This window comes from Paraperlucidibaca baekdonensis (genome assembly GCF_003387535.1).
Lineage (GTDB): Bacteria > Pseudomonadota > Gammaproteobacteria > Pseudomonadales > Moraxellaceae > Perlucidibaca > Perlucidibaca baekdonensis.
The window spans coordinates 515,420-630,762 of the sequence record NZ_QUNR01000001.1; the positions used below are offsets into that span (position 1 = coordinate 515,420).

The 115,343-nt window shown below is 55.7% G+C and carries 98 protein-coding genes and 1 tRNA gene (2 of these 99 running past the window's edge); 61 read left to right on the plus strand and 38 right to left on the minus strand.

Annotated elements, in window-relative coordinates; genetic code table 11:
* From DFR26_RS02465 to DFR26_RS02480, 4 genes are all read left to right on the plus strand, one after another.
* Positions 1-343, plus strand: the final stretch of a protein-coding gene (locus DFR26_RS02465; protein ID WP_220375684.1) for a GMC family oxidoreductase. The gene continues 1,250 nt to the left of window position 1, outside the view; only the last 343 of its 1,593 coding nucleotides appear in the window; the start codon falls outside the window, past its left edge; its stop codon occupies positions 341-343.
* A complete protein-coding gene (locus DFR26_RS02470; RefSeq protein WP_116207346.1) occupies positions 340-1,794 on the plus strand; it encodes a flavin-containing monooxygenase in 1,455 nt (484 codons plus the stop codon). The genes DFR26_RS02465 and DFR26_RS02470 overlap by 4 nt, the downstream gene beginning before the upstream one ends.
* Before the next feature lie 151 nt (positions 1,795-1,945).
* Positions 1,946-2,410, plus strand: a complete 465-nt coding sequence (locus tag DFR26_RS02475) for a c-type cytochrome (protein ID WP_116207347.1) — start codon at positions 1,946-1,948, stop codon at positions 2,408-2,410.
* 3 nt (positions 2,411-2,413) lie between these two features.
* Entirely contained in the window at positions 2,414-3,100 is a 687-nt protein-coding gene (locus DFR26_RS02480; protein ID WP_220375685.1) for a cytochrome b/b6 domain-containing protein, read from the plus strand.
* Between the two features lie 11 nt (positions 3,101-3,111).
* On the opposite strand, the gene DFR26_RS02485 is transcribed toward DFR26_RS02480, so the two are convergent.
* Together DFR26_RS02485 and DFR26_RS02490 are read right to left on the minus strand one after the other, a co-directional pair.
* On the minus strand, positions 3,112-3,543 hold the full coding sequence (locus tag DFR26_RS02485) for a GFA family protein (RefSeq protein WP_116207348.1): 432 nt from the start codon (positions 3,541-3,543) through the stop codon (positions 3,112-3,114).
* Positions 3,540-4,910, minus strand: coding sequence for a TolC family outer membrane protein (locus DFR26_RS02490; RefSeq protein ID WP_116207349.1), 1,371 nt, complete (start codon positions 4,908-4,910; stop codon positions 3,540-3,542). Before DFR26_RS02490 ends, DFR26_RS02485 begins: the two co-directional genes overlap by 4 nt.
* Positions 4,911-5,205: 295 nt before the next feature.
* On the opposite strand from DFR26_RS02490, the gene DFR26_RS02495 reads away from it, so the two are divergent.
* The 16 genes from DFR26_RS02495 to DFR26_RS02570 all read left to right on the plus strand — a co-directional run bounded on the left by DFR26_RS02495 (position 5,206) and on the right by DFR26_RS02570 (position 30,302).
* On the plus strand, positions 5,206-12,273 hold the full coding sequence (locus DFR26_RS02495; RefSeq protein ID WP_116207350.1) for a type I polyketide synthase: 7,068 nt from the start codon (positions 5,206-5,208) through the stop codon (positions 12,271-12,273).
* A 3-nt stretch (positions 12,274-12,276) separates the two neighbouring features.
* Positions 12,277-16,674, plus strand: a complete 4,398-nt coding sequence (locus tag DFR26_RS02500; protein WP_147300253.1) for a beta-ketoacyl synthase N-terminal-like domain-containing protein — start codon at positions 12,277-12,279, stop codon at positions 16,672-16,674.
* Positions 16,674-16,979, plus strand: a complete 306-nt coding sequence (locus DFR26_RS02505) for an acyl carrier protein (protein WP_116207352.1) — start codon at positions 16,674-16,676, stop codon at positions 16,977-16,979. The genes DFR26_RS02500 and DFR26_RS02505 overlap by 1 nt, the downstream gene beginning before the upstream one ends.
* 6 nt (positions 16,980-16,985) lie before the next feature.
* A complete protein-coding gene (locus DFR26_RS02510) occupies positions 16,986-18,158 on the plus strand; it encodes a glycosyltransferase (RefSeq protein WP_116207353.1) in 1,173 nt (390 codons plus the stop codon).
* Between the two features lie 15 nt (positions 18,159-18,173).
* Entirely contained in the window at positions 18,174-18,965 is a 792-nt protein-coding gene (locus DFR26_RS02515; RefSeq protein ID WP_220375686.1) for an alpha/beta fold hydrolase, read from the plus strand.
* A gap of 2 nt (positions 18,966-18,967) precedes the next feature.
* Entirely contained in the window at positions 18,968-19,846 is an 879-nt protein-coding gene (locus DFR26_RS02520) for a class I SAM-dependent methyltransferase (RefSeq protein ID WP_116207355.1), read from the plus strand.
* Complete coding sequence (locus DFR26_RS02525; protein ID WP_116207356.1) at positions 19,846-21,063, plus strand: hypothetical protein; 1,218 nt, start codon at positions 19,846-19,848, stop codon at positions 21,061-21,063. The genes DFR26_RS02520 and DFR26_RS02525 overlap by 1 nt, the downstream gene beginning before the upstream one ends.
* Entirely contained in the window at positions 21,060-22,280 is a 1,221-nt protein-coding gene (locus DFR26_RS02530) for an efflux RND transporter periplasmic adaptor subunit (protein WP_116207357.1), read from the plus strand. Before DFR26_RS02525 ends, DFR26_RS02530 begins: the two co-directional genes overlap by 4 nt.
* Positions 22,280-22,975, plus strand: coding sequence for an ABC transporter ATP-binding protein (locus DFR26_RS02535; protein ID WP_116207358.1), 696 nt, complete (start codon positions 22,280-22,282; stop codon positions 22,973-22,975). Before DFR26_RS02530 ends, DFR26_RS02535 begins: the two co-directional genes overlap by 1 nt.
* Positions 22,976-24,142: an ABC transporter permease gene (locus DFR26_RS02540; protein ID WP_116207359.1), complete on the plus strand. Its 1,167-nt coding sequence runs from the start codon at positions 22,976-22,978 to the stop codon at positions 24,140-24,142. It abuts the gene before it with no gap.
* A 3-nt stretch (positions 24,143-24,145) separates the two neighbouring features.
* A complete protein-coding gene (locus DFR26_RS02545; protein WP_116207360.1) occupies positions 24,146-25,318 on the plus strand; it encodes an ABC transporter permease in 1,173 nt (390 codons plus the stop codon).
* The gene (locus DFR26_RS02550) at positions 25,299-26,558 is read left to right on the plus strand and encodes a hypothetical protein (protein ID WP_116207361.1); all 1,260 of its coding nucleotides are present in this window, start codon (positions 25,299-25,301) and stop codon (positions 26,556-26,558) included. The genes DFR26_RS02545 and DFR26_RS02550 overlap by 20 nt, the downstream gene beginning before the upstream one ends.
* 11 nt (positions 26,559-26,569) lie before the next feature.
* Entirely contained in the window at positions 26,570-27,088 is a 519-nt protein-coding gene (locus DFR26_RS02555; protein ID WP_147300254.1) for a hypothetical protein, read from the plus strand.
* Positions 27,079-28,794, plus strand: coding sequence for a hypothetical protein (locus DFR26_RS02560; protein WP_116207363.1), 1,716 nt, complete (start codon positions 27,079-27,081; stop codon positions 28,792-28,794). The genes DFR26_RS02555 and DFR26_RS02560 overlap by 10 nt, the downstream gene beginning before the upstream one ends.
* Positions 28,795-28,943: 149 nt before the next feature.
* Complete coding sequence (locus DFR26_RS02565; protein ID WP_116207364.1) at positions 28,944-29,855, plus strand: DUF3034 family protein; 912 nt, start codon at positions 28,944-28,946, stop codon at positions 29,853-29,855.
* Positions 29,856-29,867: 12 nt separating this feature from the next.
* Entirely contained in the window at positions 29,868-30,302 is a 435-nt protein-coding gene (locus tag DFR26_RS02570) for a group I truncated hemoglobin (RefSeq protein ID WP_220375687.1), read from the plus strand.
* A 537-nt stretch (positions 30,303-30,839) separates the two neighbouring features.
* Here the strand turns inward: DFR26_RS02570 and DFR26_RS02575 are convergent.
* The 7 genes from DFR26_RS02575 to DFR26_RS02600 all read right to left on the minus strand — a co-directional run bounded on the left by DFR26_RS02575 (position 30,840) and on the right by DFR26_RS02600 (position 41,865).
* Positions 30,840-31,697, minus strand: coding sequence for an SIR2 family NAD-dependent protein deacylase (locus DFR26_RS02575; protein ID WP_181898959.1), 858 nt, complete (start codon positions 31,695-31,697; stop codon positions 30,840-30,842).
* A 2-nt stretch (positions 31,698-31,699) separates the two neighbouring features.
* Positions 31,700-32,734 carry a ParA family protein gene (locus DFR26_RS02580; protein ID WP_116207367.1) on the minus strand — a complete coding sequence of 345 codons (1,035 nt, stop codon included), beginning with the start codon at positions 32,732-32,734 and terminating at the stop codon, positions 31,700-31,702.
* A gap of 52 nt (positions 32,735-32,786) precedes the next feature.
* Positions 32,787-33,416 (minus strand): hypothetical protein, encoded by a 630-nt coding sequence (locus tag DFR26_RS02585; RefSeq protein WP_220375688.1) that lies wholly within the window; start codon positions 33,414-33,416, stop codon positions 32,787-32,789.
* Between the two features lie 1,569 nt (positions 33,417-34,985).
* Complete coding sequence (locus tag DFR26_RS02590; protein WP_116207368.1) at positions 34,986-36,161, minus strand: PIN domain-containing protein; 1,176 nt, start codon at positions 36,159-36,161, stop codon at positions 34,986-34,988.
* A 279-nt stretch (positions 36,162-36,440) separates the two neighbouring features.
* Complete coding sequence (locus tag DFR26_RS11020) at positions 36,441-37,289, minus strand: hypothetical protein (protein WP_147300255.1); 849 nt, start codon at positions 37,287-37,289, stop codon at positions 36,441-36,443.
* Between the two features lie 380 nt (positions 37,290-37,669).
* Complete coding sequence (locus tag DFR26_RS02595) at positions 37,670-40,324, minus strand: DEAD/DEAH box helicase (protein WP_116207369.1); 2,655 nt, start codon at positions 40,322-40,324, stop codon at positions 37,670-37,672.
* The gene (locus DFR26_RS02600; protein WP_116207370.1) at positions 40,321-41,865 is read right to left on the minus strand and encodes a site-specific DNA-methyltransferase; all 1,545 of its coding nucleotides are present in this window, start codon (positions 41,863-41,865) and stop codon (positions 40,321-40,323) included. Before DFR26_RS02600 ends, DFR26_RS02595 begins: the two co-directional genes overlap by 4 nt.
* 346 nt (positions 41,866-42,211) lie before the next feature.
* Between DFR26_RS02600 and DFR26_RS02605 the strand changes: the two genes are divergently transcribed.
* Positions 42,212-43,270, plus strand: coding sequence for a Fic family protein (locus DFR26_RS02605; RefSeq protein WP_116207371.1), 1,059 nt, complete (start codon positions 42,212-42,214; stop codon positions 43,268-43,270).
* 636 nt (positions 43,271-43,906) lie between these two features.
* On the opposite strand, the gene DFR26_RS02610 is transcribed toward DFR26_RS02605, so the two are convergent.
* From DFR26_RS02610 to DFR26_RS11260, 9 genes are all read right to left on the minus strand, one after another.
* Positions 43,907-44,605 carry a hypothetical protein gene (locus DFR26_RS02610; protein ID WP_147300256.1) on the minus strand — a complete coding sequence of 233 codons (699 nt, stop codon included), beginning with the start codon at positions 44,603-44,605 and terminating at the stop codon, positions 43,907-43,909.
* Positions 44,606-44,706: 101 nt separating this feature from the next.
* Positions 44,707-44,931: a hypothetical protein gene (locus DFR26_RS02615; protein WP_116207373.1), complete on the minus strand. Its 225-nt coding sequence runs from the start codon at positions 44,929-44,931 to the stop codon at positions 44,707-44,709.
* A 275-nt stretch (positions 44,932-45,206) separates the two neighbouring features.
* Positions 45,207-46,271 carry a site-specific integrase gene (locus DFR26_RS02620; protein ID WP_116207374.1) on the minus strand — a complete coding sequence of 355 codons (1,065 nt, stop codon included), beginning with the start codon at positions 46,269-46,271 and terminating at the stop codon, positions 45,207-45,209.
* A 100-nt stretch (positions 46,272-46,371) separates the two neighbouring features.
* A tRNA-Ile gene (locus DFR26_RS02625) sits at positions 46,372-46,448 on the minus strand.
* 60 nt (positions 46,449-46,508) lie between these two features.
* Positions 46,509-47,912 (minus strand): SDR family NAD(P)-dependent oxidoreductase, encoded by a 1,404-nt coding sequence (locus tag DFR26_RS02630; protein ID WP_116207375.1) that lies wholly within the window; start codon positions 47,910-47,912, stop codon positions 46,509-46,511.
* Positions 47,913-48,001: 89 nt separating this feature from the next.
* On the minus strand, positions 48,002-48,751 hold the full coding sequence (locus DFR26_RS02635) for an SDR family NAD(P)-dependent oxidoreductase (RefSeq protein WP_116207376.1): 750 nt from the start codon (positions 48,749-48,751) through the stop codon (positions 48,002-48,004).
* Positions 48,752-48,762: 11 nt separating this feature from the next.
* Positions 48,763-50,073 carry a DASH family cryptochrome gene (locus DFR26_RS02640; protein ID WP_116207377.1) on the minus strand — a complete coding sequence of 437 codons (1,311 nt, stop codon included), beginning with the start codon at positions 50,071-50,073 and terminating at the stop codon, positions 48,763-48,765.
* Positions 50,074-50,076: 3 nt separating this feature from the next.
* On the minus strand, positions 50,077-51,060 hold the full coding sequence (locus DFR26_RS02645) for an NAD(P)/FAD-dependent oxidoreductase (RefSeq protein WP_116207378.1): 984 nt from the start codon (positions 51,058-51,060) through the stop codon (positions 50,077-50,079).
* Positions 51,061-51,134: 74 nt separating this feature from the next.
* Positions 51,135-51,740, minus strand: coding sequence for a TetR/AcrR family transcriptional regulator (locus DFR26_RS11260; RefSeq protein WP_116207379.1), 606 nt, complete (start codon positions 51,738-51,740; stop codon positions 51,135-51,137).
* Between the two features lie 72 nt (positions 51,741-51,812).
* Between DFR26_RS11260 and DFR26_RS02655 the strand changes: the two genes are divergently transcribed.
* Positions 51,813-53,831 carry an NADPH-dependent 2,4-dienoyl-CoA reductase gene (locus DFR26_RS02655; RefSeq protein ID WP_116207380.1) on the plus strand — a complete coding sequence of 673 codons (2,019 nt, stop codon included), beginning with the start codon at positions 51,813-51,815 and terminating at the stop codon, positions 53,829-53,831.
* Between the two features lie 132 nt (positions 53,832-53,963).
* Positions 53,964-54,791 carry an SDR family NAD(P)-dependent oxidoreductase gene (locus DFR26_RS02660; RefSeq protein ID WP_116207381.1) on the plus strand — a complete coding sequence of 276 codons (828 nt, stop codon included), beginning with the start codon at positions 53,964-53,966 and terminating at the stop codon, positions 54,789-54,791.
* A 56-nt stretch (positions 54,792-54,847) separates the two neighbouring features.
* Here DFR26_RS02660 and rpoD read toward each other — a convergent pair whose 3' ends face one another.
* The 4 genes from rpoD to rpsU form a co-directional block, all read right to left on the minus strand.
* Positions 54,848-56,830: an RNA polymerase sigma factor RpoD gene (rpoD, locus tag DFR26_RS02665; RefSeq protein WP_116207382.1), complete on the minus strand. Its 1,983-nt coding sequence runs from the start codon at positions 56,828-56,830 to the stop codon at positions 54,848-54,850.
* A gap of 80 nt (positions 56,831-56,910) precedes the next feature.
* A complete protein-coding gene (dnaG, locus tag DFR26_RS02670) occupies positions 56,911-58,890 on the minus strand; it encodes a DNA primase (protein WP_116207383.1) in 1,980 nt (659 codons plus the stop codon).
* A gap of 107 nt (positions 58,891-58,997) precedes the next feature.
* Positions 58,998-59,447, minus strand: coding sequence for a GatB/YqeY domain-containing protein (locus tag DFR26_RS02675; RefSeq protein ID WP_116207384.1), 450 nt, complete (start codon positions 59,445-59,447; stop codon positions 58,998-59,000).
* 115 nt (positions 59,448-59,562) lie between these two features.
* On the minus strand, positions 59,563-59,778 hold the full coding sequence (gene rpsU / locus DFR26_RS02680) for a 30S ribosomal protein S21 (protein ID WP_116207385.1): 216 nt from the start codon (positions 59,776-59,778) through the stop codon (positions 59,563-59,565).
* A gap of 133 nt (positions 59,779-59,911) precedes the next feature.
* On the opposite strand from rpsU, the gene tsaD reads away from it, so the two are divergent.
* Entirely contained in the window at positions 59,912-60,934 is a 1,023-nt protein-coding gene (tsaD, locus tag DFR26_RS02685; RefSeq protein WP_116207386.1) for a tRNA (adenosine(37)-N6)-threonylcarbamoyltransferase complex transferase subunit TsaD, read from the plus strand.
* 30 nt (positions 60,935-60,964) lie between these two features.
* On the opposite strand, the gene plsY is transcribed toward tsaD, so the two are convergent.
* A complete protein-coding gene (plsY, locus tag DFR26_RS02690) occupies positions 60,965-61,564 on the minus strand; it encodes a glycerol-3-phosphate 1-O-acyltransferase PlsY (protein ID WP_116207387.1) in 600 nt (199 codons plus the stop codon).
* A gap of 66 nt (positions 61,565-61,630) precedes the next feature.
* On the opposite strand from plsY, the gene folB reads away from it, so the two are divergent.
* A complete protein-coding gene (gene folB / locus DFR26_RS02695) occupies positions 61,631-61,990 on the plus strand; it encodes a dihydroneopterin aldolase (RefSeq protein WP_116207388.1) in 360 nt (119 codons plus the stop codon).
* 52 nt (positions 61,991-62,042) lie between these two features.
* On the opposite strand, the gene DFR26_RS02700 is transcribed toward folB, so the two are convergent.
* The 8 genes from DFR26_RS02700 to DFR26_RS02735 are packed head-to-tail and all read right to left on the minus strand — an operon-like array spanning position 62,043 to position 70,890.
* Entirely contained in the window at positions 62,043-62,789 is a 747-nt protein-coding gene (locus DFR26_RS02700) for a pteridine reductase (protein WP_116207389.1), read from the minus strand.
* Positions 62,782-64,017 carry a multifunctional CCA addition/repair protein gene (locus DFR26_RS02705; RefSeq protein ID WP_116207390.1) on the minus strand — a complete coding sequence of 412 codons (1,236 nt, stop codon included), beginning with the start codon at positions 64,015-64,017 and terminating at the stop codon, positions 62,782-62,784. Before DFR26_RS02705 ends, DFR26_RS02700 begins: the two co-directional genes overlap by 8 nt.
* Positions 64,014-64,820, minus strand: coding sequence for a symmetrical bis(5'-nucleosyl)-tetraphosphatase (locus DFR26_RS02710; protein ID WP_116207391.1), 807 nt, complete (start codon positions 64,818-64,820; stop codon positions 64,014-64,016). Before DFR26_RS02710 ends, DFR26_RS02705 begins: the two co-directional genes overlap by 4 nt.
* A complete protein-coding gene (apaG, locus tag DFR26_RS02715; RefSeq protein ID WP_116207392.1) occupies positions 64,820-65,215 on the minus strand; it encodes a Co2+/Mg2+ efflux protein ApaG in 396 nt (131 codons plus the stop codon). Before apaG ends, DFR26_RS02710 begins: the two co-directional genes overlap by 1 nt.
* Positions 65,212-66,042: a 16S rRNA (adenine(1518)-N(6)/adenine(1519)-N(6))-dimethyltransferase RsmA gene (gene rsmA, locus DFR26_RS02720; RefSeq protein ID WP_116207393.1), complete on the minus strand. Its 831-nt coding sequence runs from the start codon at positions 66,040-66,042 to the stop codon at positions 65,212-65,214. Before rsmA ends, apaG begins: the two co-directional genes overlap by 4 nt.
* 48 nt (positions 66,043-66,090) lie before the next feature.
* Positions 66,091-67,140, minus strand: coding sequence for a 4-hydroxythreonine-4-phosphate dehydrogenase PdxA (gene pdxA / locus DFR26_RS02725; RefSeq protein WP_245952990.1), 1,050 nt, complete (start codon positions 67,138-67,140; stop codon positions 66,091-66,093).
* The gene (locus DFR26_RS02730; protein ID WP_116207395.1) at positions 67,118-68,503 is read right to left on the minus strand and encodes a peptidylprolyl isomerase; all 1,386 of its coding nucleotides are present in this window, start codon (positions 68,501-68,503) and stop codon (positions 67,118-67,120) included. The genes pdxA and DFR26_RS02730 overlap by 23 nt, the downstream gene beginning before the upstream one ends.
* Entirely contained in the window at positions 68,503-70,890 is a 2,388-nt protein-coding gene (locus DFR26_RS02735) for an LPS-assembly protein LptD (protein WP_116207396.1), read from the minus strand. The genes DFR26_RS02730 and DFR26_RS02735 overlap by 1 nt, the downstream gene beginning before the upstream one ends.
* Positions 70,891-70,968: 78 nt before the next feature.
* Between DFR26_RS02735 and DFR26_RS02740 the strand changes: the two genes are divergently transcribed.
* The 9 genes from DFR26_RS02740 (at position 70,969) to DFR26_RS02780 (ending at position 78,570) form a co-directional block, all read left to right on the plus strand.
* Positions 70,969-72,018: an aminoglycoside phosphotransferase family protein gene (locus DFR26_RS02740; RefSeq protein ID WP_116207397.1), complete on the plus strand. Its 1,050-nt coding sequence runs from the start codon at positions 70,969-70,971 to the stop codon at positions 72,016-72,018.
* Entirely contained in the window at positions 72,015-72,725 is a 711-nt protein-coding gene (murU, locus tag DFR26_RS02745; protein WP_116207398.1) for an N-acetylmuramate alpha-1-phosphate uridylyltransferase MurU, read from the plus strand. The genes DFR26_RS02740 and murU overlap by 4 nt, the downstream gene beginning before the upstream one ends.
* A gap of 16 nt (positions 72,726-72,741) precedes the next feature.
* Positions 72,742-73,419, plus strand: coding sequence for a ribulose-phosphate 3-epimerase (gene rpe, locus DFR26_RS02750; protein ID WP_116207399.1), 678 nt, complete (start codon positions 72,742-72,744; stop codon positions 73,417-73,419).
* Between the two features lie 55 nt (positions 73,420-73,474).
* Positions 73,475-74,164, plus strand: coding sequence for a phosphoglycolate phosphatase (locus DFR26_RS02755; protein ID WP_181898960.1), 690 nt, complete (start codon positions 73,475-73,477; stop codon positions 74,162-74,164).
* Positions 74,165-74,169: 5 nt separating this feature from the next.
* Positions 74,170-75,648: an anthranilate synthase component I gene (gene trpE / locus DFR26_RS02760; protein ID WP_116207401.1), complete on the plus strand. Its 1,479-nt coding sequence runs from the start codon at positions 74,170-74,172 to the stop codon at positions 75,646-75,648.
* Between the two features lie 3 nt (positions 75,649-75,651).
* On the plus strand, positions 75,652-76,236 hold the full coding sequence (locus tag DFR26_RS02765) for an aminodeoxychorismate/anthranilate synthase component II (RefSeq protein WP_116207402.1): 585 nt from the start codon (positions 75,652-75,654) through the stop codon (positions 76,234-76,236).
* Positions 76,233-77,285 (plus strand): anthranilate phosphoribosyltransferase, encoded by a 1,053-nt coding sequence (trpD, locus tag DFR26_RS02770; RefSeq protein ID WP_116207403.1) that lies wholly within the window; start codon positions 76,233-76,235, stop codon positions 77,283-77,285. The genes DFR26_RS02765 and trpD overlap by 4 nt, the downstream gene beginning before the upstream one ends.
* A complete protein-coding gene (trpC, locus tag DFR26_RS02775) occupies positions 77,282-78,070 on the plus strand; it encodes an indole-3-glycerol phosphate synthase TrpC (protein WP_281269868.1) in 789 nt (262 codons plus the stop codon). Before trpD ends, trpC begins: the two co-directional genes overlap by 4 nt.
* A 74-nt stretch (positions 78,071-78,144) precedes the next feature.
* Positions 78,145-78,570, plus strand: coding sequence for an OsmC family protein (locus tag DFR26_RS02780; protein ID WP_116207404.1), 426 nt, complete (start codon positions 78,145-78,147; stop codon positions 78,568-78,570).
* A 17-nt stretch (positions 78,571-78,587) separates the two neighbouring features.
* Here the strand turns inward: DFR26_RS02780 and coq7 are convergent, their stop codons facing one another.
* On the minus strand, positions 78,588-79,226 hold the full coding sequence (coq7, locus tag DFR26_RS02785; RefSeq protein ID WP_116207405.1) for a 2-polyprenyl-3-methyl-6-methoxy-1,4-benzoquinone monooxygenase: 639 nt from the start codon (positions 79,224-79,226) through the stop codon (positions 78,588-78,590).
* A gap of 3 nt (positions 79,227-79,229) precedes the next feature.
* Complete coding sequence (locus tag DFR26_RS02790) at positions 79,230-79,574, minus strand: histidine triad nucleotide-binding protein (RefSeq protein ID WP_116207406.1); 345 nt, start codon at positions 79,572-79,574, stop codon at positions 79,230-79,232.
* Between the two features lie 340 nt (positions 79,575-79,914).
* Here DFR26_RS02790 and glnA point away from each other — a divergent pair, with 340 nt between their 5' ends.
* The 15 genes from glnA (at position 79,915) to DFR26_RS02865 (ending at position 96,062) form a co-directional block, all read left to right on the plus strand.
* The gene (gene glnA, locus DFR26_RS02795) at positions 79,915-81,324 is read left to right on the plus strand and encodes a type I glutamate--ammonia ligase (protein ID WP_116207407.1); all 1,410 of its coding nucleotides are present in this window, start codon (positions 79,915-79,917) and stop codon (positions 81,322-81,324) included.
* A 120-nt stretch (positions 81,325-81,444) separates the two neighbouring features.
* On the plus strand, positions 81,445-84,156 hold the full coding sequence (glnE, locus tag DFR26_RS02800; protein WP_181898961.1) for a bifunctional [glutamate--ammonia ligase]-adenylyl-L-tyrosine phosphorylase/[glutamate--ammonia-ligase] adenylyltransferase: 2,712 nt from the start codon (positions 81,445-81,447) through the stop codon (positions 84,154-84,156).
* Positions 84,153-85,220 carry a dTDP-glucose 4,6-dehydratase gene (gene rfbB / locus DFR26_RS02805; protein ID WP_116207409.1) on the plus strand — a complete coding sequence of 356 codons (1,068 nt, stop codon included), beginning with the start codon at positions 84,153-84,155 and terminating at the stop codon, positions 85,218-85,220. The genes glnE and rfbB overlap by 4 nt, the downstream gene beginning before the upstream one ends.
* On the plus strand, positions 85,217-86,086 hold the full coding sequence (rfbA, locus tag DFR26_RS02810) for a glucose-1-phosphate thymidylyltransferase RfbA (protein WP_116207410.1): 870 nt from the start codon (positions 85,217-85,219) through the stop codon (positions 86,084-86,086). Before rfbB ends, rfbA begins: the two co-directional genes overlap by 4 nt.
* Positions 86,083-86,622 (plus strand): dTDP-4-dehydrorhamnose 3,5-epimerase, encoded by a 540-nt coding sequence (gene rfbC / locus DFR26_RS02815; protein ID WP_116207411.1) that lies wholly within the window; start codon positions 86,083-86,085, stop codon positions 86,620-86,622. Before rfbA ends, rfbC begins: the two co-directional genes overlap by 4 nt.
* A complete protein-coding gene (gene rfbD / locus DFR26_RS02820) occupies positions 86,619-87,506 on the plus strand; it encodes a dTDP-4-dehydrorhamnose reductase (RefSeq protein ID WP_116207412.1) in 888 nt (295 codons plus the stop codon). The genes rfbC and rfbD overlap by 4 nt, the downstream gene beginning before the upstream one ends.
* 115 nt (positions 87,507-87,621) lie before the next feature.
* A complete protein-coding gene (locus DFR26_RS02825; RefSeq protein ID WP_116207413.1) occupies positions 87,622-88,545 on the plus strand; it encodes a branched-chain amino acid transaminase in 924 nt (307 codons plus the stop codon).
* Between the two features lie 69 nt (positions 88,546-88,614).
* Positions 88,615-89,469 carry a mitochondrial fission ELM1 family protein gene (locus tag DFR26_RS02830; protein WP_116207414.1) on the plus strand — a complete coding sequence of 285 codons (855 nt, stop codon included), beginning with the start codon at positions 88,615-88,617 and terminating at the stop codon, positions 89,467-89,469.
* Positions 89,469-90,290, plus strand: a complete 822-nt coding sequence (locus tag DFR26_RS02835) for a polysaccharide deacetylase family protein (RefSeq protein ID WP_116207415.1) — start codon at positions 89,469-89,471, stop codon at positions 90,288-90,290. Before DFR26_RS02830 ends, DFR26_RS02835 begins: the two co-directional genes overlap by 1 nt.
* Positions 90,274-91,218, plus strand: a complete 945-nt coding sequence (locus DFR26_RS02840; RefSeq protein WP_181898963.1) for a glycosyltransferase family 2 protein — start codon at positions 90,274-90,276, stop codon at positions 91,216-91,218. Before DFR26_RS02835 ends, DFR26_RS02840 begins: the two co-directional genes overlap by 17 nt.
* A gap of 25 nt (positions 91,219-91,243) precedes the next feature.
* Positions 91,244-92,266, plus strand: a complete 1,023-nt coding sequence (locus DFR26_RS02845; protein ID WP_116207417.1) for a glycosyltransferase — start codon at positions 91,244-91,246, stop codon at positions 92,264-92,266.
* Positions 92,263-93,165 carry an ELM1/GtrOC1 family putative glycosyltransferase gene (locus tag DFR26_RS02850; RefSeq protein ID WP_116207418.1) on the plus strand — a complete coding sequence of 301 codons (903 nt, stop codon included), beginning with the start codon at positions 92,263-92,265 and terminating at the stop codon, positions 93,163-93,165. The genes DFR26_RS02845 and DFR26_RS02850 overlap by 4 nt, the downstream gene beginning before the upstream one ends.
* Before the next feature lie 113 nt (positions 93,166-93,278).
* The gene (gene rffA, locus DFR26_RS02855) at positions 93,279-94,421 is read left to right on the plus strand and encodes a dTDP-4-amino-4,6-dideoxygalactose transaminase (RefSeq protein ID WP_245952991.1); all 1,143 of its coding nucleotides are present in this window, start codon (positions 93,279-93,281) and stop codon (positions 94,419-94,421) included.
* Between the two features lie 2 nt (positions 94,422-94,423).
* Positions 94,424-95,341, plus strand: coding sequence for a WavQ (locus tag DFR26_RS02860; protein WP_147300257.1), 918 nt, complete (start codon positions 94,424-94,426; stop codon positions 95,339-95,341).
* A gap of 13 nt (positions 95,342-95,354) precedes the next feature.
* Positions 95,355-96,062 (plus strand): NeuD/PglB/VioB family sugar acetyltransferase, encoded by a 708-nt coding sequence (locus tag DFR26_RS02865; RefSeq protein WP_116207420.1) that lies wholly within the window; start codon positions 95,355-95,357, stop codon positions 96,060-96,062.
* A 157-nt stretch (positions 96,063-96,219) separates the two neighbouring features.
* Here DFR26_RS02865 and DFR26_RS02870 read toward each other — a convergent pair whose 3' ends face one another.
* From DFR26_RS02870 to DFR26_RS02885, 4 genes are read right to left on the minus strand one after another with little or no spacing between them, the layout of a single operon-like run.
* Positions 96,220-97,095: a rhamnan synthesis F family protein gene (locus DFR26_RS02870; protein ID WP_181898964.1), complete on the minus strand. Its 876-nt coding sequence runs from the start codon at positions 97,093-97,095 to the stop codon at positions 96,220-96,222.
* Positions 97,088-98,029, minus strand: coding sequence for a glycosyltransferase family protein (locus DFR26_RS02875; RefSeq protein WP_116207422.1), 942 nt, complete (start codon positions 98,027-98,029; stop codon positions 97,088-97,090). The genes DFR26_RS02870 and DFR26_RS02875 overlap by 8 nt, the downstream gene beginning before the upstream one ends.
* Positions 98,030-98,037: 8 nt before the next feature.
* Positions 98,038-99,171, minus strand: coding sequence for a glycosyltransferase family 4 protein (locus DFR26_RS02880; protein ID WP_116207423.1), 1,134 nt, complete (start codon positions 99,169-99,171; stop codon positions 98,038-98,040).
* Entirely contained in the window at positions 99,168-100,115 is a 948-nt protein-coding gene (locus DFR26_RS02885; RefSeq protein WP_116207424.1) for an LpxL/LpxP family acyltransferase, read from the minus strand. The genes DFR26_RS02880 and DFR26_RS02885 overlap by 4 nt, the downstream gene beginning before the upstream one ends.
* A 178-nt stretch (positions 100,116-100,293) precedes the next feature.
* Between DFR26_RS02885 and DFR26_RS02890 the strand changes: the two genes are divergently transcribed.
* From DFR26_RS02890 to DFR26_RS02900, 3 genes are read left to right on the plus strand one after another with little or no spacing between them, the layout of a single operon-like run.
* Positions 100,294-101,460, plus strand: a complete 1,167-nt coding sequence (locus DFR26_RS02890) for a Fic family protein (RefSeq protein ID WP_116207425.1) — start codon at positions 100,294-100,296, stop codon at positions 101,458-101,460.
* A gap of 53 nt (positions 101,461-101,513) precedes the next feature.
* The gene (gene waaA / locus DFR26_RS02895; RefSeq protein ID WP_116207426.1) at positions 101,514-102,881 is read left to right on the plus strand and encodes a lipid IV(A) 3-deoxy-D-manno-octulosonic acid transferase; all 1,368 of its coding nucleotides are present in this window, start codon (positions 101,514-101,516) and stop codon (positions 102,879-102,881) included.
* Positions 102,878-103,633 (plus strand): 16S rRNA (uracil(1498)-N(3))-methyltransferase, encoded by a 756-nt coding sequence (locus tag DFR26_RS02900; RefSeq protein ID WP_116207427.1) that lies wholly within the window; start codon positions 102,878-102,880, stop codon positions 103,631-103,633. The genes waaA and DFR26_RS02900 overlap by 4 nt, the downstream gene beginning before the upstream one ends.
* 19 nt (positions 103,634-103,652) lie before the next feature.
* On the opposite strand, the gene DFR26_RS02905 is transcribed toward DFR26_RS02900, so the two are convergent.
* Entirely contained in the window at positions 103,653-105,026 is a 1,374-nt protein-coding gene (locus DFR26_RS02905; protein WP_116207428.1) for a TolC family outer membrane protein, read from the minus strand.
* 198 nt (positions 105,027-105,224) lie between these two features.
* On the opposite strand from DFR26_RS02905, the gene thiC reads away from it, so the two are divergent.
* The 9 genes from thiC to DFR26_RS02950 form a co-directional block, all read left to right on the plus strand.
* Positions 105,225-107,117 (plus strand): phosphomethylpyrimidine synthase ThiC, encoded by a 1,893-nt coding sequence (gene thiC, locus DFR26_RS02910; protein WP_116207429.1) that lies wholly within the window; start codon positions 105,225-105,227, stop codon positions 107,115-107,117.
* Positions 107,117-107,710: an NUDIX domain-containing protein gene (locus tag DFR26_RS02915; RefSeq protein ID WP_116207430.1), complete on the plus strand. Its 594-nt coding sequence runs from the start codon at positions 107,117-107,119 to the stop codon at positions 107,708-107,710. Before thiC ends, DFR26_RS02915 begins: the two co-directional genes overlap by 1 nt.
* Before the next feature lie 38 nt (positions 107,711-107,748).
* Positions 107,749-108,255, plus strand: coding sequence for a DUF1249 domain-containing protein (locus DFR26_RS02920; RefSeq protein ID WP_181898965.1), 507 nt, complete (start codon positions 107,749-107,751; stop codon positions 108,253-108,255).
* Positions 108,252-110,141, plus strand: coding sequence for a DNA topoisomerase IV subunit B (parE, locus tag DFR26_RS02925; RefSeq protein WP_116207432.1), 1,890 nt, complete (start codon positions 108,252-108,254; stop codon positions 110,139-110,141). The genes DFR26_RS02920 and parE overlap by 4 nt, the downstream gene beginning before the upstream one ends.
* A gap of 55 nt (positions 110,142-110,196) precedes the next feature.
* Entirely contained in the window at positions 110,197-110,436 is a 240-nt protein-coding gene (locus DFR26_RS02930; RefSeq protein ID WP_116207433.1) for a type II toxin-antitoxin system Phd/YefM family antitoxin, read from the plus strand.
* Complete coding sequence (locus tag DFR26_RS02935; protein ID WP_116207434.1) at positions 110,420-110,815, plus strand: type II toxin-antitoxin system VapC family toxin; 396 nt, start codon at positions 110,420-110,422, stop codon at positions 110,813-110,815. The genes DFR26_RS02930 and DFR26_RS02935 overlap by 17 nt, the downstream gene beginning before the upstream one ends.
* 47 nt (positions 110,816-110,862) lie before the next feature.
* Positions 110,863-113,100 carry a DNA topoisomerase IV subunit A gene (gene parC / locus DFR26_RS02940; protein ID WP_116207435.1) on the plus strand — a complete coding sequence of 746 codons (2,238 nt, stop codon included), beginning with the start codon at positions 110,863-110,865 and terminating at the stop codon, positions 113,098-113,100.
* A gap of 3 nt (positions 113,101-113,103) precedes the next feature.
* On the plus strand, positions 113,104-114,327 hold the full coding sequence (serB, locus tag DFR26_RS02945) for a phosphoserine phosphatase SerB (protein WP_116207436.1): 1,224 nt from the start codon (positions 113,104-113,106) through the stop codon (positions 114,325-114,327).
* Between the two features lie 75 nt (positions 114,328-114,402).
* On the plus strand, positions 114,403-115,343 hold the 5' portion of the coding sequence (locus DFR26_RS02950) for a hypothetical protein (protein WP_147300258.1). It continues 475 nt past the right edge of the window; 941 of the gene's 1,416 nt are visible here — the first part of the coding sequence; it begins with the start codon at positions 114,403-114,405; its stop codon lies off the right edge, out of view.

Sequence of the window (115,343 nt, forward strand, 5' to 3'; positions counted from 1 at the left end):
GCTCATGGCTGGCTATAAGCTCACCAAGCAGCTGATGGATGCTCCGGCGCTCGCCGAGCTATTCACCAAAGACATGTTTACCGCCGATGTGAAAACTGACGATGACATTCGCCAGATTTTGCGTGAGCGCTCCGACACCGTGTATCACCCCGTGGGCAGCTGCAAAATGGGCCTCGATGATCTCGCCGTGGTCGATCCTGAACTGCGTGTGCACGGCCTGCAAAGCCTGCGCATCGTTGATGCCTCGGTGATGCCGACCATTGTGGGTGGTAATACCAATGCGCCCACCATGATGATCGCCGAGAAGGCTTACGATTTAATCACCGGCCATTCGCGCGTATGAGCGGCATCTTAGCCGTCGCTATTGTTGGCGCCGGTTTTGGCGGCTTAGGTATGGCCATCGCGCTGAAAAAGCAGGGTGTCGATGACCTGGTGATTTTGGAAAAAGCTGCGGATGTCGGCGGTGTGTGGCGCGATAACACCTATCCGGGTGCGGCCTGCGATGTGCCGTCGCATTTGTATTCGTTTTCGTTTGAGCCGAATCCGCACTGGTCGCATGTGTTTGCACGCCAGCCGGAAATTTATGCGTATTTGCGTCATTGCGCCGACAAATACGACCTGCGTCGGCACCTGCGATGCGACGTGGAAGTCGCCGAGATGCATTTCGATGAGGCTGAGAAGCTCTGGCAGATCACCCTCACCAGCGGTGAGTTGCTGCAGGCGCGCATGGTGGTCAATGCCACCGGCCAGCTCAGTCGGCCCATTTATCCCAAGCTCAAGGGCATCGGTTCGTTTCAAGGTGAGTCGTTTCACTCGGCGCATTGGCGTCACGATCTCGACCTCAGCGGTAAGCGTGTGGCCGTCATTGGTACGGGGGCTTCGGCGATTCAGTTTGTGCCGGCGATTGCGCCGCAGGTTGCCAAGCTCAGCGTATTCCAGCGCTCGCCAGCTTATATGATGGCGCGCCCCGACCGGCCCTATAGCGGTGTGGAGAAATGGGTATTTCAGCGGGCACCGAAAACCATGGCGCTCTATCGCGGCGGCATTTATTTGAAATATGAGTCGCGCGGACTGGCCTTTACGCGCCTGAAAAGTCTGCTGAAAGTCGCCGTGGGCATGCCCTTTAAGTCGCTACTCAAGCAGCAAGTCAGCGACCCCGCGTTGCGCGAAAAGCTCACGCCCGACTACGCCATTGGCTGCAAACGTATTTTGCTTTCTAGTGATTATCTGGCGACCATGAGTCGACCGAATGTTGAGCTGGTCACCACGGGCATTCGCCAAGTCACTGCCACTGGCGTGGAAACCAGCGATGGCCGTGAGCATGCCGCCGATGTGATTATTTACGGCACCGGCTTTGCCGCCACCGATTTTCTCTCACCGATGACCGTTACGGGTCGCAACGGCATTACCCTCAATGACGCGTGGCAGCAAGGCGCGAAGGCCTATCTTGGGCTATCGGTGCCGGGCTTTCCGAATTTCTTCATGCTCTATGGCCCCAATACCAACCTTGGCCATAATTCGATTGTTTATATGCTCGAAAGCCAGATTGCGCATGTTTTAGCGTGTCGCGCGCAGCTGTCTGCCAGCAAAGCCACAATCATTGAGGTCAATGAGGGCCGCTACACGCATTTCACCGATGCCGTGCAAGCCCGTCTTGCCAATAGCGTATGGGCGGGCTGTCGCAGCTGGTATATCGACGACAATGGCCACAATAGCGCGAGCTGGCCGGGCTTCACGCTGAGCTATCGCTGGCTCACCAAGCACCCGCCGCGCGATGCTTATCAGCTTAGCTAACGCACTCACCCGATAAGAAAGTCTCATGTCTCACGCATTGCAAGATCGCGACTTAGGTCGCATGGCGGTTGAAGATCGGCAGGGCTAACGATATATTTCCGGCTTAATTGTTGGGTGCGTAATCGCACCAACGCCTGAATTGGAGAGAGTTATGTTGCGCCAACTATTGCCTATTGCTTTGATCGCGTGTGCCGCGTCGACCAGCGCATCGGCCAATCTCAAAGTCGACGAAGCCATCAAATATCGTCAGTCGGCTTACACGTTTATGGCTTGGAATATGGGCCGTATTCGCGCCAATACCGAGGGCGAGCTGAGTCGCGACGAGGTGGTGAAAGCCGCCAACGCCATTGCCGCAATAGCCAACTCAGGCCTAGGCTCGCTGTTTGTGCCGGGTAGTGATCAGGGCAAGGGCTGGATTGAGACGCGCGCGAAATCAGAAATCTTTACCGATGGCGCAGGCGTTGGCAAAGTTGCCATGCGCTTTAACCAAGAGGCCAATGCGATGGCAGCGATTGCCGGCACAGGCGATGCGGCTGCATTAAAAGCACAGCTCGGCAAGCTCGGTGCCACCTGCAAGTCATGCCACGATAATTACCGCGCCAAAGCGGCTGAATAAATCGTGCTGCGCCGACCGGCCTCAGCGCCGCTGGTCTGGGACCTGCCCACACGTCTAGGCCATTGGTTATTGGTGCTGTTGGTGACCGGCTCGTTGGTCACTGGGCAGCTCGCCGGGAGCTGGATCGAATGGCACGGCTATAGCGGCTTAGGCATTATCTGGCTGCTGAGCTTTCGTCTGGCTTGGGGCGTGCTGGGTTCAACCTATGCGCGCTTTCTGCAATTTTTCCCGAGCCCGGCTCGCTTGCGGCTATTTTTTCGCGGGCAATGGTATGGCTTAGGGCACTCACCCTTAGCGGCGCTGTCGGTCTTGGCGTTATTGGCGGTGCTGTTGGTGCAGGCGGGCGCTGGCTTATTTAGTGCGGATGATACGGGCTTCGCGGGGCCTTTAAGAGCGCTCGCTAGCGCTGCCTGGGCAGAGCGCCTGAGTGGCTGGCATCGACTCTCCGCAAACGCCGTGTATGGCGTGATCGCGCTGCACGTGGCGGCCATTGCGTGGTATCGCTATCGTGGCAAGTCGCTAACCGCGGCAATGATCGATGGCTATGCGCGCGAGGGAGACGGTGAGTCGGCATGCGGTGGTGGCGTGAGTGTGTTTCTGCTGGCCTGTGCGTTGGCCTCGATGCTGACCTATGCCGCGTCAGGCTTGTGGATTGTGCCCGAGCCGGTCGTGGCGACACCGGCGTGGTGAGTGAGCTCGGCTTATAAGGCTTTCTTCACCAGCGCAAAAGGCGGCGGCCCAGCATAAGTCGGCAAGCCATCGCTGATAGGCATCTCCGGTAGCGCCTGACTGAGCCAAACATGGGCCTCGGGCGTGAACACAAACGGTGCTTGCAGCGCCGCACCATTGACCGCCATCACCCCCGGCAAGGCACACACCTCAACATACATAAAGTCGCCGCAGGCCGCGCAAAAATGGCTGTGCTTGGGTTTGCCCGAGCCGCCGGTTGCGCTTTCCTGGCGCGTGCGTCCGATTATCGCCTGCGATTCATGCGCGAAAAAAGCGCCGGCTAAAAATGCCTGACCACTTGCCGCCCGGCAGTCCTGACAGTGACAAATCAGCTGAAAACGCGGAGCTTGTGAAAAGTGTATTTGCACTTGCCCGCAGCGACAGGCGGCGTGATGTTGGGTCATGGCACTCGGTCCGTTGCGCTCTGCGGTGATGCGCTGAGCCAGCCATTGATGCGCACAATAGCGCTTTCATTAAGTAAGCCAATGATTTTGTAGAGCCGGAAGCAATTCATCACGTAGTCATAGCGTGCGTTGGAAAGCTCCACGCGCGCGTTATTGACCTTGGTCTCAGAGGACATGAGATCGACAACGCTGTGCGTACCCACGGAATATCCGGCCTCAATGGCGCGATAGGCAACTTCGGCCGAGCGCAGGCTGCGCTGCTTAGCCTTGATGCGATACGCATCAGTTTTTGATGTCATAAATAGCGCGCGCGCCTGATTTTCGATGAGCTTGGCATCGGACTCATGGTTTTGTTTTGCCAGCGTAGTTTGCAGGCCAGCTTGCTTCACGCGCGCATGGGTTGCGCCGCCGGAGAAAATCTCCCAACGCGCCTCAATGCCGACAACATCGGTGGTGCCGGAGTTCAGCGCCACCGAGGGGTTATCGCCACCCTCTAAGCGGCGTTCGTTATAGCTGGCAAAAAAATTGACCTGCGGTAAGTAGCCCGTCTTTAGTGCGGATTGATTGACCTTACTTTGCTCAATCGCAATCAGCGAGGCGAGCAAGTCTGGATTCTGCTCAACCGCGAGCCTGCCCCAGGCATCGACACTATTGGGTGTTGGCAACAAGACGGGAATGTCATCTCGCAAGGTCGCTACTTCTGCTATCGGTTCGCCGACCAATGCGTTGAGATTTTCGCGTTGCGTATTGAGCTGATCTTCGGCGCTCAGTACTTGGTTTGCGGCGGCATCACGCTGCGACTCCTGCTCTAGGATATCGACTTGCGACACGAAGCCGGCGGCGTATTTTGCCTGAGCTTCCTCTAAGCGTTTCGCCAGTGACGCCAAGCGACTTCGCGCAATGCTCAGCGCATCTTGAGCACGCAAGGTGTCGAAGTAGGCGCTGGCAATATTGAAATAGAGGTCCTGCGCATTGGCATCGGCTCTGGCCTGCTCTTGCGAACGCTGGAGTTGAGCGGCTTGGTATTGCTTAAAAGCGCCCCAGTTAAACAGTGGCTGTACGACGCGTCCGCCCCAGTCCGTGCTGTCATAGGCGGTATCGCCCCCGGCTGGCGGCACGCCAGGCGCAAAGGTGATGGGGTCTTGCTGCAAGTTCACCGTGCTCGATGAAGCGGTGAGCACAATTTGTGGCAGTAAGGCAGCCCGCGCAATATCAGGGCTTTGATCCGCCAGCATGCGCGTGGTGCGCAAAGCGGCAAAGCGAGCGTTTTTTACTTCTGCGGTGTGCACCACATCGAGCAGGTTGGTTGCGGCGACGCTTGGGCTGAGCAGCAACGCAAGCACAGGTAAACTTAGGCGAATTATCATGGGCAGAGCTTATCAATAAGGGTGGCACATCACAGATAGATGCAGTTACTACTAATTCTGGCAAGTATCAGGGCTTTATAACGAGAGATCGATTACAAATGTCGGATTTTTGAGCAATCGGCACAAAGGGAAGACATAAAATTACAAAATGTAACTTACTATAGGCTCATTATACGGTTCTGAAATAATTTAGCCGTAGTCTTGGGCGGGTTTTGCTCTTGCTGGAGTGCGTTGCATTTCATCCATAGCACAATTTTTTGCCCCGCCGTATCCAATAATTAGAACCAAGCCGCCCATGAAGTTAGATCGCCCCGAAATTACCACGCCTAGTAGTTTGCTCAATAATCTCGCGCCTGTATTGGCGATGACGCCGTTTGAGCAGCCCAATATTCGGCTTGCCGAGGCCTTGGGGAGCCAGGGCTTGCCGGTTCTGGTGGATCTCGGTCGTGACCCGCTGACGTGGCCTAAAACCCTGTTAGCACTGGCCCGCAGGCGTTATGCCTGCTTGGGCGTGCGTGTGCCAGAAGGCATCGCTATTGACTCATTAGAGCTGCCTGAGCACGTCGACTTTGTGGTGTTGTCGCATGCGGCATCAGTGCCCAGGCACTGGCACGAGCGCCCGGTGATCGCTCAGGTAACGAGCGTTCAGGCCGCTGAACAAGCCATGGCCATGGGTGCGCAAGGTCTGATTGCGAAAGGCCAAGAGAGTGGCGGGGCATGTGGCGCCGATAGTGCGTTTGTTTTGTTACAGCGTGTATTGCTAGTAGCCAAGCCGAAGCATGTCCCGGTCTGGTGCCAAGGCGGCATGTCATGTCACACCGCCGCTGCCGCGATGGTCGCCGGCGCTGCCGGGGTGGTGATTGATGCGATTTTGGCCGGCATGCCCGAATCCGACTTGCCCGCTGAGCTGAAGCAGCGTGTGTTAGCGCTCGATGGCAGTGAGCCGCGTGCTGTGGCTGGCTTTAATGTATTGCCGAGCAAGGGCATCGCGGTGGCTGAGCTGTCGGCAGCCGAGGTGGTGCAGCAGCTCGCTGATCAGCGCCTATGGGCAATAGGCCAAGATGCGGCATTAGCGCGTTTGGCATTGAGCCAATGTACGTCGGTGTCGAGCTTAATTCGCATCTTGCGCACGCGCATTCAGGCCGCCATCGTGCAGGCACAATCCATGCAGCCCTTGGCGGAAGGTAATACCTGGGCGCGTGCTCACGGCACGCGCTATGCCATCGCTCAAGGCCCAATGACACGCGTCAGCGACACCGCACCATTTGCCGCCAATGTGGCCGATGCTGGTGGCTTGCCGTTTATTGCCTTGTCGCTGATGAATGCGCAGTCGTCGCGCACGTTGCTAGAAGAAACGCGAGCACAGCTTGGCGAGCGCCCTTGGGGTGTCGGCGTTTTGGGCTTTGCTGAGGCCGATGTGTTGGCGCCGCAGCTTGAGCTGGTGCGCGAATTTAAGCCGCCCGTATTGCTTATTGCTGGCGGTAGACCATCGCAGGCCAAGCCATTTACCGAGATGGGCATTGCCACGTATTTGCATGTGCCGTCGCCGGGTTTGCTGGATTTATTTATTGCCGAGGGTGCCACGCACTTTGTTTTTGAAGGCCGCGAATGTGGTGGCCATGTTGGTCCGCGCTACAGCTTTGTGCTGTGGGAGCAGGCGCTGTCGCGGCTGCTAGCCGATGAGCATCCGGAGCGCTTTCATGTGCTGTTGGCCGGTGGCATTCACGATGCCTTATCGGCCGCCATGGTCTCGGCTTTGCTCGCGCCATTGGCGGCGCGTGGTGCGAAAGTTGGTGTGCTGATGGGTACCGCGTATATCGCGACCCATGAGGCGGTGAGTTCAGGCGCGGTATTGCCGCGCTTTCAGCAGCAGGCCATTGATAGCAAAACCAGCGAGCTGGTGGAAACCGCACCGGGCCACGCAATTCGCTGCGTGCCCTCGGGCTTTACAGAATTATTTGAGCGGGAAAAAGCCCGCTTACAGGCCTTAGGTATTGAGCCTAAGCAAATGTGGAAAGACCTTGAAGCATTGACCGTTGGGCGCTTGCGGGTGGCGAGCAAGGGCGTTGATCGCGTGCAGGGCGTGCTGCAGCCCATTGCGGAGTCGGTTCAGGCCAGCGAGGGCATGTATATGCTCGGCCAGGTCGCGGCGATGTCTGATCAAGTCATTAGCATGGCCGAGCTGCATCGGCGTGTATGTGTTGATTCGCAGGCGCTGTTGGCGCGCTGTGTGCTACCGAAATTTAGCCAAGAGCCAGCGCCAGAGCCGATCGCCATTGTTGGTATGTCCTGTCTATTTGCCGACTCGCCTGACCTTGAGACGTATTGGCAAAACATTCTCTCCGGCCGTGATTTGGTCACCGAAGTACCCGCTGAGCGCTGGTCGGTGGCGCAATATTTTCATGCCGATGAAGCGCGCCAAGATAAGTCGATTAGCCGCTGGGGCGCGTTCATTAATGACACGCCATTTGACCCGCTGGCGTTTGGTATTCCGCCGGCATCACTGGCGGCCATCGAGCCGGTGCAGCTGCTGTCGCTAGCGATTGCACAGCAAGCCTTGGTCGACGCCAACTATACGCAGCGCTGGTTTGATCGCGAGCGCACGGCGGTGATTTTCGGTGCTGAAGCCGGTATGGATTTGGGCAACCAATACACGTTTCGCAACCTCTGGCAGCAATACGCCGGCGACTTGCCGCCAGCTTTAGCGCAGGCCTTGCCGGCACTGACCGAGGATTCATTTCCGGGCATGTTGGTGAACTTAATTTCTGGCCGCATTGCCAATCGTTTAGGCCTTGGCGGCGTCAACTATGCTGTCACCTCGGCCTGCGCGAGCTCACTGACGGCGGTTGATTTGGCGGTGAAAGAGTTGCGCGCCGGCAGCAGCGACATGGTGCTGGCGGGTGGTGCCGATTTTCACAATGGCATCAGCGATTATTTGATGTTTTCCTCGGTCGGCGCGCTGTCGGCAAAAGGCCGTTGCCGCTCGTTTGACCAAGAGGCCGATGGCATTGCCTTGGGCGAGGGCATTGGCATCGTAGTGTTAAAGCGCTTGTCGGATGCGCAGCGCGATGGCGATCGCATTTATGCATTGATCGATGGCATTGCCGGCTCGAGTGATGGCAAGGGTTTAGGCCTCACGGCGCCGCGCAAAGATGGCCAGAAGCTCGCGCTCGACCGCGCTTACGCGCAGGCAGGAGTTTTGCCGCAGGCCATTGGTTTGATTGAGGCGCATGGCACGGGCACGGTGGTCGGTGATCGCACTGAGTTGCAGGCACTCACGGAAGTATTTTCGCTCGGCGGTGCGCAGCCCGGACAAACTGCCCTGGGCTCAGTGAAAAGCCAAATTGGTCACACCAAATGCGCGGCAGGCGTGGCCGGTTTAATTAAAGTGGCCAAGGCATTGCACCATCGCGTATTGCCGGGCACGCAGCAAATCAGCCAGCCCAATGCTTGGCATAATGCCGCCACCAGCCCATTTAGCTTTAGCGCGCAGCCGCGACCTTGGCTGTCAGCGGGCGATCAGCGCTTACGCGGTGCCATTAGCGCCTTCGGTTTTGGCGGCGCGAATTTTCACACGGTGTTGTCGGCTTGGTCTGAGCATCAAAGTGCGCATGGTGCGCTGGCGTGGCCGACTGAGTTGTTCTTGGTGCGTGGCAACGATATCAATAGTGCCAATGCTGAGCTAAAGCGCCTGCAGCAGTATCTGCTGGCCGCCGAAGTATTGCCGTCTTTGCGCGATTTGGCGTTTAGCATCTGGCAAGCGGGTACCGGGCCGGTGCAGCTAAGTTTTGTCGCCAATGATATCGAGCACTTGCAACTGCTGGTGCAGGAGGCGCTATCTGGTGCGCCTAAACGCGGCGTCAGCTTGCGCAATGACGAGCGTGCCGCGGGCAAGGTCGCCATACTATTTCCCGGTCAAGGCAGCCAATACGTCGGCATGTTGCGTGACTTATTTGTCTATTTCCCGCAGCTACAAACACTGTTGGCGCAGGCGCCGGATATTGCGGCGGCGATTTATCCGCCGACTGCGTTTGAGGCAGCGGTGGCTGCCGAGCAGCACAGCCATTTGACCGATACGCGTCAGGCGCAACCAGCCTTGGGCATGGTCGCGACGGCCGCCTATCGGTGTCTGCAAGCCTTGGGTGTGCGCGCCGATATGACCGCTGGGCATAGCTACGGCGAGCTGGTAGCGCTGTCTGCCGCGGGCGTCTTTGATGATGCCGCGCTGATTGATTTATCGCGCGCGCGCGCCGAAGCAATGCTCACGGATGCCGGCACGGATATGGGCGCGATGGCGGCCATTAGTCTGTCGGTGCACGAGCTGGAGCCATTGCTCAACGATTTCCCCGATGTTGTTATGGCCAATCAAAATAGCCCGCAGCAAACGGTGATTTCAGGTCCCACAGCGACTGTTACGGCGGCGCTGACGGCATTGCGTGCTCAGGGTGTGGCGGCGAAAGCCATCGATACGGCCTGCGCTTTCCATTCGCCGTTAATGGCGGCGGCTAGCGCGCGCTTTGCCCAGGCCTTGGCGTCGTGTGAGATGCATCCCGCGGCTTGCCCGGTATACGCCAATGTCACCGCGCAGGTGCATGAGGCCGATGCCGTACGCGAGCGTTTAGCGCAGCACATCGTGGCGCCTGTGCGCTTTGTCGCCGAAATTGAGCAGATGTATGCCGATGGCGCGCGCACATTTATTGAGGTTGGTCCGCGCCGCGTTTTAACCGGCTTGGTCGGGCGTATTTTGGCGGAGCGACCGCATACGGCCATCGCGCTTGATCAAGAAGGCAAAGGTCTGGCGGGCTTGCTCGGCTCATTGGCGAAAATGGCCGTGACGCTGCCCACGTTCGATGCCGATGCGCTGTTTGTTGGGCGCGCTAAGGTCATCGATTTCGCTAAGCCGCAGCGCTGGTCGGCGACCACTTGGATGGTCAATGGCGGTCGCGCGTGGCCATTAAAAGGCAAGATACCCACGCACGCCGGACAAGTGCTCGATGGGCCCGTCGTGCAGCTGCCGGATGCCGCCCCACAGCGCGCCGCAGCGCCTGCGCTCACTGGCGAGCGCGACCAAGCCTTAGTCAGTTATTTGAGCAATATGCGTGAGCTGGTGAGTGCGCAGCGCGATGTGCTGCTTGGCTATATGGGCGCCCCCCGCGAGTCTGCCGGCGTGCTAGCGCCTTCTGCTGTGCCAAGTCTTGCAGCGCCTAGTGCCGATCGTGGGCATGCCCCAGCTGCCGTACTCACCGCAGAGGCAGCATCTGAGGCGCCGCCGCTTGACCACCGTGCCGTGCTGCTGAGCTTGGTGAGTGAGCGCACCGGCTACCCAAGCGATATGCTCGATTTGGACCTCGATCTTGAGGCCGACCTGTCTATTGATTCGATTAAACGCTTGGAAATTATCGGTGAGTTATCGCGCGTGTTGAGTTTGCGCGAGCGCTTAGGCGCCGATGCCGACAGCCGAATGGAGGCGCTGACGCAGCAAAAAACCTTGCGCGCAGTGATTGATTGGTTGCACGCACACCTACCTGTGGCGGCGCTAGCAGCAATGCCCGCCCCGGTGGCAGACACAGCGGCTAACGACGCGCGTTGGGATCAGGAGTTTTTGCAAAAAACCTTACTGGCGATTGTCAGCGAAGCCACGGGCTATCCCGAGGAGGCGCTTGATCTGGATCTTGATCTTGAGGCCGACTTATCGATTGATTCGATTAAGCGTTTGGAAGTCATCGGCCAGCTCAAGCGTGCGTTGGCAAAAAGCCATGCCGTGCAGGCTGCGACCTTGTCGGTGGAAGCGCTGTCAACGTGCAAAACCTTAGCGGCTATTTTGGCGACGGTATTGGCGTCCGACAGTTTCCCAGCGCCGGTGGCTTTAGGGGAGGACGCCTCAGTGGAGCCGCCCAGCGAGTTTCCATTTCAGCGCGTGGTATTTCGTCGGCAAAAGGCAGCGGACGTCACGGTGAGCTGGTCAGACATTGCTGACCAACGGTTATTAATTATTGCGTCAAATAACGCGCTGGCCGAGCAACTAAGTCGAGAGTTGATGACGCAGCGGGCGCATGTGGTGGTGTTGGATCAGCATGACGCCGCTAGCTATGATTTTTCGCATACCGCCACCGTGCTGGACCTGAGCTGTTTAGATAAAACCCATGATGCGCGAGCGGTAGCCCAGCAGTTTACGGTGCTGCAACGAGCCTTAATGGCCGGCGTGCGGCGCCTGCTCGTGGTGTCGGCGTTGGGCGGTGATTTTGGTGTGACGGCGGGACAGTTAGCCCGCGGTGGTGGTCTGGCCGGCATGGTGAAAACCATGGCGCGAGAATATCATCACGCCAATATTCGCTGCCTAGATGTTGATGCCGCAGAGTCTAGCGAGCTACTGGGGCGTGCGGTGTTGGCCGAGCTGACGGCGACCGACCGTCTCGTGGAGGTGGCGTGGGCGCAGGGCCAGCGTTGGCAGCGTCGCGTGGAGTCGTTGGCGGGTGCCAACGCTGAGCTCGGCGCATTGCCATTAGATGCGCACAGTGTGGTGTTGCTCACCGGCGGTGCCCGAGGTATTACGGCCTTGATGGCCATTGAATTGGCGCAGCGCTTCCAATGTCAGCTCGAGCTCGTTGGCCGTTCAGCCATGCCCATCGCCGAGGAATCGTCGGCGACACATGGCATCACGGACCCGCGCCTAATGCGCCAAGCATTGCTGCATGAAGACACGACGCGTAAGCCCGCCGAGGTTGAGTCGCTAGTGCGTGGCGTGCTGGCGGCACGCGATATGCGCGCGACATTTAATGCCATACAAAACGCGGGTGGGCGAGTCAATTACCACGCCTTAGACGTGCGCGATGCGTCGGCGCTGAGCGCCTTGGTGGCCGATATTTATACGCGCTGCGGGCGCCTCGATGGGCTCATGCATGGCGCGGGCATCGTGGAAGATAAGTTGATTCGTGATAAGCAGCCGGAGAGCTTTGCGCGCGTATACGACACCAAGGTCAATAGCGCGCAGAGTCTGTTTGCTCACGTGCGCGACGATGTGAAGTTTGTCGTATTTTTCTCTAGCGTCGCCAGCGCCTTTGGTAATCGCGGGCAAGTCGACTATGCCGCGGCGAACGATATGCTCGATAAAATTGCCCACCAATGGCAATCGCGCATCAGCGGCCGCGTGCTCTCGGTGAACTGGGGGCCATGGGCCGATACCGGCATGGTGTCGCCGGCCTTGCAGCGTGAATACGCGCGCAAAGGCATTGGCCTGGTACCGCAAAAAGTTGGCGTTGACGCGTTGTTTACGGCCTTAGCCGAGCCCGCGCGCGAAACGCAAATTGTTATGGTGTCGGGTGAGGTCGAGCGCTTTATGGCCGATGCACCGGTTGAGGCGTAATTGGTGACTCGTATCGCGATTATTGGGATGTCCTGCGTGTTTCCTGGCGCGGCGAACCTGCGCCAGTACTGGGACAATATTTGCGCAGGCGTCGATGCCATTTCCGAGGTGCCGGCGGGGCGTTGGGATGATCGCTATTACGACCCCAACTCGACCGCAGTCGATCAATTTTACTGCCGTCGTGGCGGCTTTATTGATGACTTAGCCGACTTCGATCCCTTGCCTTTTGGCATCATGCCGAAGCTGGTGGAGGCCGCTGAACCCGATCAATTACTGGCCTTGAAAATCGGCCATCAGGCTCTGCACGATGCCGGTTATGACACGCGAGAGTTTGATCGGGCGCGCACTGGCGTGATCATCGGCCGTGGCAATTATGTCTCGCCCGGCGTGCTACGCCTGGAGCAGCATGTGCGGGTTGTGCCGCAAGTGTTGCAGACAGTGCGCGACTTATTTCCCGATATGCCCGAGGCGACGCTGGCGGAGATTAAGCAGCGTTTGCACAATGAACTCACGCCTTACGGCCCCGATGTGGCCTCGAGCTTGATTCCAAACTTCACCGCCTCGCGCTTGGCCAATCGGCTGAATCTGGGTGGCACGGCCTATACCGTCGATGCGGCTTGCGCGAGCGCATTATTGGCGCTTGAGCAAGCCACGACATTATTAGCTAGCGGCGACGCCGAGATGATGCTGGTCGGTGGCGTGCATTTGAGCCATGACCCCACGTTTTGGGCAACCTTTTGCCAGCTTGGCGCGCTCTCGCGGCGTGGCGTCATTGCGCCGTTATCGGCACAGGCCGATGGCATTCTCGCCAGTGAAGGCGTGGGCATGGTGGTGCTGAAGCGGCTCGATGATGCCCTGCGCGATGGCGACAGAGTCTACGCCAGTATTGAGGCCGTGGGCTCGGCCAGCGATGGTCGCAGCAGCAGCTTGGTGGCACCGTCGGTGAGTGGCCAGTTGCTGGCCTTAGAGCGCGCATGGGCCGGGCTGACGACCGCGAAATCCGCGCTGGGCTTGGTGGAGGCGCACGGTACCGGCACACCCACCGGCGATGGCGTTGAGCTAGAGACCTTGGCGCAGTTTTTCGGCCCGGCCAATGACACGCAACCGCGCGCCGTGATTGGCTCCGTGAAGTCGATGATTGGCCATGCCATGCCGGCCTCGGGCATGGCCTCGCTGATCAAAACCGCGATGGCGATTCATCACGGCGTCTTGCCGCCAACGCTGCATTGTCAGTCGCCGCATCCCCTATTGGCAAAAACGCGCTTTCGACCATTAGCCGTGCAAGAGCCTTGGCTTGCAGCGCCTGAGCAGCGCCTAGCCGCGGTCAATGCCTTTGGTTTTGGCGGCATCAATGCCCATGTGGTGCTCAATGGCGTGCTACCCAGTCCAGCAAGACAGGTGCCTCAAGCCCATGATTTGCCGCCAGTTTTACTGCTGTCGGCGCCAACGCCCGAGGCCTTGCTGATCAGCCTAGATGCTGTGATTGCTGGTGCTCAAGCACCTGCCTTGAGCGATGCGCCGTGCCGTTTAGCCATGCTGACGCCGACCAGCAAGCGGCTGTTAGTGGCGCGCAAAGTTGTCGCCGCGGCCAAGCCGTGGACTGGCCGTCAGCAAATCTGGTTTAGCCCCAATGGCCTGCTCCGCGAAGGCGGCAAACTGGCCTTTGTATTTCCCGGCGTCGATAGCGTTTTCAAGCCGCAAGCCGAGGATGTCGCGGCGTATTTTCAGCAAACGCTGCCCCTGTACTGTCAGCATCTTGATCCGGCGCAAGACTTGCCACGCGTGGTGCAAGGCCTCTTGGGGTTTAACCGCATGATGCACGATGCGCTGAGCCAGCTTGGGCTTGCCCCAGACGTTTATGCCGGCCACAGCATTGGCGAATGGAGCGCGATGTTGGCCTCCGGCATGATGGATCAGGCGCTTTCAGATCGCACCAATAGCAATCTCGACGAGGCCGCTCAGCAGTTCCCCGATGTGCGCTTTTTGGCGGCAGCGTGTGATGCCGCGACATTAACTGCGGCGCTAGCCGGCTTAGCAGACGTTGCCTTGAGTCACGATAATTGCCCGCACCAAGTCATTGCGTGTGGCCGCGAGTCGGTGGTCGCGCAAGTCGCTGAGCGTTTGCAAGCACAGGGAGTCTTTCACCAGACGCTGCCGATTGTTTCTGGCTTTCATTCGCCATTATTTGCCGATCATCTGCCCTGGTATCAGGCGTTTTTTAATGCCGCTACGTTGCAAGAGCCGGTGGTGCCGGTCTGGTCGGCAACACTGGCAGCGGCGTTTCCATCACGCGAGCAAGATAAGCGCGATGTGGCTATTGCGCATTTGCTAGAGCCTGTGCGTTTTCGTGAGCTCACCGAGCGTTTATATGACGATGGTGTGCGTGTGTTTATTCAGGTCGGTACGGGCTCCTTGCCGGGCTTTATTGACGACACGTTAGCAGGCCAGCCACATGCGGCACTGCACGCAAATCATGAGGCGCGCAGCGGCTTAGCGCAGCTGCAATACCTCTGCGCGGCACTTTGGGTAGAAGGCAGCGACGTTGATTTGCAACTGCTGTTGCCATCGCGTGATAGGCAAGCAGCCGTCGCGGCGACGCCTAGCGTCAGCGTTCAGCAGCAACGACTAGCGCTGGGTGTGCCGCTGATTCGGGTCAGCGCACTGGCGCCGAAGAATTCGTATATGCCGGCTGCCTCGGCGCCAAATTTTTCCGGCGCGATGGGCGGTTTAGTCGCCGATACGCTGCATGATATTGACCAAGTGCGCGATGACATTGTGGCGATTTGGCAGCAGCATGAGCAGCAAAAAGCGCACGCGCACCTGCCGTCTACTCCGCCCGAGGCGGGCGAGTCTCCGCGGCGTATTCAGTGGGTGCAGCAGCAATACTTGGCGCTCGACTCGAGTATTACCTGCGTACGCGACCATGAACTGTATCCGCAGCGCCAAGGCTGGCCGATCGTAGCTGACCGTCATCCCGTGGTGCCGATGACCATGGAAGTGTTGATGCTGCGTGACGCGTTACGCGAGCTGTTGGCCACGCACCGGCCGGGCTGGCAGGTCGTTGAAGTGTTCGATATCAAGGCTTTTAACTGGCTGGTGGTGAGCACGCCGCTGCATGTTGAGTTACGCCTCAATAGCGTCAGCGAGCATTGCGTGCGCGGTGAAATTGTCGGCTACTTTAGTGCCACGCTGCGTATTGCGCCGAACTGGCCAGCGCCACCGAGTGCGTCGCTGCCGGCACTGCATCAGCCACGAGCAACGCGCGTTGCAGCGCAGGATTTATATCGCCAGCAATGGATGTTTCACGGACCGGCATATCAGGGTGTGAGCGCGTTTCAGGGCATTGGCAGCAATGGCATTGATGGCGAACTACGTGTGCCCAGCGGGCAGGGCGCCTTGCTCGATAATATGGGCCAGCTCGCCGGCTACTGGGTCATGGAACAGCCCGAAAACTGCTTGGCCATGCCCATTGGCGTTGGCAGCATCTGTTTTTATGGCCCTGACCCGATCCCGGGCGACGTGCTGCAGGCGCAGGTGCGCATCAATCAGCTCGATACGCTCGGCTGTACGAGCAGCCATCAGCTACGCGCTGACGATGGTCGCCTAGTCATTAGCATTGATGACTGGCAAACGCGCCGTTACCAGATGGATAAAGCATTTTGGGAGGCCTCGCGCCTGCTCTCAGAGTGCATGGTTTGTCGCGAAGTGGCACCGCATGTGGTGCTTTTTGAGGACCGCTACGACACGGCAATTTTGCGTGACTACTTAAGTCGTCGGTATTTAACCGCATCTGAGCGAACAACCTATGATGCGCTATCGCCGCGCCGAAAACGCTCCTGGCTGAATGGCCGTGTTGCCGCCAAAGATGCCGTGCGCTTATTTCTTCAATCGCGTGCTATTCGCGGGGTCTATCCGCAGGAAATCATTATCGACAATGATGCCCTCGGCGCGCCACATATACATGCCAATATCACCAACCGATTACCCGAGGGCCTGTCATTATCGATTGCGCACAAGGGCAATCTGGCGGTCGCGATTGTCTCTGATGAGCCCGTGGGCATTGACTTGGAGTCGATCAGCGAGCGCTCCGATGAATTTGTGCAGGCCGCGTTTGGCCAGGCCGAGCAGGCGTTATTAGCCAGTAGTGGCGAGTCGCTGGCACTGGCATTTACGCGTGGCTGGGTTGCAAAAGAGGTCGCGGCTAAACAGTCCGGTCATGGCTTGGCGGGCGCCCCGAAAAACTGGCCAGTGACGGCGTTTGAAAACGGCGCATTGCGGATAAATGGCTGTTGGATCTTCAGCATAGTTTTAGATGGTCATGTCATGGGATGGAGCCTGCCCAGCGTACTCGCTGAACCCTTAATTCTGGCCTTAGCCGATAATCAAGATGAGAAAATGTGATGACAATTGAGCAAGGCGGGCAAACGCCAGAAGCCATTTTGGCGCTGGTCATTGAGACCATTCGCGAGACCATCAACGAGGATTGGATTTTCGATGCCGAGATCGATCAAGCCACGCGCTTCAATGACGATTTGGAAATTGAAAGTATTGAGTTCATTAAAATAGCCGCCGCCATTCAGCAGCATTTTGGCCAGCAATTGGATGTATCAGGCTGGCTCTCTGGCAAGAGCATTCACGAGCTCATCAGCCTAAGCGTGGGTGACTTGAGTGCCTACGTGATGGCTGCTTTGGCGCAGGGCGGCTGAGTCGTTATGGCGCGTATTTTATTGACCTTGCCACCGTTGATTGGTCATTTAAACCCGTTACTGGCCGTTGCCGCTGAGCTAGCCGCGGCGGGGCATGAGCTTGCCTGGGCGCTGCATACGCGCCAGCTCGGCGCAAGCTTGCCCGATGGCGCCCGCGTCTTTAGCTTGGATGCGGGGGACCAGATCACCACGGTAGTGCTGCCGAAAGTGCGTGGTTTGGAAAGTGTGCGCCTATTTTTTGAAGACTATGCCTTGCCCATGGCCGAGCAGTCGCTGCCATTGATTGAGCAAGCCGCACGGCGCTTTAAGCCCGATGTCATGGTGGTCGATCATCAAATGATTGCCGGCGCTTTGGTGGCGCGTAAATTAGGCATTGCCTGGCTCACAAGCATCACCACCAGTGCCTCTATTTTGCGCATGTCGCCGATGCTCGATGACTGGGTGGCCGGTCAGTACGCCGACTTACAGCAGCGCTATCTGGGCAATGACACCGCGATAGTGCGCGTCGATCGGCCGGACTTTTCGCCGTGGCTCAATCTGGTGTTTTCCATCGAAGAGCTGCTCGGTAATGTGCATGCGCGTATTGACGCGCCCTACACTTTTTTAGGCCCAGCGAGCGGCCAAGGGCGGCGCGATATTGCCTTCCCATGGTCATGGCTACGCGATGATTGCCAACGCATTTTGGTGACACTAGGTACGGTCAGTCGCGATCGTGACAGCCGATTTTTCGAGGTCATGATGGCAGCCATTGCCGACATACCTGCCGTGCAAGCGGTGATCGTGGGGCCGAGCAGTCTGCAAGCCAGCGCGCCGGATAATGTCTTGGTGTGCGATTTTGTGCCGCAAATGGCGCTGCTGAAAAAAATGCACGGCGTGATTTGTCATGCTGGCCATAACACCGTCTGCGAAACACTGATGCATGACTTGCCGATGATTGTTGCGCCAATTCGCGATGATCAGCCGGTGATTGCGCGGCAAGTCATCGACGCCGGTGCTGGCTTATTTATGCGTCACGGCAAAGTCACGATAGCCACGGCGAAGACCACGATTGAGGCGCTGTTGAAGACGCCAGCGCTACACCATCACGCGCAGCGCTTGGGTAGCGCGTTACGCGCCAGCGCTGGGGCGGCGGGTGCGGCTGGCCATATTGCGGCTATTGCTGATGCGGCGAGGGCTTAGCGAGTGCGCACGATTATGAGTGGCGACATCAGTCTATCTGCCCTGACCGTGGGCTCGGCATCGGAGTCGGTCACGGTGTGCTTGCATGGTTTAGTGGCGGGCAATATGGCGACGTGGTATTCGACGCTGGCGCTGCCTTTATCAGCCTCTCGGCAGGTTATTTTATACGACCTGCGAGGCCATGGCGGCAGCAGCACGCCCAGCCAAGGCTTTGATCTCGGCAGTCATGCCGATGACCTCGACGCAGTCTTGGCGGCGCTTGTGCCTGTCAATGCCAGTGTCGATTTAGTCGGTCATAGCCTCGGCGCATTAATCGCGCTGCAGTTTGCCATGCGCCATCCGCAGCGCGTGCGCTCCTTGGTGTTGGTTGATGCACCGCTGCCGGCGAATCATTGGGTCGGGCCGAGCTTGCTGGCGGCTGACTCGCGCGAGGGCGTGACAGCGTGGATAGATGCTCAGCCGCTCTTGGCCAATGGTGCCACGGGTCGCCGCCGCGAACGCCTGCGCCAACGCGTTGAAACCTTGGTATTTGATACCAGCTTAGTCGCCGATGTGCTGGCCATGGGTCGGCCCTCGGCGGCTGCCTTAGCAGCGCTGCCTGTACCGGTATTGTTGGCCTATGGTCGTCGCTCGCCCTGCTTGAGTGCCGGTGATGAGCTCCTGCAGGCGCTGCCGAATGCGCAGCTGCGCCTGCTCGATGCCGGCCATGATGTGCCTATCGAAGCGCCCAAGGCCTTGCTGGCGATTATCGAGACATTTTATGCCGCTCAACACACGAACCGTGTCGCGCAATCAGGAGCGCAATAAGCGTGGATACAAATAAAGAAGGCGTGGCGGTGTCGGCGCTTTACACCGCTGGTGTGTGGCAATGGGCCGGTCTGACCAATGCCGAGTGGGTGACGCCAGCCTCTGCCGCTGGCGTGTTCGGCTGGGTCAATGCCTATATGCGCTTTTACCGTTGGCTAAACCCGGCAAGCTATTGCTTACGCCATCAGCTTTTGCATCGTCACGCAGCGATTGACTATGTGCTCACGCAGGCCAAGTGCCTGCATGTACTGGAGGTGGCTGCTGGTTTTTCGCCACGCGGCATGACGTTTAGCGCGAACCCCGCCTGCCATTACACAGAAATGGACTTGCCCAGCATGGTCGCGCATAAGCGCCTGCAGCTTCAGCGCAGCGCCGCCGGTGAGACGGTATTAGCGCGACCAAACTTCACGCTACAGGCTGGAGATATCACCACGCATGATTTCTCGCGTGATGCGAGCCATCAGCCCACGGCGATTTTGACGGAAGGCTTGATGATGTATTTTTCGCGCTCACAGCAGCTGCCGCTGTGGCGCGCCATCGCCCAGCGTTTGGCGCATAGCGATGGCGTTTATATCTTCGATTATATTCCGCTCAGTGAAGAGCCTCGGCGCAGCTTGCTGGGTCGCGTATTGCACCATCTGCGCGTGCACTGGTTTGGCATTGTCGGCGACTTTGCCTATGACGACCGCGACCGCCAAGCCATCGCCAGCGACCTGCGCCTTTGTGGCTTTGATGAGGTGCGCAGTTATGCCACTGGCGAGGTGGCGCAAGCGTGGCAATTGCCCGCCGCTGAGGTGGCCACGCGAACATTGATTTATGTCTGCCGAATGAAAAATTCGGCGGTAGCCATTCCTGCCCTAGCCAACCCGGAGGCGACTTGATGAGCACTCGCTATGTGCGCCGCGTTTCCGCGTTAGAGCGCTATTCATTGGTTCTCAATCGGCTTTATCGCTACCACGTCGACGGCATTCTTGAAGGCGAGGGCGCCGTCGATGCCCAGCAGCTGCAGCGCGCCGTGAGTCGTGCCGCCGCGGCAAATCCGGCCATTCGTGTGCGCTTTCGAGGCCTGCTAGCGTGGTCGCGCTGGGTCGACAGTGGCATGGCACCGCGCGTACATGAATTGCCGATGAGCGACTGGGATGGCTGCAGTGAGCAGGGGGCGATGTTCCTGCGCCAGCGCCTCGATGAGCGTGGCGGCGGACCAATTGCCGACGTTCTCGTGGTGCCGTGCCGCGATGGCAAAACCCGTATTGTCTTTCGTACCTTGCATGCCGCCATCGATGGTCGCGGCTTTTTGCACTGGGTCAGCGAAGTGTGTCGCGCCATGCGAGATGAGCCATTGCAAGGCTCGGACTCATGTCTGACCGACCTCGATATTCAGGCGCAGCATGCGGCCGATATTCCTGAAGAGCCGGCCACCGAGCCAACGGCGTGCATTCCGGTTTTACAGCCCGCCGCAAAAGGCCAGCGTGGTGAGCTCGACTTTGTTTGGCGGCGCGTGACGATTGATCACTCGGTGGCTCAGCTGTTGCCCCGCTCGGCGATTTTTCTCGCCGACTGGGCACGCCAGCAGCAAGCCGGGCCGGTTGGCTTCACGATTCCGGTGGATTATCGCGGCCTGCGTACCGATGAAATGGGTATTGGCAACCTGACCGGCTATGTGCGCCTGACGGTGCCCGAGGGCGCGACCACGCGCCAGCTGATGGTGCAACTTGGCCAACGCCTAAAAGCGAAAGCCGACTGCCGCCAGTTTCCGGGCATAAAAATGCTATTTTGGTTGCCAGTTTGGTACATGCTGCGCGAGCTCAAGAAGAAAGTAGATGACGTCTTGCATGACGTATCGCCGGCGTTACCGACTGGCGGCATTGTTTCGATGGGTCAGGTCAGCGCCGATACATACAGCTTTCCCGGCTTTAAAGCGGACATGCTTTATGGCATTCCCGGTGCCGTGGGTAAACTTAATGTGGTGTTTTTAAACTACCCTAATTTCACCGTGATCTCGTTTTCGGTACCGGCAAGCTATAACCACGATGGGCAGCTCGATGCCCTCACGGCAGCTTATGTAAATCACTTTCAAGCGTCTGGAATTACCTCGTGAATGATATCGATCTGAGCAAATTGAAGGTGGAGCGCACCGCCATGGCGTCACCGAAATTGAAGTCGCGGCGCCCACTGCGCTGGTGGCATGTGGCCGTGTTAATTGGCCTGTTGCTGTTGCTTTGGCGAGTCGTTTTTCCTGCGCCAGCGACCGTGCAAACCACGCAAGTGGTTACAGCGTGGCCATCGCAGCAATACCTTGTGCTTGATGCCACGGGTTATGTGGTGGCACGCCGGCGTGCGGCAGTAGCCTCGAAAGGGACAGGTCGTGTGGAATGGCTCGGGCCAAACGAGGGGGATTTTGTCAAAGCCGGCACGGTTGTCGCGCGCCTAGAAAGCAGTGATGTTTCCGCGGTGTATCAAGCCGCGGTAGCGAACTCAAATGTCGCTGCCTCCGGTGTTGATGCGGCACTGGCGGATCTCAGCGATGCCGATATTAATTTGCAGCGCACATCGACCGTGTTTAATAAAGGCCTGATCCCGCAAGTCACGTTTCGTGAGGCAATGTCGCGGTTTAATCGCGCCAAATCGGCGGTGGCGTCGGCACGAGCGAGTTTGGCGGCGGCACGCGCCAATCAAGATAATGCGCGCACGTCGATCGATAACACCGAGATTCGCGCCCCGTTTGATGGCGTGGTGATTGCGCGCTCAGCCAATATTGGCGATATCGTCACGCCCTTGTCATCGGCCGCCGACGCGCGCGGCGCGGTGATGGTCATGGCCGATATGTCGACGCTGGAGATCAGCGCGGAGGTCTCGGAGTCTTCGCTGTCGAGTATCCGTGTGGGTCAGCCTTGCGAGATCACCTTGGATGCCTTTGCGCAGCAGCGTTTTCGCGGCGAGGTCAGTGCCGTGGTGCCGACCATTAATAAAGCCAGTGCCACAGTGACGACGAAAGTTCGCCTTTTGGATCAGCCCAAGGGCATCCTCCCAGACATGAGTGCGCGCGTGAGTTTTCTCTCGCAAGCGGTCGCGGAGGGCGCCTCAAACGCCTTGCTGGCGGTGGATCCTCAAGCCCTGCGTAAAAGCAAAAGCGGCCACGAGGTACTGGTTGTTGGCTACGATAAAACTCTGCGTGTGCAAGCGGTCACGCTCGGCAATTCATTGGGCGATGTGGTCGCGGTCAGCGGCGCCTTAAAGGCCGGCGATACGCTGGTGCTGGCGCCGACGAATGCCTTGGCAGATGGCGACGACGTTCAGACGAACGAGCCGAAATAATGTCGGCATTAATCAGCATCCGCGAGCTTTACAAAACCTATCAGCGCGGCAACCAACCGGTGCCCGTGCTAATGGGCATCAACCTAGAAATCCATGCTGGTGATTATGTCTCGCTGATGGGGCCTTCGGGTTCCGGGAAAAGTACGCTGCTGAATTTAATCGCGGGCATCGATAAACCCACAGCCGGTGCGCTGCTTATCGATGACATCGATATTGCGGCTTTACCTGAGAGCGAGTTGGCAAATTGGCGAGCCGCCAACGTTGGTTTCATCTTTCAGTTTTATAATCTCATGCCGGTGCTCAATGCGTTTGAGAATGTTGAGTTGCCCTTATTATTGACGCATCTCAGCAAGTCGCAGCGGCGCGAGCACGTTGAAACAGCACTAGCCATGGTCGGCCTAGCCGACCGCATGGACCATTACCCCAATGAGCTTTCCGGCGGCCAGCAGCAGCGTGTGGCGATTGCCCGCGCCTTAATTAGCGACCCGCAATTGATCGTGGCCGATGAGCCCACGGGCGACTTAGATCGGCAATCGGCTGATGATATTTTGAGCTTGTTGGATCGCTTAAATTGCGAACTCGGCAAGACCATTGTGATGGTCACGCACGACCCCAAATGCGCAGCGCGAGCTAAGCAACAAGTGCATCTGGAAAAAGGCTTGTTGCTCAGCGAGCCCGACGAGCAGTCGCACTAAATGCACGCGCTCTACGTACTCAAGCTCGCCACTCGCAACATCTGGCGCCAGCGCTTGCGCGCCAGCATGACCATTGCCGGCATAGCCGTGGCGATCATTTCGTTTGGTCTGCTGCGCACGGTGGTGGACTCGTGGTATGCCGGTGCGGAATTGAGTGATTCAGGCCGGCTGATCACGCGTAATGCCGCGTCTTTAGCATTTCCTTTGCCGGTTAGTCATGTCAGCCAAATTCGGCGCATTAATGGCGTGAAGGCGGTGACTTCGGTGAACTGGTTTGGCGGCGTGTATATCGACGACAAGCATTTCTTCCCGCAATTTGCCATCGACCCCGAGAGCTACTTCACGGTGTATCCCGAGTTTATTGTGGATGAGCATCAGCTAGCCGAGTTTCGGCGTGATCGGCGCGGCGTCATTATTGGTAGCAAATTGGCGGTGAAAGAAGGCTGGAAAGTTGGCGATCAAGTGCCGCTGCTCGGCACGATTTATCCCGGCGTGTGGAGCTTTACCATCCGCGGTATCTATCAGGGCCGCGATGATACGGTCGATACCGGTCAATTTCTCATGCACTGGGATTATGTCAATGAGCGCATTAAGGCGCTGCTGCCCTCACTCGCCGATCAGGTCGGCATCATCATTGTCGATATTAAAAACCCGGGCAATGCCGCCGCGATGTCGGCGGCTATCGATAGCCAGTTTAAAAACTCGCTAACCGAGACGCGCACTGAGACGCAAAAGGCTTTTCAGCTCGGCTTTATTGCCATGGTCGATACCATTTTACTGGCCATTCAAACCGTGGCCTACGCTGTTATTCTCATCATCATGGCGGTCATGGCCAATACCATGGCGATGTCGGCTCGTGAGCGGACCCGCGAATATGCCACGCTAAAGTCTTTGGGCTTTTCGCAGGGCTTTGTCACCAGCTTGATATTGGTGGAGTCACTGAGCATGGGCCTGATTGGCGGCGCCTTGGGCGTGGCGCTGAGCTACCCCTTGGCGGATGCGTTTTATGCCGCCACGCGTGACTTATTTGCGGTGTTTACGATTTTGCCCGAGACCGTGGTCCTGCAATTTGCTGCGGCTATTGTGATTGGTCTCGCGGCAGCACTGGCGCCAGTCATCAGCAGTGCGCGTATTCGCATTGTCGATGGCCTGCGTGCGGTGACGTAACTCATGCGCACAGGTCTGTCGTTTTCCTATGTCGCGCGCAATCTCATGGCGCGCAAACTTACTACGCTGCTAACGGCAACAGGCATGGCGCTGGTGGTGTTTGTCTTTGCCACCGTACTCATGATGACCGAAGGTTTGCGCCATACCTTGGCCGGCACCGGCTCCTACAATAACGTCATTATCATTCGCCAAGGTTCGCAAACCGAAGTGCAAAGCACGGTAACGCGCGAGCAGGCCAATCTCATTGCCTCTTTGCCGGGCTTGGCCAGTCATCCCAGCCAGGGGCCGATGGTGTCGCGTGAGGTTATCGTGCTGGTCAATGTGCCGCGCCAAGATGGCGAGGGCTTAGCCAATATTGTCGTGCATGGCACCACGCCGGTGGGCATTGGCATGCGCGAGCAAATACGCGTGGTGGAGGGTCGTAGCTTCCGGCCGGGATCCTCGGAAGTCATCATTGGCAAAGGCTTAACGCGCGGCAAATTGGGCCTGCGGCTAGGCGGTGTACTCAATTTTGGTCAGCGTGAATGGCGCATTGTTGGCGTCTTTGACGCCGGCTCCAGTGGTTTTGACTCCGAAGTTTGGGCCGATAGCGAGCAGATGATGCAGGCCTTTCGCCGGCAGTCATACTCCTCGCTCGTTGTTGGCCTGCGTGATGCAAATAGCTTCGAGACCTTCGCTGAGGCCTTGGCGCAGAAGCCCAGTATCAAAGTGGATATTCGCCGTGAGTCGCTGTTTTATGCCGACCAGTCGAAGAAGATGTCGGGCTTTATTGAGATTTTGGGTAAGTCCATTACGTTGATATTTTCCATCGGTGCAATCATCGGCGCGATGATCACCATGTATGCCAGCGTGGCTAACCGCACGCAGGAAATTGGTACCTTGCGGGCGCTCGGCTTTCAGCGCATGAACATCATTAGTGCGTTTATTCAGGAGGCCATGCTGCTGGGTGCGTTGGCGGGGGCCATTGGCCTCGGCTTGGCGAGCTTCATGCAATTGGTTGAGATATCCACCACCAATATTCAGACGTTTTCTGAAGTAGTGTTTCGACTTATTTTGACGCCGACTATCGCACTACAAGTCATGATTTTTTCTATTCTGATGGGTGTGTTGGGCGGCGTATTGCCGGCCATTCGTGCCGCCCGCTTGGAGATCGTCAATGCCCTCCGATTCGGCTGATTATTTGGCCAAACTGCCTGCTTTAACCCCGCTAAAATACATCGACAGGCCCGTCAGTGCCTCGGAGTATTACCATGCCAGCGTGGGTGCCAGCCGGCACACATTGGAGTCGCCACGCATGGTGTTTTTCATTTTGCGTGGGAGCCTTAAGCGGGGCACAGATGGTGGCAGTGACCGTGAATTGCTGACCCAGGCCATCGCCCGTGTTGCGGCGGTTAATCCTGTTTTGCGCTTACGTTGGCATGGTTATTTAGGTCGCTCTCGCTGGCTCAGCGACGGCCCGCTACCCCGTCTGCGCGTGCTTGAGCATTGTCTATGGGATGGCCTGTCCAGCGACGGCGCGGAATGCCTCGATGCGCCATTATCGCTGCGTGATGGGCCATGCGCTGAGTTTATATGGGCGCCGCAACGCGCGGGCCGAGGCCTCTTAATCTTGCGCTCATTTCACGCGGTGATGGATGGCTTAGGCGGCATGCATTTGCTCCATGAGCTTTTTCGCGCACTACGCGGCGAGGCACTGCTAGGCGATAACGCGGCCTTTAGCGATGCCGATCTGATGCGCGCCACAGCCATTCAACCCACGCCACAGCAGCCCTACGACACCTGCGCGCTAACAGAGCCTGCGCCCGATGCGCTCACGGGCGATGACTGGTGTCGGCTGCGCTTCGGGCCGCTTCAGCCACGCTTGCTATCGCAGGTTGCTCAGGCCTTGGCCGAATTTGCACATCAATTCAGTGAGGTGCCGGTACGTATTGCCGTGCCTGTGGATTTGCGCAAACACGTGCCTGGTCTGGTAACGAGCGCGAATTTCGCCAATATGCTGTTTGTGCGTTTAGACAAAGGTGCCTCGGCGGCAGACTTCGATACGCAATTGCGCGAGCAACTACGCGCGCGCCGTGAGCTTGCGTATCCGGCGATTTATACTGTGTTGCGCTGGCTGCCACTACGCTGGTTTGATTTTTTGCTGGGCCGGCGCTTACGCAATTTTGCCACGCGGAAACCCGTGGAGACCGCTGTTATTTCCAATATGGGTCCGGTCGATTTAAGCGCCTTTGACGCGTGCTTTTTTGCGGCTGACGACTTTTGTATTTCGCCGATGCCGGGCAATGCCTTCGTGGTGCTATACGCGCTCAATGGCCAAATCAATATGGTGATTAACTTACCTCGCTTGTTATCAAGCGACGGCCGTCAGGCGGCCTTGGTGAGCTTTTTAACCAAGCGTTTTGGTGAGGCGGTTTGATGTGGGCGAGCATGTGGCGTTTCTTAACCGATCTCTGCGCCTATCGCGTACTGCGCCCCTACGATCTCTTTCCCGGTTTTTTTCTCTCCAGCTTTGCCTTAGTGGTGTTGGTTTTGGCACTGCCTAGCGCTTTTGCCTCATGGCCGGGATACACCGCGTTTGCTTATGCGGGAGGCAGTCAGGGCGGCGGGCGCTTTCTCATTGATGCGAGCTTGCCGATTGCGCTGCTTTACATGCTGGTGATTGCCGCGCGTCACAATCATGCGCGCTATCACGCGGTTCTTGAGGCGCTGCGAACAAACCGTGTGCACCGCTATCCACTCATTGGTGCGGTGTTTTTTATTGTGCAGTTTCCGCTATTGCTCCTCTGCTATCAGCGCCAAGATGACTTTGTTTATGCGCTTAGCGAAAATTTTTGGGTGGTGGCGTATTGCCTGCCGTGGTTTTCGTATTTGGCCGCTAATAGCGCTGTGGTGATTTTAGTGCGCATGCAAACAGCGCTGGCAGCGCGGAGTGATCAATGCGGCTAGAGTATGTCTTAAGCCATCGTCACGCTTTTCGTGTGGTGATCGTGGTGGCGCTCATCCTATGCTTGCCGATGCTCGGCAGTGGGTTATTTCTCGATGACTACGTGCAGCGCATCGCCATGTACTCGGCGCCTGACAGTAATTTATTTGATTTTTTTAGTCGTGGCTCGCCGCTAACAGAAGCGCGCATGACATCAGGCATTTTGCCGTGGTGGCATTGGGACGATGCCAAAGTGCAGTTTTTTAGACCCATTGGTGAGCTGCTTATTCGTCTCGATTATGCTCTGTGGCCAGACAATTTTGCCCTCATGCATCTGCATTCGATAGCTTGGTATGGCGCACTGATAGGCGTGGTTGCCATGCTCTATCGGCAGCTGCTGCCACTGCGCTGGGTTGCTGTGCTAGCCACGCTATTGTTTGCCGTCGACTACGGTCATGCGGCGGGGGTGGCGTGGTTGTGCAACCGTAATGTCTTGGTGGCGATGATATTGAGCCTGCTGTGTTTGCATTGCCATCGTCGCGGCACGCGCTGGATGTTGGTGATTGCCGCCGGTCTTTTTGCCGTGAGCTTGGCCGCGAGTGAAGCGGCACTGGCGATCTCCGGCTACTTACTCGCCCATGAGCTGCTGTTGACCCAACATTCGCCCGCCAAGCGTATCTTGCGCTTGCTGCCGTATGCACTCATTGGTCTGGGCTGGATAAGCTTTTGGTTCAGCCAAGGCTACGGTGTGTCTGGCCCGGGCTTTTATATTGATATTGCTCATCAGCCGCTGCTGTTTATGGAGAAGCTGCTCTACCGCGCGCCGGCCTATCTCATTAGCCAGTTAGCGTTGCCGCCGGTGGAGGTGTTTGGCGCGCTCGAACTGCCAACACTGCCTGATGCGCTGCGATGGCTGGCCATGGGCTTGATCGCTGGGCTTCTGGCGCTGTTGGTGTGGTTATTGCGTCCCTTGCTTAAGCAATCGCCGATGGCGCGATTTTTTGCGCTCGGCATGGTCATAGCCGCGTTGCCGATTGCTGCCTCATCGCCGGTTAGTCGGTCATTGTGGTACGTCAGTTTTGGCGCGTTGGGCCTGGTGGCGATGTATATTGCGCAGGCCTACGGTAGCTCACGCGACTCGGCGCCATTAAAGCGTACGCAAGTTTTTGCTAAATGCTTGTTGGTCATACATTTGCTGCTCAGCCCCTTATTGTTTTTGCTCATGCCGCAGTTTGCGCAAGCCCTAGATGCGGCGATGGACAGCGAAACTGTGGCGCTACCTGCACACGGTGAGGCCAGTCATGTCTTAGTGCTGAGTAGCCCAAGCTATATCGGCAGCGTGACCTTTCCGCTGCTTAAGAATCAGGCGTTGTCGCTGGGCGCGCAGCCTAGTCGGCAAAGACCAACGCTCGTACGTGTTCGAGGCTTGGTTGATGCCACGCAGCCATTTACGTTGGAGCGCCTAGCGGCCGACCGTTTGCGTGTGCACTCAGCGCATGGTTTTGCCGGTGTCGCCAGTCAGCCCTACGCTTTTGCGGCAGGGCATCGCGTCAGTCTCGACGACGTGCAAATCAGCATTGAGCGTGTCAATGCGCATGGCCAGCCCGTGCAAATTGCCTATGACTTTCATGCGGGCAGCTTAGCGACGTATCGCGTTTTGCGTTGGCAGGATGACGCATTGGTGCCAGCCACACTGCCCGCTATTGGGCGTTCTGTCACGATCGAGTAATGGGCAGAGTCGCGCCCGAATTCTATTTGGCTCGAACGTAATATATCGGCCATATGGCCTATATATTTATCCACTAGATGGCCGATTATTTTTGCACGCATCACGCCTAATTTACCCTCAATGGAAAAAGCCAATTGGGGGTGGTTGTGATGAAAAATGTATTGCGCCTTCACGCATTTGCATTGCTGAGTTTGTCGGCAGCTTATGCTCCCATCGCGCAGGCCAGCATGGGCAAACTGGTGCTCACCGGCGGCATCAGCAGTGCCGAGGGCACGGCGGGTGGCGGCATCACGCCATGGGCCATGATTGGTACGCAAGCCACGGAAAAAGAACTCGGTTTCGCCGCTAATTTATCCTACGGCCATACCGATGACTACCGCATTGAAACCGCCAGCGTAATGGCCGGCTGGCATGAGCGCGTCGAGTTTTCACTCGCGCATCAAACTCTCGATACCGGCATCACCGGCCGCACCTTGGTGGGTCCGCAGGGCTTGGATCTGAAACAAACCATTGTTGGCGCTAAAGTGCGTTTATTTGGCGATGCCATTTTAGATGCCGATAGCCTAATGCCAGCGGTGTCGGTTGGCGTGCAGCATAAACGCCTCGATGCTGGCGAGTTATCGCCAACGCTGCGCAGCCTAGACGCCAGCAATACCGGCACCGATGTCTACGTCTCCGCCACCAAGCTGTTTCTCAAGCCCGGCTTGCTCGTCAATGCCACGCTGCGCGCCACCAAAGCCAATCAAAATGGCTTCCTAGGCTTTGGCGGCAATGCCAACGATGACTACGAGCTGATGTCCGAGTTCTCCGTGGCCAAGCTCATTCGCAGCGACCTAGCGGTGGGCATGGAATACCGCTTCATGCCCAATAACTTGCGCCTTGACACGCCCAACGGTAATGGTCTCGCCGCCGATAGCTGGAAAGACCTGTTTATCGCCTGGGCGCCTAGCAAAAATCTGTCGCTCACCGCCGCCTATGTGGACTTCGGTCGCATCGTGCCTGCCACCACTCAGGGCCGCGATCAAACCGGTTTTTATGTCTCAGCTCAGCTGACTTTTTAAGGAGTCATGGTCATGAAAAAACTATTAACAGCCGCGTGTTTGATGATGGGTTTGGCGCTCAGTCCGGTCTTGGCCATGGCCGACGAGCCAGTGACTTTATACAGCCAGCTGGGTGGTAAAGAGTCCATTCGTACGGTCATGGATGATTTTGTTCAGCGCCTCAAGCAAGACGAGCGTATTGGTGACCAATTTAAGTTCACCAATGCCGATCGACTGGCGGGCTTGCTCACCGAGCAGGTCTGTGAGGCCACCGGTGGGCCCTGCACCTACAGCGGTCGCGACATGAAGTCATCGCATGCGGGCATGGTCATCACCAAGGCGCATTTCAACGCACTCGTGGAAGTCTTGGTCGACAGCCTCAACGCCGCCAAGGTGCCGTTTGCGCTGCAAACCGACATCCTGGCGCTACTCGCCCCAATGCATCGCGACATCATTACTGAGCGCTAAGGGCAGCACAGTTATCGTTGAATGAGTGTGTGAGCTTGGCCACAAACAGTTGCCTGTTTGTGGTTTTTTTTATTGCGAGCTATCAGTTAGCGCAAAATTGTTTAATCAGATGTGAATTTACATCGATGGAAATTGGTGGGCCTGCTCGGACTTGAACCGAGGACCAAAGGATTATGAGTCTGTCGGCAAATGAGCAAGCTATTGATAACTATTGAGAACTTGGTCTAATTTAGTGAAAAGTACAGTGCATATAAGTCATTTGGAATCATAGCTTTGGCGACTTTTGAGAGCTTTCGTGGAATATTGCGCAACTGGGCACTGTACCTTTACTGTACCTCGCTGCACGAAATCAATTTTGATTGAGTGGGTAGTTTAATGGCCAGAGGAGGGTGCTAGTTTTCATTTATTCTAATTTAGACGCCATGATAAGCCTGCTTAAACGGATGAAGTCCTGCTTGATATTTTAAGTTATACAGTTGGGCTCATGAACTATGCGCTAATCAGGTAGGATCGTAGCCAAAAAGGGGCTGGCTAGCGCTAGGCTGGATTGCTTTCACGTCGGTGAGTTACCTGTGCTTGGAGTTCTTTTAGCATTTCATCAGCCTTCGAGTAATTGCCTGCGGGGAACTCAATGAAGTCAATATTATAGGCTTCTTTATAGGCTTTCTTAATTGCTTCATTCATGCCTGAAGAAACTAAAGCGTAGTGTGGATGAGAGTTTTTATATGTTATATTTGAATTCTCTAACAATAGTTGAATGTCAGGATCCGAAAGGCCGTACCCAACAAAAAACAATGTATTTGTTAAAAATAAGGCATCAAGAACTTTATAGAAATTTGGGTGGTTTTGCCGCTCTTTAAAGTATTGAGACCTTGTAAGTACAATTTTGGCAGGATCACTTATGCACCCATGGGCCTTAATAACTTGCCTAACAGGGGATCTTAAGTCTGAAACTAAATGACTATCATAGTATTTGCATATGTTGTAGAGCCCTTGCTCTTGACCGCTACGACAGTAATTATCATATATGCTATCATAGTTTGTTGTTACTACAATTTTTGGGTCTATAGCCAAAACACTTTTATGGGTCGATGACGGCTGAAAGCGTGGTGCTGCCATCACTTTTCTTATATAGCTAGCAAAATCAGCTGAGTTAATGCCACCAAGTAAAACCTCTGCTGCATCAAGAAACTTCTCTTTGGCGATGAGATCGTCGACTATATGACAGTAACTAGGGTCACGAGAGCTATCTCTCAGCCCTTCAAGTAATTGCAACCAATTTGGGGGAGATACTGGAGGCGTGTCTGTACTGATGCAGCCTGCGGATGCTCCAGCGCCCAAAAAAATAATACAACGCCTTGCTGCTAACTCTTCAACTAATGCGCCAGGCCACATATTCATTGTCCCAAATTTATATTGCTGATCAAGTTTGAGCAGATCGTACCGAGGATCTCCTCATATTGATCTTTCTGCTTTCCTTGCGTGCCTACAATTCCATCCCCGCTTTTTAATTCGAAAAGTGGAGATGAAACTGACTGCGCTAAAGGGATAAGGCTGTATAAATGGGGGACATCACCAAGTTGAACATTATCAATAGTCATGCCGGTCGACAGATAGCTAGATAAAGATTGTTTTATTTCATCAGGAACATTACTAATAATTTGCTCATATGCGCGTGTTGGCCTTCGCACGCCACTTTTAGATTTTGTTATATATTGCTGAATAGTATATCCAATATACCCAGAGGTTATGGGCAGTGTGTCATCAAGCTTGAAGGCTTTTAATCTGCCGGCGGAATTGCGTTCGCAAAGTCTTAGGCCATTTTCATATCTATCTACCCATGACTGTAACCATGTGGAAATATTTCTAATGCCTAGAATGCTAAAAATATCCGTCCCCATTGGGGTCATAAAATTATCACATCCGATAAGTACACTTCTATTTATAGAGCCTAAGCTTGGGCCTAAATCATAAAGTACATAATCATAATTATTTGAAAGCTTTCTTTTAAGATAGGTATTCCAGTTTGTTTTTCTAATACCGCCAATGTCGCCTCCCAATAGCTCATGCCAAGCCGCTCCCAGTCTGTCTTCGATAATTGAAAATGAAGGATGGCCGGGAATTAAATCAACGCCAAAGCGGTTATCGGAGCTTTTTATAGGAATAACTGAATTTTCTATATCTGAGTCACCATCCTCAATTGGCCGAAGAATATCGCTAATAGTTGTTGTTGCGCCTGAGGCTGTTTTAGAAAAATATAACTCTGCTGCGTATTCCTCACCCATTATTAATTGAGTGGCATTACATTGAGGGTCACAGTCAATGACTAACACTCTTTTGCCCTTCTTCTTTGCAAGATATGAGGCAATATTACAGGTTAGGGTTGTTTTTCCTACACCTCCTTTATTGTTAAACATGGCTAAAGCAATCATGTATGTTCCTGTATTGTTATTTGGCTAAATTTCGATGGATGGTGCTAAATTTTTATTCATGGCGCCCAGTTAAAGATGTTTTTTGCAGCGAACTATTAGATGCACTCGCGCGATCCATTTCGTCAGGGTCATTTAGATACATTTTAATTAGCTGATGCTTGTCTAGCCCTCGATTGCTGAGACCAATGTCCTCCCTAATGGCTTTATAAAGCTGATCCACAGCTATGAGCGAGTTTCCATCAGAACTAGAAACTTTTTCGAAGTTTAGCTGAGCATTAATGACCTTCGGGGAGGCCCAAAGTATTATATTTGATTTGAATTCGACAAGGAAATTAACAAGGTCCTGATCAGATATAGGCTCAAGAGATACGTTTTTATTGTCTTTGGCCATTACTCTTGCTACAACATCAAGAAATCCTTTGTATATTTCTACCTTTCGCGATCTATGGGCATCCTCAATATCCCGTCTTTTTATTTGTGCTTGGGTATAAAGTACGCCACCGAGGCCGACAAGTGCGGTGGCCATGGCGCCAACCACCGCTGCTGAAAAAGACGGATTCGCGTTATTCAAAAACTTCAGTAGTTGGGTCACAACGAGCCATAGCACATATGCTGCGCCAAATAGCAGTGCAAGAGCCAAGACCACATTAAGGTACTGTAGAGTTTTAGCCGACTTCGACATGCACTGTCTCTAATTTAGTTTATGCCATGGTTATGTTGCGGCTGGAGAGGTCCGGCTTTTCAGCAGCTTGGCGGCATCCTCGACCAACAGTGTTTTAAGTCTATTACGCTCAGCATGCCATTAGGCTGTTAAAGCAGCAACTACCAGTCATCATACGCGTAAGCCCTATCCTGCTTTTTTTCCAACTCATGAATTTTCGTTAACGAAAAAATTTCATTTAGAAAGAGTGTCTACGCCGATTTACTTTCATGATTGCGTATATCGACTTTACAGCGAGCCTCCGTCCCTCTCATCACAACAACAGTGCAGGACTCACATAGGTGATCATCCGGGGCCCATTTCACATAGTCCCGATAAGGTTCAATGAGGCATTTGTCGCCAAGAAAAGGAAGCTTAGGCTCTTGGAGCTTCTGAGCTACGAGAGCTGGATCCCATCCGCACTTCGCAGCAAGCCGTTGTACTACCTCTTTATTTGGTCTGATGTCGCTATGTAGAGCACAAATGACGCCATCTAATAGTGGCTTTAGAACCGCGGCGACATTTACGACTGGAGTAGTTGTTGTGATTTCAAGATGCAATGAGAATTTGTCATTGATCGTGACTGGCGTAGTGCAGAGAGCGTCGGCTGCATGCCACCAGATGTTATGAGGCTTTAGTGTCGAGGTCAGTCGTGGGACTTCGAAATGAAATGTATGTTCGCTCAGTGAAGCGGGTGAAGGTACAAGACGATATCGGTGAAGGTACGGAAAGGCGCTGCCGCTTGGAGTAGGCGCTGGCCGCTGCCTGTGTCGTAGAAAGCGAAGCCCATTTTGCGATGCGTCTCGAAAAGTGCCTGTTCCGATGTTGTAGATAAGCACATTTTCAACATCGAAGAACGAATCATCGATTGAGAAGTACTCTGCTGACAAGATGTGTCCCGGATCTGGCTTGAGATGCTTGAGGGCTGCTCTTAGTTCGACACGAGCTCTCAACATTTCGTCTGATGGCTGAAGAGGCATTCGCTTACTTAGCCAGAGATTAACCTCCTCTGGGGTTGCACTGAGGTGAAATTCGGCGCTCAAAAGTCTGCCTCCATGGCAATCAACATTTAATGTATACCGCAGCTTTGCAGTATCTTTGCTAGTCATCTACTTTGCGAGACTTGGTGAGCATTACACCGGTAAATATTTATATACTAAACCCTATCCTGCACTAGTCCCTTAACCCCAAGAGTTTTTTCGTCAACGAAAAAGTCACATTAAGCAAATAGTCGGCCAATGCTTGGTTGTCTCAGATTTGAACTTGGTATTTAGTCGACTGCGTTCCATGTAGCGCTCCCGATTTCAGGGAGGTCATTATGATTTGTTTGGAAGTTAGAGGAGGTAGATGCGAGCAAGTTGGTCAACATTTATATGACAAACCCTATCCTGCACTAGTCTTCCATATTGAAGAATTTTTTCGTCAACGAAAAAATCATATTGTGTAGCGCTCGCTGTTTCAGCAAATTCATCATGACCTGTCTACAAAAGGAGATGAAGTCCAGCCTGCTAAGCATCAAGGTAAAGCGTGCTTTCAAAGCCTATGAAATAACTACTTGTCCGGATCCTTGGGTTTCTGGATTGGAAGCATCATTGCGCTCATAAGCCGTTTCATCTCAACGGTGGGCTTTGCCGCTTCCATAAGTCGTTGCACCTCGGCGTTGGGCTTTGCCGCTTCCATAAGTCGTTGCACCTCGGCGTTGGGCTTTGCCGCTTCCATAAGTCGTTGCACTTCGGCGCTGGGCTTTGCTGCTTCCATAAGTCGTTGCACCTCGGCGTTGGGCTTTGCCGCTTCCATAAGTCGTTGCACTTCGGCGCTGGGCTTTGCTGCTTCCATAAGGCGTCGCACCTCGGCGCTGGGCTTTACTGCTTCCATGAATCGCTGCAACGCAGCCAGCGACAACTCAGAATGAAATAGAGGTGACTGCGGGTGTGAGGAGTCTACTGGCAGTAATGACCTTTCTTCAGTTGCGATTTCTGTTAACTCTTCTGGGCTGAGCTTTATGATGGCATCAACTTTCGTTGTCTCGACGAAGTGGGTAAGCCCTTCAACTAAATCCTCGAATATATGCACGGTTGGATTATTAGCAATCGTTGCAAGCTCAGCTCTCAGGAAGCTGTTTAGGAAAAAGGATTCTCCAAATGCGGTGCCATAGTCACTGTCTCGTGAAATGATCCAAAGTTGTCGTTTACCAGCGAAATGGCTTAGCACCTGTTCCCATGTGATTTCGTCACCAAGTGGGTCGTTTGCCTTTCCTGGAGGGTTTCCAATTTCTTTTCGTGCTCGAGCTCGCCTCATTTCATCGCGAGTGGCTTGAGCTGCTTTTGAAAAGATAGGAGCCAAAGCTTTCGATACTTCATCATTTGATTCAGCTACCTGTGTCATTATTTCGTGAGTGTAGGTATCTATCTCAGCATTCACGGCCACTACAGATTTATTTATGCCTTTCATGTGGCCAAGAATCTCTTGGTTTTTGCCACTCGCGGATCCGGAAAAATGATCAGGTATATTGATGCCATGAAATTTCATTCCTTGGCTCTTTGTACGCAGGAAGTCCGCTGCCGCACGAAGCTTGTTGCGCTGCACCTCATCAACGATCTGCTGCGTAATAAAAATATGAGGTGCTTGCTCGGCTAAAGGCGCAAGTAACTTGCGACCTTTATCTGTGCGATAGAGGTCCAAGTACTTATTGGCGTCAATCAGTAGCACTGCATCTATTTCTGGCATCTAAAAATAGTCCTTTAAATTGATTCTGGTGATCAATATCCGCGACGCCTCTCATCTTCAGTCGCGCTTTGAGCTCAAATACTCTCGAGACCAGACGGTGGGTGCGCAGACGGGATGGTTAGCGATGATAAGTATACTTTTATAGTACAAACCCTATCCTGCAATAGTCTCTCACCCCTAAGGATTTTTTCGTTGACGAAAAATCACGCTCGATAAGGGTTAAGTAGCTGTGTCAGGAAATTTGTAAGTACATAAGGGTGATGATGTGCTTGTTGTGGGTCATCTTGAAATGACGCCAGGAAATACTTTCAAAGCGTGCCATGGAAGACATTCAACTACTAAAACTGAGAAGAAAAATAATATAACGAGTGCACCAGAGGTGAACGATACCCACCCAATACTACTGATGGGCAGCAAATAAAGGCTTAGCAAGTAGCACACAACTACAGGTCCAACAATGAAGGAAATCAACAAAAGCCTAATCAGTGTGTAGATGATACAAATAATCATTGCAGGTGGAAACCAATATGCAATGAGACTGCGTTTACGAAGGCTTGGTATGTCAATTGCCGGATACAAATTTACTAGATGCGGAAACATAAAATAAATGTGAGATGCTTTGCCAATTAGCAAAGATTCTCGAAACCTTGTGCTGTACAAGCTACCTAGCCAAATTACTAGAATAGGGGCTAGTGATATTTGTAAAGCAATAGCCAAGGAGTCAAATTTAATTTTAATCCGTGTGCTAAATACTCCTATGTCTGCTTTATCAGGAATTTCTATGCCATAGAATTGTAAGGGGGTATTTTTTAAATCTACTGCTTTTTTAGAAAGAGACGTTGCTAAGTCTCGTGGATTGGTGTCAGCGCCTTGCTCCAAAAACTTATCAATATCGGTATAACAGCCTGAATGAATACTGATAGGTATCCAAACTTTGGATAGTTCGTATTTGTACGCATTGACATAATATTTTGATTTATTTTTTTCTGCCTGATATTCGACCCACGTACTTGTTAGTAGCGCATCGTTTGTTTTTAGCGTACTAACGGCAAGATCAAGGCATTTAGCGATAACTCGCTCGTTCTGAGTTGTTGATGTGAAAGCAATTAGCAATACAAAAATAGCCACGAGAGTTAGCGGGCCACTAAAAAATAGAAGCCGCTCATAGCGTCGACCAAGTTGATATGGGCTCATTTCACAAATGAGTCTCGTGAATAGCGGTTCCTGATGCCCAACTTAGTTTATCCCTCAGTTATGTGGTGTAATAAGTTTCAACTGCAAAAACTTGAAAAGAAAGCTAAGTCAAAGCCGTCAGATTAAGTGTTTCGAAACAGGGTGGTTGCGATGGCCTTATGTGTGCTAAGCAGACCAAATATCTAGATTAATATCACAAGCCCTATCCTGCAATAGCTTGCCCTCTTCAAGGATTTTTTCGTTGACGAAAAAACTTACTCGATAATGGTTAAGAGGTGGCTGCTTCAGGAAGCTCGTAAGCACGAGGCTCATCACTAGTGCGCAAGAGCCTCCACAATTTGAGATCTAACCTCTTTTGGATCACCCTGCTTCATCGTCGCCATAACAAATACGGCCTTGCCACCTGAGGCTCTGGCCCACTGCTGACCGATCAGCTCTTTTTCGCGGCTATCGCGACTTTCGTCAGGTGACAATTGCTTGCCCTTGTACTCGACTACCAACAAGCGGCCATCATCCATGACCGCTACGAAGTCTGGATAAAACTTGTCGGTCGATGTTGGTAGGGAGAACGAATTGCGATGTCTGCTCACGTTTCGGGTCCAGTATTTCAGGTCAGGCAAGGCATCCAGGGCAAGGGCGCAATTGACCTCTTCGCCGCCGTCCTTACCGTCAAAAGCTGGAACTTCATCCTGCCCCATGAAGTGGCGCTTAAACTTGTACTTGCCATGATACTTGGGTATGTCGAAATACATTTCGTCAAAGAAACGTATGCCTTCATCGAAAGAGACTTCTACGCGGGCCGCTGGGCCGAACAGATTCGTTTGATAGACTTTATCGCGCTCCTTCTGACGGAAACTCCGAATTTTGTCATTCAGCTTGCGCGCCAGAATGAACTTGCAACGCATCAATTGGGATAACGGGATATCTCGCTCACGATTCAGATGGTTCACCACATCGCTTAGCCAAGCGAGTAGCTCCACCTGTCCGATCCATTGATCACGTACTTTCCCATCAAGCCAGCGAACCAAAACATTTGTTGTCCAACCCTCTACCGCAATATCCAGTGAAAGCTGATCAGCGCTATCCCCAGCCGAAATCGATAAGCGATTGCCGTCAAGGTCGATCTCGAAGGTGTTGGTCGTCTCGACAATATCGAACTCGGTCATGGTCAGCCGCGCTGGATGATCAGCCAGTGACCAGTCGTGATATTCCATTAGAGTATCGGTATCGCCAAATACCAGCTCATCCTGTACGTACGTCATCAGGCGAGGCACGGTGAACTCTTCCCCGCGATGGGCCGGCGCCAGATCATCGGCATGTTTGGCTTTAAACTCGTCCAGCTTCTCGCGCAGCACGGCTTGCAGATGCTTTGGGGTCGTTTGGAACAAGCGCTCTTCTTCTTTGGGCTTGGGAACGCCAGTAAATTCGATCAGGGTTTTTCCGTCACTGCCCGCCGAAACTTTGATCTTGCCCGACGCGCTATTGCCGATCTCCTTGCGTTCAGCCTCTGAGGCGTCTAACTCAACCGTCATCGTGGGGCGTTGGCGCACTTGCCGCCCAAACAGCCCATCATCCAGCCCCAGCTGCTCTGCCTCAATATTTGCCTCTGCTTCGCTCTCTTCGAAGCCCATATCGATCAGCTTGTCGCGCAAACTGTTAGCAGCCTCAGCAAACTGCTTCGATACCAGTTTGGCGTACGATTTATTCAGCGCAGGCTCTTTGCGTTTTTGCGCGTAGGGCATTCGCAATACACGGCCCAAAAGCTGCTCCGCATCGGTCGAACTACGAATGTTGGCCAACGAGCAGAACACATAGGCAAAGGAACAATCCCAGCCTTCTTTTAGCGCCTCAATAGTGATGACGTATTCAATCAGGCAGTCAGGCTTGAACAGATCTATTCCATCCAACTCACGCTGCGCGCCGGTCGCCACGGCAATTTTATTCGGATCGATATTTTCGTTCTCGATCAGATGATTACGCAGCACATCGACCGTTACCTCCTCGCCTTTCTTCTGGGCTTGGAACAGCACGATAGGGCGGATATAGCCCTCACGATCACGATCCGCATATTCTTGCAGCTCCGCGCGCTTTAAAATTGCGGAGTTGACCGCACCTTGCCATGTCTCGGCCTCATCCAGCACCACAGGCATTTTGATCATCTCTTCATCTTTCAGCTCCTGAGCTGTCACTGAATGAAGGATGTTATTGAAGCCCTTGGGAGTGGCGGTGAACTCGATAATCGCCGAAGGATGAATTCGCTCATACACATCATGACTAAGGCTTGTGCCCGCCTTGTGCGCTTCATCCATGATGACAATCGGACGATGCAGGTGCATGAGGTTGGCAAAACTGAAGCGAATATCGCCCTTCATTGGGCCATCATCGTTGCGCTCTAGTCCCGGAGCCCCCGGTGGCACAGCACTAAAGTGTCCTTCCAGCATCTCGTGATGGGCGTAGACCTTGCGACCGTCCGTGTTACTCACCTTTAGCGTTTGGATCGTGCCGACCACAACACAAAGGTTCGACCTCAGGTCATGCGGCGTAATTTGAGTGAAGTCGCCAATATCAAAAATGCGCACGCGACCCTCAAACGCCTCGTCCAGTACCTGCCGATACGGGTGGCGCGGATTTTTCAGCGCCTCAGCTGTCTGCAGTCGGATCGTGTTTGTTGGCACTAGCCACAGCACCAGCGGGAAATCTTTCTCGACCCAAATATCCTGAGCCACAGTAATCGCATGCGCTGCGAGGATGGTCTTGCCGCCGCCCGTGGGCAAACGCAAACAAACATAAGGCACGCTAGGCAGCGTCTTGATCGGCTTGTAGCTTGTCGCATAGCCCTTCAGGCGCTTAGCCAGCTGCGGTTCGGCTGTGATCGATTCGTAAGCCGCCTTGGCACCAACAATCCGCGCCTCTTCAAAAAACTTCCTCAGCGTCGCTAGCGAGGCCTGCTGATATGTTTTTAGCTTCATTTGCGCGCCTTCACATCATAAGGGGTTTGTTTGAACTCGATCCGCTCAGACCGAAGTGTGGCGTCAGACAATGCCGTGCGCTCGCCGTAGATGGTCAGTGAGCCGATGAGGTCGCCTTGTGCCTCGCGGATCACAGCCAGCGTCTTGCGGGTCAGCACGTTGCCGCCAGAGACAGATTTATCACCAAGAATGCCGTTGTAAAGCAGCGCATAGCCTTTTCCATCCTGCGCCCCGAGGAACGGAGTCAGAGGCTGAGGTTCCGACCATGGACTGCCCGTTTCCGCAAACCAGATATGGGCAGCCAACACAGAGAAGCGAATATCGGACTGAATTTGGCCGTTCTCAGTAAAGACCGGCGGACCTAGGCGATAGAAGCGGAAGCCGCCGCCACCTTGCCAGCCATGGGCCTTAGAAATTCCACCTTGCTCGCCATCTACTACTTTTTGCAGGCGCGGCGCGCAATGAGTGACAGCATGGTCGCCCATTTCGATTCCGATATAGCGCCGCCCCATCTTTTGCGCGACGGCGGCGGTTGTACCGGAGCCGAGGAAAGAGTCGAGCACGAGGTCGCCGGGGTTGCTGGCAATCTGAAAAATGCGCTGCATCATCCTCTCTGGTTTAGGCGTGTCAGCAGTGTTGTTACCACCAAACAGTTTGATGCTTTCTTTTTTTGATTCATCTGTATGGCCGGCATCGTCGTGAGGCCACCACGTCCAGGGGACGATGCCCTCGACCTCAGACAAAAATCGAATAACACTTGGTGCAGCATTACCTTTTTTGCCCCAGTAAATGCGACCTTGATCAAGTTTTTTCTTGAACTCACTCTCGATCATAGACCAGCAGCGACCTTCAGGCGGCGTATGCATCTTGCCGTCTGGCCCAACAATTTCGTACATTTGATTGGGTCTGAAGCCTTGCGCCGTCATAGGAAGGCCACGCCAACGCTTTTGGGGGGCAGTCTCATTGGAGTTATCGGGGTTGCGGTATACTTTTGCCTGTTTTTCATCGAGCGGTATTCGGTTTGCACGCAAACGAAACTGTGGTTCGTCTTTCACATAGACCAACACATGCTCGTGTGCATCGCCCAAGACCCCCCTGTTTTCGCGTGAGTACCGTTTTTGCCAAACTACATTGGCAAGGAAATTATCTCGTCCAAACACTTCGTCCATGATTACTTTCAGATAGTGCGCTTCACGGTCGTCAATACTGATCCATATCGATCCATCCTCAGCCAGCAACTCCCGCAGTAGTTCCAGCCGAGGCCACATCATGGCCAGCCATTGCGAATGCTCCAGATTATCGTCGTAATGCTCGAAGGCTGAGCCAGTGTTATAGGGCGGGTCGATATAGATGCATTTCACCTGCCCCGCGTAATAGGGCAGCAGTGCCTTCAACGCCTCTAGGTTATCGCCTTGGATCAGCATATTGCCCGCATTGCGGTCGCCATAACCAAGTTTCGGCACCTCCTCTAACAGGCGGTAAGGCACTTTTTCGGAGGCGCGCACATCATCGTCTCGGGTCAACCAGCGTAAGGTTGGCATCTATTTACAATTCCTTTTCAAAGGCCTTTTAAACACTTAGTCAACTGGCAGGACGACATGTGGTGGCCAACTAATTCTGAACACAGTTTCAAGTTTGCCATAAAGAGGGCGCATATATATAACCAGTCCAAACCCTATCCTGCACTAGTCCTCCACCCTCAAAGATTTTTTCGTCAACGAAAAAATCCTTACTGAATCGAGGGTCAGCGATTGCTATAGGTGATGAGCAAGCACGAAACATGCAGTGACTATATGTATAGAAAATGGGTTTTTCTATACATATGGATGGCGATGTGTTTAAAGTTTGCTTGTTTTAATACATGACAACTTGGATCCGCATATCCCTATGAAGCCCCTACAGAGTTTGACGCCGACTCGTTTTGACACACCCGCTATTCTGCGGCGGCTTGCTGCGAGCAGTCGAAAATTAGCGGAGTTGAAAGGGGTTGCCGCCTCCATTCCTCATCAGGGCATCTTGATAAACACATTAGGTTTGCAGGAAGCCAAGGATAGCTCGGAGATTGAGAACATCATCACTACACACGATGAGCTATTCAAGGAGGAAGCTGAGCTATCCCTCGTGGCTAATCCTGCGGCGAAAGAAGTGCAGCGATATCGTCAGGCTCTTGGGCGTGGGTATGAGCTGGTGGTCAGCACGGGGCTCATCACAACCAATCACATTGTCGAGGTGCAAGCTGAGCTTGAACATAACCAAGCTGGCTTTAGACGTTTGCCCGGCACCGTTCTGAAGAATGGTAAAGGCGAGACGATCTATAGTCCGCCTCAACACCCAGATGAAATTGTTCGGCTAATGGGCGACCTTGATCGCTTTATAAATGACAGCACAGATTTTGATATCGATCCGTTGATAAAGATGGCGCTGGTGCATCATCAATTCGAGAGCATTCATCCATTTTATGATGGCAATGGGCGTACTGGTCGCATCCTAAATGTTTTGTATTTGGTGAAGGAAGGCTTGCTAGATGTGCCTGTACTTTACTTATCGCGCCATATCGTTCGTACGAAGTCGGACTATTACACGCTGTTGCAGGCTGTTAGAGATGACGACCAATGGGAGGCTTGGGTACTGTATATGCTTGAGGCGGTGGAGCAAACAGCAGGTCAGGCAATCAACACCATTCATGCAATCAAGGCCGCTATATTTGATTACAAGCATCGTATTCGCGCGAGCTATAGGTTCTACAGTCAAGACTTGATCAACAATCTGTTTACGCACCCGTATACCAAGATCGAGTTTGTGCAGCGAGATCTTAAGGTGTCGCGGCTCACGGCAACAAAGTACATGGATGCTTTGGCTGAGGGTGGCTTTGTTGAAAAGCAGAAAATTGGGCGCAGTAACTACTACATCAACATCGCGTTAAGCAAAATTCTAGTGGATGCGTAGTGGTGGTTTGTCGCTGAAGTTATCCACAGAGCTCTCGTCATTGTTGTTGTCTTTATCTCTATAGCTTTGACTGTAGTTGTAGTTGTAGTTGTAGTTGTAGTTACCGGCCATGATATCGATATCTTATCGATAAGATATCGCTGAGTTAGCGATGCGATATAAGGCTGCTTGAAGTGCGTGTAATTTGACATTGAAAAGCGTGGATTTTGGGCTTTAGCTGCCATCAAATACGCGTCATTAGTCACTAGAAGTCTAGTGGGCTTAGCCCCCTATCTATATGTTATTTATGACTAATTTTTCTATTCAGTGAGTTGGCTGCATGGTTGTAGGCAGCGTGTATTGCTAGTTACAAAAGCGTGTAATTTGACATTGAAGCTCATACGTATGCGTCACTAGTCACCCTATGGCTAGCGCGTAATGTTGGCTATGTCATTGTTATTTATGATGATAACTTATGCTTAGCGCATGGAGTTTGTGCATGAAACTTGGCATTGATGGCAAGTATATTTGGCTGCGAGTAGCTGGTAGGGCTGGATTTGCCCGAATCTCTTCGTTCTGCCTCGAAGTCAGTAGTGCCTGCTGTCGGTTGGAGTGACTCGTGTCGTCAAACTGCTGAGGGTTGGCGCTATATTCTGACTAATGCGCTTGCCCTAGCTGCCCACTTTTTTCTGCGGCGACCAAAGATATTGCATAGGCTGGCAGGTTTTTGATCCTTCCTGTTGCGTTGGCTTCAGTAAACGCTTTAAAGACGTTTTCAAGCCCCTGAGGAGTGAGCCCTGATTCATTCATTATTTTGAAGGCTTTGTTTCTTTCGGCTATGCGCTTCGGGCTTACTGCGGCATTGGGCTTGGACTGTGCAATTTCAGGATCAATATTCTGTTTTTGAAGAGCCGTGGCATCGACTAAGCTCAGGCGAAATGCTGTTTTCTTGATTTCGTTGTGTGTGGTGAGCTCAGTGTCATCCAGTACTCGGAGGTCTCGCTCTTTGGCCTGCTCAGGCGAGCATGGGCTCAGGTTATGGCTATCAAACCATGATAGATTTTCCGGCTTTTGTAGCTTCGAGAATACCGACCAGAACTCTTGATGCCACTGGCTAGGGACGCACATGATTTGCTCGGCGGTAGCATACCGAAACTTGATGCTACCGAGTTGTGATGCGCTGTTATGAGACCACCAAGTTTTTACCCAAATGTAATGCTTTGCTTTGTCTATTTTCACCAGATCGAGCTTTTCGAATTTCTTTAAGACCCTCCATAGTTCAGCGCAGCTTGCTAGGTGCAGGTCGGCAGTGATTTTGGCTGGAATGAACGTGTATATGCCAATCATATTGGTCATGGGGCCGGTATGAAGATAGGTAAGGCATAGCAGCTCGGTACAGCTAAAGCTTATGAACCTAGGGTCATGCCATATGCTATCGCTCAGCATCCTTTTCCGGCTCATTGCGCTGGCTCCTCTAATTGCAGAACCTCAATGATTTGATGTGTTCTAAAAAAAGACTTACGGCCAATTTTCAGGCGTGTAGGGTTAAAAATATCAGCCACTTTTGATTTTTGATTCAGCGATGCTCTCAGACCCGTCGGGACTCTTGTTAGGAGCTCGGCTAAATCATCAACGGTCATCAACGGCCCGTATTTTTCTAGCAATGAAATAGATTTATGCATGATTTTTTCCTCTTAAGTCGATTGGTTGGGCCTTGAGTAAAACGATGCAAGGCTTGGGCTGCTTCAGAGGAATCTAATGAAATTACGAGTTTAATGGAAGAGTGAGCTTGATTTAACTTGTTGTTTTTAAATGGAAATAACTGTTGACCGTCAACAGTTATAGCGCCGAAAAAATAGATGGTTTCCTTTGGAATCAGATGTTTGAAAGATATTAAAGTTTCTAGTTTTTAGTGATTTTGAAATAATTAGTTACAGTCATTTGTTAATTAAATACATTACTTTCTCGGTGCTGTAAGCATATCCAGCTCCGAAACCAAGTCCTCGGCTCTCAAGTGAGTATATCTTTTGAGCATTTGCATGCTTTTGTGACCGCTAATAGCCGCTACTTTTTGATCGCCAAGCCCAGCCTCCACTAAGCGGCTAATGGCCTCATGCCTGAGGTCATGAAAGCGAAGGTCTGGCATGCCAAGATCAGTCTTTAAGATCGTCCATATTTTGCTAAAAGCGTAAGGCCGGCGCTTACTATCTCGCCCCGGCTCCCCGAAAAAAACTAAGTCGGTATCAATCGGACGAATTGGGTTGTCTAGCGCCTCTTTGAGAGTGGCTGTTGCAGTCAGGGTGAGGGGGATTGAGCGTGCTGTATTGTTTTTGGTGTCAGCTAGTCGAATGACGCGTGAGCTTAGATTGACTTGGCTGCGCCGTAGCGAGGTAATTTCTGACGAGCGCATGCCTGTTTCAAGGGCTATCGTCACGATCCAGCCAAGCATAGGGTTGCTGTGAGCCTTTGCCGCCGCCATAAGCTTGCGTTCTTCTTGGGCGCTCAGACGTCGATCACGGCCTTGCCCCGGGTTCGGCTTGCGGATAGCCAATACTGGGTTGTAAGTCAGTCCTAAGCCCCATTCCTGAATCGCCACGGTGAATAAGTGGCTAAGAAGAGCTAGCTCGAGGCGAACGGTGTTATTGCTAGTGGTTCCTGCGCGGCATGGCTCTGCCAAGCGCGTATCTCGATAGCTAGCCACAATATCGGGTGTGATGGCGGCAAGTGAATATTTGCCTAGATGCTTAATAAGCGCTTTTGACTTACTGAGCTCTGCGCGCTGTGTGGTGGGCTTCTTTGTTGGCGTGATATCAGCAAGGTATCGAGCTATAGCGGTGGACAGTGTTGTCTTTTCGGACAATGTGCGCTGGATAAAAACCCCTCGCATCATTTCGTCTTCGGTGCGTCTTGCCCAATCCTCGGCATCGCGTTTAATGCGGAAAACCTTGACGATGGTCGGCCAGCCTTGCTTACGGATTAGGGCCTTCCAAGTTCCGGCATTTGTCTTAACGAAGGTCGCCATGAGGGTGCTCCAAAGTCGTGCCACGCCGCAGCACTGTACCGATATTGTACCTTTGGACTTTAGGATTGCAAAACGAGTATTTGTAACTCGTTGTTTTAATTGGTGGGCCCGGTCGGACTTGAACCGACGACCAAAGGATTATGAGTCCTCTGCTCTAACCAACTGAGCTACAGGCCCGCATGCGTGGCGAGGTGCCGAAATGCAGGCGCGCAGTGTAGCAAGCGCGTCTGCGCGCGACTAGCTGGAAATCTGCTGTTCATACCAAGAAAGTAGCACCTGCCGGTCAGTCGCTGATGTGGCGGTGCCGGGCACGAGCGCGGTGGGTCGCGGTGCGCGGTCGAACCAGAAGCGGCCACTCAAATGGCCATTGGCGAAGATCGGGTGGCTGGCCAGCCAGACCGTGGTGTCGCTGCCTTGGCGCGGGGTGCGCAGGCGTTTGCCGAGGCGGCGGTTGAAGTCGGGCAGGGCGCTGGCCACGCCGGGCGTAGCAGCCCAACCCGGGTGCATGATGTGCAATCCCAAGTTTGAGTATTGCTCCGCCCAATGCTGACTGACATCGAGCAGGGCGCGTTTGGCGCGGGCGTAGGCTTTCGGGCCATTAAATAGCTCATTGGTAAACGCCATGTCATTGAGCGTAATGCCTTGTGTGTAGAGCCCGCCGGAGACCACTTGAATGATGCGCCCGCCGCGTCTGGCAAAGCTAGGCGCGAGCGCTTGCGTGAGCAATGCGGGTGAGACGAAGTTGATCGCCATGGTGCGCTCGAGGCCATCGGCGGTCAGCGCTTGCTCGTCAAATAATGCGCCGGCATTGTTGATCCAAACATCGAGCTCAAGGCCAATGAGCTGCTCGGCGAGATCTCGTGTGGCGGCGATGCTGGAGAGTTCGGCTTCCACGCAGTCGATGCGAATGGCGTGACTGGCCCACGGGCGAATCGCTGCCGCCGCTTGCGCGAGGCGATCTGTGCCGCGCCCGACCAGAACCAAGTCGGCGCCGAGGCGCGCGAGTTGCTGCGCGCAGGCCAGCCCTAAGCCGGAGGTCACCCCGCTAATGCCAATGCGCTGAGGATTAGCGCCGTCGACATAGCGCGACAGCCCACGCGAGGGCATCTGGCGGTAGCCGCGCCGTGTGTAATTGATCATACCCGGTAGCACCAAGCGCTCCGCCATGCGCTCGGCCATGCCGGGCGATGCCGGGCCGTCGTTTTCGAGCGCCGCTTTGAGGCCATTCATGGCGGCGTTGCTGAGGCGCTCGCCCCAGCAATTGAGCACGGGCTTGAGTAAGCCGGGCACATCGGCGGTGCTGATGTCGGCGCGGTAGACGAGTGTGCACGTTGCTTCGCCAGTGGCGCTTAGCGTTAGGGTGTCGACAGCGGTAAAGCCATCACCAACGCCAGTGAGCACGAGGCGTGCCTGACCTTGCGCCGATGGCGGCTCGCAGACATCGAGCGTGTAGCGCATGGGCACGGCGCGGCCCAACACATTGAGCTCAAGCGCGAAGCTGGAGGCCGCGCTGTCGTCGCGCTCGGCCGTAAACACGCCCGGGTCCCATTGCTCGATATTGTCGAAGTCGCGCAGGTAGCGAAAGACATCGGCCAATGAGCGTTTCAGCGGCAAAACGCGATGCAGGTTCAGCGTGGTCACGGCGGGCTCCCGATTAAATTTTCACGACTCTACCGCAGTTTGATGACGCGCGCCGAGCGCCACACGGCGGCGGCGCCGATGGTGGCTATTTATGCGCGCGGCAACGGATGAATCAGCGCTTGGCCACCATCGATATTGATGCTTTGGCCGGTGATCCAGCTCGCTTCATCGCTCAGTAAAAAAGCCATTAGGCCAGCAATGTCGGGCCCGCGACCAATGCGCTGCATGGGGTTGGGTTTGCTATTGCGCGCGATGGCCTCCTCGGAGTCGGTGAGGCGCCCAGCTAAGGGTGACACCACCAGGCCCGGATGCACGCAGTTCACGCGGATGCCTTTGTCGGCGTAGCTGGCCGCCGTGCTCAGCGCGAGGCCGGCGACTGCAGCTTTGGCGCTGCCAATGGCCTCGTGGTTGGGGAAGCCGGCGTGTGCCACTAGCGAGCCGACCAAGACTGCCGCCGAGAGTTCGCGGTGCTTGCGGGCGCCATCAACAAAGGCTTTTAAGCAGTAGGCCGCTGAGTAAAAGTTCAGCTTCATGACCGCCTCAAAATCGGCCTCGCGCGTGAGGTGTAGCGGCTTGATGAGCGTTGAGCCAACGCAGTGGGCAAAGCCGGTGATCGGCCCCACGGCGGCTTCGGCGTTGGCGCGTAACTCGGCTGCCACGCCGGGCTCGGCGACATCGCCAGCGGCAATATGGCACGGCGTGCCGAGGCGATCGGCGAGTGACTGCAAGCGCGCTTCATCGCGGCCGGTGAGCACCAAGGTGTGGCCTTTGGCGGCGAGATTGTCAGCGAGTGCGCTGCCCACGGTGCCGGCGGCGCCGGTGATCCAGGTGATGCTCATGGTCAATACTCCTAGGAAAAGCGGTCGGGTAACCAACAGCGTCGATACGCGCCGTCGGGGTCATACATGGCGGTTTGGCGTACTGGATTGAAGCGTCGGTCGCTGCGTGGATCAGTGCCAGCCCCCGCCAAATACAGCCAGTTGCCTTGGTTGCTGGCGACATCGAAATCAATGAGCTGATGCTCTAACCACGCCGCGCCCAAGCGCCAATCTTGGTGCAGGTCATGGATCAAATAACTCGCGACATTTTGCCGTAAGCGATTGCTCAAATAACCAGTGGCGGCGAGCTCGCGCATGCCGGCATCGACCAGATCGCAGCCGGTCGTGCCAGTGCACCACGCTTGAAATGCCGCTGGGTCGTGACGCACTTTACGGCTGCTGTCTGAAAGCTGGGTTTGGATGCCCTGTCGATGAAAGCAGCGCCGACCAAACTGCCACATCAGCAGTTGAAAATATTCACGCCACATCAGCTCAAACCAGAGCCAATAGCTGCCGTCATTGGCGCCATAGTGGTCTTCATAGGCGAGACGCTGAGCTTCAATTTCTCGCACCGATACGCTGCCAAGCGCCAACCACGGCGACCATTTGCTCGAATAATCTGTGCCGAGCAAACCGTTGCGCGTGGCTTTGTAGTCGGCCACCAACTCAGTACTGAAGTAGCGTTGCAGATGCGCGAGACCGGCGGCTTCACTGCCGTGCCAGTCCGGTTCGGCATACGGTAGAGCGCTGCGCGCATCAGCCTGCGCAGGGCTATTGGCAAATAGCGCCGTCGCTGCTGAGCGTGCATCGTAGAGTAAATTATCGGGCAGTGCGGGGCTGGCAGGCAGTGAGGTGGGCGCGGGTTGCGGGCTGAGTGCGGGCCATTGAGCCGCCTCTAGGCGCTTGCGAAAGTGCGTAAATGGCGTGGGAAAGGGGTCGAGCGGCAGCGGCAAATCGTGGCGATCAAACAAGCCGCCGCCCTCGTGCACGCAAGTATTTTTCACCCCAGCGATGGCCTCGCGCTCTTCCCAGCCCGGATGCGCATGGACATGAATCGGGGCGTTATCAAGCGCGGCGCTGAGCGTATTCAATGCGCTAGCCGGTTCAGCGACGAGGATCAGCAGGTCATTGCCGCACGCTTGCAGCGCTGCTTTGAGGCCCGCTAAGGCTTGTCCCAAATGCGCGAGTCGATGCGCGCCGATTCTCGCCACACCGGCCGGACCGGTTGCCAGCCATGCGCTCGGCAGGCAATACACCGCGAGCAATGAGTCGTCTTGCGCAGCGGCACGCAGTGGCGCGTGGTCGTGCAGGCGCAGGTCATGGCGAAACCACACAATGGCCATGGCTTAGGCCGTCAGCGCGAGTTCAGCGCAGAGGGCATCGGCGGCGGCTAGGCCACTGTGCAGCGCATCGGCTACGGTGGCGCCCAGGCAGGCATCGCCGGCGTAAAACAGACCATTGGCTCCGCGTAAAAAGGCCTCGCCCGCCGCTTGGCTGACCCAGGCATAGCGCCAGCGGTGCGCCTCCAAATACTCAGCCCGCGCCGGAATACGCAGGGCTTTCGCAGCGATTTCCATGAGCGCGTGAGCCGCTACCTCTGGGCTGTCTTCGAGATGCTCAGTGCTCCAGTCTGCGCTGGCGTGCAGGGTGTAGCGCGGAGCTCCCGTGCCTTGCGGCCGGCGATCTTCGCGGATGCACAGGGCTATGCCATCAGCGCGCAGGTCATCGCGGAGAAAGTCACCGGCGTCAACGCTTGATGGCTCGCTCGGCACCCAGCGCACGCTCCAGGCCGGCGCATGATGCATTGCTTGCAGGGTTTGGCAGAGGCGATATTGGCTCGGCAGTTTCGATAGCAATGCCAGTGCTTGCGGCGGCGGGCAGGTCAGCAGCACTCGGTCAAATGGCCCGCGCCATTCGGCCTGCTCACTAAACTGTAGCCACCACGACTGGCCATCGTGTTTGAGTGCAATCAGCGTGTGCTGGAAATGACAGGTCAGGCCTTGCGTCCAGCGTTGTGCCAGCGCATTGACAGTCTCGGCGGGCACCAATGACGAGCGCAACTCACCGCTTATGTCGGTCAGGCGTAGCGTGCTCGCGCCGAGGCTGAGTGCGCGCTGCAGGCGGGCATCGGTGGGCGAGGCGGGCATAGAAATAAACGGTGCGCCATGATTAAACGGGCCCCAATCACTGCGCCGTGAGGCCATGCGGCCACCGGCGCGACGGGCTTTATCAAAGACCGTGCAGACGATGCCTTGACGTTGCGCTTCGCTGGCGGCCATTAAGCCACTGGCGCCGGCGCCAATAATGGCCAGCGTGGGGGCGTGCTGCATGGGGAATCTCTCATCACTAAAAAAACTCGATAATAATGCGCCTTGTAAGTGCCTTTTTGTACTACACAGAAGATCTACGCAGACACCTTGTCTAAGGCGCGATGCATTAGTGTCATGGCCGTTTTCGCAATATCTTCAATGGCTTCCGGCGTAAACGCGAGGCCATCGTTGTACATGCGGCAGAGGCCATGCAAGCTCGCCCACGCCACTTGCACCACGCGCAGGGCCGGCACATTGGTCGGCAGTTCGCCGCGGTTTTGCAACGCTTGCACATGATGGCTAATGGCTCTCACATGCGCGCGCGCCGCCGCCTGAAAGGCTTCGGCATGGCTATCACGCCACAGAAGGCTGCCAAAGATTAAATCGTAGAGTGCGGGTTCATGGCGGGCGAAACCCACATAGGCCAGTGCAAAACTCTCGGCGCTGGCATCGTGGGCGATGGCCGCCTGCATGACCACAACAAACTCCGCCATAGCGGCCTCGCCGAGCCCCATCAGCAGCGCATGTTTATTGCGGAAATGATGGTAGAGCGCTGGCGTCGAGACACCGAGCTCATCGGCCAGTTGGCGCAGGCTTAGGCCCGACACGCCCTTGGCGCGGATGCGCGCTAGGCCGGCCGCGACAATGCTGCGGCGCAGATCGCCATGATGATAGCTAGGCTTGGCTTGTGAGCTTGACATCACCAAAAATCCTCGTATCTTAACGGTGTTAACTTTAGCGCGCTAAATGCATTTTGACGAGGACTTATTGCCATGACCGCTTTTAATCACATGCTCGCCCCGCTCGACTTGGGCTTCACCACGTTGCGCAACCGCATCGTCATGGGCTCCATGCACACCGGCCTAGAAGATCGTTTTTGGAACTATGGCAAGCTCGCCGCGTATTTTGCCGAGCGTGCCAAAGGCGGCACCGCGCTGATGATTACCGGCGGCATCTCGATGAATCGCCAAGGCTGGCTGCTGCCGCTGGCGGGCACCATGAATAGCTATGGCGATGTGTTTAACCATCGCCGCGTGACCTCGGCGGTGCATGAGCACGGCGGCAAAATTCTCATGCAGGTGCTGCATGCCGGGCGCTATGGCTATCACCCGTTTCAGGTGTCGTCGTCGGCGGTGAAGTCAGCGATCAACCCATTTAAGCCGAAAGAAATGAGCGAAAAGCTGATTCGCTCCACCATCAAAGACTATGCGCATACCGCGCGTTTGGCGCAGATGGCCGGATATGACGGTATCGAAATCATGGGCTCGGAAGGCTATTTGCTGAACCAGTTCATTTGTTCGCGCGTCAACCAGCGTACTGACCAATGGGGCGGGCCGATTGAAAATCGGATGCGCCTGCCAGTTGAGATTGTCAAAGCTGTGCGTGAAAAAGTCGGTGCCAACTTCATTATTTGCTACCGCTTATCGCTGATCGATCTAGTGCCCGGCGGCAATACCTGGGAAGAAATCGTCACCATTGCCAAGGCTCTAGAGGCCGCTGGCATCACTATTTTGAATACCGGTATTGGCTGGCATGAGGCGCGTGTGCCAACCATCGCCACGCAGGTGCCGCGTGCCGCGTTTCGTAGCGTCACCGCGCGCATCAAAAAAGAGCTGAGCATCCCGGTGATGGCCTCCAACCGCATCAACACGCCGGAAATGTGTGATGACATCGTGGAAAGCGGCGACGCCGATTTGATCTCAATGGCGCGACCTTTGCTGGCCGATCCGGACTTCGTCAACAAAGCGGCTGCCGGTCAGCCTGAGGCCATTAACACTTGCATCGCCTGTAACCAAGGCTGCTTAGATTTGACCTTTTCCAACCAGCGCGCCACTTGCTTGGTCAATCCACGCGCCGGCTATGAGACCGAGCTGGTCTATGTGAAGGCGACAAAACCGAAAAAAGTCGCCGTGGTCGGCGGCGGCATGGCCGGTCTCACGGCGGCGACCGTGGCGGCCGATCGTGGTCATGCGGTGACGCTCTTCGAAGCGGCTGCGGATATTGGCGGGCAGTTCAATATGGCCGCCGCCGTGCCCGGCAAAGAGGAGTTCCAAGAGACCATTCGCTATTACCGTCATGAAGTGGAGCGCAGCGGTGTCAGCGTGAAGCTCAATACTCGCGTGAGCCATGATGACTTAGCGAGTTTTGATGAGGTGGTTATTGCCACCGGCGTGAAGCCACGGATTCCGCGCTTTCCCGGTATTGATCATGCGAAAGTCGTGGACTATACGCAGGTTTTGCGCGGTGAGGTCACTGTAGGCAATCGTGTGGCGGTGATTGGCTCGGGTGGCATCGGTGTTGATACCTGTGCGTATTTGCTTGAAGAGCACAATCAGTCGGTGGAGGAGTGGGCGAAATATTGGGGCGTCGATTTTGATGTTACTGAGAATGGCCTAACCGCACCGGAGCGTCGTTTAGCTTCGCGCGAAATCACCATGTTGCAGCGCAAGCCGGGTCAGAAAAAAATGGGTGCTGGCCCTGGTAAAACCACGGGCTGGGCACACAAATTATTGCTCGGTCAGTTCGGCGTGAAAATGATTGCCGAAGCCGAATACGTGAAAGTCGATGATCTGGGTCTGCATATTCGCGTCGATGGCGAAGAGAAAATTCTCGATGTCGATCACGTGATTTTGTGTGCGGGCCAAGAGTCGGTCACCGATATGTTGCCGCGCGATACCGACGGGAAAATCACCGACAGCCGTTATCACGTCATTGGCGGTGCAAAGCTGGCGGGTGAGTTAGATGCGCGGCGCGCGATTCGTGAGGGCGCGGAGTTGGCGGCTGCACTCTAGTCGTTGGCACAACGCCTAGCGAGCAGAACCTGCACAAATCGTGTGTGCAGGTGCTGCACTGAAACCAGTTGACATCACATGTTGTCACTTATATCGTGCCATCCTTCACTGTCACCGTATTAGGGTTGTTCTATGAAAGATTTTAAAAATAAAGTGGCCGCCATTACGGGGGCGGGTTCAGGTATGGGCCGCTCATTGGCCGTGCTGCTCGCCGCGCGCGGCTGCCACGTGGCACTCAGCGATATCAACGAAACAGGCTTGGCTGAGACCGTGAAACTGCTCGATGGCAGCGGCGTGAAAGTTACCTCGCAGCGTCTCGACGTGTCGGAAAAAGCGGCCGTATTTGCTTGGGCCGATAAAGTCGCCGCCGATCATGGCAAGGTCAATTTGATCTTCAATAACGCGGGCGTGGCCTTGGGCTCGGTGGTCGACGGGGGTGGCTACGACGATCTCGAATGGATCATGAACATCAATTTTTGGGGCGTGGTGCACGGCACTAAAGCCTTCTTGCCGTATTTAAAAGACTCGGGCGATGGCCACATCATCAACACCAGCAGCTTATTTGGCTTAATGGCCGTGCCCTCGCAAAGCGCCTACAACGCCTCGAAATTTGCTGTGCGCGGCTTTACCGAAGCTTTACGCCAGGAGCTAGAGCTGCAACAGGTTGGTGTCAGTGCGACGAGCGTGCATCCCGGCGGCATTAAAACCAATATTGCCAAAGCCGCACGCATGGATGATTCGGTGACAAAAATCGGCATGAGCCCCAATAGCTCGGCGAAATTCGAGAAGCTATTTCGCACCACCGCCGATGACGCCGCTGCGCAAATGATCCGCGCTGTCGAAAAAAATCAGCGTCGTTTGCTAATCGGCAATGACGCGAAAGCCATGGACTTGATGGTTCGCCTGTTCCCATCGGCGTATCAAAAGCTCGTCTCGATGAGCTCGAAAAAGCTCGGCTAAGCGTTTTCGTGTCATAAAAAAACCGGCCTTAGTGGCCGGTTTTTTTATGTCCTACATTACTCAGTATCGAGGAATGAGCGCAGATGCTCTGAGCGCGTGGGGTGGCGTAATTTACGCAACGCCTTCGCCTCAATCTGACGAATCCGCTCACGCGTCACATCAAACTGTTTGCCGACTTCTTCCAGTGTGTGGTCGGTATTCATGTCGATACCAAAACGCATACGCAGCACTTTCGCTTCACGCGGCGTGAGGTTTTCCAGCACCTCACGCGTTGCCTCGCGCAGACCTTCAGAGGTGGCTGAATCAATCGGTGAGGTCATCAATGTGTCCTCAATGAAGTCGCCTAAATGGCTGTCTTCATCATCACCAATCGGCGTTTCCATGGAGATCGGTTCTTTGGCGATTTTCAACACCTTGCGGACTTTATCCTCTGGCATCTCTAAGCGCTCACCGAGCTCTTCCGGCGTGGGCTCGCGCCCCATTTCTTGCAGCATCTGACGCGACACACGGTTGAGCTTGTTGATGGTCTCAATCATGTGCACGGGGATACGAATGGTGCGCGCTTGGTCGGCAATCGAGCGAGTGATGGCCTGACGAATCCACCACGTGGCATAGGTCGAAAATTTGAAGCCGCGACGGTATTCGAACTTATCGACGGCTTTCATCAGGCCAATATTGCCCTCTTGGATGAGGTCCAAGAATTGCAAACCGCGGTTGGTGTACTTTTTGGCAATCGAGATCACCAAGCGCAGGTTGGCTTCAACCATTTCTTTCTTGGCGCGACGAGCTTTCGCCTCACCGACGCTCATGCGGCGGCTGATGGCCTTGATCTCGGCAATGCTCAAGCCGCCATGATTTTCGCTGACTTCAAGCAGGCGTTCTTGCGCACGAATAATATCTTCACGCTGCGCCTCCAGCGCTTTCGCCACCGACTTGCGCTTAGCAATGACGGTGTCGAGCCAGCCCAGGTCAATTTCATTGCCGGGGAAGTCAGCCAGAAAGTGGCCACGATCTAGGCGCGCACGGCGCACGCAAGACACCATCACCAGGCGCTCTTGTGCGCGAATGATGCCGATATTGTGGCGGATATGCTCAGCAATGCTGTCATAGACGCGTGGCGTCAACTTAAACATCATGAACTGGTTGGCGAGCTCTTCGATATTGCTCTGCCAGGCCTTGGAGTCACGGCCGCCGCGCTCCTCGGAGCTTTCGGTTTTTTTCAGCTGTTTGCGCAATGCCTCGACGCGGGCATTGAGCTTCTCCATGTCGATGCCGCCATCGTTATCATCGCTGCTGTCGTCATCGGAGTCGTCATCAGAGTCGTCGTCGGAATCATCGGCTTTCGCGTCTTTACCGCCTTTGGCATCTTTCGCGTCTTTGGCTTTTTTGCTCGCCAAGGCCGCCAGTGCAGCGCTGTCATCGACTTCTTTCGGTGCGCTGGCGCCGTCATCATCGGGGTCTAAAAAGCCCGACACAACGTCATTAACGCGGCGCTCGCCGGCATCAACGGCATCGAATTCATCGACCAATAATTCCACCGCACGCGGCCAGTAAGCCATGGCATGCAGCACGTCACGAATGCCGTCTTCAATGCGTTTGGCAATGGCAATTTCGCCCTCGCGAGTGAGCAACTCAACGGTGCCCATTTCACGCATATACATGCGCACGGGGTCGGTGGTGCGGCCGGGTTCGTTTTCCACAGAGGCCAAAACGGCGGCGGCTTCTTCAGCAGCGAGATCATCGTCGCTGGCCTCCGGTGTTTCCTCGCGCATTAGGTCATCGGCGGCAGGCGCGCGCTCGTGGACCGGAATGCCCAAGTCATTGAGCATCTGAATGATGTCTTCGATCTGCTCACTTTCGGTGACAGATTCGGGCAGATGGTCATTGACCTCGCCGTAGGTCAGGTAGCCTTGTTCTTTGCCGCGCGCAATGAGCTCGGCCAGCAACGAGTTACGTTTCGCCTTGTCCATCGGCTTCTCGTCGGGGGTCTCGGCATCGAGCTGAGATGATTCTGGCGTGTTCGGCTTTCTGGTGCTCATGTGGCCCCTCGCGCAACGGCTGCAAAATAAGAGCGGGATTATATGCTGTGAATGGGGTGCTTGTCAGCTGCACTGCATAGTCAGCTAGTCGGTGCTTGCGGCATTTGCTGCATCCACGCCGCCAACTCGCGTTTGGCCTGTGTTAGCGCGGCTAAGTTTTCGCCACTGGGGCTGTCATTGAGCGCAGCTACGGCCTGCGTGATGCGCTGCTCCAGCAAGCGACTTTGCAGGCGATGACCAAGCGCGGCGGCCTCCATGGCATTATCGGCATCGGGCAGTAGGCTGTCGGCGGCGGCAATAGCCGCCAGCGCTTCGCCTTCTGGGCGACCATGCCAGCTCCCCAATAACGCCGCTAGCGAGCGCTCAGGGGCATCGCGTAATGCCTGTGCCAGTGTGCATAGCAATGGCGTTTCCGGATCATTTAGGCTGTCCAGCATCTGCTCCGACCAGTGTTGAGCGTGTTCGGGCTCGCGCAGCAATAAGCGAATGGCCTGCGCCGATAACGAACGCAAACTGGCACGCTTGGGCGCGGCGTGGCGCGCTGGCCGTGGTGCCGCAGTCGGCTTAACAGGGGCGGATGGTGCGTGATCACCGAGGCTCGCGTAGTAGGCCTCATCCATTGCCTCGCGCTCATCATCGGCCTGCCATTGCATAGCTTCCATGGGCTCGATGGCTTGTGCCGATTGCGTGGCCACAGCTAGTGCCGCCTCCGCTGCGGCCTGCTCACGTGCTTGTGTTTGCGTGGCGTGCTTATCAATCAGCTGCGCCAGCTGTTTGTCGAGGACCACCACGGTGAGCTGGGTGAGCTCGCTTAAGCGCTGCAATAGTAGCGTGCGAAACAGCGTCTCCGGCATAGTCGCCAGCAGCGGCAGCGCTAGCGTCGCTAGCTGCGTGCGGCCCTCAATGGATGCGAGGTTGAGCGCCTCACCCAAGTGCTTAAAAAGCTGATCGGCCAATGGCACGGCGTCGGCATCTAAGCGCGCGCGAAATAGGGCGGTGCCTTCGCGCCGCACGAGGCTGTCAGGGTCTTCGCCATCGGGCAGAAACAGAAACTTTGCGCTCACGCCATCGCGCAGCGCGGGCAGCGCGTTTTCAAGCGCGCGCCAGGCGGCACGGCGGCCGGCACTGTCGCCATCGAAGCAAAAAATCACCTCGGGCACAACGCGAAATAAGCGCTCCACGTGGCTGGTGCTGGTGGCGGTACCGAGCGTGGCTACGGCCTCTGGAATGCCAGCCTGCGCGAGCGCGACGACATCCATATAGCCCTCGACCACCAATAAACGCGTGAGCTTGCCGGACTGGCGCGCCTCATACAGTCCATAGAGTTCCTGGCCTTTATGAAAGACTGGCGATTCAGGCGAGTTCAGGTATTTCGGCTTGTCATCGTTGAGTACGCGACCGCCAAAGGCGATAACGCGGCCGCGAAAATCCCGGATAGGGAAGATCACGCGGTCACGCAGCGCATCGTAGTGCGAGCTGCGTTGCGGGTTAAAAATGACTAAGCCGGCTTGCAGCAGCAGCTCGCGCAACGCCGGCTCATCGCCGAGGGCATTGAGCAGGTTGTCCCAGCCTGGCGGCGCGTAGCCAATGCGAAATTGTTTGGCGATAGCACCGCTGACGCCGCGACCCTTGAGGTAGTTCACCGCGCGAGCTTTTTGCGGCGCGCCACGTAATTGCTGCTCAAAAAAGCCGGCGGCGCGCTCAAGGGCATCAAATAAAGGCTGCTGTGAAGGCTTTTGCGGCGCGGAGCCATCGCGGGTTTCTGGCAGGCTCATGCCAGCTGCACCAGCGAGTTGGCGCAGGCCATCGATAAAATCGAGCCGATCGTGTTCCATCAGGAAGCTTAAGGCGTTGCCGGTCGCGCCACAGCCGAAGCAGTAGTAAAACTGCTTTTCGCGATTGACCGTAAACGACGGCGATTTTTCCTGATGAAATGGGCAGCAGGCCGAGTAGTTTTTGCCGGCGCGTTTGAGTTTGACGCGCGCATCAATCAGGTCAACGACATCGGTGCGCAGCAGCACTTCATCGATAAATGATTGGGGAATACGACCAGCGGCCATGCGGGCAAATGCTCAAGCTGAGAAAAGAGGTTGAGTGTGCGACAGCGCGCTCACTAGCGCAATTGGCGTTGATGCTGTGCGCTAAACGCGAGTGTCATGCCCCAGATTTAGGCTGATAAACGCGCCTTAACTTGTTGCGACAGCGCACCAACATCGGCCCGACCGGCAACCATGGGGCGTAACAAGTTCATGACTTTGCCCATGTCTTTCGGGCTTGTTGCGCCCGCCTCAGCAATGGCGGCTGAGATCAACGACAGCAATTCATCATCGCTCAATGGGGCGGGTAAAAATTCCTGCAAGACAAGAATTTCCGCTTGTTCACGCTCAGCGAGTTCAGCGCGACCACCCTCAGCAAATGCAGTAGCTGATTCTCGGCGCTGCTTGACGAGCTTTTCCATCACCGCTAATGAGCGGGCTTCATCGAGCTCAATGCGCTCATCGACTTCAATTTGCTTAAACGCCGCGAGTGCAGTGCGGATCACCAATAGGCGATCTTTTTGCTGGGCACGCATGGCGTCTTTCATAGCATCTGTTAGACGAACTTTTAGTGCAGGCATGGCAAATGAGCTCTGGCAGCGGGTGAAGGCTGAAGCGATAAGATCAACTGGCGCGGGTGAGGCACAGCATTGTGGTACGCGAGCGAAAAAGAAGCGCTCGCGAGACCCACAAGACTTAGTACAGGCGTTTGGTTTTCACCGCTTCGCGTTGCACTTTTTTCGCGTGACGCTTCACCGCAGCAGCGGCTTTGCGCTTACGCTCTTGCGTGGGCTTTTCGAAGAAATCGCGCTTGCGCACGTCAGCCAAAACACCCGCTTTTTCGCATGAACGCTTGAAACGACGCAGTGCGACGTCAAACGGTTCGCCTTCTTTCACTTTAACGTTGGGCATGAATGCTCACCTGATACAAAAATTCGGAACGCCATCGGGGGCGTGGGGCGCGGATTTTAGCCAGATTCATCTGGAATGGCAAACACCCTGTGTAGAGCGCTACACTTCGCGCCTGAAATTTCGGAGAAATAGCATGCGCGTGCTGGGTATTGAGACCTCGTGTGATGAAACCGGCGTGGCCATTTATGACGATGCGCCGGGCGCGGGATTGCTCGCGCATCGCTTACACAGCCAAATTGCTATGCACATCGATTATGGCGGCGTGGTGCCAGAGCTGGCTTCGCGCGATCATATTCGCCGACTCGTGCCGCTCGTGCGCGACATGATGACCGAGGCCGATATCAGCGCCAACAGCATCGATGGCATTGCCTATACCGCCGGCCCAGGCTTGGCCGGTGCGCTGCTCACCGGCGCACTGATGGCGCGCTCCCTGGCCTATGCCTGGGGTGTGCCGGCCATCGGCGTGCATCATATGGAGGGGCATTTGCTCGCGCCTTTGCTTGAGCCGGAGCCGCCAGCGTTTCCGTTTGTGGCGCTGCTGGTATCCGGCGGTCATACGCAGCTTATGCGTGTCGATGGCATTGGCCGCTACGAGCTACTCGGCGAATCCATCGACGATGCTGCTGGCGAGGCCTTCGATAAAGTCGCGAAAATGCTTGGCCTTGATTACCCCGGCGGGCCATCGGTAGCGCGCCTCGCACTCACCGGCCGCGATGATGCCTTTAAGTTTCCCCGCCCCATGCTCGACCGACCGGGCTTGGATTTCTCATTTAGTGGCTTAAAAACTGCCGTGCTCACGGCACGTAATCAAACCCCTGATTCGCCCACGAAAGTCGCTGATATTTGCGCGAGTTTTGAGGCCGCAGCGGTCGATACACTGATTCGTAAATGCCTGCGCGCGCTGGAGCAAACTGGCTTAAAGCGCTTGGTGTTGGCGGGTGGCGTCAGCGCAAATAAGCGTCTGCGTGCTGATTTGGGCGTGGCACTCAAGCGTATCGGTGGGCAAGCGTTTTATCCCGCGCCGGCATTTTGCACCGATAACGGCGCGATGATCGCCTTCGCTGGTGCACAGCGTTTGCGCGCCGGTGAACATCAAGACTTAAGCGTGAGTGTGCGGGCGCGCTGGCCAATGACGGAGTTAGCGGCGGTGCCGTAAGCGCGCTGCTAGGCGCTCAGCGGTTTGCTGCTATTTAAAGCGCCGCTCATTGCCCTCGATTAAGGCTTTGATATTGGCCTTGTGGCGCGCCAATAGCAGCGCGCTCATGCCAAACACGCCTAGCATGGCGTCGGGCATATACAGGTACGTGATGATGGGCGCGGCGATGAACGCGATGATGGCGCCGACCGATGAGATGCGCGTGAAAATAAAGGCGCTAATCCATAACGCCGAGACCAGCAGACCAATTTGCGGCGACAGCGCAATTAGCACGCCCAACGCCGTGGCCACACCTTTGCCGCCTTCGAAGCGGAAGAATATCGGGTAGAGGTGCCCCATAAACGCCAAGAAGCCGATGGCGCTAATCAGCATGATATCGAAGCCAGCGTAGCGCGCCACGAGCACGGGGATAACGCCTTTGAGCAGGTCGCCGGCGAGCGTGATGCCGGCAGCTTTTTTGCCGCCGATGCGCATCACATTAGTCGTGCCGGGGTTGCGTGAGCCATCGCTGCGAGGGTCGGGCAGGCCCATCACGCGGCAAACAATAATGGCGGTCGAAACAGAACCGGCCAGATAGGCTAGAATCAGCGCCGCAATTGCCGTGACATCGGCGATAGCTTCAGGGCTCATGAGCGCTCCAGAATGGGGTGTGTGCTGGCCATACTAGCAAGATTTACGCGGAAGACGAGGCCGTTTGTGGACATTGTATACATCCGAGATTTCAAAATTGATACGGTCATTGGCATGTTTCAATGGGAGCGCCGCATTCAGCAGACACTGGTGCTCGACGTGGAAATGGCGTGGGATATTCGTCCCGCCGCGGCCAGCGATGCCATTGACGATGCGCTCGATTATCGCGCCGTGTCTGAGCGTTTGAAAGCGCATGTGAGCAGCGCGCATTATCAATTAGTGGAGACCTTGGCGGAGTCGATCTGGCAGATTTTGCGCGAGGAGTTCTCGGTGTCGTGGTGCCGTTTGCGGGTCAGCAAGCCCGGCGCGGTGCGCGGCTCGCGCGATGTCGGTGTGCTCATTGAGCGTGGGGAAAAGCCGGCTTAAGTCGCTGCACTTTATGCGGCGGCGCACGCGGGCTGTGGTGTGAGGCCGCCGCTTAGCCCCACACGCTGCGGCCGCCATCGACCGCTATGATCTGGCCCGTGATATAGCCCGTGCCGGTGAGCAAAAACACCACGGCCTCAGCAATTGCCGCCACGCCGCCGACGCGGCCCATGGGCACGCTGCGCAAAATTTCCGCCTGCATGGCCTCGCTCATTTCGCCACTGCCCTCCGGCCAGGCGATTGCGCCCGGCGAGACGCCATTGACGCGAATGGCTGGTGCCAGTTCTTTCGCTAGCGCGCGGGTCATGGCGGCATTGGCGGCTTTCGCCATGCAATAAATGCTATGGTCTTGCAGCGGGTATTCGGCATGAATATCGATGATGTTGACGATGGCGCCGGCGCCACTGCGCGCCAACGTGGGCACGAGCGCTTGGCTGAGAAAAAAAGGCGCCCGGACATTGCTCGCAAACAAGCTATCCCAGTCGCTCTGGCGAGCGTCGCCAAATGCCGTGGGGTAGAAATTGGAGGCGTTATTGACCAATGCATCGAGTCGGCCCCAGTGCGTCTGCGCCTGCTCGGCGAGCGTCTCTACGGCGGTGGCATCGGCCAAGTCGGCGATGAGGTAATGCGCGGAATCAGCCCGCGCGGCATTGAGCCGTTGGCAAAGCGCTTGGGCGTCGCTTTCGCTGCGATGGCAATGCACCAGCACGCGCCAACCGAGGCCATGCAGCTGCTCGGCAATCGCCGCGCCAACGCGTTTCGCGGCGCCGGTAATCAGTGCTACTGGGGTATCAGTCATGAGCCTTCTGCCAATCGCGTAAAAAATCGGTGAGTCGCTGCAGGCGCTGGCCATAAATGGCCTCGGCCATCTGCGCGCCGCGATAGCCTTGCGCAAGCAGCGCGGCATTGTCGATATGACAGACCGCAGCGGCCTGCTGCCAAAAATCACGCTGCCAATACGGCGTCTGCTCAAAGCCGGCTCGCCCGCGCGCATCGGCCTCGCAGGCCGTTAAAAACTCAACAAAACGCTCGGGTCGGCGCCAGACATCCAGCCGCGTAAGGCGAGTTAAGATGGCCTCGGGCGTGTGGCTGGTGGCGCGATGGCAGTCGAGATGAAACTCGCCAACTAAGCGCGCTAAGGTCTGATGCGCGGCCGGCACTTTCAGGCGCGCAGACAGCGCATCGATCAAGGGCAGGCCGCGCACTTCGTGGCCACTGTGGCGCGGCAGCAGCGTAGCAGGCGTGATGGCCTTGCCCAGATCATGCACCAACACGGCAAAGCGTACGGCGCTGGAGGCGTGCAATTTGGCGGCCTGTGTCAACGCCATCAGCGTGTGTAGGCCGGTGTCTATTTCGGGATGAAAATCCGCGCGCTGGGGTACACCAAAGAGGGCGTCGACCTCGGGAAAGCAGACCTTGAGCGCGCCGCAGTCACGCAATACCTGCACATACGTGGCGGGGTCGGTGCTCATTAGCGCGCGTTCGGTTTCTTGCCAGATGCGCTCGGGCGTGAGCGTGGCGAGCTCGCCGCTGAGTTGGTGCATGAGCGCCAGCGTGTCATCGGCGATGCGAAAGCCTAAGGGCGCAAAACGCGCGGCAAAACGCGCCACACGCAGTACGCGCAAAGGGTCTTCAGCAAAGGCCGGTGAGACATGACGCAATACTTTGGCGCGCAAATCGCGCTGGCCGCCATAGGGATCAATGATCGCGCCATCGTCGCCTTTGGCCATGGCGTTGATGGTCAGGTCGCGTCGCTCAAGGTCAGCCTCAAGCGTGACCTCGGGGTGAAAGTCACAGATAAAGCCGTGATAGCCGCTGCCGCGTTTGCGCTCGGTGCGGGCCAGCGCGTATTCGGCTTGTGTGTTGGGGTGCAAAAACACCGGAAAGTCCTGACCGACTTGGCGATAGCCTTGCGTTAGTAACCAGTCTGGTGTGGCACCGACCACCACGTAGTCGATGTCGTGCACGGGCAGGCCGAGCAGTGCATCACGCACGGCGCCGCCCACCTCATAAATGCGCGGGCTCATTGCAGCCCCGGCGTGCTGATGAAGCGCTCGCCGGTTTCTAGGCAATAGGCTGTTAGGTGGCGGCCCCAGACGCAGCCGGTATCGAGCGCGATGGCTTGTGGTGTCTGCGTGATGCCTTCGAGTGCGGCCCAATGACCGAAAAACACGCGCTCGCCGGCGGGGCGCACCGTGGGCCAGTCAAACCAGGCTTTGAAGCCCTCGGGAAGATGTTCATTGCCGGCTTTGTGTTGAAAGTTGAGCTGGCCATTGGCGCTAATAAGCCGCATGCGAGTGAAATGGTTGGTGATGACGCGCAGGCGCTCGGGGCCGGTGAGATCGTCGTGCCACGTACTGGGTTCATTGCCATACATGGCGGCGAAAAAGGCGTTGGCATGGGGGCTGCGCAGGGCATTTTCGACTTCACTGCTTAGCGCTTGCGCTTGCGCGACTGTCCACCGCGGCGGCAGGCCGGCGTGCGTCAGGACGTCGCCCGTGGGCAGCGTTATCAGCACAGGCTGTTGCTGCAGCCAGGCCATCAGCTCCGCTGCATCGGGCGCGTCGAGCACGGCCTGCGTGCGATCTTTCGGCTTCACACTGGCGTGGCCATGAAACGCCGCGAGTAAATGCAAATCGTGATTGCCGAGCACGGTGCGGGCGGCAAGACCTTTGATCAGCCGCAAGGTGCCTAGCGAATCAGGCCCTCGCGCAACTAAGTCGCCGGCAAAAATGAGTTGGTCATTGGTGGCATCAAAATCGATGCGCGTGAGCAAGTCCTCGAGCGCGGCCCGACAGCCCTGCACGTCGCCAATGACAAAGTGGCGCATCAGTTTAAAACGCGGGGAATGGCCAATGTGAAGGCTGGGATCGGCGACTCGAAGCGCTCGCCGATCTCATCGAGCATGCCGTAGGAGCCGTGCATGCTGCCCACTGGTGTCTCGATGACGGTGCCGCTGGTGTATTCAAAAAACTCGCCCGGCGCCAACACGGGCTGCTCGCCAATCACGCCATCACCGCGAACTTCCTGCACGCGTGACTCGCTATTGGTGATGATCCAGTGCCGCGTGAGCAGGCGTACGGTGCGCTTGCCTTGGTTTTCAATGCGAATGTGGTAGGCAAACACATAGCGCTGATCGCTCGGGCTCGATGGTTCGGCTAAGTATTCGCTGCGCACCGAGACGCTAATGCCGCGTTCATCGAGGGCGTGTACGGATTGGCTCATGTTGGCTCATCCAGCAGGGCGTGAGTAATAGCCACATAGTCTGCCACCGACAGCGTTTCTGGGCGAGCGCCTAAGTTCACGCCAGCGCTTTCGAGGGCATTTAAGGGGTATTTGCCCAGCGCATTGCGTAGGGTTTTTCGGCGCATGGTAAAGGCGGTTCCAACCACCTCGCCAAGCAGTTTTTCATCGCGGCAGGGGTGTGGCAGCGCGGCGTGTGGCGTTAGGCGGATGATCGCTGACATGACTTTCGGCGGCGGATTAAACGCCTCCGGTGGCACATCAAACAGCCATTCGGGCAGGCAGCGATATTGCGTCATCACGCTGAGGCGGCCATAGGCGGAGTCGCCGGGACCCGCGCAGAGTCGATCAATCACTTCTTTTTGCAGCATAAAGGTCATGTCGACAATCAGCTCGCTGTGGCTGAGCAGGTGAAAAATCAGCGGCGTGGAGATGTTGTAAGGCAGGTTGCCAATCACGCGGATGGGCGTCTCCGAGCTGGCAATGCGGGTGAAATCAAACTTCAGCGCATCGCCCTCGTGGATGATTAGCTCACCGAGGCCGGCCAGTGTGTTCGGCAGGCGCGCGGCTAAATCGCGATCGAGCTCGATGACTTGTAGGCGCTCCACAGCAGGCAATAAAACCTTGGTGAGCGCCGCCAAGCCCGGGCCAATTTCCACCACCGATTGGCCAGGAATCGGCGCGAAGCTGGCGACGATTTGGGCAATTACGCGCTCATCGTGCAGAAAGTTTTGGCCGAAGCGTTTGCGGGCAACGTGACCCTCAACGGCCTTGCCCGCGGGGCGGCGCTTTTGGCGCGGTGCATTCATGGATATGTCCTGTGTGCTGGGCGATGGCCGCGGCAAATGAAGCCGCAATTATACAGACGCGTGCGAGGTCGTGGGTTTGCTGGTGCTGAGCATCGCTAAGGCCTCGTGAATGGCCGCCTGCAAACTGCCGGCGTGGGCCTGACCGGTACCGGCCAAACTCAGCGCCGTGCCGTGATCGACCGAGGTGCGAATAATCGGCAGGCCCAGCGTGATGTTCACGGCATGGCCAAAGCCGGCGTGTTTGAGCACCGGCAGACCTTGGTCATGGTACATCGCCAACACGGCATCGGCGTGTTCAAGGTGCTGCGGCGTAAACAGCGTGTCGGCGGGTAATGGCCCAATGAGATCCATGCCTTCGGCACGCAATGTGGCCAATGTAGGCTCAATGACCTCGATTTCTTCGCGCCCCAAATGCCCGCCTTCGCCGGCGTGCGGATTCAGGCCGCAGACATAAATGCGTGGCGCGCTGATGCCAAACTTCGTGCGCAAATCATCGTGCAAAATACGCAAGACTTGGGTGAGGCGCTCAGGCGTGATGGCATCGGCCACCTCGCGTAGCGGCAAATGCGTGGTCGCTAAAGCCACGCGCAGGCCCGGGCAGGTCAGCATCATCACCACGCGCGCCACGTCACAGCGCGCCTGCAAAAACTCGGTGTGGCCGCTAAACGCCACGCCGGCGTCATTGATCACGGCTTTATGAATAGGCGCGGTCACCAGCGCATCAAAGTCGCCAGTTAAGCAGCCATCGCAAGCGCGCGTTAGTGAGGCGAGCACGGCGGGAACCAGTGCGGTGTTGAGTTGGCCGGGCTGCTCCGGTGCCGGCAATGGCGTTTCGCAGACCCATAAATGCCCGGGCTCATGCACAGTGCGCGGTGCATTGGGCTGCCAGCTGTTCAGCCGCAGGGGCAGCCGTAGGCGATTCGCTGCGCGTTGCAGCAAAGCACTATCGGTAATGGCAATGAGTTGCGCCGGCCAGTCACCCTGAGCAATCTGTACGAGCAGATCGGGGCCAATGCCGGCCGGTTCGCCGGGCGTTAACGCTAAGCGCGCAGGCGCCGAAGCGCTCTGCTCGGGCTTAGCGGCCACCGCGGAAGTCAACGTAGGCCTCAGCGCGTAGCTCGCGCAGCCAAGCGCCTAGCTCTTCATCGTAGGCGCGAGCAAACAAAATTTGCTTGGCACGATCACGCAAAACGGTCTCGCGCATGTCTTTTTCACGCTCACCATCGACACGCAAAATATGCCAGCCAAAGCTGCTTTGAAAGGGTTGGCTGAGGCCGCCAATCGGCGTTAAGCCAATCATTCGATCAAACTCGGGCACCATGTCGCCGGGCGATACCCAGCCAAGTTCGCCACCTTTTACGGCCGACCCTGGATCTTGTGATTTTAAACGTGCTAACTCGCTAAAATCGGCGCCATTTTTGAGCTTTTTATACATCACATTCATGGCTTCGCGAATATCTTCGCTGGACTGCAAATCGTTGGGGCGCATGAGAATGTGACGGACTTCGCGCTGTTTGACCACGGTGGTGGGCACTGGCGGTGGTGGCGGCAGCAGGTTTTCTGGGCTGCGCTTTTCGCGACGATCAAGCAGCCAGAGTAAATGCCAGCCACGCGGCGAACGAGTCAGTTCGGGTTCACCGCCGGCTAATTGTCGCTCCAATGGCGCAAGCAATAAGTCAGGTACTTGCGCTTCACCACGCCATCCGAGCGGCTCAATGGCGGCCTCGGGCGCCTTACCTTTGAAGCTATCAATGGCTTGCTCGGGCGACATATTTTGCATCTGCAAACGCAGCAGCTGCTGTGCGATGTCGGCCAGACGAATCTGCTCTGCGGCATTAGTGCCTTCTTCAACGGGCACTAAGACTTGTGTCAGCAAATACTCGAGGACTGGCGCTTGCGGCTCCGGCGCCTTCGCTGGGGCTTTGTCGAGTTGCACATCGAGCTGGCGGTTGAGCTCAACACCTGCAGGGGTGGCCATGAACTGATTAATATCGGCCTCAGAAATGCTGATGCGATCATTCATGCGGCGTTGGCGCATCCGCTCAATGACCTGCTCACGGGCAATGGCATTGCGCAAATAAGCAAACGAGGTGCCGGGCGTGCTGTCGAGTTGCGCGCGAAATGCATCGAGGCTGAGATTGTTTTGTTTGGCTAGGTTCGCAATTGCCGCATTCACCGCGTTGTCATCGGGACGAATGCCGTTGCGTGTGGCCAGCTGCAACTGCAGGTTTTCCATGATCAGCTGCTCGCGGGCGGTGTTAAACAGCTGCTGATCGGCTGGCACGGCGCCGCCACGTTGCTGGGCTTGAAAGCGCAGATCGCTGATGCGTGCTTCCACGTCAGACTTTAAAATCACGCCATCATTAACAATAACCGCGACCTGATCGACAGGTGTTGCCGCGTGTGTCACGCCGGTGAGCAAGGGGGTTAGGCACGTCAGTGCCAGCAGGGTGCGCCGCATTAAAAACCTTCCTTTTTGTGTTCTAGCTGGTTGTAACCAAACACGTTTTGTTCAAACAGCGTGTCTACATTTGTGCCAAAGCCGGCCAAGCCTTTGAGCACGATTTCAATAAATACCGCGTCGCGACTGCGATCCGACGTGGGGCTGTTATTGGCTGCTGCATCGGCAATAAAGCTGCGTTTAAAGAGCCGAACTTGCCAACAGCAAGCCTCGTACGATACGCCAAACAAGGCTTCTTGTGATTCTTTTTCCTTGATGTCGTAATTCCATAAGCCCATGACTTTCCAGTTCGGGCCCATGGGTTGAACGAACGACAGTTGCGTCTGGCTGACGGCCTTTTGGCCAATGCTTGGGTCATCGCGGCGGAAGCGGTAGCCGGCGTTATATAAGCGGTCGCCGGTGTTGGGCAGATAGCTCGCGCCGACGCTGTATTGCGATAATTTGCCACCTTCAGAGTCCATCAGCATGTCGGCAAAAAAGCTGGTTTCTTCGTTAGCGCGCAACGTCACATTGCCGGCATAGCTTGAGGTAGCGCTGGTGTCGACGGGCGTGGTGAAGGGGTCAAGGCGTACTTGGCGATCACGGAAATAGACGATTTGGCCCAATGACGTTTGCAAATGCTCAAAGCCATCGCTGTCGAGCCAGCGCGAGGTGAGGCCAACAGCGACCTGATTGGCATCGTCAATACGGTCGCCACCGGAGAAGCGCGAATCGCGGAAAAGCTGATCATAGCTAAACGTGGTGACGGCGCTGTCGAAGTTCGGCAGCTGGCTTTGGTCGCGGTTGGGCGCATACAAATAATACAGGCGCGGCTCGAGGACTTGTGAGCTGCCATCATTGGCAAAGCGCTCAAAAATAAGCCCGGTGTCGAGACTTAGCGTGGGCACGGTGATGCTGCGATTGTCACGCCCCGTCACGCCGTCGCCATCGAGCGAATAGTTTAGATGGCTGAGCTTGGCGGCGGGTCGCACATAGCCCCATGGTTGCGAATAATCGTAGCGAATCTCGGGGTCGAGGCGGATGCGCGTGCCGTTGATCTCGGGTGCGCTGCCATCGTCGATAGTGCGCTGAAAGCGTGCCACTTCAGCACGCAGGCCACGCTGCCAACCCGGCAGGCGATCGCGTTCGCTGCTAACCAATAGCTGAGGCACTCGCGCGTAAGGCTTGTCGACATCAAGCAAATCGGGGTCGATGGTTTGAAAGCCCTGCGCACGCGCGACGAAATGCCAATCGGGGGTGTCGTAGAACACCTCACCAATACGCTCTTGGTGCGTTTGGTTAGCCAGATTGAGGTCGGTGCCTAAGTCGGTGAAGTAAAAATTATCCGACACATAATTCAGCGAGGTGCGCGCGCGCCAGCCATTTTCCCAGTCGGCGCGCTGGTTTAGCGAGGCAGACTTGCGGTCATCACCAGTTTTTTGGTCATTCGGCAAAATGGCCGCTTGCAGTTCACCGCTGCCAAAGTTTTTCGTCAAATAGCGCGTTTCGGTTTCCAGCATGGCGCCACGCGAGCTCAGCAGGCGCGGTGTCACGGTGGCATCGACTTGCGGGGCAATATTTAAATAAATCGGCAAGGACAGATCAAAGCCGCCGTCGTTGGTGTTGCCAAAGCGCGGGATTAGCAAGCCGCTTTGGCGACGATCATCGATGGGAAAGCGGAAATACGGCAGGTATAAAATCGGCACATCGTGGATGCGCAGCTTAGCGCTGTAGACCTCGCCAACGCCGGTATTGGGATTGAGCTCGATGTCTTTTGCTTCAAATGACCAGACGCGACTGCCCGGCGCACAGGTGGTGTAAATGCCGCGATCAATGATCAGCACGCCATCACTAAAACGGCGGATACGCTCGGCTCGACCGTGGGCGTGCATGGCTTGCGAGACAAATTCGCTGCTCAACAACTGGCCGGCGCTGGTGTTTATATTGACCACCGCTTGTTCGCCGGTCAGCAGCACGCCCGGCTGTGCAATGCGGACATTGCCATCGAAGCGACCAAAGTTGCGGTCTTGCGAAATGCTGCCGCTGTCGGCCTCAAGCAGTCGCCCGCCTTGGGCAATGCGCACGCCGCCGCTGAGCTCAGTGCCGCCGGCATCGTCGTAACTTAAGGAGTTCGCCAGCGCTTCAATATTGCTGACATCAATGTCGCCCAGTGGCGTATTGAGCGGCACGGGGGTTGCCCATGCGCCTTGGCAGGTGGCATCCATGGGCGGCTTATCGGCGTCGGGCAACTGCGCGATGTCACTAGCACTAAGCCAGCCTAAGCGCGTGGCCACGCTACTTGGGGCCGCGGCCAAACTAAGGGTCGGCACGGCGAGTAGCGCCACAACGAGCGGGGCGAGCGGAAAAGCACATGCCATGGCGGCAGGTTTTACGGTTTTATTTGTCATGGCGCGCAAGCAGGGGTCGCATCAGGATTTAGGGGATAATAGAATCAATGACCCCCTTTCAGCTAGGAAAATCCCGCAATGAGCTCAGATGATCGCGCGCAACAGCTCGCGCAATGGCTGCAGGCTTGGCATAAAGGCCAGCCGCAGTGGCCAGCCGCCTCGGGTTCATTGACGATGATTTCTGGCGATGCCAGCTTTCGCCGCTATTTTCGCCAAGCCTATGCGCAGGGCAGTCTGATCGCAGTCGATGCGCCGCCGGAAAAAGAAGATTGCCATCCGTTTGTGGCGATAGCCGGCGCGCTCCACGACCACGGTCTTTGTGTGCCGCAGGTGCTGGCGTGGTCATCGAGTCAGGGTTTTATGTTGCTTAGCGATTTAGGCGACACCTTGCTCGGCACTGAGCTCAGCGAGGCATCGGTAAACACGCTTTATGGCGCGGCGATGACGGCGATTATCGACATGCTCGACTGCCCCGCGCCGAGCAATTACGCCTTGCCCGCCTATGACCATGCGCGCCTGATGACCGAGATGCGCCTGCTCAGCGATTGGTTTATTCCGCAACTATTGGGCATGGAGCTGAGTGCGGCTGAGGCGGCCGAGCTCGATGCGCAGTTTGCGCTACTGGCCGATGCGATTGCTGAGCAGCCCACCGGCTTTGTGCATCGCGATTTTCATTCGCGCAACCTCATGCTGACGCCCGAGGGCGAGCTCGGCATCATCGACTTTCAAGATGCGGTGACTGGCCCGATGACCTACGACCTCATGTCGCTACTGCGCGATGCCTATGTGGCGTGGCCGGCAACCGATGTGGCGCGCTGGATCGCGCAGTTTCATCGGCAATTGCAGCAGACCGGCAAGCTCGATCGCAGCGTGAGCTTGGTCACATTTACGCGCTGGTGTGACCTCATGGCCGCGCAGCGTCATCTGAAGGTGTTGGGTATTTTTGCGCGCCTGAGTATTCGCGACGGCAAGCATGGCTACCTGAATGATATGCCGCTGGTCTATCGCTACCTGCTTGATGAGCTCGCGCCATACGCCGAGTTTGCGCCGTTACGCGCGTTGCTCGTGCGGCTGCTGCCGACGTATCTGGCGCGCCAACCCAGTCCTCTGTTGGCGGCGTATTTGTGAAGGCGATGATTTTGGCGGCCGGTCTCGGCACGCGCATGCGCCCGCTCACCGAGCACACGCCGAAGCCGTTATTAGAGGTCGGCGGTAAGCCATTGATCGTTTGGCACTTGCAAGCGTTGCGGGCGGCGGGCATTCGCGAGGTGGTCATCAATACCGCGTGGCTAGGCGACAAGCTTGAAGCGGCACTCGGCGATGGTCAGCGCTTTGGCTTGAAAATTCACTGGTCGCATGAGCCGGCGGGGCAGCCCTTGGAGACTGCGGGCGGTATCGTGCGAGCCTTGCCACTGCTTGGCCATGAGCCATTTTTATTAGTCAATGGCGATATTTGGCTGCGCTATCACATGACCACGCTGCGCACCGCGCTCGCGCCCGGCAAACAGGCGCACCTGGTCTTGGTCGATAACCCCGCGCACAACCCAGCCGGCGACTTTGGCTTGCAGGGCATCGGTGCAGCAACGGCAGACGAGCACGCCGTGTTGATGCCGAAGTCGGCCGATTCAGCCTTCACCTATGCCGGTCTGGCCGTGTATTGTCCTAGCTTGTTTCAGGGTTTAAGCCAAGGCGTGCGGCCCTTGGCGCCTTTACTACGCGATGCCATCGCTACTGGGCGTGCGAGCGGCGAGTATTTCGCCGGCCCATGGGTCGATGTTGGCACGCCACAACGCCTGCACGAGCTCGATGCTGCCATTCGCGCTAATGACATTTAAGACTACCGAGATTGCTATGAGCGACTTTTTAATTGCCCCATCCATTTTATCCGCTGATTTCGCACGTCTCGGTGCCGAGGTCGACGCTGTGTTGGAGGCCGGTGCCGATGTCGTGCATTTCGATGTCATGGATAACCACTATGTGCCGAATCTGACCATCGGTCCGATGGTCTGCCAGGCGCTGCGCAAATACGGCGTCACCGCACCCATCGATGCGCATTTGATGGTGCGCCCAGTCGATCGGCTGATCGGCGATTTTATTGAGGCCGGCGCCAGCATCATCACTTTTCACCCGGAGGCTTCCGATCATATCGATCGTTCATTGCAGCTGATACGCAGCGGCGGTGCGCAGTGCGGGCTGGTGTTTAACCCCGGTACGCCACTGTATTATCTCGACTATGTGATGGATAAAGTCGATGTCATTTTGCTGATGAGCGTGAACCCAGGCTTTGGCGGCCAGGCGTTTATTCCCGGCACGTTGGCGAAGCTGCGCGAGGCGCGGGCGCGTATTGCCGCCTCGGGTCGCGATATCCGTCTGGAGATCGATGGCGGCGTGAGTGCGAAAAATATCCGTGAGATTGCCGAGGCCGGCGCCGATATGTTTGTGGCGGGCTCGGCAATTTTTAATGCGCCGAATTACGCCGAGGCCATTGCCGCCATGCGCGCCGAGCTCGCGCTCGCGAAAAAAGCCTAGCGCGAGGCATTTGCCGTTACTGTATCTGCACCTCGACGCTTATTTGGAGCATCCCATGCATGAACTCAACCGCTGGTTTTCCGGCTTGCCCGCGCTCATCATGCTCGATCTCGATGGCACCTTGGTCGATAGCGCTGCCGACATTGCGCTCTCGCTCAATCGCGCCCTCGACGACCTGGCCTTGCCGCCAGTCAGCGACGAGCTCGTGCGTCACGGCATTGGTCGTGGTGCCGCTCGACTCATGGACGTTGCTCTGCAACACGTGTTGCCACCGGGCGATAGCAGCGCTCAGCGCCACGTGGAGAGTGAGCAATTGCTGGCGGCGTTTATGCGGCGCTACGAAGATTCGGTCTGCGAAGTCAGCACCGTGTATCCGGGCGTGCGCGCGTTTCTCGATGCCGCCAGCGAGCAGGGCATCGCGCTGGCGTGCATCACCAATAAGCCGCTTAAGCCGGCCAATAATCTGCTCGATGCCCTCGATCTCAGTCGCTACTTCAGCCTCGTGCTGGGCGGTGATTCATTGACCCATAAAAAGCCGCACCCGGAGCCGTTGCAACATGCGCTGCGACATTTTTCGGTGAGTGCTGAGCGCGCCCTGATGGTCGGCGACTCGCGCAATGACGTGGATGCCGCAAAAGCTGCCGGCGTGCGTGTGCTGGCGCTACCCTATGGCTATAATCACGGCGAAACCATTACCGCCTGCGCGCCCGATCGTGTGGTCGCCACCCTCGCCGAGATGCTCTAAGCCCCATGAACGCTGACGTTTTTGCCGAACTCGCCGCCCAAGGCTATAACCGCATCCCGGTGGTGCGCGAAATCCTTGCCGACCTCGACACGCCATTGTCGTGCTACCTGAAAGTGGCGAACGCGCCTTACACCTATTTATTTGAGTCGGTGCAAGGCGGCGAGCAGTGGGGGCGTTACTCGATGATCGGTTTGCCGGCGCGCACGGTGTTGCGTATCCGTGGCCATCAGGTCGACATCACGCGCGATGGCGCGGTGCTCGAGCAATTCACCAGCGATGACCCGCTGGCCTTTGTCGATGAGTTTCGCGAGCGTTACCGCGTGCCGGAGCTCGCGCATTTGCCACGTTTTAGTGGTGGCTTGGTGGGCTACTTTGCCTACGACACGGTGCGCTACGTGGAGTCGCGTTTGGCGTCGGTGAGCAAGCCCGACCCCATTGGCACCCCCGATATTTTCTTTATGGTCTCCGATGAGGTCTTGGTGTTTGACAACATCAAAGGCACGGTGCTCTTGGTGGTGCATGCCGACCCATCGCAGGATGACGCGTTGGTGGTCGCCGAGCAGCGCCTCGATGCACTGGTGGCGAGTCTGCGTCAGCCCCTGAGCGTGCCCGATGCCTTTCAGCCTGGACACATCACTACGGAGGCCGATTTTGTCTCGAGCTTCCCTGAGGCCGACTTTAAGGCGGGCGTAAATCGCATCAAGGATTATGTGCTCGCCGGCGATGTCATGCAGGTGGTGCCATCACAGCGTCTCAGTGCGCCGTTTGTGCAGCCGCCGTTGTCGCTGTATCGCGCGCTGCGCCACCTGAATCCATCGCCCTATATGTATTTTGTGCATTGCGACGACTTTCATATTGTTGGCTCCAGTCCGGAGATTTTGGCGCGCGTGGAGCATGGCCAAGTCACCGTGCGGCCGATTGCCGGCACGCGCAAACGCGGCGCCACGCCCGAGCGCGATCGTGAGCTGGAAGCGGAGTTATTGGCCGATCCCAAAGAGATTGCCGAGCATCTCATGCTCATCGATTTAGGCCGCAATGACGTGGGTCGTGTCGCGCAGATCGGTCAGGTGCGACTCACCGAGAAAATGAAAATCGAACGCTATTCGCATGTCATGCATATCGTCTCCAATGTCGAAGCCACATTGCGGCCCGACGTGACAGCGCTCGATGTGCTGCGCGCAACCTTGCCGGCCGGCACGCTCTCCGGCGCACCGAAAGTCCGCGCCATGGAAATTATCGATGAGCTCGAGCCGGTCAAGCGTGGCATCTATGGCGGCGCGGTCGGCTATGTGGCGTGGAATGGCGCCATGGACACGGCGATTGCCATTCGCACCGCCGTGCTCAAAGACGGCCAGATGCATGTGCAAGCCGGCGCTGGCGTGGTCGCCGACTCCGTACCTGAGCTCGAATGGATGGAAACCTTAAATAAAGCGCGCGCCCTGATGAAAGCCGCTGAGCTGGCATCGACTGGGTTTGGGAGCTAAGCCATGCTGCTGATGATCGATAATTATGACTCCTTCACCTATAACCTCGTGCAGTATTTTGGCGAGCTGGGCGAGGAGGTGCGGGTGTTTCGCAACGATGACATCACGCTCGAGCAAATTGCTGAGCTGGCGCCCGCGCGCTTGGTTATTTCCCCCGGGCCGTGCACGCCCAATGAAGCCGGTATTTCGATCCCGCTCATTGAGCGCTTTGCTGGGCAGATCCCCATGCTTGGCGTGTGCTTAGGGCATCAAAGCATCGGTCAGTATTTTGGCGGCGAGGTGGTGCGCGCGCGGCAAGTCATGCACGGCAAAACCTCGCCAGTTTTTCACGCCAACGCGGGTGTTTTTAGCGGCCTCAATAATCCGCTGGTGTCCACGCGTTACCACTCGTTAGTGGTGCGCGCCGAGACGCTGCCGGATTGTTTGGAGGTCACGGCCTGGACCCAACATGCCGATGGCAGTCGCGATGAAATCATGGGCTTGCGCCACAAAACGCTGGCGGTGGAAGGCGTGCAATTTCATCCCGAGTCCATTCTCAGTGAGCAGGGCCACGCGCTGCTGAAAAACTTTTTGGAACAGACCCGATGAACATCAAAGACGCTCTGGGGCGCTTGGTTGAGCGCATCGATTTAAGCAGCGATGAGATGCAGCAGATCATGCGCGCGCTCATGCAAGGCGAGCTGGCCGATGCACAGATTGCCGCGCTGTTGGTGGCCTTGCGCATGAAGGGCGAGGCGATTGATGAGATTGAGGGTGCCGCGCGAGTGATGCGTGAGCTGGCCACGCCGGTGACGCTCGCCGAGCATCCTCATATTGTCGATATTGTTGGTACCGGCGGCGATGGCGCGAACCTGTTTAATGTTTCAACCGCCGCCGCCATGGTGGTCGCCGCCGCCGGTGCGCGGGTGGCTAAACATGGTAATCGCGCGGTGTCATCGAAAAGTGGTAGCGCCGATTTGCTCGAAGCCGCCGGCGTGAACTTAAACATAACTGCCGAGCAGGTGGCGCGCTGCATCAACGAGGTCGGTGTTGGCTTTTTGTTTGCCGTCAATCATCACAGCGCCATGAAGCATGCTGTGGCCGCGCGCCAAGCTGTGGGCATTCGCACGCTGTTTAATTTGCTCGGCCCGCTCACCAATCCCGCCTATGTGCAGCGCCAAGTCGTTGGTGTGTTTAACCCAGCCTTGTGTCGCCCCATGGCCGAGGTGCTGATGCGTTTGGGCAGCGTGCATGCGCTGGTGGTGTGCGCCAATGACGGCCTCGATGAGGTGTCGCTGGCCACGCCCACGCGCGTGGCGGAATTAAAAAATGGCGAAGTCAAAGAGTATGTCATCACGCCGGAGTCGCTGGGCGTAGACAGCACGAGCTTGGTGGGCTTGAGTGTGGCGGACTCGGCTGAGTCGCTGGCGTTGATTCAGGACGCGCTTGGTAAGCGCCGCACACCGGCGGCCGAAAAAGCCGCGAGCATCATTGCGCTCAATGCCGGTGCGGCGATTTATGTTGCTGGTATTTGCCAAACGTGGGCGCAGGGCGTGGCCTTTGCCGATGACTTAATGAGCAGTGGTCAGGCCCTCGAAAAGCTCAATGATCTGCGTTTATTTACGCGTGCCTTGCGCGCAGAGGAGACTCCCGCGTGAGCACTATTCTCGATAACATCATGGCGCGTAAACGCGAGGAAGTCGCGGCGCGTCGCAAGCGGTTTAGCCTTGCTGATCAGGAGGAATTTGCCGGCGCCGCTGATGCTGTGCGTGGCTTTACGGCAGCGCTGCAAGGCCGCATTGCGAGCGGGCAGTCGGGCGTGATTGCCGAGATCAAAAAAGCCTCGCCGTCGAAGGGCGTGATTCGTGCCGACTTTCAGCCCGCCGCCATTGCAGAGTCATATCAGGCCGGTGGCGCGGCGTGTTTGTCGGTGCTTACCGATGTCGATTTTTTCCAAGGCAGCGATGACTACCTCAAGCAAGCACGGGCTGCCTGCGACCTGCCAGTGATCCGCAAAGACTTTTTGTATGACCCCTATCAGATCATTGAGGCGCGCGGCATTGGCGCAGATTGCGTGTTGCTGATTGTCGCGGCGCTCTCCGATGCCCAGCTCAATGAGCTGCACGCTTGCGCGCGCGAACAGGGCATGGATGTGTTGATTGAAGTGCATGATCGCGCCGAGTTGCTGCGCGCCTTACCCATTGGTAGCCCGCTAGTGGGCATCAATAATCGCAATTTGCACAGCTTTGAGGTCTCGCTCAATAACACGCTCGATCTGCTCGGCGAGATCCCGGCGGGGCGCACAGTAATCGCCGAAAGTGGCATCAGCACACCCGCCGATGTGGCCTTGATGCGCGAGCACGGCGTGCAGGGCTTTTTGGTCGGCGAGGCGTTTATGCGCGCACCCGAGCCGGGCGAGGCCTTGGCCAATTTATTTCGCTGAGCCCGCCCTGAGCGGGTCATTTAGCGGCACATTTTAATGATTTTCAGGCTCACGAATTGAGCTTAGGAGTAAGCATGCAAGCACGTATTCAGTGGCAGGGCGAGGTCAGTTTCCGTGCTGAATCTGGCAGTGGTCATTCGGTGGTGATGGACGGCCCCGCCGAGCTTGGCGGCCTCAATAAAGGCGCGCGCCCCATGGAGCTGATGCTGATGGGCATGGGCGGCTGTACCTCATTTGATGTGATGACGATGCTGAAAAAATCGCGTCAGCAGGTCACGCGCTGCGAGGCCGTGCTCGATGCCGAGCGTGCCGATGCGGTGCCGGCGGTGTTCACCAAAATCCATGTGCATTTTATTGTCGAAGGCGTGGGCCTCAACGAGGCGCACGTGAAGCGCGCGGTGTCGTTGTCAGCGGAGAAGTACTGCTCCGCATCGATCATGCTGCAAGCGGGCGGCGTGGAAATTACCCACGATTACGAGATTGTTGAAACGCCGGTTTAAGCGCTTAGTGGCCGGTGCTAGACATAATACGTGGTGCCGGTCATGACTTTTGCCATCACGCTCATGGCCTGTTGCACCGGCGCCGGTAGCTCAGCGGCACCGGCATCAATGGCCATTTGCCGATGCTCAGCTTCATCGCTGTGCATCTGCGCCAGCACCGCGCGCGTGCGTTTGTCATTGAGCGGCAGCTGATTCAAATGCCCCTGCAAATGCGCGCAGACCTGCGCTTCGGTGGCGGCGACAAAGCCTAAGCTCCATTTATCGCCCGCTAAACCGGCCAGTGCGCCCACCGCAAACGATGCGCCATAAAACAGCGGATTTAAGCGACTCGTCGGTGCGCCGAGCTCATCGAGGCGCTGTTGGCACCAGGCCAAATGATCCACCTCTTCGCTGGCGGCTTGCTGCATATCCGTGCGCACCTGCGGCAATTTCGCGGTCAATGCCTGCCCCTGATACAACGCCTGCGCACAGACCTCGCCCGTGTGGTTCACACGCATAAAACCGGCGACTTGGCGGCGTTCATCGGCGCTTAAACCGGCTTCCGCTTGCGAGCCCGCCGGCGAGGGTCGCTGAGCCACGGCAGCCCCGCGCGCCAGAGTGCGCAGGACTTGATCGGCCTCGCCAATAATTTTATCGATCAGTGATAATTGGCGCATGATTCACCCCGGTGGCCACGTGAGTTTGCGCCCAGCTAGCAGGTGCAAATGGATGTGGTAGACGCTCTGGCCGCCGTTGCCATTGCAGTTCATCACTACCCGATAGCCGTCCTCGGCCACGCCTAAATCGGCAGCGAGCTGGCTGGCCGTGGTCATCAGTTCACCCAGAATAAGCGCCTCGCTCGCTGGGACGTCATTGAGGGTGGTGTAATGCTGCTTGGGGATCACCAACAGGTGTGTTGGCGCCGCCGGAAATAAGTCGTGGAAAGCCACCACGCGCTCGTTTTCAAAGACGATGCGGGCGTTGACTTCTTTGCTGGCGATTTTGCAAAAAATGCAGTCGGTCATGGCTTCAGCTCGAATAAACGGAAAACGCGTAGGCCAAGAGTAGAGGCTCTGCTGTCTTTGAGCAATAAATGGTATCGTATGCCTCCGCGAGACGACGTAGGCGTCGCTTCGCGGCTTGGCTGCGTCATCGTGGTGCATTTTTGAAGCATTTTGCACTGAATTGGTGCTAAATGTGCCCGTCAGGCACCACAATAGCGCACGCTGAGTCGCTAGACTGCGTGCATGTTGTTGAAAAACAGTCTGGCATGGATGTTGCTGAACTCATTGCCAGACAACGCGCGCTCTGCGCCCCCGTTAGTCATCCACTTGAATTGAAAACCAGCTCTCTGGAGGAGCCACCATGTCGAACAAGGTGCTGAATCTGATCAAAGAAAACGAAGCCAAATGGGTTGACTTCCGTTTCACCGACACCAAGGGTAAAGAGCAACATGTGTCTTACCCATCCCACACCATCGACGAAGACACTTTCGTAGACGGCAAAATGTTTGATGGTTCCTCCATCGCCGGCTGGAAAGGCATTGAAGCCTCCGACATGATTCTCATGCCCGATGCCGAAACGGCCTTTATGGACCCGTTCTTCGAAGAATCCACCGTGGTGGTGACCTGCGATGTCATCGAGCCATCGACCGGCCAAGGCTATGAGCGCGATCCACGCTCCATCGCTAAGCGCGCTGAAGCCTATTTGCAGTCGACCGGCATTGGCGACACCGCATTCTTCGGCCCAGAGCCTGAATTCTTCATCTTCGATGACGTGAAATGGCAAATCGACTACTCCGGCTGCAGCGTGAAAATCAGTGCTGAGGAAGCTGCCTGGTCGACCAATGACAGCATCGAAGGCGGCAACTCCGGTCACCGCCCGCGCATCAAAGGCGGCTACTTCCCCGTGCCACCCGTTGATCCTGCACAAGACTTGCGTGCTGCTATGTGTACCGCCATCGAAGCCATGTTGGGCGAAGGCAAGGTCGAAGTGCAGCACCACGAAGTGGCGACCTGCCAGGCTGAAATCGGTGTGACTTTCAACACCCTCGTGCGTAAAGCCGACGAAGTTCAGGTGCTGAAATACGCCATCCACAACACCGCGCATGCTTACGGCAAAACGGCCACCTTCATGCCCAAGCCCATCGTTGGCGACAACGGTTCTGGCATGCACGTGCACATGTCCATCTCCAAAGATGGCAAAAACCTGTTTGCCGGCGATCAGTACGCTGGCCTGTCGGAAATGGCTTTGTTCTTCATTGGCGGTGTGATCAAGCACGCACGCGCCTTGAACGCCATCACCAACCCGTCGACCAACAGCTACAAGCGTCTCGTGCCACACTACGAAGCGCCCATCATGCTGGCGTACTCGGCACGCAACCGTTCGGCCTCGATCCGTATTCCCTACGTGTCCAGCCCGAAAGGCAAGCGTATTGAAGCGCGTTTCCCAGATCCCGTGGCTAACCCCTACTTGGCGTTTGCCGCCTTGTTGATGGCTGGCCTCGACGGCATCCAAAACAAGATTCATCCCGGTGAAGCGGCTGACAAAAACTTGTATGACCTGCCACCTGAAGAAGAAGCCAAGATCCCAACGGTTGCGCACAGCCTAGAAATGGCGCTGGACGCACTGAAAGCGGATCACGAGTTCCTGCTCAAAGGCGGCGTGTTCACCAAAGAAATGTTGGACGCTTACATTGAACTGAAAACCGAAGAAGCGCGTCGTGTTAGCACGACCACTCACCCGGTTGAGTTTGACCTGTACTACAGCTGCTAATCGCTTAGTGCTGTGTCAAAAAGGCCTGCCTCGTGCAGGCCTTTTTGCGTTTGGCATCGGCAAATGAGCAGCGACCATGGCATCATCGAGGCACCGATATTGTCGCCAAAGAGAGGCCGCATGGAGCTGTTCACTATTGCCGAGGCCTGGTCGCCGTGGTTTCGCCAACACCTTGCGCAATTATCCGATGCCGAGCGTGCTGCGCTGCAGACCAGCTGCGCTGATGCACGTGATGCCGCGCAATGGCTGGCGGTGGCAGAGGCGAAGGTGGCCGATTTGCCCGGACCTGAGAGTCGGCCATTGCCCGAATTAGCACGCGGGGTGGATGCGCGCTGGCAGGCGCGTTTGCGACAATGGCGGTGCGTTGAGCAGCTTCGCTTGATTGCGCGCGATATGTCACCAACGGTGAGTATGCCCGAGACCACCGCTGAGCTCTCGCATTTTGCCGATGCTGCAATTGCAGTGGCACTCAAACAAGCGCACGCCGAGGCCGCGCTTTTGCATGGTAGGCCGATGGGTCAAGACAGTGGCAAAGCCCAGCAGCTCGTGGTCATTGGCATGGGTAAGCTCGGTGGCGGTGAGCTGAATTTATCCTCCGACATTGACCTGATTTTTAGCTATGAAGAGGATGGCGAGACCGATGGCCGGCGTAGCATTAGCAACCAAGAGTTTTTCATTAAAGTCGGCCAGCGCCTGATCGCATTGCTCGATGCCGTCACCGCCGATGGCTTTGTGTTTCGCGTCGATATGCGTCTGCGGCCGTGGGGCGATGGCTCAGCTCTCGCCGCAAGCTTCGATGCGCTGGAGGGGTATTACGAGCGTCATGGTCGCGAATGGGAGCGCTATGCGTTCATCAAAGCGCGGGTCTGCGCCGGCGATAAAGCCGCCGGTGAGCGCCTGATGAAATCGCTCAAGCCTTTTGTTTATCGGCGCTATATCGACTTTGGCGCGTTTGAGTCCTTGCGCGAGATGAAAGCCATGATTGCCCGCGAGGTGCGCCGGCTCGACCGCGAAGACAATATCAAACTCGGCGCTGGCGGCATCCGTGAGATTGAGTTTATTGCACAGGCCTTTCAGCTCATTCGTGGCGGTGTCGATACCGCCTTGCAAGCGCGTGAGCTGTTGGTGATTTTGCCGCTCTTGGCTGAGCGTGAGCTGCTGCCGCAAGCCGCTGTCGATGAACTCATTAGCGCCTATTATTTTCTCCGTGATGTCGAACATCGCATTCAGGCCTTGCACGACCAGCAAACGCAAATGTTACCCACCGATACTGATGATCGTCAGCGCGTGGCGGCGGCCATGGGTTTTGCCGATTGGGCAGGCTTTTCAGACGTGCTACGCGGGCATCGTCATGCGGTTAATGAGCACTTCCAAGATGTCATTGTGGCGCGCGATAGCGACGCTGCCGACACCCCCGCGGTGGAGGCATGGCCAGCATCGGTGCAGGCGCTGATCGATTCGCGCGCGGCGCAGCAACTTGGCGGCACCGGGGGCGCGCGTTTGCAACGATTGCTGCCGTTGCTGGTCGCGCACTGCCAAGCGCATGAGCACCCCGAGCTGGCCTTGGCACGCGTGCTGCCGCTCATCGAGGCCACGCTGCGACGCTCAGCTTACCTGATGCTGCTCATTGAAAACCCGCCAGCGCTGGCGCGCGTGGTGGACTTATGCGCGGCGAGCCCTTGGATTGCTGAGGCCTTGGCCCGTCATCCGGTATTGCTCGATGAACTACTCAATGCCGCCACGCTCTTTGCGCCACCAAGCGCCGAGGTGTTAGCAGCCGACTTGCGCGCTCAGCTAGCGCGCATCCCAGAGGATGACCTTGAGCGGCAGATGGATGTGCTGCGCATCTTCCAAAAAGGCCAGGTCTTGCGGGTTGCGGCATCGGACTTAAAGGGCACATTGCCGCTGATGAAAATCAGTGATGCATTAACCTGGATTGCTGAGGTCGTACTCGCTGAAGTGCTCAATGTCTGCTGGCGACAACTGGTGGCCAAGCATGGCCGTCCGCGTCATGTCGATGGCTCGGCGTGTGAGCCGGGATTTATTATCGTGGGCTATGGCAAGCTCGGTGGCATTGAGCTCGGCTATGGCTCCGACCTCGACTTGGTGTTCATCCACAATGGTGATCCCGCCGGCGAGACCGATGGCGCCAAGCCGCTCGACACCGCCAGTTTTTACGCGCGCCTTGGCCAGAAAATCATCCACCTAATGACCACCGCCATGGCCACCGGCCAGCTCTATGAGGTCGATATGCGGCTGCGGCCATCGGGCGCCTCGGGCTTGCTGGTGACGTCGCTCGATGGCTTTGCTAAATACCAAGCCGAAAGCGCGTGGACGTGGGAGCATCAGGCCTTAGTGCGTGCCCGCGTGGTGGCGGGTGATGCGGCCTTGGCCGCCGACTTTGCTCGTGCCCGCGAGGCCTTGTTGTGCCGCCCGCGCGATGCTAAGGCACTGCGCACCGAGGTGGTTGAAATGCGCGACAAAATGCGTGAGCACTTAGCGCCGAAAGACCCTGCCGAGGTCGATCTCAAGCATAGCCTCGGTGGCTTGGTCGACATCGAGTTTCTTGTGCAATACCTGGCGCTGGCGCATGCGCCTAAGCATCCGGAGATCTGCCAATGGCCCGATAATATGCGGTTATTGGAGACGTTTATGCACACCGATTTGTTGCCGGCCGGCACGGCTCAAGCGCTGATGAATGCCTACATTGCCTTGCGCGCCCGCGGTCACCGACAGGCGCTCGCCAACGCAGGCCGCACAATGGATTACACTACGCTGCTTAAGGAACGAGAGGCGGTACAACAGACATGGCAGCAGGTAATGCATCAATGAACATTCTAGTCACCGGCGGCGCCGGATTTATTGGCTCCGCCGTGGTGCGCGAGCTCATCGAGAACACATCACACCGCGTGATTAACCTCGATAGCCTGACCTATGCCGGCAATCTGGAGTCGCTGAGTGCGGTCGCCAACTCGTCGCGCTACGCCTTCGCGCAGGTCTGCATCACCGATCGCGCCGCGCTCGATGCCGTGTTCGCTGAGCATCAGCCCGATGTCATCATGCACTTGGCCGCCGAGAGTCATGTCGATCGTTCCATCGATGGCCCGGGCGAGTTCATCCACACCAACATCACCGGCACTTACACCTTGCTGGAGGCTGCGCGCGCCTATTGGATGGCCTTGCCCGAGGCGCGCAAAGCTGCGTTCCGCTTTCATCACATCAGCACCGATGAGGTCTATGGCGACCTGCACGGCACCGATGACCTGTTTTTAGAGACCACGCCCTACGCACCGAGCTCGCCGTATTCGGCCAGTAAAGCCGCCAGCGATCATCTGGTGCGCGCCTGGCAACGCACCTATGGCCTGCCGACGCTGATCACCAACTGCTCGAATAACTACGGGCCGTATCATTTTCCGGAAAAGCTGATTCCGCACATGATCTTAAATGCGCTGGCGGGCAAGCCCTTGCCGGTCTATGGCGACGGCCTGCAAGTGCGCGATTGGCTCTATGTGGAAGATCACGCGCGCGCGCTGATTCAGGTCGCCACTACCGGCGTAGTGGGCGAGACCTACAATATTGGCGGCCACAATGAGCAGACCAATATCTCCGTGGTGCAGCGCATTTGTGCACTGCTTGAGGAGCTCGCTGCGGATCGTAAACCAGCGGGGTTGGCGGCTTATCAAGACCTCATCACCTATGTAAAAGACCGCCCCGGTCACGATGCGCGCTACGCCATCGATGCCTCAAAAATTGCGCACGAGTTAGGTTGGACGCCGGCGGAGACCTTTGAGTCGGGCCTACGTAAAACCGTGCACTGGTATTTGGCAAATGAAGGCTGGTGGCAGCGGGTGTTGAGTGGGGCCTACCAGCTAGAACGCAAAGGAGCGGCACAATGAAAGGTATTATTTTAGCCGGTGGTTCCGGTACACGGCTGCACCCCATCACTTTGGGTGTGAGCAAGCAGCTGCTGCCGATCTACGACAAACCCATGGTGTATTACCCGATTTCGGTGCTCATGCTCGCCGGCATCCGCAACATTCTCATCATCTCCACGCCCGATGACTTGCCGCAATACCAAAAGCTCCTGGGCACTGGCGCGCAGTTTGGTGTGCGCTTTGAGTACGCCGTGCAGCCAAGCCCCGATGGCCTCGCGCAGGCGTTCATCATAGGTGAAGAGTTCATCGGCAAAGACAGCGTTTGCTTGGTGCTTGGCGATAATATTTTCCACGGTCAGCACTTCACCGAGAAGCTCAAGCGCGCCGCGCAGCGCGGTGCTGGTGCCACGGTCTTTGGCTATTGGGTCAATGACCCTGAGCGTTTTGGCGTGGTCGAGTTCAACGCGCAAGGCCAAGCCATCTCGATCGAAGAAAAACCCTTGAAGCCGAAGTCTAGCTACGCGGTCACCGGCTTGTATTTCTACGATAACGACGTGGTCGAGATCGCCAAAGCTGTGCAGCCCTCGGAGCGTGGCGAAGTCGAAATTACCGCCGTCAACAATGCCTATCTTGAGCGTGGCGATTTAAACGTCGAGCTCTTAGGTCGCGGTTTTGCCTGGCTCGATACCGGCACGCATGACTCGCTGATTGAGGCGGGCATGTATGTGCAAACCATCGAAAAGCGTCAGGGTTTGAAGGTCGCCTGCTTGGAAGAGATCGGCTATGCCAACGGCTGGCTGAGCAAAGACGAGGTCTTGGTGCAAGCAAATGCCTTGGGCAAAACCGCCTATGGTCAGTATCTGAAAAAGCTCGTGGGTGAGGCATGAAGATCACGCGCACGGCCATTGACGATGTGCTGATTATTGAGCCGAAAGTCTTTGGCGATAGCCGCGGCTTTTTTATAGAGACCTGGAATCAGCAGGCCTATAATGACGCCGTGGGTCGTGATGTGCGCTTCGTGCAAGATAACCATTCGCGCTCCTCGCAGGGTGTGTTGCGCGGTCTGCATTTTCAGACGGTGCAGCCGCAGGGTAAGTTGGTGCGCGTCACGCACGGCGCTGTGTGCGATGTGGCGGTGGATATTCGTCGCGACTCGCCGACCTTTGGTCAGCATGTGCTGGTTGAGCTCAGCGGTGACAATCAGCGCCAGCTGTGGCTGCCGGCTGGCTTTGCGCATGGCTTTTTGGTGCTCAGCGAGACCGCCGACTTTTTGTATAAAACCACGGATTATTATCACCCGGCCTCGGAGGTGTGCATCCAATGGAATGATCCTGAGCTGGGCATTGCTTGGCCATTAACAGGCGCACCGAGTTTGTCGGCGAAAGATCAGCAGGGCTTGAGCTGGGCTGAGTTTTGTCAATGAAAATCTTGATTACCGGTGCCAATGGCCAGGTCGGCCAGGCGCTCACTCAGCGCTTGACGGGCTCAGGCGAGATTGTCGCGCTCGATAGGCACTCGGCAGACCTAAGCCAGCCCGAGCATCTACGCGCCGTGCTCGATGCAAATAGTCCTGACTGGATCATCAACGCCGCGGCGTACACGGCTGTGGATAAAGCCGAAAGTGAGCCGGAGCTGGCGTTCACCATCAATGCGCAAGCGCCGAAAATGCTCGCCGAATGGGCCGCAGCGCATGGTGCGAAGCTGGTGCATTACTCCACTGATTATGTGTTTGATGGCACAAAAGTTGGTGCTTACGTTGAGTCCGATGCGCCAGCGCCGCTCAATGCCTATGGCGCCAGCAAGCTCACCGGCGAGCAGGCCATCGCAGCGGTGGCAGGTGTGCAGACGTGGGTATTTCGCACCACGTGGGTGTTTGCCGCGCATGGAAATAACTTTTTAAAAACCATGCTCAAGCTCGCGCAAACGCGCGAGAGTTTATCGGTGGTCAATGACCAGTTTGGCGCACCAACCTCCGCCGATTTGATTGCCGATGTCACCGCCACGCTCATCGATAAAGTGCAGGGTGGTCTGGGCCCGACTACTGGGCTGTATCACTTAGCCGCGGCGGGCGAGACGCATTGGCAGGCGTATGCGCAGCATGTGTTGCGCTGTGCGCAGGCGCGCGGTGAGGTGCTGAATATTGCGCCCGAGCAGGTGGCAGGTATACCGGCGCGCGACTACCCCACGCCAGCTGCGCGACCGGCTAATTCGCGTCTGGACACGACTAAGCTCGAACGCGAGTTTGACATGGCGTTGCCGGATTGGCGTGTAGGTGTGGAGACGGTAGTAAATCAGTTAAAAGCCTAATTTCCCTGCCTTCGCCTAGTATCCGAGAGCCCGCTTTTATGGTGCAATATGCGACTAATTTTTCAGTAAGTGTGCGCGCGTGTAGCTGCGCATTTACCCGGTGGAGTGACTGACGATGTCGATGGCTGATCGTGATGGCGTGATTTGGTATGACGGCGAGCTCGTGCCCTGGCGCGAGGCGAAAACCCACGTGCTCACGCATACTTTGCACTATGGCATGGGCGTATTTGAAGGCGTGCGCGCCTACGCGACCGACCGTGGCGCAGCCATTTTCCGCTTAAAAGAGCACACCGAACGTCTGTTTATGTCGGCGCACATCATGAATATGCCGATGCCCTACACGCGCGACGAACTCAACGAAGCGCATCGCACCGTGGTTCGCGAAAACAAGCTGCCGCACGCCTATTTGCGCCCAATGGTGTTTTACGGATCTGAAGGCATGGGTCTGCGCGCCAGCAATTTGAAAGTGCACGTGATCGTGGCTGCGTGGGAATGGCCAGCCTACATGGGCGCAGAAGCGCTGGAGCGCGGTATCAAAGTGCGCACCTCAAGCTACACGCGCCATCATGTGAATATTTCGATGACGCGCGCGAAAGCCAACGGCAACTACATCAATTCGATGTTGGCGCTGCAAGAAGCCATCTCCGGCGGTGCCGAAGAGGCGCTGATGCTCGACCCCGAGGGCTATGTGGCTGAAGGCTCGGGCGAGAACGTGTTCATCGTGCGCGATGGCGTGATCTACACGCCGGATGTGACGTCTTGCCTCGACGGCATTACCCGTAAAACCGTGATCCAGCTCGCCCACGAGCACGGCTACACGGTCAAAGAAAAACGCATCACCCGCGATGAAGTCTATATTGCCGACGAAGCGTTCTTTACGGGTACTGCTGCTGAAGTCACGCCGATCCGCGAGCTCGATGGGCGCCAAATTGGCGCCGGCCATCGTGGCCCGATCACCAGCGTGTTGCAAAAAGCCTACTTCGATGTCGTCAATGGTCGCTCCGCCGAGCATGCCAGCTGGCTGACACCGGTAGCGTAAGGCTTGCCCGTGCGCACCAACGAGGCCGCGACTTCCCCAAGTGCGCGGCCTTTGTGCATCTGGCGTCTGATGGATGGTAAGCCCGGACATGAGAGCCAGACGTTGGGGTTGGTCAGTGCGTTGGAGCGGCTAACGACAGTTCAGGTTCACACGATTTCGCTAGCGCCACTGCGCATTGGTTTTTGGCATTGGCTGCTCAAGCGCTTTGCCCCCGGCGCGAATTTGCCCGCACCGGATCTGATTATTGGCGCTGGCCATCGCACGCATTGGAGGCTGCTCGCTGCCCGCCGATGCTATGGTGGTCGTGCTGTGGCATTGATGTCGCCGTCACTGCCTACGTGGTGCTTCGATACTGTAGTGGCACCTGAGCATGATGGCCTTAGCGGCGCCAATGTTATCCAGACGCGCGGTGTGCTCAATGCCATGCGCCCCGGAGAAAAAAGGGCGGGCAGCACACTGGTGTTGGTGGGCGGCGAAGGCAAGCATTTTGCCTGGGATGACGCAGCAGTATTTCGCGCCGTGAGTCAGCTCGCCAGCGCTCATGAGGACTTACAAATTACCGATTCCCGACGAACGCCGCCGGCTTTGCGACAACAGCTGGCGGAGGCATTTGCCTCGAGTTATCAGCCGTGGGAGTCTTGTCCGCAGGGTTGGTTGCACGGGCAGTTGGCCAGCGCCGAGATGGCATGGGTCACGGAGGATAGCGTGTCGATGATTTATGAAGCCTTGTCTGCGGCATGTCGCGTTGGCCTTATTGGCTTGACGGGCGGCCGAGGCCGTTTGGCGCAGGGCATTGCCCGCTTGGAGCGCGATGGCTTGGTGACGCGCTGGGCCGTTGGTACCAACCAGCCTGCACTTAATGCGCGCGTGGCGGTGTTGGCGGAGGCGGATCGTGTCGCCAACATCTTATTGAGCCCGAACTGATGATCATTGTCGCTGTACTCGCCACCCTGTGGCTGGTTTGGTTCTCGCATCGCTACGCGTGGTGGCGCCCGGTCGTGTCTTGGCAGCATCCGCGCGTACTCATGTATCACATGGTCAGCCTACACAAAAAAGGTGCTAAATTTAATGGCCTGCGCGTGCGCCCCGAGCGTTTTGAGCAGCAAATACGCTGGCTCAGCGAGCGCGGATTCACTTTTTTTACCGTCAGTGAGTTATGGGCGCAATGGTCCATGCTGCCGGAAAAGGCGGTGGCCATTACCTTCGATGATGGCTACGCCGATAACCTCCATAACGCCTTACCCATCCTGCAAAAGTACCGTGCCAAAGCCACGGTCTATGTCGTTGTTGATCGACACGATCGCGACTGGTCAACTTACAAAAAGGCCCATCACAATAGCGGCGAGTTGGCGCGCGAAGCTAAGCTCAGCTATGCCGAATTAGCAGAGCTGGTTGCTAGTGGCTGCATTGAAATCGGTTCACACACACTCACGCACTGCAATTTAGCGACTACGCTTGAGACCGATAAGCGCCATGAGCTGAGTGCATCTCAGCAGCGGCTTCGCGAGCAGACTGGCCAGGCCATCATGAGCTTTGCTTATCCGTTTGGTATTTATAGTGCCGACGATGTCGCGCTTGCCAGCGAGGTTGGTTACGCCACGGCAGTGACCACGGTGGAGGGCATTGATGCGCGCGAGCCTGCACCTAACCCCTTGGACTTGAAGCGCATTAAGGTTAGTGGCAAGGATAGTTTGCTGGCGTTTGCCATGCGGATGCGCGGAGGTCGGCGTGGCTGGCGAAAATAAGCTCCGCATTGGCGTGGTCATCCCCACCTACAATCGCGCCCATTTAATTACGCAAGCGCTCGACTGCGTGCTACAGCAACATCTGAGGCCCTCCGAGGTCATCATCATCGATGATGGTTCGCACGATCAGACCGAGCAAGTCGTTAAAGAATGGCAGGCGCTATGGGTCACTGAGCTTGCGGTGAGTTACCAGCGACAACTCAACCAAGGGCCGGGCGCGGCTAGAAACCGAGGCGTGGCGTATTTAACCGATTGCGATGCGATTGCCTTTTTAGACTCCGATGACCTTTGGCCTGTCGATCATCTCGCTGAGCTCAGTGCCTACATGCAAGCTAACCCCGATGCGGTGGCTTGTTCACGGCCATTTAAAGAAACCGTGTTTAGTGCACACGGCGAGATGTTGGCAGAGCGCTTATTATCGATGGAGCTGGCGCCGCAGCTGCAAGGGCCTTTAGCGATTATGGCCTCGATGCCGGGCACATCAGCGACGCTCGTGAAGCGCGCCACATTTCTTGCTGTTGGCGGCTTTGATGAAAAAATGCGTTATGCCGAAGATCGCTTGTTGTTCATGAAAATTGCCTGTCAGGGCCGCTGGGGGCACTTGGGGGGCACGCCGGTCATTTATCGCAATCAAGTCAAGTCGGCGACATCGGATCAGCTTTCCAATAAGCCACACCAAAATAGTCGGATTTGTTATGTGCACAGATTAGATCGGGCTCTGGCGCAACACGTGGGACAATCTTCGCCGTGGACGGTGGGTGCGAATGTCGCGCTATGGAAGGCTTGGCACCGCGCGGGCAGGCATTTTGATCAGCAGAAAAAATATAAAACTGCCGCTCGTTACTATGCACGAGCGTTTTATTATCAGCGGGTAGGTAAGTCACTAGGCAGGATGCTCGCCGCCTGTATAAAGAGTTTTTTGCAATGATTGCTAATATCTTAGGCGGCAGAGCATGAAGGTAGCTCAAGTAATGGCTGGCAACGAGGAGGGTGGCCTCGAGAAGCATTTCATTGAGCTTTGTAATGGTCTAGTCGCGCATGGCGTGGACGTAGTTGCTATTGCGCATTCCAGATATGCAGATCGCTTTGTGCCTGAGGTTACTATTGAGTCAGTGGATTTAGCACGCGGTCGTCGTAATCCATTCGCGCTTTATAAGCTTTACCGCGCATTGTTGCGACACAACGTAGATATCGTGCATGCGCAAGCGAGTAAGGCCATGGCCATGGTTGACACATTACTTCCATGGTTGACACTACCTGCTGTCGCTACTCAGCATAATCTTAAGTCTAATAATAAATACCAGCACTTTGCAGGTGTTATTGCGGTGAGTGATGTAGCTGCCGCTGCTTTGAAGCATCGTTATGTAACCATTGTTCATAACGGAATTGCGCCATCTTTACAGCCCTCTCAAGCCACGCTTAATCGGCTGACCAATGAGCTGGAGCTACCAGAGGGACCGATTTTTCTGTCAGTGGCTCGATTAGTGCCCGCAAAAGGCTTGGACATACTGTTAGATGCGTGGCAGCAAGCCAATGTCGCTGGCACTTTGCTAGTTGTAGGTGATGGCCCTGAAGAAGAAAGCTTAATTGCAAGAACAAACCATCTAAATCTATCTCAGCGTGTTCGCTTTTTGGGACACCGTGATGATATTTCGGCCTTGATTTGCCTAGCAGATGCGTTGCTTATTTCATCCCGATATGAAGGTGGACCTTATACATTAGCTGAAGCGCTACTATTAGGTTGCCCCGTGTTATCGACCCGAGTAGGCATGGTTCCAGATTATCTGCCCGCGCAATTTATGTGTGAGCCTGAAGCACCCAGCGCCTTGGCGCACTTGCTGACGACTCACTTAGGTGAGCCAAAGGGTCTGCGTGAAAAGCAGGGTGGCATCTTTGTAGCAGCGCGCCAGAGTCTTACGCTAGAGGCAATGGTGCAAGCCAATATGTCAGTTTATCGGCGAGTATTAGACACATGAAAGTAGTCTGGATACTCAGTGACGGTCTGGCGGGGCACGTGAATCAGGCACGCGCTTTAGCGCGTCTCCCAGATTTAACTGTGGTGGAGGTGCCCGTGCGGCTACGCCATAAAATCTGGCGGCCTTTGCTGAGAGCATGGATCCGTTGTAGTCCACGATCTTTTCGTTGGCTGAGTCTGGCGTATGACTTTACGTTGCCGTCTGGTATGCCCGATATAGTGCTGTCTGCGGGTGGCAATACCTCTTTTGCAAATGTGCTACTTGCTCGACAGTTGCAGAGACCCAATTTATTTATTGGCTCGTTACGGCGCTTACCTCCTAAAAACTTCACAACAATTTATACATTAGAAGCCATTGGCTCAGATAATAATGTAGTTTTGAAAGTGCCACTAAGTCCGCTATTACCCAGTAAGATTGCTCAGGAAGGCCGTCAGTTACGTGAGCGTTTGGGCCTAATCGATGTGCCGTTATGGGCCATGATTATTGGTGGAGATGGGGCTGGTTTTCGTTACAGTCCAAAAGATTGGAAGGCGCTAGCGGAAGCAATGATGATGCTCAGTCAGCGTTATGGTTGTCGTTGGTTGCTAACAACGTCTCGCCGAACTGGCATGGAAGCAGAGATTGCACTACAAACCGCAATCCCTAAGGAGCTCCTAGTCGATGTTGTATGGTATAGCCAAGCGCCTCGCGCTGTGATGAGTGCGTATTTGGGTGCGGCGGATCGAATTTTTGTGACATCAGACAGCATGTCGATGCTTGCCGATGCCATGGTGGCGGGCACACCGGTTTACGCATTAAGTCCTGAGCAGGCATTTGCGGACTCGCGGTATGAGAGTGCGTTGAATCGTTTTGCTACTGATAAGCTGATCATACGAAAGGCTATTCGTGATATGTGTTAAGGATATGATGTCAATTTTAGATAAGTAACGGGTTTGAAATTTCGATAAACCAAGAAAACTAAAATTTAAAATAATGTATAATAACTTTGTTGATTTTACTGAAGGATCTATTTGTGATTAATCCCATTCCGTTTAATAAGCCACACTCAAATGGAAGCGAAATATTTTATATAGCGAATGCCATAAATAATAATAAATTATCAGGGGATGGTGAATATACAAAGCGATGTCACAGTATTTTCGAAAGTAAGTATGGATTTGCCAAGTGTCTTTTGACCACTTCATGCACAGATGCTCTCGAAATGGCAGCTATATTGCTAAATATAGGTCCTGGGGATGAAGTTATCGTCCCTTCATACACTTTTGTATCGACAGCGAATGCATTTGCTATTAGGGGTGCAAAAATAGTTTTTGCAGATAGTTCAAGTAATAATCCAAATATATGTACAGAAAGTATACGAGAGCTTGTTACAAATAAAACCAAAATTATTGTCGTTGTTCATTACGCAGGTGTGGCTTGCGATATGGATGAAATAAAAAAAATTGCAGACAGTAATAATGTATATATAGTTGAGGATGCGGCTCAAGCTGTGGACTCATATTACAAAGGGATTCCTTTGGGCTCGATTGGTGTTTTTGGCGCATTCTCGTTTCATGAAACAAAAAACATAATATGTGGTGAGGGTGGATTGCTTTCTATAAATGATGTGGCTTATTTTGAACGAGCAGAAATTGTGCGAGAGAAAGGGACTAATAGGAGCGCCTTTTTTAGAGGTGATATTGATAAGTATGGTTGGGTCGATATCGGCTCTTCATTTCTTCCATCTGAGCTAAATGCAGCGTATTTATTTGCGCAGCTTGAATCAATTGAAGATATACAAGCAAAAAGAAAAAGTATTTGGCGCTTATATGATGAGAGTATATCTGCATGGGCGCAAAAACTCGGAATAGTTACTCCTGAAATCCCTGAGTGGGCCACAAATAACGCTCATATGTATTATTTGGTATGTAGAGATATGAGTGAGAGGGACTTTGTTATTAGTGAGCTACGGAAATTAGGGATTGGTGCCGTTTTTCATTACCAATCCCTTCACAATAGTAACTTCTTTAAAGGAAAGCATAAGGGTCCTATTTTGAGTAACTCAGAAAGGTATTCAGATTGTTTGCTCAGGCTGCCACTATACTATGATATGACTTTTGAACAAGTTTCTTTTATTAGTGACAGCCTTAATGACATTCTATTAAGAAGAGTATGATGATGAGATACTTAATTGTTACTGATGATTGGAACGAAAAAATTGGTGGGGCAGTATGTTTGCATAAGCTGTGCCATATAATAAATGAGCTTGGCGGAAGCGCCTATATTATTAAATCTATAGATCAGCCCGACTTATTAAAAAGAGGGTTTTTAAAAGCGTTGTCAGACTTCTCTAGATATAAGATAAGACTTGCTTGCGTGAAAAAATTAAAGACTAATCCAGACTTTAATACGCCAATTTATATGCACAATGTCAAGGACTTGCAGAATGATGGATGGGTTGTAATATACCCGGAGGTGGTTTATGGTAATCCATTGAGGGCAAAAAATGTGGTCCGTTGGTTTCTTCATAATCCAACATTTCATACTGGTGTTTTTTCATATTCAAGTAATGATGTTGCAGTTAGGTTTAATACAGCTATAAAGCCCATTAACATATTTGGCCTTAAGCCTTATGATAAATTCTTGAAGGTTGTCGACTATCCATTAAGTCTTTACAATATGTCGGGCATAATGAATGAGAGAACTGGCAGTGCGTACTGTATAAGAAAGGGTTTAGGGAAGAAAATTATTCATGATTTGAGTGATAGCATTCTTATTGATAATCTGAGCCATGATGATGTTGCAAAGGTTTTTAAGAAAACTAAAGTTTTTTATTCTTACGATACTTATACTGCATATTCGCTATTTGCAATTTTGTGTGGCTGTAAATCAGTAGTTATACCTGATAAAAATGTTGGTATCAATGATTGGTATCCGGATGAAAGAGATCGTTTTGGGATTTATTATGGTGATGACTATTTTGGCCAAGACATACCAAACACAGAACTAGCTATTAAACGCGTCTATGATGAAGTGGCTGCCTCTGAGGCTTCAGTTGCATCATTCATAGAGTTTTCTAGTGAATACTTTAATTAGAGTGATGCTATAAATGTCTAAGAAAAAAAATATGCTTTTGTGGGGGGGGCGTAGCCAGGCAAGAATAAATATAAGCATTATGCAGGATATGGGGTTTGAATCATCAGGTACAATTTTTGACATAAGTCTTGAGTCTCTAGGTTTCGAATCAAGATTTAAATTAATAAACAGTATAGAAAAATTGCTACCTATAATGCCAACATTCGATAGATTTTTAGTTTGTATTGGATCTGATCATGGTTTGGCAAGAGTAAAAATCTCTGATGCTCTACAATCCTGTGGAATTGAACCGGGCTCGGTTTTCCATCCCAGTGCCTACATTGATGCCACTTCGAGTATATCTATAGGGTGCCAGATAATGCCACGCGCTGTAATTGGCAAGTTTGTTAGCTTAGGTAAATACTGCATAGTAAATACGTCTGCAACAATAGACCATGAGTGCATAATCGGTGAGGGATGCCATATTATGGGTGCAGCTGCAATTGCAGGAAGAGTCAATTTAGGAAAATACGTTACTGTTGGTACAAACGCTACTATTTTGCCAGATCTAACCATAGGTGAAGGTTCATATATCGGTGCTGGCTCAGTTGTTACAAAAAATATAGAGCCTTATGGTGTTTATGTTGGTGCGCCAGCAAATTTTCTCAAAAGTAAGTTATTTAAATATAATGAGGATATTGTGCAAAGCTTACTAAGTGGTTTAGGGGCTTTAAAAAAATAAAAGCTATACCATATGCTTCTAAAGACACTGCTGCTATTTAATATCTATAACTTAAAATAATTAAGTGGCTATAGGGTTATATTATATTGTATAATGTTTTTTAACTAGCTTTATTGGTTTAGGCTTTGAAAGCATTGCTGTTAATTTGAGTATGATTTTATAGCATTGGCTTTTTTTGTATCCAATATCGTATTGCTCTTCTATAAAGCTGAATTTCCCCACGAAAACTTTTTGGCGGAATATTTTTAAATAACAATTCAAGATTTTCATAATTTTTTGCGTGTATTATGTATATGATTTTTATTAAGTGTTCGCGCCTGTAATCAAATCCATTATAAATTGCCTTTCTTAAATAAAAACCTGGCGGATAGCCAAGTATCTTTCTCTTTATCATAGGCATTCCTGCTTCAAGTAATTTAGGGCAATACATGAAGCTAGGGTTTTCATATTTACTTTCAGTAGGTTCATAAAGCCCAATTAGCGGGATATTTGATTCACGCAGAAAACTTGATAGGCCAAGCTCACCAAATTGAACCACGTCGTCATAGTTCGTTGATTCGATCTTCATGCTTAAGATGTGCTGTATTGTTAAGTCTTTCGCTTTTTCGGATAGTAGCAACAAATAAGATTGTAAATGCTCATTTTTTTCATGCGACTTTACTAGCCCTGTTGCCAAAGATTTTTTTTGATAATGTAAGTTAAAAAAACTAGTAAGAGGGGCAAAGCAAATGCATGAGTCATTGCTTAGGCAAAGGCTATCGTAATACTCAAGGTTTTTTAATTGACGAAGAGCTTTCTGCCACATGCCAAAGTCGTAACCTTCGTTTTTAACTGTAATAAGATCTATATTATTATTTTCAAGCCAGTCATGTGATTCTTGGTCAAGCTCACGACAATTATTGGTTATAAAAACTAGCTTCTTGCAGTGCGGTATTAATTGGCTTAAATAGTAGCGTATAAAAAATGGAATAGAAGGTGTACTAAAATAGCTACTAAACAAACATAGAGTCTTTGAATGTGCATAGTTATTCATGATGCAAAATACTTCTTGCGCGCTTCGCATACGTGTGGTCCGTCTGAGCGCGCTTTTGTCCATGCTCAGCAATTAGCCTGCATTCGCTGTTACTTTTTATTAAGCCTGAAATTTCACTGGATGATGTATAAACCAAAACCTCATGATTTTTAGCAAAGTTTAATTCTAGGTCAGCCACTTTATCAGTAATTAAGCAGGCGCCATATGCTGTAACATCAAAGCAGCGAGATGGTAATCCTGATATAATATTTTTACTATTTATTTGATTCAAAACAAACTTATGCTGGCTGTATAGAGCGCGTACGGCTTTTAGTGATAAGCGCTTTCTGCGTATTTGTATTGCTGGGTTTTTAATATCAGGCCATTTTGGCCCTATCACTAATGTTGGGTAATTAATTTTTTCCAGCATTTTTATACGATTATCTGATGGTGCTGCCACAAATAATAATTGGTCACTGCGAGACTCCCAGCTTGGCAATGCATCGCTGGGTGGGTTAGTGGCTAACGCTAAATAGCTAGATGCCAGTCCAAGACTTATTCCTTGTTTAACCAGTGCACTATCGGTGAAGTAAAACCTCTGTATGGAGGAGTTGTCTGCAAGTTTCTCGTCAAACTTATCACCAATCCATTGTGCCGTTTTAGCGCCAGAGCTTGCGATCAATGCATTTATTTCAGGTCTGAGATAAAAAAGATCGATAAGCAAAATATGTGTTGGCGAAAAATAGGTAAGAGCAGCAGATAGCTCACGCGCTACTCGCTGCTTATAAATGCCGGAATGAACACCGAATATACCTTTTAGGGCACGCGTGATGAGCGTTGAGTGATTCAAAGCAAAGCCGTAGGCGTTAGGTCCAGCTGCGCTTAAGACATCTTCATACCAATGCAGGATGCCGCCACGCTTGCCAATGATCATTAGCCGATTGGGAGTAGTCATTTGTTCGTTTACTCGCCGGTGCACGGGTAAGTAGCTTTTAGTAATGAAGTAACGCGCTCGTAGAGATGTAGCGTCTCTGCGCACATGCACTGTAATTGAAACTTATGATTCTGTGTCGGCGGTGCAGGTGTCGCGATTAAGCGAGATACATTATGATAAAGCTCACCAACACTCTTAGGAGTTGCTGCCCCTTCCGGATAAACCGCCCGCAAAATCTCCCCAACACCGCCTACATCCCAACCGATCACTGGTACACCTAAACGTAGCGTTTCCAGTACCGCGCGCCCAAAGGTTTCAGGCTTTGTCGACAGGGCAAACACCACATTGCACTGGCTGAGCGCATCGCGCATATCGCTGCGATGTCCGGTGAAGGTCACTCGCCCATCCAGCCCTAAGTGAGCCACTAGTGCTTTAAGCTCGTCTAAATACTTGGTTTTTTTTGCTTCCGCGCCGCCAATAATCAAGCCATGAATCTGCGGATGCCTTGGCAGCAGTTCGGCCAACAGCTTCAAAAATGTCTCGTGGCCTTTTAAGCGCGTGATGCGCCCAGGGAGCGCCAAAATGGTTTTGCCCGCTAGCTCGGGAAAGTCGCTGTGCCATTGCGCCAGCCATTCGTTCGATGGCTGATAGCCAAACGGAAACTCTTCAGGGTCTACGCCACGATAGATCAGGTGTAACTTCTCCGGCGGGCAGCTCGGGTAATTTTGACGCACGAAGTCGTAGACGGTTTGTGAGACTACAATGACCGCGTCGCCTTTGGTCATGATGGCGCTGTAGGGGCTGACCGAATTTAGGCCGTGTACGGTGGTGATAAAGCGCGGGCGCGTAGTCGGGTCCATGCCACGCAACGCAAGCCACGCAATCCATGCGGGGATACGCGAGCGTGCGTGCACGATGTCAGGTTTGAGCTCGCGTAAAAGTCGGCGTAGCGGCAAAATTTGCAGCAGACTGGTGAGCGATTTGCGATGAATGGGCCGCGTAATGTGCGTGCTGCCTTCGCGTTCGAGCTGCTCGACCAAGCGACCGCCGGCAGACATCACATACGACTCATGGCCGGCCTCAATCAGTGCTTTGGCTATTTCTAATGTGCCGCGCTCAACGCCGCCGCTATTGAGCGCCGGTAATAACTGCAGCACTTTCATGCGTGTTTTTTCCGTTTTCTTGCGTAATGCACCGTGCCATCAGCCTGACTCTTAAAGCGCCGATGAAACCACATGTATTGCGCCGGTGCACGGCTTATCAGATCAGCGAGTGCGGTATTGATGCGCGTGGCATCGAGCACGTCATCGCCGCTGGGGTAGCCGTCTAGCGCCGGTGTGAAGCTCAGCGAGTAACGGTCGTCGCTGTGGCGCTCGAAATGCGAAAATAACACGGCGGAGCCATTGACCTTGGCCATGCGACTGGTGGCGGTGAGGGTGGCGGCGGGCACACCAAAAAATGGCGCCATGACGCCCTGTTTGAGGCCGAAGTCTTGGTCCACGGATGTCCACACGGTTTCGCCGTTTTTCAGCGCTTTAAATAAGGTGCGCATGTCGGCGTGATCGATTTGGCCGGTGTAGAGCTGGGCGCGGCGGTTGCGAATAAACCAGTCGGCCACTGGATTGTTTTGTGGACGGTAGACCACTTGCAGCGGAAACTGCTGCGAAATAATGACGCCGCTCAAGTCCAAGTGGCTGTAATGCGCGCCGAGAATAATCACGCCACGGCCGCGGGCATGGGCCGCTTGCACGTGTTCGAGGCCGACCACGTGGCAGTCTTTGAGCAGGCGCTGTGGCGCGCGCATCCAGCCGCGCGCGACTTCCATCACCCCAATGCCGCCTTGGCGAAACACATCGCGGACTAGCGCTTCGCGTTTGGTCTCGGTCAGCGCGGGAAAGCACAGCGTGAGGTTCACGCGCGTGTCATTCACGCGCGATGGCACGAGCCGATACGCCAGTGCACCGATGCCGGCGCCGATAGCTTTTAGCATCACCCACGGCAGCCAGCCGAGCAGGCACATCAGGCCGAGGCCCAGCCACATTGGCCAATAGCGCGGGTGCAGCATGGCCAGCGTGATGCCATCGTTGGCGCGAACAATGCGGCCCATAACCACCTGTCATCAAATCCTAAACACGGTCTAGTGTATGCGGCTAGACTATTTGCCTCCAGTGTTTATCTACGCCGGCACCGAGCTTTTAAGCGTTAATAAGCAGCGCCACTATTTAACTTTATCGCATTATCCATTAGCTTACGCTTTATCTATTTATGTTTAATGGGAGTCGCGCATGCGTCGTACCGACCTCAGTGCAGCGCTTCGGTTGGCGCTGGTAAAAGCCGATGGTTATTCGCATGTGCATGCTTTAGTGCCACCGCCAGCGCCTCGTCGGCTGCCTGCGAGTGGCCCGCTATCGGCGGCGCTGCAAGCGGCGCATCAGGCCTTGGGAGCGCTGAAAGCGCATGCCGATTTGTTGCCCAACACGGATTTATTAACGCGAACGTTGGCGCGCCGAGAGGCGGTGCAAAGCTCCCAAATTGAGGGCACTAGAACGCAGCTGCATGAGTTGCTGGAGTTCGAAGCCACAGGCGGCGAGGGTATGCCTACCGATGCCACGATCACCGAGCGTTATGTCGAGGCCTTGGAGCTTGGCCTGAATGCATTGCGCGGGGCAGGTACTCGCCAGGCGCTTTCATTGGGGCTGATCAAGGAGATGCATCGCGTCTTGATGCAAGATGGTCAGGCCGCACTGACGCCGGGCAAATACCGAGAAAAACAGGCGTGGATTGGTGCCGGTACACGCATTGAAGAGGCGACCTTTGTGCCACCACCACCAGCCTATATTGCCGACTGCATGCGCGAGCTTGAGGTTAGCTTGCTGCAGTACGAGATGGCTGAGGATGAGTATGGTGAGTTGTCGATTATTGCGCAGGTGGCGATGGCGCACGCGCAGTTCGAAACCATCCATCCGTTTGCCGATGGCAATGGTCGTGTCGGGCGCTTACTCATCCCGCTGATGCTGGCGGCAGAGGGCTATCCGCCACTGTATGTGTCGGGCTATTTACTCAGTCGCCGCCGCGATTATTACGACGCGCTGGCGGCGGTTCAGCTGCAAGGCAAGTGGGCTGAATGGATCATTTTTCTATGCCAGGCCATTTGTAACGCTGCCGATTCGGCTATTGCCATTGCTCGTGATCTCAACGCGATTGAGTTGGCATGGCTTGCATCGCTCAATGACCTGCGCGTCGATGCAGCAGCGCGTCGCCTGCCTAGCTTATTGCTGGGCTATCCCGTAGTGACGGTGCGGCAAGTGGCGCGCCTGCTCACTATTTCCTTTCCGGCGGCCAATAAAGCCATCGAGCAGCTGGTTGCGCGCGGCATATTAACGGAGCCATCTCGCCGGAGAAATCGGGTGTTTTATGCCCATGCGATTCTCGAGCGCTTGGCCATGCCTTGATTTGATTTTTGCGGGTAGACTATTTGCCTCCAGTGTTTCTGTAGGAGGCGCGCTTGCCTCGTTGGCTTTATTCCTTGTTGCTCTATGTGGCCATGCCGCTGATCTTTTTGCGCCTGCATGTGCGTGGCCGCGAAGCGCCAGCGTATCGGCTGCGCTGGCGCGAGCGCTTGGGTTATGCGCCGCACCAGCGTGCGGCCCGCGATGGCCCGGCGCCGACCGCCGCCAATGCCCCAGCGCTCACTCGTCCGCTGTGGCTGCATGCCGTCTCGCTGGGCGAGACGCTAGCGGCGCGGCCATTGGTTGAGGCCATTCGCGAGCATTATCCAAATTTGCCGCTGCTCATCACCACCATGACACCTACCGGCTCAGCGCAGGTGCGGGCGATTTGGGGCGATGACAGCGCCGATTTCGCTCACGTCTATGCGCCCTACGATTTTCCGCAGGCGGTGCGGCGTTTTCTTGCGCATTGGCAGCCGCGCGCGCTGGTCATTATGGAGACTGAGCTGTGGCCCAATACGCTGGTGCAAGCGCGGGCGCGCGGCATTCCGGTGATGCTCGCCAATGCTCGGCTGTCGGCGCGCTCGGCGCGCGGTTATGAGCGCGCGGGGCGTTTGGGCGCGGAGCTGATGCGCCAACTGAGCGTGGTGGCGGCGCAAGATGAAGCCACCGCCGAGCGCTTTTGTGTGCTCGGCGTGCCATCGAGTCAGGTGGTGTGCACCGGCAGTGTGAAGTTTGATCTGGAGGTGCCCAGCAGTTTGGCTGATGACGCGGCGCGCTGGCGGGTGGCGTGGTCGCTGCACCAACGCCCGGTGTGGGTGGCGGCGAGCACGCATGCCGGCGAAGATGAGATTGTGCTGGCGGCGCATCGGCAGGTTTTGCAGGCGCATCCTGAGGCCTTGCTGATGCTGGTGCCGCGTCATCCGGAGCGTTTCGATGGCGTCGCCAAGCTCATCAGCTCGCAAGGGTTTAGCGCGGTGCGGCGCTCATCACATGAGCCAGTGACTGCCGACACGCAGGTGTTATTGGCCGATAGCATGGGCGAGTTGCTGCTCTGGCTGGCGATGAGCCGCGTGGCATTGATCGGCGGCTCCTTGCTCGCGCCCGGCGGCGGTCATAATACGCTGGAGCCGCTGGCGGTGGGCGTGCCGACGCTGACCGGGCCGCACTTCACCAATTTCCAAAGTATCAATGAGTCGCTGCTGGCCGCCGGTGCGCTGAGCGTTGTCAGCGATGCCGAGAGCCTCACGCGGGCCGTGTTGGCGCGCTTTACAGATGCAGACTTAGTGGCCACCGAGCGCGCCGCCGGCGCCGCGGTGATGCACGCCAATCAAGGCGCGGTGGCTAGGCAGCTGCAATTGTTAGCGCCGTGGCTAGGTGCTTCAACGCTCGCTGCTGAGTCTGCCAATAGTCATTCAATATGAACCTCATCACCTTTGAGGCCGATGACCTGATTGCGCCGAACACGCTGGTATTGCGCGATCGCCGGCTTCAGCACCTGCTTGGCGTGCACAAAGCCCAGGTCGGCGACTCACTCAAAGTCGGTGAGCTCGGCGGCCTGATGGGCCACGGCGAGCTCATCGCGCTCACGAGCGATGAGGCCACGCTACGCATTTGCCTCGATACGCCGCCGCCGGCAAAGCGCGATGTCATCCTCGTGTTGGCGCTGCCGCGGCCAAAAATGCTCAAGCGCATTTTGCAAATGGTGGTGACGCTGGGCGTCAGTGAGTTGGTGTTGATCAATAGCTATCGCGTGGAAAAAAGCTTTTGGCAAAGTCCGTGGCTGAGTGAGGCGGCGATGGCTGAGCAGCTGCGACTGGGTCTGGAGCAGGCGGGCGACACGGTGGCGCCGCGCGTGAGTTTGCGGCCGCGCTTTAAGCCCTTCGTGGAAGATGACTTGCCGGCGCTCATGCAGGGGCGCGATGGCTGGGTGGCGCACCCAGTGCTACGGCAGGCTGGCGCCACGGGGCAGCCGGGCGATATCACAACCGCGCCCACACAAAGGCTCGCGCCAAGCGCCGCACCCACCCTGCTGGCCATCGGCCCTGAGGGCGGGTTTATTGCCTACGAGGTGGAAAAACTTCAAGCGGCGGGGCTGCAATGCTGTGACCTAGGCCCGCGTATTTTGCGCGTGGAGACTGCCGTGGCCGTGGCGCTTGGGCAGTTATTGCCCTGAGCGCCAGCTGCCAAAACGTCTAATTAGCGCTCAGCCAGCCATTCACCGTGGCGACACTGGCCTCATCCAACTGACCGGCCAAGGCCTTCAAGCGCAGGCTATTAATCACGTAGTCATAGCGCGCGTTGGCGTAGTCGCGACTCGCCGCAAACACGCGTGTCTCGGCCTGCAAAAGCTCAACGATATTGCGCGAGCCTACCGAGTAGCCGGCTTGCGCGGCTTCGCGGGCAAGCTCTGCCGAGCGCAGCGCGCGCTGGCGGGCGGCTAAGCGTTGGCTATCGGTGCTCACCGTCATAAACGCAGTGCGCGTGGCATTAACCACTTGATGCTCCTGCGCCCGCGCCGCGGCACGAGCGGCATCGGCCTGATAGCCCGCTTGCTTAACGAGTGCGCGCGTGCGTCCGCCGGCAAATAATTCCCAGCGTGCCTCCACACCCACTGCGGTTTGGCGACCGGCTTGGAAGTTAATCGGCGAGCCGGTGGGCAATAGGCTCGGCACATCTTCGACAATATCGGAGTTGCGAATATTGCCAGTGCTGGCGTAGAGATCGACCGATGGCAAATAGCCGGCGCGTTGCGCTTGCTTGGCTTTATCGGCGGCGCTGGCGGCAAAACGCGCGGCAATCAAGCCCGGGTTATGCTGCTTGGCGAGTGCGGCCCAGGCCTTCGAATCGTTAGGCACTGGCGTTGGTGTCGGAATGTTTTCCGGCAACGGCGACAGGTCATCGACCTCGGTGGCGAGTGCGGCGTTGAGCGTCTCACGCGCATGGGTCAGGCCAATCTCGGCACTGAGTCGCTCAGCGATCGCGGTGTCGCGCTGGGCCTCGGCCTCAACGACATCGGAGCGAGCAATCACGCCCACCTTAAACTGCGCCTCGGCTTTATCGCGCTGCTGACCGAGGGCCTTTTCCTGCGCCTGTGCCAGCGCCAGCGTGTCTTCTGCACGCAGCACATCGAAGTAAGCACTCGCCACGCCTAAAAATAAATCCTGCGTACGATTGTCGGCCTCGGCTTCTTGCTGCGAGCGTTGCGCACTAATGGCCTTGTACTGATACCACGCATCCCAATGAAACAAAGGCTGTGTGAGACGTGCGCCCCAGGTGGTTTGGTTGTATTCGAGCTTGCCCGGCACGCTGGTTTGGCTGTTTAAGTTGAGCTCGCTATAGCTGGCCTCTGCGCCTAAGTGCGGCAGTAAAGCCGAGCGCGCAATAATCGTGGACTGGCCCGCCGCCAAGCGCTGCGCCCGCACCGCCGCTAGGTTTGGGTCATTGACCGCGGCCAGCCGGATGGCACCCAACAAGTCGAGGGCCTGTGCCGGCATAGCAAAACAGGCCGCCACAGACAGCAAGGTAAGGCGCAGCAGATGTGACGGGCGGTGCGAGAAATGGCGCATGGCAGTAGCTCAAAAAAATACCAACGAAGCCTAAGCTGCAGCTGCTGAAGGCGCAAGTCATTGGCGGTGATGCGTTCGCGCCAGATAAGGCCCATGTTGGCCATGCGTCGTGTTGTGACAGCAGGCCCTCGCGCTATATAGTGGCGCATCGCCGAGCGGCCCAGCCGCCGCTATTCACTACGCCATCAGGATGAGCCCATGAATTCGCCCGAAAAAGCCTTTTTAAGCAGCCAAGCCACGGTCGATGCCGCGGCTATCGCGCCCTTGCCGAACTCGCGCAAAGTCTATGTCACCGGCTCACGAGCCGATATTCGCGTGCCACAGCGCGAGATCAGCCTCGGCGACACGCACACCAACACCGATGTTGAAAAAAATGCGCCAGTCATTGTTTATGACACCTCCGGCCCCTACACCGACCCATCGGTGAAAATCGACATTCGCCAAGGCTTGGCCAGCGTGCGCGCCAATTGGATCGATGAGCGTGGCGATGTCGACCTGCTCAGCGGCGTGAGTTCGACGTTTGGTTTGCAGCGCGAAAAAGACCTGACCACGGCGAACTTGCGTTTTGGCCACACACGCCAGCCGCGTCGCGCCAAAGCCGGCATGAATGTCTCGCAAATGCACTACGCGCGTCGCGGCATCATCACGCCGGAAATGGAATATGTGGCGATTCGCGAAAATCAGCGTTATGAGGCCATGGCCGACAGCGGCTTGCTGCACCATCAGCACCCAGGGCAGAGCTTTGGCGCGGCCATTCCGAAGATCATCACGCCGGAGTTTGTGCGCGAAGAAATCGCACGTGGTCGCGCGATTATTCCCGCCAACATCAACCACACCGAACTCGAGCCGATGATCATTGGCCGTAATTTCTTGGTCAAGGTCAACGCCAATATCGGTAACTCGGCGTTGGGCTCATCGATCGATGAAGAAGTGGAAAAAATGACCTGGGCCATCCGTTGGGGTGGCGATACCGTGATGGATCTCTCCACCGGCAAAAATATCCACGAAACCCGCGAATGGATTATTCGTAATTCGCCGGTGCCGATTGGCACCGTGCCGGTCTATCAGGCGCTAGAAAAAGTCGGCGGTGTCGCTGAAGACCTGACCTGGGAGCTCTACCGCGACACGCTCATTGAGCAGGCCGAGCAGGGCGTTGATTACTTCACGATTCATGCCGGTGTGCTGCTGCGCCACGTGCCATTGACCGCCAAGCGCATGACCGGCATCGTCTCGCGCGGCGGTTCGATCATGGCGAAATGGTGCCTCGCGCATCACAAAGAAAACTTCCTCTACACGCATTTCGAAGACATCTGCGAGATCATGAAGGCCTACGATGTGTCCTTCTCACTCGGCGATGGTCTGCGCCCCGGCTCGATTGCCGATGCCAATGACGCCGCGCAGTTTGGCGAGCTCGAAGCGCTCGGCGAGCTCACCAAAATCGCCTGGAAGCACGATGTGCAAACCATGATCGAAGGCCCCGGTCACGTGCCCATGCATCTGATTAAAGAGAACATGGATAAGCAGCTCGAATGCTGCGATGAAGCGCCGTTCTACACCTTGGGCCCGCTCACCACCGACATCGCGCCGGGCTACGATCACATCACCTCCGGCATCGGTGCTGCCATGATCGGCTGGTTTGGCTGCGCCATGCTTTGCTACGTGACGCCGAAAGAGCATTTGGGTCTGCCCAATAAAAAAGATGTCAAAGACGGCATCATCACTTATAAAATTGCTGCGCACGCGGCGGATTTGGCGAAGGGCCATCCGGGCGCGCAAATTCGCGACAACGCGCTCAGCAAGGCGCGCTTTGAATTCCGCTGGGATGACCAGTTCAACCTCGCGCTCGATCCCGACACCGCGCGTGAATATCACGACGAAACGCTGCCAAAAGAGGCGCATAAAGTCGCGCATTTCTGCTCCATGTGCGGGCCAAAATTCTGCTCCATGAAAATCACCCAAGACGTGCGCGATTACGCCGACAAGCTCGATGCCGGCAAGACCGCCGAGGAGTTGGCGGCGGCCGAAAAAGGCATGGCGGAAATGTCGGCAGAGTTTCGTCGCCAAGGCGCGCAGCTCTACAAGGAGGTCTAATGGACACCGTCGAGATTCTTCAGCGCGACACGGTCTATCAAGGCTTTTATCGCCTCGATAAAGTGCGCCTGAAGCATCGCCAATTCGACGGCTCCATGGGCCCTGAGATCAGCCGCGAGCTGTTTGTTCGGCCACCGGCGGTGGGTGTCTTGGTCATCGACCCTAACACCAGCGATCTGCTACTCATTGAGCAGTTTCGTGTGGGTGCCATGGCCGACAAATATCCCTGGCAAATCGAAGTGGTGGCGGGGCTGATTGAGCCCGGCGAGTCGCTCGAAGCCGTGGCCATCCGCGAGACCTTGGAAGAGGCCGGCGTGGTGATTGCCGAGCTGGAAAAAGTCTTTGAGTTCATGCCCAGTGCCGGCGGTTCCGACGAGCGCTTCACCTTGTTCGTCGCGCCGGCGGATTTATCGCGCGCCGGTGGCGTGCACGGGGTCGCTGCTGAGGGCGAAGACATTCGCGTCACCGTGGTGAGTCTGAATCAGGCCCAGCAATGGCTGGCGCAAGGTCGCATCAACAATGCGCCGTGCATGCTGGCGGTGCAGTGGTACGCCGCCCACCGCGAGCGCCTGAAAAAGAAGTGGGGTAAATAACCCCCATGTGGCCACGGTACACCGTCGATCTGGCGGGCATGCATGCACTTTACGAACTCAATTACGCGCGCATGATCAAGCTCTTGCGCGGTGCTGGTGTGCAGGGCCGCGTCGGTTTTATCGCGCCCATCGAATTTGCTTGGGGCGAGTCGGTGCAGCATGGCGACTTGCTCTTGCCGCAGCCGGTGTTGCAGCTCAGTCGCGTTGAGCAAACGCGTTACACCGAAACCTGGCGTTTGGCACAAATGACGCCGACGCTGCCGTGGTGCCCTGAGCTCGACATGGAAGTGCGCCTCTACCACGACGCGCACATGGCCGATGTGCTGCGCTTTCAACGCGCGCGGCGCATTCCGGCGATCGTCCAGCTCTGCGATCAGCACGGCTGGCGCGTCAACGAAAAACAATTAGTGAATCAATTTTTAGGTGACTGTTTGCAGCACTGCTTGGCCTATGGTCATGCCCGTGATCCGCGATTATTGCCTGATTTTTCGCGCTGGGATGGTCTGTCGCGACCCCCATTAGCGCCCTCGGAGGATGTGGAATGACAGCTTACGGCGCCTCAGCCATTGAAGTGTTGACCGGGCTAGACCCGGTGCGCAAACGCCCAGGCATGTACACCGACACCACGCGACCCAACCATTTGGTGCAAGAAATTCTCGACAACTCGGTCGACGAGGCGCTCGGCGGTTTTGCTGATGAAGTGCGCGTGATATTACACGCCGATGGCCTCATTGAAGTCAGCGACAATGGCCGCGGCATGCCGGTCGATATTCATCCTGAGCATGGCGTTTCCGGCATTGAGCTGATCCTCACGCGCTTGCACGCGGGCGGCAAATTCTCCGGCAAAAATTACAAATTTTCCGGCGGCCTACACGGCGTTGGTGCCTCCGTGGTCAATGCGCTATCGACGCATTTAGAGGTCGAAGTGAAGCGCAACGGCCAACTCTGGCGCATGAGCTTTGCCGATGGCCATAAGCGCGACGAGCTGCAAATTGTCGGCGACTGCGGCAAGCGCGCGACTGGCACCGTGGTGCGTTTTCGCCCAAATGCCAGTTATTTCGATTCGCCGAAAGTCTCAGTCACCAAGCTCAAGCATGTGCTGCGCGCCAAAGCTGTGCTTTGCCCCGGCTTGCACATGCATTTTCACGATGCCGCCAGCGGCGAGCGCCTCGAATGGCATTATCAAGCCGGTTTGCGTGACTACTTGGTGGAGGCCACCGATGGCTGGCAACGCTTGCCCGAGGAGCCATTTTTAGGGCAGTTCGAGTCCACTGCCGAGGCCGTGGATTGGGCTGTGCTGTGGCTGCCCGAGGGCGGCGAACTCACGCAAGAGTCCTACGTGAACTTGATTCCCACGGTGCAGGGCGGTACCCACGTGAATGGTCTGCGCAGTGGCCTGCTTGATGCCCTGCGCGAGTTTTGCGAATTTCGCAGCCTATTGCCGCGTGGCATTAAGCTCGCGCCCGAAGACCTCTGGGATCGCTGCGCGTTTGTGCTCTCAGTGAAGATGCAGGACCCGCAATTTGCCGGCCAAACCAAGGAGCGTTTGAGCTCGCGCGAGTCGGCGGCATTTGTCTCGGGCGTGGTGAAAGACGCGTTTTCGCTCTACCTAAATCAACACACGGAGATGGCCGAGCAGCTCGCGCAGCTGGTCATCAACTCTGCACAACGACGCTTGAAGCAAAACAAGCAGGTCGCGCGTAAACGCATCACCTCGGGCCCGGCGCTGCCCGGCAAACTCGCCGATTGTGCTGGCTCAGACATTGCTCGCAGCGAGTTATTTCTGGTGGAAGGTGACTCCGCTGGCGGCTCGGCCAAGCAAGCGCGCGATCGTCAATTTCAAGCGGTGATGCCGCTGCGCGGGAAAATTCTCAATACCTGGGAGGTCGAGTCCACGCAGATTCTGGCCTCACAAGAAGTGCATGATATTGCCGTGGCGCTGGGCGTGGACCCCGGTTCGGAAGACTTAAGCGGCCTGCGCTATGGCAAGGTCTGCATCCTCGCCGATGCCGACTCCGATGGTCTGCACATTGCTACGCTGTTGTGCGCGCTGTTTGTGCAGCATTTCCCGGCCTTAGTGCGCGGCGGCCATGTTTGCGTGGCGATGCCACCGTTGTTTCGCATCGACTTGGGCAAGCAAGTGTTTTATGCCCTCGATGAAGCTGAGAAAAAAGGCATTTTGGATCGCCTAGAGGCTGAAAATAAGCGCGGCCGCCCACAGGTCACGCGTTTTAAAGGCCTCGGCGAGATGAACCCGCTGCAGCTGCGCGAAACCACCATGGCGCCCGATACGCGCCGGCTCATTCAGCTGGTGCTCGATGAGCCTGAAGCCACCCAAGAAATGATGGATATGCTGCTGGCGAAAAAACGCTCCGGTGATCGCAAGGCCTGGCTAGAAAGCAAAGGCAATTTGGCCGATGTAGACGTCTGATGCGCAGTCATGTACATTTTAAATGTACAGTTGGCAATTCGCGTAGAGGTGGTCTATGCATACAGTGACGGCAACAGAATTTCGCCAAAACCTGTTTCACTATTTAGCTGAGGTTGAGCACGGAGGCTGTGTGCATATTCAAATTCGTGGGCGCGTGGTGGCGCGTCTGGAGCCGGTGGTCGATGCCGCTGAGGCCGCGCGTGAGCGTCTGCATGCTATCGCGAGCGAGATTATTGTCGGCGATGTGTTGAACTCAGCCAATGATGACTGGACGGGCGATGCTGAGCATTTGTGACACCCATATGCTGATTTGGTGGTCGGTGGACTCGCCCAAGCTCAGTGCGCGTGCGCGCGAGGCGATGGAGAAGGCGAGTGCCGCGGGCGAGTTGGTCATTGCCGACATCACGCTATGGGAAGTGGCCATGCTCACCGCGCGCGGGCGCCTGCAGTTGCCGGTGGCGGCGAGTGTCTATATGGCGGATCTTTTGGCGGCTTTGCGGCTCACGGTATTGCCCATTACGCCGGCGATTGCTGAGGCCTCGCAAGCGACGGATATTAAACAGGGCGATCCGGCCGACCGCCTGATTGCCGCCACGGCGCGAGTGCATCAGGCGCAATTACTCAGCGCCGATGCGCAGTTTCGTGAGCTTGCCGACCTCGCGGTGGTGTACTAATGGCGCAGTGCTTGCGCACCAACAGACAACAACAACGGATTTGATGAATGACCGATGAGCTGATGCTGCCGAGCGACGGCACCGAACTCGTGCCCATGCGCACCTACACCGAGCAGGCTTATCTGAACTACTCGATGTATGTCATTAAAGACCGCGCGCTGCCGCATATCGGCGATGGCTTGAAGCCGGTGCAGCGCCGCATTGTCTATGCCATGAGTGAGCTCGGCCTGAAAAACACCGCCAAGCATAAAAAGTCTGCGCGCACGGTCGGTGATGTACTCGGCAAATACCATCCGCACGGTGACTCGGCCTGCTACGAGGCCATGGTTTTGATGGCGCAACCGTTTAGCTACCGTTACCCCTTAGTCGATGGCCAAGGCAACTGGGGTTCGCCGGATGACCCGAAATCTTTCGCCGCCATGCGCTACACCGAGGCCAAGCTTTCGCCCTACGCCGACACGCTGCTCGCCGAGCTCGAGCAGGGCACGGTGGATTGGCAGCCTAATTTCGATGGCTCGCTCGATGAGCCCTGCGTATTGCCCGCGCGCCTGCCGAATTTATTGCTCAATGGCACCACCGGCATCGCGGTCGGCATGGCCACCGATATCCCCGCGCACAACCTGCGCGAGATCGCGCAAGCCACCATCGCGCTGCTCAATGATCCCGGCCTGTCGCTCGATGACCTCTGCGAGTTCGTGCAGGGGCCAGACCTGGCCACCGCCGCTGAGATCATCACGCCGCGCCATGAGCTGGTGCAGATGTATGCCAGCGGTCGCGGCGGCTTCAAAATGCGCGCGGTCTATGAGATCGACGATGGCGATATCATCATCACGGCATTGCCGCATCAGGTCTCGGGCGCGAAAATCCTCACGCAAATTGCCGATCAAATGCAGGCGAAAAAACTGCCGTGGGTGGCTGATCTGCGCGATGAATCCGATCACGAAAATCCCACACGCTTAGTCGTGGTGCCGCGCTCCAACCGAGTCGATGTTGAGCAGCTCATGGGGCATTTATTTGCCACCACCGAGCTTGAGACTAGCTATCGCGTCAATATGAATGTCATTGGTCTCGATGGCCGCCCGTGCGTCATGGGTTTGCGTGAGATGCTCAGCGAGTGGCTGGAGTTCCGCACGCTGACCGTGCGCCGACGCTTGCAGCATCGCCTCGATAAAGTCTTGGCGCGTCTGCACATCCTCGATGGCTTACTCATCGCCTTCTTAAATATCGACGAAGTCATTCGCATCATCCGCTATGAGGAAGAGCCGAAGGCGGAGCTGATGCTGCGTTTTGGTCTCAGCGATATGCAGGCCGAGGCCATCTTGGAGTTGAAGCTGCGGCATTTGGCCAAGCTCGAAGAGATGCGCATTAAAGGCGAGCAAGATGAGCTCGCCAAAGAGCGCGATCAGCTGCAAAAAACCTTGGGCTCGCACTTGCTGCTAAAGCGATTGATCATCAAAGAAATCGAGGCCGATGCCGCCAAATATGGCGACACAAGGCGCTCGCCGTTGGTGGAGCGCCGCGAATCCGAAGCCTTAAAAGAAAGTGATTTAACGCCCGCCGAGCCCGTTACCGTGGTGCTTTCTGATAAAGGCTGGGTGCGCGCGGCCAAGGGTCACGATGTTGATGGCAATGCACTCAGCTACAAAGCCGGCGATGGCTATTTGGCGCAAGCGGCGGGCAAGTCCAATCAGCAGGCTATTTTCATGGATAGTACCGGGCGCAGTTATTCGTTGCTGGCCAATACCCTGCCCAGTGCGCGCGGGCAGGGCGAGCCGCTGACCACTAAGCTCAACCCACCCGCGGGCGCACGCTTTGTCTGCGTCATCATGGGCGACACCGCGCAGCGTGTGTTGCTCAGCAGCAGCGGCGGTTACGGCTTTATTGGCACACTCGCCGACATGGAAGCCGGCAATCGCAATGGCAAAGCCTTGCTGACCTTACCCGCCGGCTCCGAGGTGGTGGCGCCAGTACTGCTTAAAGGTAGCGACAAAGATCAGCTCGCGGTGCTTAGCACGGGCGGGCGCTTATTGGTCTTCCCGATTGCCGATTTGCCGCGACTGGCCAAAGGTAAAGGTAATAAGCTGATGAATTTAAGCGCCAGTGAGGGCGAGAAAATCGTACAAGTCTTGCCGATTGCCGAGGGCCAAAAACTCACCGTTATTGCCGGTGCACGACACGTCACGCTCAATGACAAAGACCTCGGGCATTACGTGGGTGAGCGCGGCCGGCGCGGCCAGAAATTGCCGCGTGGTTTCCAAAAAGTCGATGGTCTGCGGGTGGAGTAAGCAATGCGTGAAATTTTACTAGTCTCCATTGCCGGTCCCGATCGACCCGGCATCAGCGCAGTGCTCACGCGTGCCTTGGCCGCACATAAAGTCAATGTGCTCGATGTTAGTCAGGCGGTTATCCACGACCAGCTCACGCTAGGGCTGGTGATTGAAACCGGCGGCGAGCAAGACTCGGCGATACTCATGCGCGCAGTGCTCTTTGAGGCGCATGCCTTGGGGCTGCAAGCGCGTTTCACGCCGATCAGTGCCGACAGCTATCACCAGTGGGTCTCCGGGCACGGCAAGGCGCGCTATATCCTCACCGTGCTGGCACGCAAAGTCACCGCCGAACACTTAGCGGCCATGACCAAACTCATTGCCGAGCAAGGCTTAAACATCGATGGCCTGCAGCGTCTTTCAGGCCGTGTCGCGCTCGAAGGCGAGGGCGGCAGTGCGCACGCCAAGGCCTGCGTGGAGTTCTCGGTGCGCGGCGAGCCATCCTCGCCCGATGCCTTGCGCGCCGAACTGCTGCGGCTGGCCGGCGAGCACGGCATCGACATCGCCTTCCAAAAAGACAATGCCTTCCGACGCAACCGCCGGCTCGTGTGTTTCGACATGGACTCCACGCTTATTGAGCATGAAGTCATCGATGAGCTCGCCAAAGCCGCGGGCGTCGGCGAGCAGGTTGCCGCGATCACCGAGCGCGCCATGCTCGGTGAGCTCGATTTCACGCAGAGCTTTGAGGCGCGCGTAGCGCTCTTAAAGGGCCTCGATGCTACCGTGCTAGAGTCTATCGCGCAGTCGCTGAAACTCACCGAAGGCGCTGAGCACCTCATGCTCACGCTAAAAGCCCTAGGCTATAAAACCGCCATTCTCTCGGGCGGCTTTAACTATTTTGGCGAATACCTGCAGCGCAAACTCGGCATCGATTATGTCTATGCCAACCAGCTCGAAATCGAGCACGGCCAAGTCACCGGCCGTGTCACGGGGCAAGTCGTCGATGGCAATCGCAAGGCCGACCTACTGCGCATGATTGCCAAGAAGGAGGGCGTGAACCTCGAGCAGGTCATTGCCGTGGGCGATGGTGCCAACGACCTGCCCATGCTCAGCATCGCCGGCCTCGGCATCGCCTTCCGCGCCAAACCGCTGGTGCGCGCCAACGCCAAACAGGCCATCTCCACGCTCGGCCTCGATGGCATCTTGTATTTGCTCGGCGTCCGCGATCGGGATTTGGACGAGGCCTAAGTTGCTTCCAGCGATTGCAGTTAGGCCACAAAGTCGCTATAAAACACAACATAATAACAACATGGTTTCTTACTCATGCGCCTACTCTCAACTCCCCTTAGAACCTCGCTGACCGCATTATCTGTTGCGTGTTTGCTTTCTGCCTGTGGCGGCAGCGATAGCGGCAGCTTCGGATTTAATGACTCACAAGCCGACACACGCAACACCACAAGTGGTCGCGTGATTGATGGCTACGTTAGCGGCGCCACGGTGTGCTTCGATGCCAACGCCAACGCTATTTGTAACCTCAACGAAATTCAAACACTTAGCGCGCTAGACGGCTCATACACCTTACCCATGAGCGGTGACGGAAAAGTATTGGCTACTGGTGGCACAAACACCGACACCATGTCACCGAATGAGCTAATTTTATTAGCGCCCAATACCTTAGCGGCGAACTCTAGCAATACTCGCCAAATTACCCCGTTAACCACGCTCGCTAGTATTGGAGATAATCCGCAAGACGCCGTGGCGTTGGCAAGTTTTGTTAAGCAAGGTTTTGGTTTAGCCAACGGCTTTGATTTATTTCGTGATGACCCCATTGCTGGTGCCAATGCTAGCTCTGCCACTGCCGATCAGCGCTCAGCCGCTTTAAATGTGCATCGTGCTGGTGTGCAAGTGGCGAATACCGTGCTCACTAGCATGGCGCTCGATAATGACAAGTCCGCTGCCGGCCAAGCGAAAAAATTCAACACGATTTTGGCTTTAATCACCGCACAGATGAGCGCAAATCAACCAGCGAATTTGGCTGACGAAATGCAAGTGCGTAACGTCTTAACTTCGGGCAGTAACGTTGCACCCAGCGCGGCGCAAATTACGCGATTGGCAAGCGCAAACCGAGCGGTGCAAATGGCGGCTAGTACTTCGGCCATCGGCATGGAGCAAAACAGCTATCTCAATGCGTTAGCCACTAATCCCAACCCCATGGATCCCAGCAACCCCGGTGATGGTAACGGTGATGGCGATAACGGCGGCGG

What these genes read in the sequence shown, in the direction of transcription:
- DFR26_RS02755 (WP_181898960.1), top strand. Translation starts at nt 73,475, where the DNA reads ATGCATGAACTCAACCGCTGGTTTTCCGGCTTGCCCGCGCTCATCATG.
- DFR26_RS02615 (WP_116207373.1), bottom strand. Translation starts at nt 44,931, where the DNA reads ATGCATAAATCTATTTCATTGCTAGAAAAATACGGGCCGTTGATGACC.
- DFR26_RS02735 (WP_116207396.1), bottom strand. Translation starts at nt 70,890, where the DNA reads ATGACAAATAAAACCGTAAAACCTGCCGCCATGGCATGTGCTTTTCCG.
- DFR26_RS02875 (WP_116207422.1), bottom strand. Translation starts at nt 98,029, where the DNA reads ATGACTACTCCCAATCGGCTAATGATCATTGGCAAGCGTGGCGGCATC.
- DFR26_RS02860 (WP_147300257.1), top strand. Translation starts at nt 94,424, where the DNA reads ATGAGATACTTAATTGTTACTGATGATTGGAACGAAAAAATTGGTGGG.
- DFR26_RS02905 (WP_116207428.1), bottom strand. Translation starts at nt 105,026, where the DNA reads ATGCGCCATTTCTCGCACCGCCCGTCACATCTGCTGCGCCTTACCTTG.
- DFR26_RS02640 (WP_116207377.1), bottom strand. Translation starts at nt 50,073, where the DNA reads ATGGCCATTGTGTGGTTTCGCCATGACCTGCGCCTGCACGACCACGCG.
- DFR26_RS02845 (WP_116207417.1), top strand. Translation starts at nt 91,244, where the DNA reads ATGAAGGTAGCTCAAGTAATGGCTGGCAACGAGGAGGGTGGCCTCGAG.
- DFR26_RS02525 (WP_116207356.1), top strand. Translation starts at nt 19,846, where the DNA reads ATGAGCACTCGCTATGTGCGCCGCGTTTCCGCGTTAGAGCGCTATTCA.
- DFR26_RS02825 (WP_116207413.1), top strand. Translation starts at nt 87,622, where the DNA reads ATGTCGATGGCTGATCGTGATGGCGTGATTTGGTATGACGGCGAGCTC.
- DFR26_RS02560 (WP_116207363.1), top strand. Translation starts at nt 27,079, where the DNA reads ATGCGGCTAGAGTATGTCTTAAGCCATCGTCACGCTTTTCGTGTGGTG.
- DFR26_RS02585 (WP_220375688.1), bottom strand. Translation starts at nt 33,416, where the DNA reads ATGTCGAAGTCGGCTAAAACTCTACAGTACCTTAATGTGGTCTTGGCT.
- DFR26_RS02550 (WP_116207361.1), top strand. Translation starts at nt 25,299, where the DNA reads ATGCCCTCCGATTCGGCTGATTATTTGGCCAAACTGCCTGCTTTAACC.
- DFR26_RS02705 (WP_116207390.1), bottom strand. Translation starts at nt 64,017, where the DNA reads ATGAGCCCGCGCATTTATGAGGTGGGCGGCGCCGTGCGTGATGCACTG.
- DFR26_RS02490 (WP_116207349.1), bottom strand. Translation starts at nt 4,910, where the DNA reads ATGATAATTCGCCTAAGTTTACCTGTGCTTGCGTTGCTGCTCAGCCCA.
- DFR26_RS02865 (WP_116207420.1), top strand. Translation starts at nt 95,355, where the DNA reads ATGTCTAAGAAAAAAAATATGCTTTTGTGGGGGGGGCGTAGCCAGGCA.
- DFR26_RS02575 (WP_181898959.1), bottom strand. Translation starts at nt 31,697, where the DNA reads ATGTGGCCTGGCGCATTAGTTGAAGAGTTAGCAGCAAGGCGTTGTATT.
- DFR26_RS02495 (WP_116207350.1), top strand. Translation starts at nt 5,206, where the DNA reads ATGAAGTTAGATCGCCCCGAAATTACCACGCCTAGTAGTTTGCTCAAT.
- rfbB (WP_116207409.1), top strand. Translation starts at nt 84,153, where the DNA reads ATGAACATTCTAGTCACCGGCGGCGCCGGATTTATTGGCTCCGCCGTG.
- DFR26_RS02935 (WP_116207434.1), top strand. Translation starts at nt 110,420, where the DNA reads ATGCTGAGCATTTGTGACACCCATATGCTGATTTGGTGGTCGGTGGAC.
- parE (WP_116207432.1), top strand. Translation starts at nt 108,252, where the DNA reads ATGACAGCTTACGGCGCCTCAGCCATTGAAGTGTTGACCGGGCTAGAC.
- DFR26_RS02765 (WP_116207402.1), top strand. Translation starts at nt 75,652, where the DNA reads ATGCTGCTGATGATCGATAATTATGACTCCTTCACCTATAACCTCGTG.
- trpD (WP_116207403.1), top strand. Translation starts at nt 76,233, where the DNA reads ATGAACATCAAAGACGCTCTGGGGCGCTTGGTTGAGCGCATCGATTTA.
- DFR26_RS02675 (WP_116207384.1), bottom strand. Translation starts at nt 59,447, where the DNA reads ATGCCTGCACTAAAAGTTCGTCTAACAGATGCTATGAAAGACGCCATG.
- glnA (WP_116207407.1), top strand. Translation starts at nt 79,915, where the DNA reads ATGTCGAACAAGGTGCTGAATCTGATCAAAGAAAACGAAGCCAAATGG.
- DFR26_RS02740 (WP_116207397.1), top strand. Translation starts at nt 70,969, where the DNA reads ATGAGCTCAGATGATCGCGCGCAACAGCTCGCGCAATGGCTGCAGGCT.
- DFR26_RS02930 (WP_116207433.1), top strand. Translation starts at nt 110,197, where the DNA reads ATGCATACAGTGACGGCAACAGAATTTCGCCAAAACCTGTTTCACTAT.
- DFR26_RS02850 (WP_116207418.1), top strand. Translation starts at nt 92,263, where the DNA reads ATGAAAGTAGTCTGGATACTCAGTGACGGTCTGGCGGGGCACGTGAAT.
- rpoD (WP_116207382.1), bottom strand. Translation starts at nt 56,830, where the DNA reads ATGAGCACCAGAAAGCCGAACACGCCAGAATCATCTCAGCTCGATGCC.
- rpsU (WP_116207385.1), bottom strand. Translation starts at nt 59,778, where the DNA reads ATGCCCAACGTTAAAGTGAAAGAAGGCGAACCGTTTGACGTCGCACTG.
- DFR26_RS02610 (WP_147300256.1), bottom strand. Translation starts at nt 44,605, where the DNA reads ATGACCAATATGATTGGCATATACACGTTCATTCCAGCCAAAATCACT.
- rfbD (WP_116207412.1), top strand. Translation starts at nt 86,619, where the DNA reads ATGAAAATCTTGATTACCGGTGCCAATGGCCAGGTCGGCCAGGCGCTC.
- thiC (WP_116207429.1), top strand. Translation starts at nt 105,225, where the DNA reads ATGAATTCGCCCGAAAAAGCCTTTTTAAGCAGCCAAGCCACGGTCGAT.
- DFR26_RS02600 (WP_116207370.1), bottom strand. Translation starts at nt 41,865, where the DNA reads ATGCCAACCTTACGCTGGTTGACCCGAGACGATGATGTGCGCGCCTCC.
- DFR26_RS02635 (WP_116207376.1), bottom strand. Translation starts at nt 48,751, where the DNA reads ATGAGCATCACCTGGATCACCGGCGCCGCCGGCACCGTGGGCAGCGCA.
- coq7 (WP_116207405.1), bottom strand. Translation starts at nt 79,226, where the DNA reads ATGCGCCAATTATCACTGATCGATAAAATTATTGGCGAGGCCGATCAA.
- tsaD (WP_116207386.1), top strand. Translation starts at nt 59,912, where the DNA reads ATGCGCGTGCTGGGTATTGAGACCTCGTGTGATGAAACCGGCGTGGCC.
- DFR26_RS02620 (WP_116207374.1), bottom strand. Translation starts at nt 46,271, where the DNA reads ATGGCGACCTTCGTTAAGACAAATGCCGGAACTTGGAAGGCCCTAATC.
- rfbA (WP_116207410.1), top strand. Translation starts at nt 85,217, where the DNA reads ATGAAAGGTATTATTTTAGCCGGTGGTTCCGGTACACGGCTGCACCCC.
- DFR26_RS02535 (WP_116207358.1), top strand. Translation starts at nt 22,280, where the DNA reads ATGTCGGCATTAATCAGCATCCGCGAGCTTTACAAAACCTATCAGCGC.
- DFR26_RS02900 (WP_116207427.1), top strand. Translation starts at nt 102,878, where the DNA reads ATGAACCTCATCACCTTTGAGGCCGATGACCTGATTGCGCCGAACACG.
- DFR26_RS02565 (WP_116207364.1), top strand. Translation starts at nt 28,944, where the DNA reads ATGAAAAATGTATTGCGCCTTCACGCATTTGCATTGCTGAGTTTGTCG.
- DFR26_RS02780 (WP_116207404.1), top strand. Translation starts at nt 78,145, where the DNA reads ATGCAAGCACGTATTCAGTGGCAGGGCGAGGTCAGTTTCCGTGCTGAA.
- DFR26_RS02540 (WP_116207359.1), top strand. Translation starts at nt 22,976, where the DNA reads ATGCACGCGCTCTACGTACTCAAGCTCGCCACTCGCAACATCTGGCGC.
- DFR26_RS02880 (WP_116207423.1), bottom strand. Translation starts at nt 99,171, where the DNA reads ATGAAAGTGCTGCAGTTATTACCGGCGCTCAATAGCGGCGGCGTTGAG.
- serB (WP_116207436.1), top strand. Translation starts at nt 113,104, where the DNA reads ATGCGTGAAATTTTACTAGTCTCCATTGCCGGTCCCGATCGACCCGGC.
- apaG (WP_116207392.1), bottom strand. Translation starts at nt 65,215, where the DNA reads ATGAGCCAATCCGTACACGCCCTCGATGAACGCGGCATTAGCGTCTCG.
- rfbC (WP_116207411.1), top strand. Translation starts at nt 86,083, where the DNA reads ATGAAGATCACGCGCACGGCCATTGACGATGTGCTGATTATTGAGCCG.
- DFR26_RS02545 (WP_116207360.1), top strand. Translation starts at nt 24,146, where the DNA reads ATGCGCACAGGTCTGTCGTTTTCCTATGTCGCGCGCAATCTCATGGCG.
- DFR26_RS02790 (WP_116207406.1), bottom strand. Translation starts at nt 79,574, where the DNA reads ATGACCGACTGCATTTTTTGCAAAATCGCCAGCAAAGAAGTCAACGCC.
- DFR26_RS02505 (WP_116207352.1), top strand. Translation starts at nt 16,674, where the DNA reads ATGACAATTGAGCAAGGCGGGCAAACGCCAGAAGCCATTTTGGCGCTG.
- glnE (WP_181898961.1), top strand. Translation starts at nt 81,445, where the DNA reads ATGGAGCTGTTCACTATTGCCGAGGCCTGGTCGCCGTGGTTTCGCCAA.
- rpe (WP_116207399.1), top strand. Translation starts at nt 72,742, where the DNA reads ATGAGCGACTTTTTAATTGCCCCATCCATTTTATCCGCTGATTTCGCA.
- DFR26_RS02890 (WP_116207425.1), top strand. Translation starts at nt 100,294, where the DNA reads ATGCGTCGTACCGACCTCAGTGCAGCGCTTCGGTTGGCGCTGGTAAAA.
- DFR26_RS02710 (WP_116207391.1), bottom strand. Translation starts at nt 64,820, where the DNA reads ATGCGCCACTTTGTCATTGGCGACGTGCAGGGCTGTCGGGCCGCGCTC.
- DFR26_RS02570 (WP_220375687.1), top strand. Translation starts at nt 29,868, where the DNA reads ATGAAAAAACTATTAACAGCCGCGTGTTTGATGATGGGTTTGGCGCTC.
- DFR26_RS02660 (WP_116207381.1), top strand. Translation starts at nt 53,964, where the DNA reads ATGAAAGATTTTAAAAATAAAGTGGCCGCCATTACGGGGGCGGGTTCA.
- DFR26_RS02555 (WP_147300254.1), top strand. Translation starts at nt 26,570, where the DNA reads ATGTGGCGTTTCTTAACCGATCTCTGCGCCTATCGCGTACTGCGCCCC.
- parC (WP_116207435.1), top strand. Translation starts at nt 110,863, where the DNA reads ATGACCGATGAGCTGATGCTGCCGAGCGACGGCACCGAACTCGTGCCC.
- trpE (WP_116207401.1), top strand. Translation starts at nt 74,170, where the DNA reads ATGAACGCTGACGTTTTTGCCGAACTCGCCGCCCAAGGCTATAACCGC.
- DFR26_RS02595 (WP_116207369.1), bottom strand. Translation starts at nt 40,324, where the DNA reads ATGAAGCTAAAAACATATCAGCAGGCCTCGCTAGCGACGCTGAGGAAG.
- plsY (WP_116207387.1), bottom strand. Translation starts at nt 61,564, where the DNA reads ATGAGCCCTGAAGCTATCGCCGATGTCACGGCAATTGCGGCGCTGATT.
- DFR26_RS02885 (WP_116207424.1), bottom strand. Translation starts at nt 100,115, where the DNA reads ATGGGCCGCATTGTTCGCGCCAACGATGGCATCACGCTGGCCATGCTG.
- rsmA (WP_116207393.1), bottom strand. Translation starts at nt 66,042, where the DNA reads ATGAATGCACCGCGCCAAAAGCGCCGCCCCGCGGGCAAGGCCGTTGAG.
- DFR26_RS02485 (WP_116207348.1), bottom strand. Translation starts at nt 3,543, where the DNA reads ATGACCCAACATCACGCCGCCTGTCGCTGCGGGCAAGTGCAAATACAC.
- DFR26_RS02655 (WP_116207380.1), top strand. Translation starts at nt 51,813, where the DNA reads ATGACCGCTTTTAATCACATGCTCGCCCCGCTCGACTTGGGCTTCACC.
- DFR26_RS02580 (WP_116207367.1), bottom strand. Translation starts at nt 32,734, where the DNA reads ATGATTGCTTTAGCCATGTTTAACAATAAAGGAGGTGTAGGAAAAACA.
- DFR26_RS02870 (WP_181898964.1), bottom strand. Translation starts at nt 97,095, where the DNA reads ATGAATAACTATGCACATTCAAAGACTCTATGTTTGTTTAGTAGCTAT.
- DFR26_RS02700 (WP_116207389.1), bottom strand. Translation starts at nt 62,789, where the DNA reads ATGACTGATACCCCAGTAGCACTGATTACCGGCGCCGCGAAACGCGTT.
- DFR26_RS02510 (WP_116207353.1), top strand. Translation starts at nt 16,986, where the DNA reads ATGGCGCGTATTTTATTGACCTTGCCACCGTTGATTGGTCATTTAAAC.
- DFR26_RS11260 (WP_116207379.1), bottom strand. Translation starts at nt 51,740, where the DNA reads ATGTCAAGCTCACAAGCCAAGCCTAGCTATCATCATGGCGATCTGCGC.
- DFR26_RS02470 (WP_116207346.1), top strand. Translation starts at nt 340, where the DNA reads ATGAGCGGCATCTTAGCCGTCGCTATTGTTGGCGCCGGTTTTGGCGGC.
- dnaG (WP_116207383.1), bottom strand. Translation starts at nt 58,890, where the DNA reads ATGGCCGCTGGTCGTATTCCCCAATCATTTATCGATGAAGTGCTGCTG.
- DFR26_RS02730 (WP_116207395.1), bottom strand. Translation starts at nt 68,503, where the DNA reads ATGCGGCGCACCCTGCTGGCACTGACGTGCCTAACCCCCTTGCTCACC.
- DFR26_RS02915 (WP_116207430.1), top strand. Translation starts at nt 107,117, where the DNA reads ATGGACACCGTCGAGATTCTTCAGCGCGACACGGTCTATCAAGGCTTT.
- DFR26_RS02515 (WP_220375686.1), top strand. Translation starts at nt 18,174, where the DNA reads ATGAGTGGCGACATCAGTCTATCTGCCCTGACCGTGGGCTCGGCATCG.
- DFR26_RS02920 (WP_181898965.1), top strand. Translation starts at nt 107,749, where the DNA reads ATGCATGCACTTTACGAACTCAATTACGCGCGCATGATCAAGCTCTTG.
- DFR26_RS02590 (WP_116207368.1), bottom strand. Translation starts at nt 36,161, where the DNA reads ATGCCAGAAATAGATGCAGTGCTACTGATTGACGCCAATAAGTACTTG.
- DFR26_RS02830 (WP_116207414.1), top strand. Translation starts at nt 88,615, where the DNA reads ATGGATGGTAAGCCCGGACATGAGAGCCAGACGTTGGGGTTGGTCAGT.
- DFR26_RS02605 (WP_116207371.1), top strand. Translation starts at nt 42,212, where the DNA reads ATGAAGCCCCTACAGAGTTTGACGCCGACTCGTTTTGACACACCCGCT.
- DFR26_RS02645 (WP_116207378.1), bottom strand. Translation starts at nt 51,060, where the DNA reads ATGCAGCACGCCCCCACGCTGGCCATTATTGGCGCCGGCGCCAGTGGC.
- DFR26_RS02475 (WP_116207347.1), top strand. Translation starts at nt 1,946, where the DNA reads ATGTTGCGCCAACTATTGCCTATTGCTTTGATCGCGTGTGCCGCGTCG.
- DFR26_RS02835 (WP_116207415.1), top strand. Translation starts at nt 89,469, where the DNA reads ATGATCATTGTCGCTGTACTCGCCACCCTGTGGCTGGTTTGGTTCTCG.